This window comes from Spartobacteria bacterium UBA695 (genome assembly GCA_002298145.1).
Lineage (GTDB): Bacteria > Verrucomicrobiota > Verrucomicrobiia > Chthoniobacterales > Chthoniobacteraceae > UBA695.
The window spans coordinates 1-115,343 of record DBMP01000017.1 but is presented as its reverse complement, the minus strand read 5'-3'; the positions used below and the strand labels follow the sequence as shown (position 1 = coordinate 115,343).

Genomic DNA, 115,343 nt, shown 5'->3' with positions numbered 1-115,343 from the left:
ATAAAGCGTCATTATTCGGAAACCGGCTCCACCTGCGTTTCCAGCACCTCGCCGGTGTAGCGGTCGATAGCCACGTGCACCCAGTAGCGGGTTTCACCTTCGACCGTAAATTGATCCAACGGGTTCGTGGCATTTTTAGCGGTGGGCAAATAGCGTCCCGTTTGGGCCACCAGGTCAATCATGAGGTTCCACGTGCGCGTATTCCCGGAGTCCGCCAGCGCCCGCATCGCGCACTCGGCCCGGCGCTTGATGGACTTGTCGGAGACGCTGGAGAAGGTCGTCGAGCCCGTCCCTGTCAGCACGGAAGCAAAGCCGGAATAAGATTGCGCGCCGGAAATAGCAATGGCCCCGGCGTTCCCCGACAAGGTAAGCGAGGAACCAAAGGTGACGCTGGAAATATACTTTCCAACCAGTTCGCTTCGGTTGCGCAACGGCCCCTTGAGTAATACTCCTGCAGTGCCGGAGGTCACATTGCCCGTCCACTTGACTAGTTCGTTGGCAATCGCCCCCGCATCAGTCCCGCTGAGAATCCCCCCCTCTGCCTTTGAGACCCCCTGAAGGAGCGCCTGAATCACCTTGGGCTGGCGGGTATTCAGGTTAACCCGGCCCGCCACCAACATGCTGGAAGGCGCGGTGCCCAGATCGTTGACGCAGAAGGCATCGAGCAACGCCGCGTCTCCGCTCTCCGGGGAAAAGAAATCCAGTTCTTTCCAAGCCACGCCCCGGAATGCGTAGCCCATCTCCGCCACGGATCGGAACGGGCGGTTCAGAATCACCGGGCGGCTGCTGTAATCCGCGTTGGCCGTATACAGCGGCAGCCCGTTGGTTCCCGAGAAATTCCAGCCCGAGGCGCGCCGGAAAACCATATCCGGGTCCGTGTAAAAAAATTTCTCGCCGGGTGAGGTGGCGGTACTGGGGCCAGCGTTGGGGTTGGGATCGGGGTTCGCGGTTGATCTTTTGGGTAGGTTGACCATCAGATCACCAAGATTATAGGAGGAGGAGATGACCCATCCCGGAGCGGCGGGTCCACCCGAGGCGTTAGAGACCCCCCGATAGGAAGAGTCCACATTCGGCATCAGCGTGATGCTCTGGGGAAGATAAAAGCCAGGTAAAACCTTGCCTACTACGGTGAAAGCAAATGGCGAACTCAATTTAAACCCGAGTTTACTTAAATCCTTCGTGGGGTAAACATAGGCGCCAAAAAGCCCCCACCGGCTCGTGCGTGGATCGGCCCGGAAGCATGCCCGAAAGCCCCGCGAACTGGGGGTGGAATCAGGGTTGTTCTCATCCACAAAGCTGGTGCGGGAAGTACTATTGTATACTTGCTCAATCTCGTCATACGTCTGCCAATTTCCCGATGCATCCTTGTATTGCAGGGTGAGCATCAAATTCTGATAAATCGTTCCGAGGTAGGAACAGCCTTGGGCGACGCCATTGACGGTACCCGTGCCGCCGGTCCACGCCTTTCCGCAGTAAAACCCGATCACTTGGCTGCCCCCTTCGGCCGCTGCAAGGGTGGAGTCAAAAGAAATGTTCATCGGCTGGGCCATCTTGTCGGAGGAGTAACCCCGCGGACTGAGGTCCGTTGGAGAACCGTTGAGACACAACCGGATCGGCTCGCGATAGGAGGTTCCCGAGGTGAAGGTCAGAATACTCGTGTCCGGGTCCACGAAAGCCCCCGGAGTCATTATTTTATCCCCCGAGCTTGTGGTCACTTGGATCCAGCTGCTTGGGGCGGTGTCTTTATACGGGTAGGTCCCCGTAGCGGCGGTCGTCCCGCTCCACCAGGCCGGGGCTACCTGGGTGAAAACCGCTATGCCCCCCGCTCCCAATCCGGCAGACCCGCTGGCCGCCACCCGGAACTGGGTCGGCGCACCAAGGGGAGACGTGCTGGTATCAGGCGCGTGCGGGTTCCAGATAATCGGCTGAACCATGGCGGCCGTTTCATAGACTCCGTTGTCAGGCGAACTGACCGTGCCGGTGGTCTTCGTCGTGCCCGAGGTCGTGGTTATAGTAACCGTGTCAGGGTAATCCACCCCCTTTGTCAACGCCCTCTGGCGGTACCACATTTGCTGCCATCCAGCGAGATAGGGTAAGTTCTCCACGCCGTAAAGATCCCATCCGTTGAAGGAGAGATGCGTGGGATAGCTATCGAGGTCGAATTGGTCAATCAGGTTGGCCGCGATCTGCATGATCTGGTAATGGATCATGCCATCGATTAAGGCTCCGGTTAAGTAATGAGGCGAAAGCTGGGTATCGAGACCTCCGTTTTGCTTGCCCAGCGAGTCGCAATGAATCACGGCCTTGAGCGTTTCAAAGAAATCCGGTTCGCGGTCGGATGGAACCTCCGACAGCTGGAAGATGCGCGCCGGATCGCCATGGTCGTAAGTCCATTGTCCACTCGTCCATGTAAGACCAAAATATTTGTTTATATTATCAGCCGTTCCTTTTGCCAGGAACTGGTAGACCGGGTCGGTTGAGTCCCCGGGGGTTCCTCCAAGCTTTGCGATCATCTGCTGCACGATGGAATCACTGAGGTTGTCGGCGCTAGGCCCTTTGTAGGTCAGCCAAGCCAGACGGTTAAGCGGGAAGCGCCGTTTGAGCACCGGATCACCGTTCGCATCCCTGACCTTCAACAGCACCGGGTTGATGGCATCCTGTTTTGCCCCGGTCGGATCGTAAGTGTCGTTCCCGTTCCCGTCGTTGGTCGCGGGAACGTTATCGCGAACGTGCCGGGTATTCTTGGGGCGGTTCGGATCTGGCACGAAGGAGGGCTGTTCCAAGTCCCGGGAAAACGTGCCCAGATACTGAAGGGAATTCTGCACGGAAGCCAGGGCATTCGAACTCGATACGCTGGAGTCGCTAAAAAATTTGATCAGCGTCTGACGGCTTGGAAAAATCCGATCGCTCTGCCCCGAATTCAACGTCCGGTTCCCGGTGGTCATGAACCCAGTAGTATTGGAGAGCAGATAATTATAGTAGTTACTGCCCGACGTAGCGTCGAAGCTGAAGGAGCCATGGAGGGAACCGGACGGAGTGGCCGAAGCATAGTTGCGCCACCCGACCAGCGCGTCGATCTGCGCAGCCCCCAACCCCGTCACAGTGAGGTCGGCAAGGGCCAGCGAACCTTTGTTGGCATAGATGTCAGTCCCCGTGATGGACGGGTAGCCCGCAACATTCGCATCCAACAATCCGCCCTCGTCGTAGATCGCATAGGCGTACCGGCCAACCACCGAAGCCGAGTTGGTGGACGAGTAAACCATATTGGTGCTCCACGTTTTGGGATTTGACCCATCCCGTGCAATCAAAATCCAGTCGGGCGGAAGAAACACATTGCTCCCGCCCGTGGTGACCGGGGTAAAATCCGTACTGCTGTTTGGGTCCTTTTTGGGCAATAACAGCGCCTTGTTCCAGCGCGCCAGGGAAATCGAACGGCCGTTTTGCGACGTGCCGGTCGTGGAAGATCCCGCAGCCCGGTTGGCCGCCGTGTAGGCAACGGTAGAGGTAGGGGTTCCCGTGGTGCTCACCGCGAGCGTATTGCTGGACAAGTTATAATTCGATCCGGAAAAAAAACTCTGCGCATAGGCGCTCCGCTTCACCAAGTTAGGAGCAAACGAATTACCGGTGACAGCAGAAGTGCCCGAGAGCGCCAGGCAGGGAACGACCGTTATTGGAGAGGTGGGTATCGTGATCGTCGCCACGCGAGTCCCAGTGGTAAGGCTCACCGTCGTGGTAATGGAACCCGCGGCAATCTCCTGTTGAAAATCGCTGATAATGCTATCCAACGCGCCGAAGGCAAGGCTAGCAACCTTGGTCTGGTTGGCACTGCTATAGGCAACCTGACGCTCGTTCAATGCCCGGGAAAAAAACGCCATCACCAACGTCGTCAGCAAAATGATAAATGCCAGAACAATGATCAGAGCCGCGCCACCGGAGCGCCGGAAACCAGGGGAGGAGTAGGAGTGGGATCTCATGGCCGGGCCTATTTTTTGAGGTAGAAATAACGCTGATAAATACGCACCTGAGAAGCCGCCGCCACAGGAATTCCGCACTTTTGAGCAAAGTCTTTGGAGCTCACGGCGCTTTGCCATACCGAAGCCATGGTCTTTGGCGGGCTGGAAGTCAGATTGGCGTCCGAAACGTCTTCCAGCACACTTACCAGGGTGTTGGAGGTGGGGACCATTTTCTGGCTGGACGAGTCGAGAATCGCAATGCCCACCACAATCGCGGACACGTTGGAAAGCTTGCTGAATTGCGTCGTCAACGTGCCGCTTTTGAGCAGGAAGGCAAATTCCATGCGGTAGACCTGATCGCCAATCACATGGAAATCGGCATCGGTGGAATCGTCGTTCACGGTGTCCGGCCACCCCCCCTTTAGCGTACTCGCGGAGTTAACCGTAGTGCCGGATGAATAGGTAAGGAACACCACTGAACCCGGGGCCGAAGTGCCAACGGCTTCCCCATCCCAGGTAAGCGCTTTCCCGAGCCGCTCCAGCTTGAGCGAATTGACGCGGTAGCCTACCAGGGAGATCGGGCTCTGGTTACTGGTGCCGGTAAAATAGCCGGGGACTTCGCTGTAAAAGTAGCAGGAATCGTTACCCGCCTGGATGTTAAAGACGCAATCGACATCGTTCCGCTTCAACATCCGGGAAAAATCGTGCTCCATGCGGTCGAAAATCTGGCGCGCCTGACTATTGGCATCCAGATGCTTTCGGCTATTGGTCGTAGTGGAGGTGGTGCTGCTCGTCAGCTGCGCCGCCATCACCACCAGGAGAGCGGTCACGGCAATGGCCACCAAAATCTCGATGAGCGTAAATCCGCTGGCGGCATGCTTCCTGGGGGATTGGGCAGGCATCCTCAGTTCCGGTTAAATGCGCTAACCAACTCATATGATCCCGCATAGTGGCTCGGCAAAGCGCTGGCCGCTTTGTCCGCCGAGGCAGGCCAGGTAATGAGAATCCGCACCTTCGTCGCATCTTTTTGGGAAGAGTCATCCGCAGTGGAAAAAAATAGCGTCGCCCGGAAATAGGGAGAAAGACCTGGGGCCGCACTCAGCGTGGCATCGCTGTCAACCGCGCCTACAGGCGTGCCGTCATCGCTAAAGAAAACCGTGTGCCTGGGGCTCCCGGTGTACGGGACGGGGATGCTCATCAAGGGCGATTTCTGCTCACTGGCGGGCTTGGTCACCGGAGTCGATTGCAAATCGGCCAGGATCACCCGGCCCAAGCTGGCCGCGGATGTCTGCGAAATAGAGGACTGATTATTGGTAATCCCAATGGGCAACAATCCGAGCAGCGAAGTGAGCGAGACCACCGCGACCCCCATCGCGATGGTCACCTCAACCAAAGAGAATCCGTGTTCTTTTTTCATGGCCGATAGATGCGCGTGACTCCAGTTAAAGTGTCGATTTGAATGGCTCCGGCATTGGCATTGGCCGCAATGTGATTGCCCTGCGACTGCACCAGGCCAATCTCAATCCACCGGGAAATCGTGCTGCCATTGGTTGGGAGGGTGATTCGCACCACCCCTTGCGGATCGAACTGAATGACTTTATCGAAGCGGTATTGATACCCCCCGCTCAGTGACGAACCGAGGGGCCAGGCAAACGGTGTCTGCGAAACACAGGCACTATTGCCCAAAACGTACGTGGCATCAACAGACGGCCTGACCATCGCCCCCGAGGAAGCGACAGAACCGGAAAGATGCACATTTTCCAACCGCCGCAGTTTATAAATCCCCACAAGATGCAGGCCCGTATATTCAGGCTTGGAAGCGTCGGCGTAATTGGCCAGCCAGTCGGAGCCCTGACCCGCCGTCGCATCCAAATAGTGCTTGGCACCATCCTTTGAAGCAACAACGGCAAGGGCTACACGACCATAGGGCGAAGCCCCCGTGGTAACCTGAGGCACGGCAGCCGCGTTTACCGAAGCATCCGCCTCCGCTATCCCGACAAATACATAAGTGTTGTTCGCCATGGCATAGGCACGAGCCTGTTCCAGTGTCGCCGAGATCTCGTAACACGCCTGAGTCAGGTTACCCGCACCATTGACGGAATGGACCACAGGAACGATCAATGCCCCCATCGCCATCATGATCAAAATGACCACCAGTAGTTCCACCATGCTAAACGCCCCCCTACCCCGTGCCATGGCATCCGATGCAAGGTCTGCGTCGGGCCAAAGACAAACAGGAATAACGGCCATTCTTTGCTGTGAACGAATGTTCATTAGGGGAGATACGAACTAGGGCAATGTATCAAGCCGCCGGGAGGAATTCCATGGAACAAACACCCAACTAGTTGATATTTTCGACCATAGGAGCCGCCTGAATTCCGATAAAAATATCTCAGCAGCAAGACAGCCCCGAGGAAACGTACCAACAGAAGTTCGCACCCACCGCAAGGCGTACGGAATGCCCCGGCTCATCTCCGCAACTAAGACGGATAATGCTATAGTTTTTCACCTTCGCTGAAACGAAAGGGAACAGCAGGCAAACCTGCGGGAGAATAGAGCGTAACGGCTTCGGGCGAGTTAGCCCATAGATAACGGACCGCCTTGGGCTGGGAAACACTCGTATTCGAGAGCTTCACCGACCGGCCTTCAACCGCCGCTGTGGCAGGATAAAAATGTTTGTCGGTTCCGGCGATTTCAAAGCCTTGAACCGAGGCGCCCCGCACGACCAGGTTGCCCTTGAACCCGTCAAAATCGACCACTGCGGTTTGGCCTTGGAATTTGACGGCGCTTGGATTCGGGCTCGTACCCTCCACATCCTTTTTATAGATGGACTGCAAAGCCGCCACGCCAACACGCCGCCCCACCTCAGCCTTATTGGGAGGATGAATCGTCGTGGCGGAACCTTGGTCAATCGTCACCACGAGCGGCAAGCCGAGATCCTTGGCCGCCAACCGCTGGGCCTCCTGCACTCGCATCCAGCCATCGTCCTTGGGCAGGCCAAAGTTAGGCAGTTGAACAATGACAAAAGGAAGCTGCGGCTGCCCGAAGACTCCGCGCCACGACTGGACGAGCGTTTTGAGCACAGGCCGGTAATCTCTCGGCGAACGCGAATTGGCTTCCCCCTGGTACCAGACCACGCCTGCAAACTTGGCATAGCGCATCGGGTGAATAATCCCATTGTACAACACACTCGCCCCCGCCTTCATGATGTTCGCCTTGGCCGTCGGGTTCGCTTCGCTTTCAGCGCGAGCCTTTGCGGCCTCGGCAATCAGCGGGTTGTCGGGAATGGCGGCCTTCAAGTCCGCATCCCGAGTCCATTGCTCCGCCTGGGTCCCCCCAACGCTCCCTTGGACAATCCCCACGGTCACTCCAATGGCAGGCTGAAGCGTGCGGGCAAAGTGATAGCCCACGGCCGAAAAAAAGCCCGCGCGAGGACTATCCAAAAGCATCCACTGAAGCCCACGGGAATATTTTTCCGCAGGCGTAAACGAGAAATCCCCCGGGAGTTTGCAGATGCGAATCGCCGGAAACGCACCAGCGGTTTTTGCCGCGGGCCATTCCGTGGTCGATTGCAGGGCCAACACCATATTGGACTGGCCGGAAACCAGCCAAACATCCCCCACCATCAGATCCTTGAAGCCTGCTTTCTCCGAACCACTGTCAACTTTCAGCTCAAACGGACCCGATGCAGGCAACGGGCCAAGCATGACCTTCCACTTTCCATCGGGCTCGGCCTTTCCTGATGCTTTTTGGCTCGAAAGACTTACCTGAACCTCGGCACCGGGAGTCGCCGTTCCCCACACGCAAATGGGCTGGTCCCGTTGCAAGACCATGTGGTCGCCATAATAACTAGCCACGCTCAGCTCCGCAAAAAGGGAGGCGGGAAGGAATCCCAGGAACAAGGAGAGGATTTTCGAGATTCGATGGATCATGGTTTTTTGAGTTCTAGATAGCCCATTGCCAATGGAGAAAGATGGGCATGCCCCGGCAAAACAGAAGCCCAATACTGGTAGCGCGGTTCGCGGTTGGGCTCCTCCTTTGCCAAGCTCCAATCATTCCTTGCGAGATTCATCCTCACGATACCCGGTTCCAAATCGGCCCCGCCCCGGCGACGATTAACAAATGAGGAGGGGAGAAACATCTCCACAGTCCAAAGGCCTGCCTGCCGGTCCAGGTTACAGACTATTTTAGATCCTTCCGGCGGATCCACATCGTAGCGCCAAAGCTCGCTAACGCGGAATTCTTCTGTAATACGCTGCTCGGCGGTCAGCCGCGGCGGAGCGGTCAGGACGTGGTTACGGAAATAAGTCTGCCCGGCGGGATCAACCTGGATTTCCCAAAATTGACGGTGGTCGCCCATCACATCCAGGAAAAGCTCCACGCAATCCTCCTGGTAAAGGGCCTCCCCTTTTGGCGAATGCCCAAAGACCGGGGTCGACTCCTTGACCACAAACGCCACGTAGATTCCTTTTTCAGTCCACAGGAACCGGGCTTCCGTAGCCTCACCTTGCGCGCCAGGGGAAAGCGGAAAATAGAACGGCTGGGCATCCTTCCATTCGCCATTGCTTAAAACTCCATCAACAACTGGTTCCACCGTAGCGTGGAAAGCCACCCCATGCGGAGGCGGACTTCCGTCGTAGGTCACCTCGCCCTCACCGTAAAGAGGACCCTTTATCGCCAGCAGCAGGAGCGCTCCACCACAAATAAAAGATCTCATCATGATGTCGGTGTAAAAACGCGCTCTGCCGAAACGGCCCCCATTACCGAGCCAGGCAACGGCGGCGCAGGCGCTGGCCGCAAACCAGCAGGCCCAGCCCACCCGCGAACATCGCCCAGGCGCTCGGTTCAGGAACCACCGTCAGCGTCACGTCGTTAAATTGACTATCGCTCCCCACGTTGGAAGTGAAGCTCAAAAGGTATTCCGTGCTGCCTACCGTGAACTTATAGTCAGAGTTCGAAGTCAGCGTGTAGGTGGAGCCGTTCGTGATGATCGAGGCGAAATACCCCTTCGTCGTTCCCGTTCCGGTGTTGTTGATGAGAATAACCTCGCTGCCCATCGTCAAGCCGCCCAGCGTGGTCAGGTCCAGCGTACCGGCCAGGGAGACGTTTCCGCTGACTTTGACTTGGTCATAAGACGTTCCCGCCACCAGTCCGCTCACTTCCGCCACCAACTTGGAGGCGGAGTCCATCGAGAAATTACCGTCAACAGTTGTGATCCCCGCGCTATTGCCGGGGGCGAGAGTGCCGCTGGTCAGTGCAAGGTTGCCCGTCACCTCACCGGTGCCCTTCATCAAGCCGCCGTTGACATTGACGCTCCCGTCGACCTTGCCGTTATTGTTCAACGTAGCCCCCACGGAGACCGTAAGCGCGCTGGAAGACTGGGTGGTGCCGGTCAACGTGGTGGAGCCGCTGGCGATCGTAACGCCACTGGCGATATTGTAACCGCTCAGCGTGCTGGAACCATTGAGCGTGGTCGCGCCGAGATGCAGGCCGCTGCCGTTACCGCTAATGGTGGCACTGGTCGTGGTGACCGCGCCGGAAACTGTTCCGCTGCCCGAAAGGGTGGCCCCGCTATTGACGTAAACCGCACTGGACGCGCCAATCCACCCATTAACTGCCAGCGTACCGCCAGCAACCGTCGTCGCACCGGTGTAGCTATTGCTGCCAGTGAGGGTCAGCGTGTTGCTCCCGAGCTTGGTAATACCAAGCGCATTGGCACCACTATAGGCATTGGTGATATTGCTGGCATAAGTGAAGTTCCCGCCGCTCGCATTAGTAGTATCGATGCCCAAAATGGAACCGTTGCTAAAACCGCTCGCTGAAGTGCCAAGCGCTTTGAGGGTATCAAGATCAGCAGAAGTAAACTCCCCGCTCCCCCCCACATTCACGGCGAGGGTCGCCCCGGAATCGACTTCAATTTTGCTGCTAGTCCACAACGCAGAACTGCCACTGTAGAGCGAGGTCTGTTTGGCAAACTGGAGTGTCCCGGCGCTAATCGTCGTCTTGCCGGTATAGGCATTGGAACCTGAAAGCACCAACGTACCGTTGCCCGCCTTGCTCAGGGTTTTGCCGCTGGCGGTTTCGGAGATATTCCCCCCCACCGTAAGCGAAGAGGCGCTCACCGTAAGAGTAAGATTGTTCATCGCCACCGCACCGGTGCCCAGGTTGAGGTTACTTGAACCGGCAAACGCAACCGAACCGCTTATGGAAATCGCGTTATTGGTGGAAAGCGTCAGCGCACTTCCCGCAAGGTTATCAAACGTGCCTCCAGTAATGGCCAAAGCCCCCGTTCCTAATGCCGCCGCATTTTTAATTCCCAATGTAGCCCCTGCAACAAGAGTCAAGCCACCGGAATAGGTGTTCGCTCCCGAAAGGATCCAGGTTCCGGCGGAGATCTTCACCGCCGTGGTGCCGCCGCCAGCACCATCGCTGATTTTCCCCTGGAATTCACTATTGGTAGCTCCGCCCGTAAGGGTCAGGGTCTTTGCGCCGCTGGCGGGAGCGATCAAATCCCCCGTCAGAATCAGCGCTCCCGTGGCAGCTGAAGTATCAATCGTGCCTCCCGTCGAATTATTCAGGCTGATGACCTTGCTGGCCGATTCCCCCGCGCCGGTATATTTGAGCGTACCGCCGCCACTGGCACCACCAGTAATAATAATCGTTGAACCCGCGCCCAAGTTGCTGCTCGCACCGACATTGCCAATGCTCGATACGCTGACAACGGAGTTCGTGGCGATAATTTCAACGTTGCTCGTGAACGTGTTGTTCCCCGTCAGCTTGATAAGACCCGATGCGTTGCTGCTGTTTAGGCTCAGTACCGAGGTGGAGGCGCCACCCGAAATCACCCCGTTGATTACCAGAGTACCACCTGAAGTTTGTTGAAAGGTTTGAGTCGTCCCCGCCGCCGCGCCAAGAACCAGCGCGGCATCAATCGTATTGGCCCCGCTGGTGTTGGCTGAGCGAATCGCGGAAGTGGAACCAATTCCGGTACCCGTCAAAGTCAGCGCCACCGTATTGCCGGAACTGCTAGTCAAATCATATCCGGAAGCAGCGGCGGTGGAGAAATAAATCGACGCCAACGAAAGCGCCGAGCTCAGGTTGGGCTGGGTGGTCGCCGCGGCATTGAACACCAGCGTCCCCCCGGTGGCAACCCCGCCTGAAGTCGAACTGCTCCAGCTCGTTGACGTGTTGACATCCGTTCCCGTGTTATTCCAAGTAAAGATCGCGGCCTGGGCCTGCCCGCTCACCAATAGAGCTGCAGCCAACGCACAAAACGTCTCTGGCTGGAGTCCGCGCGGCATCCTTAAGCCTTTTCGATTTTTAACATCAGTCCGTTTTCCAAGAGAGAGTGAGGAAGGGGTGTTGCTTTGCATAAGAAGGGGTAGGTTGCAGGGTGTTTTGACAAATGACTTCAGGTCGCGAAGGCAAGAGCTACTTTTTGCCAATCCAGACCGGAATAGGCTTATATAATACTTAAGAAATCCTCAGCGAATCGCCATAGCTAATCCGCTCACAAAATTTCCATTTTCGCCCATTAGGGCGGTTTTATTGGATAAGGTAGGCGTTTAACTCCATCGGCCCCGATGGAATTTCAAACTCCAGGGTGTTCCCGGAGGCTTTCGCCGATACCGGTTGTCCGGTCACTAGATCGGTGATTTTGGCTCCGGCCGTCGAGGGAATTTTAAAGCTAAGCTTCTTCGAGGCATACCCCTTGTAGGCGACGCCGACATAGGTACCGCCCGGCGAGGCATAGGTGCGCACCTTCAAGTCCTTGTCGGCCTGATCCACCACCGTCCCCGGAATCGCAGGGAGCGCCAGGAAGGCCTGGGCAAAGCGGCGATGCGCATCAGCAAAACCACGCCCATAGGTATAGACCGTATAGTTAAGCGTCCGGGCGTCACTATGGAAATAGGGCAGAAGCTCCAGCGCCATGCTGAAAGCGGGCCCGGCAGGAGTGATCATGTTGCCTTCGTATTTTGAATTGATCGAACGGGACCCGATCTCATCGTATGCCACGACATTGCTTACAGCCAGGCCGTCATCGGTTTTGAAGTAATTCAAATAGTCCGGCAGGTTCGCATAGCACAGGAAGTTAGCTGGGGCAAAGATCTGGATACCCTTGACCCCCTTGTAAAGTTCGGGCCGGATGCCATAGTCGGCGCGGTCGAAGTGCCCACTCCCGCTCACAGGGCCGAAGTTGCCGGTCCGCATGACTTCGATATAATCCGCTGCCGTGTATTTGGCCCGGGACGCTTCTTCATTCATGTAGCGGGCTTTGCCACCTTGGGGCGGAGGTTTGACCACCGTGGCAATGAAGGCCCAGGCCGTCGTGCAGGGCTGGATCAAGGCAAACTTGTCTTCATCCCAGTTATAGTAATAGAGCTCCAAGTCCGGCCGGTAGCTTTGAAGTAATTTGACTAGCTTGATGTGGAATTCTGCCCGTTTCTGATGCCACCATGCGTCATATTTCATGCGCATCTCCCCGGCGGCCCAGGCCCGGGCCATGGCATCGCCTCCCGGGGGCAACGTCGTATTCGTTTCCTTTGCAAACAGCTCAATATTCGCCTTCGCGTAGCTAATCGGCACGCGGTTGCAGCGGATCCGCCACAGCGCGCCCATCAGCTGAGGGTTGTCCTTGGCATAGGGGATAAAGAGGTTGTCCATCAGCTTCTTCAAGTCATCCCAGGCGAGAGGGTTGAGGATATCGGTGCACCACTGAGCAAACCGGTTGGGCTTGGCGGGTTCGCCCGAAACGTCGATGGCCCTCGCCTCGACGGGCAGATCCATGGAGCCACCCCATTCAAAGCGGGGAATATAGTCGAGGCCCCATTTTTTGGTCGCTTCAAGGTAGCGTTCGTGCTGTGTCTTTTTGCCCGGAATCGGCGATGCGGCCTTTTCCCCCGTGGCAGGGTCGTAAACTTTCTTTGCCCAATAAAATTTGTCATCCACGATAATGGACGTGTATCCGTTCAAAGGGGCGGCGTAATTGTCGAAATGCCACTTGAGCATGATGGGGGAGATCGAGCTATAGCCCATCAGCTTGGCATATTGAACAAAGTCGGCGGGATCGTGATCAGGCTGGCGTTCCCAATCGAGCCCAAGCGTGCGGGTGGGCAATCCCTGGGGCCGCCGAATAACGGGAGCGTTCTTTTCCGCGTCGATCTCGTAGAGCTTCATCCGGGCTACCGCCGGACCTCCGGACCACATAGTGTAGTACCCCTTAGTGGTCTCGATTTTGTTCATGAAATAGACCCAGAAACCGTTCTCCGCCGGAGCGGTTCCCGTACCACCGGTGCCAACGGTTCTGTCGCCCACGGGGACAATGACGTCATACCACTGCCAGGTTTTGCTGAGCGGCCAGTTATCGTAGACTCCATCCGGGCCGGTGCCGTTTTTCCACCCAACGTCCATGAAATTCTGGCCCGTCTGGATCTCGATGGGGGCAAAGCGTGGCTTGTCCTCCGGGTATTCCATCCGAAGTAGATAGGTTTTATGCGGCGTGAGCTTGCCGCTGCCCACGCGGTAGGCAAACCAGCCGTTGCCGCTTTCGCGCGCTTTTTTCCCGAGGATGTCGGAGACTTTAACATCCACCGGATCGCCGGGAGGCTGACGGCTGGACGAATGACTAAAGCCGCCCTGAACATAGGGATGCGTCTCAGTCGAGAGCGGCGTGGAGCAGTCGATCTCGTCCACCAGCTTGAGCTTTCCGTAGGGAGTGTCCTCAAATTTCTCCGGCAGCGCAGGCAGCGCCGTCTCATCCCGCTTTTCAAACTTCAGGTGATCGAGCGCCTTGTTGCCCGAGAAAATCGGGTTCCCCGCGTCGTCTTCCACGATCAGAGTGGCCCGCATACGTCCGCGCAGATAGACCGTCTGCGACAGCGCGCGGTCGATGGAAATCACGGCTTCCGCATTACCGTTGGCTGTAGCGGCGAGCGGAATTTTCCCGGCTTTGATTTGCCTCCCGCCGTAATCGGTCAACCGGTAGTTCAGCTGAGTCCCCTTTTCCTTCATGACCGCGCCAGGGAACGGAATAATGATATCAAACGGCTTGCCTCTTTGGGCGTCGGAAAGATCAAACAACTCAGCGGGAACGGCCTCCTTCCCCGGCTCCCGGAAGCTGACATGATAGGGATCAAAGGTCGCCACAAGAGGCCCGGCGATGAGGCCGCTCTTATTGCCAATGAACGTCAAATGCCCACCCCACAGCCGCAGTGCAATGGTGTTCTCCGCTCCATAGCGGATGAGCGAGGGCGGAACCACGTAACTCCGAGTCAGCCAGACATTGTATTTATACTCCCCCTTAAACCCGCCGATACGTGTTCCGTTGAACCAGACATCATCATCCGAAGGCATCTTCGTAAGGTCCAGTACCAACGGCAGCCCCTGAGCCTCCTTGGGAACGGAGATTTTTTGCCGGTACCATCCATATCCGTACAGGCTCACCCCTTGCTCCTGCCAGCTCAAGCCCGACTTGAGGACACTCCAGCCCGAATCATCCATCGCATCCGCATACCACTGCGCCTTCAACCCCCGATCCTCAGCGTCAGGAGAAAACCGCCAGTCGCCCAGCAAGCTGATGGCAACACTCTGCTTTTTAAACATGTCTTCGGTAAAAGGCATGACCCCTAGCGAAACCGCACTAATCTCCACCTCCGCATTGGCAGACTTCTCCGCTTTCGTCTCCACATCCGCATCCCCCTCCTGCGCCGAGCCGTTCACCCGGAACCCGAGCCCATCAATGCCACCCGTGCTCCCCTTGAGGCCGAATTGCTGAATCGGAATAATCACCTTCTGCCAATCCCCAGTGGACACAGCGAATCCCACCTTCGTAAAAGGTTTCCCTTTCTTAAATAGATAAAGATACATCTCCGCAGGGTGGCTGCCTTTACAAAGAAAGGAGATATAAGTCACCCGGCTCTTGGCCCATAGATCGCCGTTTGCCGAGGCTCCTCCAGGCAGGAGAATCCGCACCATCGTCTTATCCGGTTCAAAACTCCCCACCGAAAGTTTTAACGCCTGCTTCCCGTCAAAGTCGCCCAACGAAAACACCTTTGACGCATCTCCCGCGGGAGCGGGATCAACAGCCCAGAGTTGGGATTTATCGCCAGAAAAACAGTCAACATTCACCGCGCTGACCTTTGTGCTCTTCACCTCGCTGGTTGAGGCTGGCACCAAGGGGACAAAAGGCGGCAAGGATTGCGCAGAAAGCTTCGTGAGGGCGCAACAAACCAGAATCGCTTGAATTAGCTTCATTGTGGGGAAATTGCTCGGGAGGGAATTTACGGTTTGAACAACGCCAGCACTATAAATACGCGCCTCGGATTTACCATGGGAGAAACGCCCTTCCTCTTGATATTTTCGCCCAGATTGCGGGCCTGGGAGACTTCACAATGGGCGGAAAGGTCAAATTTCTGAGCGTTTCACCTATGGAGCCTTAATCCTCACTAACGCTAGCCTGACTCCGCTGCTAGCCCCATAACCCCCAACCCATTTCTTGTCCTATCAAACCGAACGCCTCCCACATCAAGCAAATCAAGGTCGTATCCAACACCCACTGGGACCGGGAATTCCGCCGCACGTTTGAAAAAACGCGCCGCCGCCTCCTGACCATGCTGGATACCACGCTCGATATCCTGGAAAAAGACCCCGGCTACGCCTCCTTCACGATGGACGGCCATTCCATCATGATCGACGACTACCTGGAAATGCGCCCGGAGCGCCGCGCATTGGTCGCCGAGCTCGTCAAATCGCACCGATTGATCCTCGGGCCCTACTATACCCTGCCGGAGGAGTTCAGCATCGGACAGGAAAGCCTGGTTCGCAATTTCCTCTGGGGCCGCAAAACCGTGGAAAGCTATGGCGGCCAAGTCGGCACCGTCGCCTACACCCCCTCCTCGTGGGGGCAGACGGGCCAACTCCCGCAAATCCTCGCCGACTTTGGGCAAAAATACATGATGTTTTACCGCGGCATCTCGCACCACGAAGCCCCCGCCGAGTGGATCTGGGAAGCGCCGGACGGCACGCAAATCACCGCCAGCCGGTTCGCCATCTACTGCCGCTACAACTGGTATTACCAAGTACACCGCGTCGTCACCGCCAACGCCCTCTTTAGCAAAGACTACGACTGGGACCAGCACGACGAAGCACCCGTGCGCATCGCCGATGGCCTCGCGGGCGAGGATCTCTCCTTCGACCTCCAAGCCCCGGAAGCAGCCTACGATAAATCCAAGCTCAAGCAGGCCATAGAAGAAATGGTCCAGCGCGAGGGGCGGCACTTTACAACGCCCGTATTCCTGGCCATGAACGGGCACGATATCTCCGTCGCCTACCCCCTCGAATCCCAAATCATCAAAGACGCGCAGGAACTCCTCGCGGGCCAATACGAGATCGAACACACCGACCTCGAAGGGTTCTGGAAGGAAGCAGAAAAACACCTCGACCGCAGCCAGATGACCGTCCTCAAAGGCGAGCGCCGCTCCTACCTAAAGGAAGGCATGTGGACCTTCCTCTTCCCCGGCACCGTCAGCGCCCGTACCTACCTAAAGCAAAAAGACTTCGCCGCTACCGGCGCCCTGGTATACCTCGCCGAGCCCCTGGCCGCCATGGCCGCGTCCTACGGAATGCCCTACCCGAAGCGCTACCTCGACCGGGGCTGGGGGGTACTCCTTTCCAATCACACCCACGACGCCAACGGCGGCTGCGCACCCGATGCCGTTTGCGAAGAAATGGCCGGGCGCTACGCCAAAGCCATCGACATCGCCGACATCGTCACCGAAGACGCCCTGTGTCACATCGCCAGGAACCTCTCGCCCGAGGGCCAGGAAAAAGGGGCCATGCAGCTCATCGTCTTCAACAGCCTGCCCGTGGAGCGGGACGCCATCGCAATGGTCGATCTCGAAATCCCCGCCCGCTACAAAGCCAAGGCCGCCCGGCTCGAAGCCCCGTCCGACGCCAGCGTAGAGCGCCAGGCCATCAGCTCGGAAAAATCGAGCTCATTTGTGGACAGCATTTGGGAAGTGCCGCGCATCGTCGCTTCCAACCGGATCAAATTTTACGCCAAATTCAACAACCTGCCCGGCCTCGGCTACCGCGCCTACACGATCCTGCCCGAACCGGCGGAACTCCGCTCACGCGCATCCATCGCGGCCAACGACACAACGCTGGAAAACGAATTCCTGCGCGCCACCGTCAACGCAAACGGCACCGTCGATCTTTCCTGCAAAAAAACCGGCCGGACCTACCGACAGCTCAACTACCTGACCAGCCAGGGCGAGTGCGGCAACGCATGGAAACACGTCGCGCCCGCGTTCGACCGCAAATACAACAGCCTCGGAGCCCGCGCCGTACTTTCGATCAAGGAAAACGGCCCCCTGGTCGGCTGCATCGAGGCGGTGTACGGATTCGAGGTGCCCGTCGATTACGGCGACGGCAAGGGCCGCAGCAGCCAGTTGACCCGCATCCCGGTGCGCGTGGAGTACCGCCTCAAAAAAAGCTCACAGCGCCTCGAAGTCACACTCATCCTCGATAACACCGCCAAGGACCACCTCCTGCGCGCCAATCTCCCCTCCGGCATCCAGACCAACCAGAGCGTTTCCGACACCCACTTCGACGTTGTCGAGCGGCCCATCGCCCTTCCCGACTCCACCGGCTGGGTCGAGGAAGCCTTCGGCGCGCAACCGCTGCAAACCTTTGCCAGCCTGGACGACGGCCGCGACTGCCTGGCCATCCTTCCCAAAGGCCTCTTCGAATACGAGGTACTTGAGGACGACGCGCGCACCCTTTCGCTAACCCTCCTGCGCGCCTGCCGCATCAAGCTGGCCGTCAGCGAAGAGAAAGTCACCGAGCTTCCCGATGAAGGCATCCAGTGCCTCGGCAAGCAGACCTTCGCCTACTCGATCTTCGCCGGAGCGGGCGACTGGCAGCAGAACGCGCTCCTCACCGAAGCCACGCAAGCCAACGAACCGCTGCGCCTCATCATGACCGGGCGCGGCCACGGCACGCTACCGCATGAGGGCGGCCTATTCACATTGGATAACACCCTCCTGCACGTCAGCGCGGTCAAACAAGCCGAGGACGGCGATGGGCTCATCGTGCGCCTCTTCAACCCGGCAACAACCACCCAACCCACCACGCTCGCCTTCAACCGCTGCATTGCCAAAGCGACCCGCAGCCGAATGGACGAAAGCCCCATCGCCGACCTGCAACCTGCGGGCAACCAACTGGCGCTCTCCGTCGAAGCCAAAAAAATCGTCACCCTCCGCCTGCACCTCGCCTAATGAACCTCCCCGGAATCACCTCGGACCCCGAAACGCTGGCCCGCGACTTCATCCCTCTCGAAACCGCCGGGAACGGCCTTTTCCGCATCGGAGAGGAAGGCGTACAAGCCATCTACACCCCGCAAGATCGCGTGGCAGAGCTGATCGTTTTCGAGCAGAAAACCCTCGTCTACATCAACTCCAAAATGGGCTACCCGGCCCTCTACCCGCTGGAACCCGCCACCTTCGAAGGTCCGGCGGAAGCCGTCTTGATGGACCTGGACGGCACCAGCGTCCATAGCGAACATTTCTGGATCTGGGTCATCGAACAAACCACAGCCCGGCTGCTGGGCAACGCAAAATTTCAGCTCGAAGCAGCAGACGAACCGCACGTCTCCGGCCACTCAGTCAGCGAGCATTTGAGCTACTGCGTCCGGAAGTATTGCCCGAATAAAACCGTCGAAGAAGCCCGCTGCCACTACTTCGACATCGTCCACCACGAAATGGCCGAGATTATAGCCGGGCGCGGACGGCCCAACGCCTTCGAACCCGCTCCTGGCCTCGACGAATTCCTCTACAAGCTCAAAGAAAACGGGATCAAAATAGGCCTCGTCACCTCCGGATTGTACGAAAAAGCCTGGCCGGAAATCCTCTCCGCCTTCCGCACACTGAAAATGGGCGATCCGCTCGAATTTTACGACGCCATCATCAGCGCCGGGCACGCCATCCGCAAGGGCCAGGCCGGGACACTCGGCGAACTGGAGCCCAAGCCCCACCCATGGCTCTACGCCGAAACCGCCCGCGTCGGCCTCGGCATCAACCCCTCGCGACGCCACCGCGTCATCGGCATGGAGGACTCCGGCGCAGGCGTCGTCTCCATTCGGCTTGCCGGGTTCGCCGCCTTAGGCCTCACCGGCGGCAACATCGACCGCAGCGGCTCCAATCCATTCCTCTCCGGAAAAGTCGGCACCCTCATGGAAGCGCTGCCGCTAATCCTCGGAAAATCAGCCTGAGCGGAAAAGTCAAATATCCGGGCGTTCTGTCTATATCCGCACCGGAAACAGAAGACTACTTTTCAACCAAATCAAACCTCCCTTCCCTATGAACCAATCAAGTTCTCCCCAACCTGAAAGCCGCACCCAATCCAGCAAACGCCGCTATGCCATTGTAGGAACCGGCGGGCGCTCCTGGATGTTCATCAACGCGCTAACCACCGTCTATCGCGAGACAAGCGAAATCGCCGCATTCTGCGACGTCAATTCGTTGCGCATGGATTACTACAACTGCGAAATCGCCAAAGCGGGAGCCGCCCCGGTGCCGAAATATCTCGCCGCCGATTTCGACCGAATGATCGCCGAAACCAAGCCGGACTGCGTCATCGTCACCACCGTTGATCGCACCCATCATCGCTACATCATCCGCGCCATGGAACTCGGCTGCGATGTCATCACCGAAAAACCGCTCACCGTCGATGCCGAAAAGTGCAGGCAAATCCTGGACACCGTAAAACATACCGGGCGCCGCCTGCGAGTCACCTTCAACTACCGCTACGCGCCCATACGGAGCAAAGTAAAAGAATTGATTCAGTCCGGAACCATCGGCGAAGTAAAATCCGTTCACTTCGAATGGCTCCTGGATACCAACCACGGCGCGGACTACTTTCGGCGCTGGCATCGAGACAAGCGGAATTCCGGCGGCTTGATGGTTCACAAAGCAACCCACCATTTCGACCTCATCAACTGGTGGCTTGGGAGTTCCCCCGAAACCGTATTTGCCTTTGGGAACCTCGCCTTCTACGGAAAAGAAAATGCGGAAAACCGCGGCGTCACCACCTTCTACGACCGAGGCACCACCGACCGCCCCGACGTCAAGAGCGACCCCTTCGCCCTGGACCTCCGCTCCTCAGAAAACCTAAAAGGACTCTACCTCGATACGGAATCCGCAGACGGCTACCACCGCGATAAAAGTGTCTTTGACGACGGCATCAGCATCGAAGACACAATGAACGTACTAGTGCGGTATAAGTCAGGCGCTCAAATGAGCTATAGCCTGCATGCCTACGCCGCTTGGGAAGGTTATCGCGTCGCATTCAGTGGCACCAAAGGCCGCATCGAGATTAACCATCAAGAATCCTCCTACATCAACGCCCAGGACGGGAACCTTGGAGAAGGCACTTCCAGTTCAGAACAAATCCTTCTTCTCCCGCTATTTGCAAAACCGCAAATTGTGCCCATTCCCGAAAGCAACGGAGGCCACGGCGGCGGAGACCCGATAATGCTGGAAGCAATTTTTGGCGAGCGAGCTCCGGAAGACCCGCTCAACCGGGCCGCGAATCACATCGACGGCGCACGCTCAATCCTAACAGGCATCGCAGCCAACCGAGCCATTGCCACAGGCTTGCCGGTAAAAGTCGACGAAATGCTCAACCTGGACGAATGGGCCGGTTAGGCATTACCCGACCACACATTGCAGAAAATATCAAAGTGCCTTGTGGTCCCCCAGCGCGCGAATGTCGCCCAGGTTGGTATCTGCGTGCCAGCGCCCCGATTGGAGCTTGAAATCGCCGCTTTACAGCAGAGTACCCAGCTCCATCTTCAGGTGGAGCTGGGCTGAACCAAAAGACATGTCCCGCCGGGAGGAGGCGCAAGACGATGCCGGGAAGGCATGGCAACTCGAACGGGGTGCTAAAAGGCACAATGTGTTCCAAGCTTTCCCCTGGGAGCCGTTCCCGCATCAAGCGGGCTGTTCCAGCCGAGAGGATGATCTCCTTGTGCCGTCCTATGTGGTCGCTGTGCGCGTGCGATACAAATGCGAGGGAGCGGGGCTCCCGAGGGTCCAGCCACAGTCCATGGTCGGGTAGCTCTACGCCGCGACGGTAACGGACCTTGACCTGCGTCTTGTTCACGACCGGAATATCTCCGCGCCAGCGGACGTTGTCACGCGAGTTGTGCGGGCCCCTTTACACCCCATGGCTGACCTGGTTCGAAAAAACATCCCTGTTGGCGTTGGCACCTGCCGCGCAGTCCTCAAAGGGGAGTTCCTCAAAAAGGGGTATACGGGGCATTCGCAGGGAGTAAATTATCGAAGGCGGGTAGACGGACGAATCGGCGCGAGCCACATCGTTTCTGATCCCTCCTGAAAAATTTTCTTGGTGCAGTTTATGGTGCAGCTGAAAATCGACTACTGCAAGTGCCTTGGACTCAAGGACTTAAAATGGTGGCTGGGCCCGGAATCGAACCGGGGACACGAGGATTTTCAGTCCTCTGCTCTACCAACTGAGCTACCCAGCCCCGAAAAAACGAGGGACGCCTAAAGTGCCAAAAAATCCGTCAAACGCAAGCCGTTTTCGCATTTTCTTCCGCTTTTTGCCGCTTCTTCTCTGGCGAGCGCCCGTTTTTTCTCTCCACCCCCTACCCAATCGCGCTCAGGGAGTCTTCAAAAACCTGCTTGGGGTAGGTTCGTAGGTAGGCGGCGATTTCGTCCAGGAAGGCTTCGCTGTATTGCTCCAGTTTCTGACTGCCTACGCCCGAGATGGTCGCGAATTCTTCCGGGGTGGCCGGGTACCGGTTGGCCATTTCCCTCAGGGCGACGTCGGAGAAGATGATGTACGCCGGGACGTCTTTTTCGTCGGCCAAGCGGCGACGTAGGCCCCGCAGGCGATCGAAAAGCCCTTCGTCGCACGGGATTTCGCCGGTGCGCCTACGCTTCTCGGCTTTGACCTCGGCCGGTTTGGTGAGCATGATCTGCTGGCGCGCTTTGAGGGCGCTGAGGCCTTCGGCGGTGATTTCGATGACGGCGTATTTGCCGCCGGTCTGCTGGAGGAAGCCCAGGCGGATCAATTCGCGCCCGATGGCCTGCCACTGGGGGCGCTTCATTTCGGTGCCGATGCCGTAGGTGGTGACGCTCTGGTGGCCCCATTTGCGAATGAGGTCGGTATCGGCACCGCACAGGACGTCAACGATCTGGTTGAGGCCAAAGCTAAAGCCAGATTTCTGCCGCAGCCGGATGACGCAGGAGAGAAGTTTCTGGGCGGCGAGGGTGCCGTCGAAGGTTTCGCGGGGCTCCAGGCAGTTGTCGCAACCGCCGCAAGGCTGGGTGGCCGGGTGGGTGGGCCAATCCTCGCCGAAGTAGCGCAGCAGAGCGGTGCGGCGACATTCGGAGGTCTCGGCGTAGTGGACCATCTGGCGAAGCTGCTCGCGGGCGATCTCCTGTTCCTGCTCGGTCGGTTTTTCGTCGATGAAGCTCGTCTGTTTGACAACATCGGCGGCGCTAAAGAGCAGGAGACATTCGCTGGGCAAGCCGTCGCGCCCGGCGCGACCGGTTTCCTGGTAGTACCCCTCGATGTTCTTGGGCAGATCGTAGTGGATGACGTAGCGGACGTTGGGTTTGTTGATCCCCATGCCAAAGGCAACGGTGGCGGCGATGACGCGCACTTCGTCGCGAAGGAAGAGGGTTTGATTGCGATCCCGCTCCTCGGCGCTGAGGCCGGCGTGGTAGGGAAGGGCGCGGATGCCATCTTTGGTGAGGTGTTCGGCAACGCTTTCGGCGGCTTTCCGGCTGAAGCAGTAGACGATGCCGCTCTCGCCGCGCCGCTGGCGAACGAAGTCACGCACTTGGCGCTGAGGCTGACTGCGGGGAATGACGCGGTAGGTGAGGTTGGGGCGGTTGAAGCTGGCGACGTAGGTGTGGGCGTCCTCGAAGCAGAGCTGGCGGAGGATGTCATCGCGAACGCGCTCGGTAGCCGTGGCGGTCAAGGCCAGGATGGGGACGCCGGGGAAAAGCTCCCGCAGCCCGGAGAGCTGCCGGTACTCAGGCCGGAAATCGTGCCCCCATTCACTAATACAGTGGGCTTCGTCGATGGCAATCAGGCTCACATTCCATTTCTGGAGGTCCTCCAGCATGCCGGAAAGCATCAGGCGCTCGGGTGCGCAGTAGAGCAGGCGGTATTCGCCCTGGTGCAGGCCCCGCAGCCGTTTACGGGCCTCGCCCGGGGCGAGCGCGGAATTCAGGAAGGTCGCCGCGATGCCCGCGTCTTGCAGAGCATCGACCTGGTCTTTCATCAGCGAAATGAGGGGTGAGACGACCACGGTGAGGCCCGGCAGCATCAGCGCGGGGAGCTGGAAGCAGAGCGACTTGCCGCCGCCGGTAGGCAACAGGGCGAAAACATCCCGGCCCGCCAGCACGTCCCGGATGATTTCCTCCTGCAAAGGACGAAATGCGGCGAAGCCAAACGATTGCTTCAGGACGGACAGTAGCGGTGCGGACATCGGTGGGCCCCATCGTTACATAAAGCCCGGAAGGCCGAAAGATCGAAAGATATGCGTATTTTTACGCATCTTTGTAGTTCTTATCCAGCTTTGCCAATTGACGATTTCCCCTAATCGTGGTTTTTTCTAGCTTCTGTAAAGCCCCTGATGAAAAGCCTGATCTCTGCCTTATTTCTATTCTTGTGGGTTCATGTATGCGTAGCTCCCTTGTTTGGGCAAGGTGATGATTCTGCGCTGCTTCCGCCTACTGAACTCCCTAAACAGGGGGTAGAAATCCAGAGTGGCCTGACCATCGACGGCCTCAATGACCGGGTCCGTCTGGACCGGGGCGACCGCCTCAGCTACCGCATCGTCGAGGAGAAGCTCCCAGCGGTACAAATTACGGTAAATGACGCAGGTGAGATCGACGTCCCTTTAATCGGGCACATCCGGGCCATCGGAAAGACCTGCAAACAGCTGGCCCAGGAGATCAAGCCGCTCTTGGAAAAGGAATTTTACTACAAGGCGACCGTGATCATCGGCCTGGAGACCCATAGCGAACGCTCCGTGGGCAAGGTTTACGTGATGGGAAAGGTGAACCTCCCAGGCGGTATCGAAATCCCCTCCGGTGAAGCGCTTACCTTGAGCAAGGCCATCACCCGTGCCCAGGGCTTCGCGGATTTTGCCGACCGCACGAACGTCCGCCTCACCCGGCGCAATGACACGGGCAAAGCCGAGACCAATACGTACAACGTAGAGGACATCGTGGAGAAGGGGCTGCTCGACAAGGACCCCCTCGTGCTCCCCAACGACAATATTTACGTTCCCGAGATCAAGCGCTTCCATACGAAAATTTACGTCCTGGGCAAGGTGAACCAGCCTTGCAGCATTGATCTCCAGGAAAACGAGGAGATGAACGTCAGCAAGGCGATCGCCCGGGCCCAGGGCTTCGCGGAGTTCGCTGACAAGGAACGCGTTCGCCTGCTACGCAAAAACGCGATCGTCCCATGGTTCGTGGGCGAGGACTTCGCCAATCCGCTCACAATGGCCTCGCGCATCCTTTCCTCGCCCGACCCGATGTTCAAGCACATCAAGGCGCTTTTCGAGCCGGAGGCCCTGGACATCCTGGCGAGCCCGAAGTGCACGGACCGCCAGCGCGGCATCACGCTCGTGGGGCAGTTCAACCGGGTCCTCGATACGGATACTTTCTTTAACGAAACGCTCTTTGCCGAAGTAAAGCTGACCGCCGATACCCGCCGCCTGGTGGCGCAGAACCCGAAGGGGACCGACATGATCCGGATGAACCGGTATCTGTTGGAGGACTTCTTCCGGGGCCAAATCCGCCGCAACCGCCCGCCGGAATATGTGACAATCGTCGTCAACGTGGAGGAGGTCATCAGCAAGGGCGCCCTGGAGAAAGACCCCGTCGTACTGCCCAACGACACCATCGTCGTGCCTGACAGCAAGCGCACCCACAGCAAGGTCTCCGTGATGGGGCAGATCCGCTACCCACAGAGCATCGACATGCCCCCGGGAGGCAATTTCACCGTCAGCCAGGCCATCGCCAAGGCGGGCGGGTTTGTCGAGTTTGCCAACAAACGCAAGGTCAAGCTGCTCCGGCGCACGCCCGCGGAGGCCTATCTTTTTGTCCGGGACGATTTCTCCGACGCCCGCCGCCTGGCCAAGCGTCTGCGCTTTGACAAGGAGCCCATCTGCGCCTTCCTGTGGAACAACCTCACCGTCGTAACCCGCCGCGCCGTCGTCAATACCAGCACGCCAGAGATCGAGCTACAGGGCTACCTGGCCAAGGACTTTAACCGCCTCTTGCAGAACGGCTTGATCTACACCGATGAACGCTTTTCCGGAGTCAGGCTGCCACTGGAAGTCCAGGGGGCCGTCTCCGCCCAGACGGGAGCCTGCCTCTTTACCGTGGGCGATTTCCTGGACGTCAATACGTTCATCGACAAGCTCAGCCGCCACAACGATCCCTTCTACACCTACCTCTGGCTCCAGTTCACGCCCGAGGAGCGCCAGATCATCGCTAACGCCGTCATGAGCACCCGCTCCAACGACGCCTTCCTGATGGATACCCTGCTCTCCCGCATGAACGCCATTTTGCGCTGCGGCCCGCTCTATTCGCCCGAGCCCTTCCGGAAAGTCGATATTTCCCCCGAAGTCCTCTACATGCTTTCGCAGAACCCGCAGGGGGAGGACCTCGTGCTGCTCAACCGCGAACTGCTGGAGGACGCCTGCCCGCTCGACCTCAAGCGGGTCAACCACAACTCGCGCGACAAATCGATCATCCAGACCAACCGCCGCCTGTTGGAGACCGCCTTCCCGCGCGAGATCAAGCGCCACCGGGAATACCAGAGCATCATCGTCGACATGCAGCGGATCATTGATAAAGCCGAACTCGATAAGGACCCGCTCATCGAACCCGACGATTTGATCATGGTCCCCGAAAGCTGGATCAACTTCTAGGACCCTACCAAAGATGCAAGGAGCCGCCACTACCAAGCCGTCCATCGGGGACCTTCTGGCCAAAGCCAAGGTCATGGGGCAGCGTTATCTCAAGATCCTGAAGCGCTTCTGGTGGATCCCCGCCCTCACCGCCGGGCTGGGCCTGCTGGTGGGCGCCTGGAAGGGGGCGCACCTGACACCGAGCTACGTTTCCGAGGCCCAGATGGTCTTAAGCGGGCAGTTCAACATCGAAGGCACCGCGCGCGTCACCGAGGCGGGGGGCGATTTCCTCCCCTCCCAGTTCGCGCTCATTACCAGCAAACAGGTGGCCGACCGCGCCCGCGCCCGGGTACTCGGGCAGCATCCCGACTGGATCGCCGTACCCGTCTCCGTCAACGTCAGCCAGATCCCCCGCACCTCATTCCTGAGCCTCTCGGCCAGCGGCCTGGAACCGCTCTACACCCAGGCGTTTCTGGACGGCGTCATGCAGGAGTACATGACGGTGCGCAAGGAAATGCGCAAGGAGAAGTCCGACAACATGACCAGCGCGATCAGCAGCCAGCTCCTGGTGCTCGAAAAGAAGACCAACGACGACGAGCAGGACGTGGTCAACTACCAGGAGTCCAACAAGATCAGCTTCGTCCAGAGCTCGCACAACTCCGCCGCCGAATACCTGGGTATCCTGGAACGCGAGCTGGCCAGCCTGAAAACCGAGCTCAACATTCTCAACACCCTCAACGACGAGCAGAAGATCGACCTGAGCAGCCAACCGCTCCAGGCCCAGAAGCCGCAGCCCGTCCAGAGCGGCACCTCCGCCAACGCCAAGCGCGATGAAAGCAACATGAGCTCGTTTGACAGCTCCTTTGTCAACGCAGGCAACGCGATCATGCAGTACCAGGCGGCCAAGCAGACCGTCCACATGCTCAAGGTCCAGCGCGAGGAAATGCTCAAAATCGCCCGGCTCGAAAATCCGCGCATCAAGCTCATCGACGACAAAATCCTGGAAGCCCAGCAGCTCATGGACAGCTACAAAATCCAGAGCATGGACGTCATCAACATGCGCCGCGACGCCCTGGAGATCCGGATAAAGAGCAAGCAAGCCGACATCCGCGAATGGAGCACCCGGGCAATGGACTTGAGCCAGAAGCTGGCCGAGTACGAGCGCCTGCGCCTCAAAGTGGACCACGACCACAAACAATTCGACCAGCTCATGGCCACGCTCCAGAGCATCGACATTTACAAAAACGTCGAGCAGGAGACCCTCTCCATCCTGGCCTTCGCCTCGCCCGCCTCGCCGATGAAGACGAGCCTCGGGAAAATCGTCTTCAACGGCCTGCTGGCCGGGCTCTTCCTGGGCCTGACAGCCCTCTTCCTCATCGACAAGACCGACGACCGCATCGTCTCATTCGTCGAAGCCAAGGGGAACTTTAAGGAATACCCGATCCTGGGGCAGATCCCGCACGACACCAGCGAAGGCACGCTTTCCCTACTGGTCCCCTACGACCCGCGCCGCAATCTGCTGGACGCCTTCCGCTCCCTGCGCTCCTCCATGCTTTTTGCCCCCGTGGAGGGGACCCGCCCCAAGGCGCTCATGATCGCCAGCGCGATGGAAGGGGAAGGGAAAACCACCATCGCCTCGAACCTCGCGGCCACGCTGGCGTTCTCCGGAGCCAAGACGCTCCTCATCGACTGCAACCTCGTCGATGGCAAGCTCCACGAACTATTCAACACCACGCCGGACCGGGGCCTCATGAACGTCCTCCAGCAGCAGATCGCCTGGAACGAAGCCGTCATCCAGACCGACATCGACAACCTTTTCCTGCTCCCGCGCGGCGAGGCCCTGGCCTACCCGGCGGAACATTTCTTCGGCGCGTTCCTCAAGGACATCTATCAGGAATTCGACTACATCATTTTCGACAGCGCCGCCGTTCTGGACAACGGGGACGTCTTGAGCTTCGCCCCGATGGTCGACGGCGTGCTCTTCGTGGTCCGCTTCGGCAAGACCTCAGCCGCCAAGGCCACAGAGGCCATGAAGCACTTCACCGCGCGCCAAGTCAACGTGCTCGGGCTGATCTGCAACGACGTTTGATAAGGGAAGAATTCATTAGGAACGACGAACTTAAGGAAAAAAGGCAGAAGCTCGTTTTCTAGATTCCTGAGCTCCCGAGTTCCTGATTATATTATTTCCTCTTGGTATCCAGAGGGTTGCAGCGTTTGCGTTTCCTCCCGGTAGGCAGGATATTGGCCTATGAAGACACCAAGGAGATTGATTATTTCCGCGCTGGTTTTGGTGGCCGTTCTGGGCGGCGGGTTGGCAACCGCGTCCGCTCGCGATGGATATTACCGGCATTACCGGCATTATCCAGCGCGCGTCGTCGTCAGACCGCTCCCTCCCGTCTACGGTTACGGCTATTACCATCACCCGCGCTACTACCACCGGGCCTATGCGTATCCGGTGGCTCGGCCGTTCTATTATGGCCACCGCTACCACCATTACTACCATCATGGATGGAGGAGGTAGCGGTCCAGGGGACGTTGCTTAGAACGTATGGATGAAGAGCCCTGAACGGAGCTTCGGCTCGAACCAGGTGCTCTTCGGCGGCATGATCTGGCTGGCATCCGCGATATCGATCAACTGATCCACCGTCGTGGGATACATCGAGAAGGCGACCGCCCCCCGACCGTCGTTGACCCGGGCTTCCAGCTCAGAGGTCCCCCGAATGCCGCCGATGAAGTCGATGCGCTTGCTGGTGCGCGGATCGTCAACGCCCAAGATCGGCGAAAGGAGCCGGTCCTGGAGCACAGAGACGTCCAGGCGCTCCACGGGGTTGGCGTCGGCCTGAGGGGTCCAGCCGAGACCGTACCACTTGCCGCCCAGGTACATGCGCACCTGGCCAGGCTGCTCGGGCGTATCGCCCGCGTTTTCCGTAAGGGTAAACCCGGCGGCCTTGACGGCTTCGAGAAACGCCTCGGGCGTCTGGCCGTTCAAGTCATGCACGCAGCGGTTGTAGGGCAGGATGCGGAGCTGGCTCGCGGGGAAGAGCACGCAGAGGAACCAGTTATAAGGCTCCTCGCCGGTGTGGGCGGGGTTCGCCTCGCGGCGTTCGCGGCCCACGCGCACGGCGCTGGCGGTGCGGTGGTGACCGTCGGCCACATAGGAGAAGGGAACCTGCCCGAAGGCCTTCACAAACGCCTTACCGCCGGGGATGCGCCACACGGTGTGGCCAATGCCGTCGGGAGCGGTGAAATCGAAGAGGGGCTTGCCCTTGAGGGCCTCGGCCACGAGCGCGTCGAGCTCGGCCGTGTCGCGGTAGGTCAGAAAGACGGGGCCGGTGTTGGCGCTGATCGTGCCGATGAGGCGCGTCCGGTCGTCCTCCTTGTCACGGCGGGTTTTCTCGTGCTTCTTGATGATGTCGCGCTCGTAGTCCTCGATATGGCAGGTCAGCGCGATGCCGGTCTGCACATGCGCGCCCATGCGCTGCTGGTAGAGGTAGATGCACGGCTCGGGCTCTCGTACGAGCGTGCCGGTTTGCTGAAGCGCCAGGAAGTTTTCGCGCGCCTTTTGGTAAACCGCGTCGGAGTAGGGATCGGTGCCCGCGGGGAGGTCGATTTCCGCACGGTCCACATGCATGAGGCTTTTTGAGTTGCCCTCGGTGAGCGCGGCGGCTTCCTTGGCGTCCACGACATCGTAGGGGACGCAGGCGACCAGAGGAGCGAGATCATCGGCGGGCCGGAGCCCTTGGAAAGGTTTAACGCGAAGCATAGAAGAGCGCAAAGGAGAACCCGATTCCGGGGAAAATTCGAGACTTTATTTAGCCCGGGGTGATATTCTCGGACGTTATGAAGCTCGAAGTCATCAACACCGGCTCGGAGATCCTACTGGGCAATGTCCTCAACACCCACGTGGCCACGCTGGCCCAGGGGCTTTTCCCGCTCGGGCTGCGCATCGACCGCCAGATCACCGTACCCGACGGCGACGCCATCGGCGAGGCGCTCTCCGTCGCACTCGGGCGCGCCGATATCGTGCTGGTCACCGGCGGCCTCGGGCCAACCACCGACGACATCACCCGCGAGCTCACCGCCGAGCTGCTGGGCCGCCCGCTTCATCCCGACGCCGAAGTCATGGCGACCATCGCCGCCCGCTTTGCCAAGCGCAACCTCACCCTGACTGACCGCATCGGCCGCCAGGCCCAGGTACCCGAGGGGGCACTCGTCCTGCCCAACGACAACGGCACCGCGCCCGGCCTCTACCTTAAAGACGAGCGCGCCGGGAAGACGGTTCACGTATTTCTGCTGCCCGGGCCGCCCCGGGAATTGAAGCCGATGTTCCACAACTCGGTGCTGCCAATTTTAAAGCAGCTCCTCCCCGAGGGCGCGGTCAACGAATGCCGCACCTACCATGTGCTCGGGATCGGCGAATCGACCGTCGAGGCGCTCGTGGGCGAGCGGCTGCTGGCCATCCCCGGCCTGGAGCTGGGCTATTGCGCCCGGCCCGGCGAAGTCGACGTGCGCTGCATCGGCGCGCGGGAGGTCGTGGAAGCGGCGGAAAAGATCATCCTTGAAGCCCTGGGCGAATCCATCGCCACCCGGGACGGCGTCAACGTCGAGCAAGCCGTCGTCGCCGCCCTCACGCGCCGGGGCGAAACCCTAGCAACCGCAGAGTCGTGCACCGGCGGCGGGATCGCCAACCGCGTCACCAACGTCTCCGGAGCCTCGGCCGTCTTCCTTGCAGGGTACGTCACCTACGCCAACGAAGCCAAATCGCGCGACCTAGGCGTCCCCGCCGAGCTGATCGCCGCCCATGGAGCCGTCAGCGAACCCGTGGCCCGCGCCATGGCCGAAGGAGCGCTCCAACGGGCGGGCACCGACTGGGCCCTCTCCACCACCGGCGTGGCAGGCCCCACCGGCGGCACCCCGGCCAAGCCCGTCGGCACCGTCTTCGTGGCGCTGGCCCGCAAGAACGGCCCCACGGAAGTCCAGGAGCACCACCTCGTGCGCGAACGCGACGTCTTCAAAGACATCACCGCCCGCACCGCGCTCGCCCTGCTGCTCAAGCAGATTGAAGCCTGAGCAGATTTTAGCTTTTCAACTCAAGGTGCTCGCAGTTAGCTTCTTGCAAACCCTTGACCATGGCTAGCGATCGCTCTCCCAAAATAACGGACGTCATTGGCGATTTCCCCTACCGAATCACCCTAGCTGGCGGCTGGATGGACCAGCCCTTCTGCTCCCGACGCAACCCCGAGCCGCCCGGCTCCGTCTGCGTGGTCGGCATCCAGCCCAACTTTTTCTGGATGGAACGCTCAGGCGTGGCCACTGGCACCCGCAACGTCGCCCTCAAGCTCTGGGGGCGGCTCCCCGACGGCGATCCACTCCAACGGGTAGAGGAACTTTACTGGACCGAAAACGCAGGCCACAAATACCCCTCCGGCAGCCAGGACATGATCGGCCTACTGGTGCCCGGGATCAGCCGCCTGGACTACGACTACGCCCACCGGGAGGGGGTTTTCCCGCGCGAGATCGAGACCACGACCGATGCGGAAACCGTCACCTGGCTGGAAAGCATACTCAATATTCTGCCCATCGCCTCCCGCCCCGTCGGGTATTCGCCCCTTGATGAGGAGCACCTCGACCGGGTGGACTGGATCGCCCGCCTGGCCCGGACCGGTCGCCACGCCTTCGATGCCATCTGCCACCACGACGAGGAGGCCCTCGGCGAAGCCATGACGGAGACCATGCGCTGCTGGGAAGTGCTGCTGCCCGGGAACTTCACCCACCCCACCATCACGCTCGACCTCCTCGGGATTCTCAAATATTACCAAGCCCGCTATCCCGGCGCGTGCTACTCCAGTTGCGGCGGGGGCTACATCTACATTCCCTCCCGCGAGCCGGTCCCGGGAGCGTTCCGCATCCAGGTGCGCACCGCCTGATTTTGCCGTGAATCCCGTCGCCCTCCTTTCCAGCATTGATGGCCTCCGGGCTGCGGAAGTCCGCCTCCTCGAAGAAGCCGCCAAGCTCGGGCCCGTACACCTATTGCTCCCGTCCGACGCCGCCGTGTGCGCCCTCAGCGGCCAAGCGCCCCGGTTCCCTTTCGCCGAACGCCTTTACCTGGCCCGGGCGCTGCGTTACGTAGAGCGAGTCTGCCCCTTCGAGAACGCGACCGACCTGGCCCGCCTTTCCACGCTCCTGGGGACCCATCCCGCCTTTTGCCTCGCAGGAACCGGGCTGGAAAGCGTCGCGCTCGATCCCTCCGTGGAGCGCCGAGCCCTTCCCCAAGCGCACCTCGCCGGGTTCCCCGGGCCCGGGCCATTCGCCCCCAGCGGCCGCCCCAGAGTGGTCGTCACCGGCTGCTACGACTGGCTCCATAGCGGCCACCTGGCGTTTTTCGAGGAAGCCGCCTCCCTCGGCGACCTCTACGTCTGCCTCGGCAACGACATCAACATCGCCTCACTCAAAGGCCCCGGGCACCCGCTCTTCCCGGCCTCCGAGCGGCGGTACCTAGTCGGCTCCATCCGGTTCGTCACCCAGGCCCTCGTCTCCACAGGTATGGGGCAGCTCGACGCCGAAGAAGAAATCCTCAACGTCATTCGCCCCGCCCTCTACGCCGTCAACGAAGACGGCCACAAGCCGGAGAAAGCCGTCTTCTGCGAGCGCCACGGCATCCGCTACGTAGTCTTGAAGCGTATCCCCAAGGAGGGCCTGGCCGCCCGCTCCAGCACCAGCCTGCGAGGCTTCTAGAAAAGGTTTCGCTTCATTTCCAACCCCGTTCCGCTATTGCTATAGTCCCTATGAGATATGCGCTGATAATGGCGGGAGGATCGGGAACCCGGTTGTGGCCCATGAGCCGGGCCAGCCTGCCCAAGCAACTGATTCCCTTCATCCACGGAAAAAGCCTCCTTCAACTCGCCTTCGAGCGCCTGGAAGGCCTCGTCCCGGCTGAAAACCGCTACATCTGCGCAGGCCAGGCCCATGCCGACCTCATCTGCAACGCCCTGCGCCTGCCGCCCGGGCAGCTCCTGGCCGAGCCCGTAGGCCGCGACACCCTCAACGCCGTCGGCTACAGCGCCGCCGTCATCGCCCGGCGCGACCCCGAGGCCGTCATCGCCGTCTTCACCGCCGACCACATCATCGAGCCGGTCAGCGACTTCCTAAAAATCGTCGAACAAGGCTACCGCCTGGCCGAAGAACACCCCGAAACCCTCGTCACCTTCGGCATATCGCCCACCGCCGCCGCCACCGGCTACGGCTACCTCCAGCTCGGCGCACCGCTCGGCGCCGCCGCCCACGTAGTCGAGCAGTTCAAAGAAAAACCGGCCCTCCCTCTCGCCCAAGAGTACTTCGCCGCCGGGCCAGAGCACTACCTCTGGAACAGCGGCATGTTCGTCTGGCGCGCTTCAACGCTGCTCGACTGCATCGAGCGATACACACCGGAAAACGCCACGGGCATCGCCAAAATCGCCGCCGCATGGGACGGCCCCCAGCAAACCGCCGTACTCAACACAACCTTCCCCACGCTCAAGAAAATCAGCGTCGATTTCGCCGTCATGGAGCCCGCCTCGCGCGATCCCAAAGTCCAGGTCGCCGCCGTGCCCATGCCCCTCACCTGGCTGGACGTCGGCTCCTGGCCCAGCTTCGCCGAAACCTGTCCCCAGGACGAGAACGGCAACGCCACCGCCGCCAAAACCCTCCACCTCGGCAGCAAACGGACCGTCGCCGCCTCCAGCGACCCGGATCACCTCATCGCCACCATCGGCTGCGAAGACCTCATCATCATCCACACCCCGGACGCCACGCTCGTCTGCCGCAAAGACCACGCCGAAGAGATCAAAGAGATGCACCGGCAGGTGGGCGAGAAATTTGGCCAAGGGCTCATCTAAATGCCCGGAGAAAAACGAAAAACGGGTTTTCAGAGTAAACCCATGGCGTTGAGGAACGATCGGCGAAGTTTTTTCGTAATCTTCTTGCCCCCGGCGGCAAAGTAGGCGATACATCCACCCCCTGCTCAATTAGAGCATTGGAAAAAAGTCGGGCTGTGGCTCAGCTTGGTAGAGCGCTTCGTTCGGGACGAAGAGGCCGCGGGTTCGAATCCCGCCAGCCCGACCATTCCATCAACTTCCTCCCCGAAAGGGGACACGGAGGCAATCGGCGACCGGCACACTCGGCTGGTCCCCTTTTTTTCAGAAAGCCTCCAGCGAAAGCCCAAAAACCACCCCTCGGCGCTTTCTGCCCCCGTTTTACCCAAAACGGCTCCCCCACCCTTTCACCAGGATCGTTTCAGGCTCAGCATGCCCGGCAGAACGGCGTTTTTACGGGGTTTCTTTAGTAACGTCGCGATATGTCGTGAAACTTCGATCATTTTCAAAAAAAGGTTTGACGAAATAGGGGAAATCCCCCAATTTGACACCGCTACATAACTCCTAGCAAGTTACTAGGTAGACGCGCTCACTCTACCAGAAATAGGGGGTATGTTGGCAAGAGGGAATCGGTTCGGCCGCGATGGGAATCATCAACCGCCGGGCAGTGATTCGGGGCCTACGCTACGCAAGCGCGGTTCTTATCGGGGCAGCATCCATATCCATCGAAGTCACACTCAAAAGGTGTGCCGAGGGTACGACATGCGCCCGCTATGTAAGTCAACCTTAGCTAGTCAAAGTTCCAATCATGCAAAAACTGTGTATCAAGTCCTAGTCCAAGTCTGAAAACACCCTTCGCCCGGGGGTTCTCATTTGCCTTATCCAGGCTTCCTTACGCCTATCGCGTACGACTGAAGCAGACATAACCGCTGTGTCTGCACCAACGAATTGTCTCCGTTAACTCCTTCTTCAACAACCGCTTCATGAAATTTTATCCAACCGCCTCCATCATTTTTGCGCACCTGCTCTTATCGGCAGGAGGACTTTATGCGCAGCAGGCCGCCGCGACCGGGACGACCTCCCAGGCAGGCGAATCTTCGAACCCAGCAGGAAGCTCTAAAAAATCCAACTCCAAAGCCGCCGACGCACAGGCCACCACGGAAACGACCACAACGACCCAAAAGCTTGAGGACGTTACCGTCACCGCTTCCACCGCCTCGGGCGTACTGGAAAACGTGGCCACCATTCCCCAGGCCATCAACCTGGTGGACTCCACCCAAATCGCCGAGGACAAAGGCCGCAACCTCGCCGACGTCTTGAACAAAAACTCCCTGAGCTACACCGGCTACACCGGCGGCGTCGATCACGCCCCCGTCCAGCTCCGGGGCGCTTCGACCGGCGGAGCCATTCAGAACTGGGACAACTTGAGCGAAGTCGGCATCCTGGTCAACGGCCGCCCCGCCGGCACCGGCAACGTAGCCAAGCTGCTCAACTACGACCTCGAGCGCCTGGAAATCCTCCGCGGCCCCGCCTCCGTCATCTACGGCAGCCAGGCCATGGGCGGCGTCGTCAACCTCATCACCAAAGACGGCCTCACCTTCCAAGGCACACGCATCACCTCCTCGGTGGGCACCTGGGATGAATACACCGTAAGCCTCGAACACGGCGGCAAGGACGGCAAACTCGACTGGTATATCAACGCCGCTGGCCAGACCCGCTCCGACTATCACTCCGGCGAAGGCAGCCGCGGACGCATGTTCAACACCGGCTACAAAAACGGCCTGCTCGACCTCAACCTCGGCTACGACATCAACGACCTTAACCGGGTCAACGTCATCGCCCGCACCGGCGGCTTCTTCCACGCCGACCACAACGGCGTCACCTTCAGCCTCACCGACTACGACAACCGTTACGGCACCTCCATTGATATCATTTACAATGGACGCACCGCCGACGACACCCTGAGCTGGACAAACCACCCCTACTTCGTAGAGGACGTGGACGAACTGGTTTGGAGCCAGGACCCGCTCATCGGCTCCCAGCTCGCCGTGGTCAACAAATACCTCCCAAAGACCGGCGCCACCGCCAGCTATTGGAAGGACTACAAGCTCAACAACAACTACTGGGCTGGAAGCCTCAAATCGGTCCCCGGCATCACCAAGGACGACAACATCCGCACCGAAGACAAATTCGGCGATATCTTTGAGCTGACCTGGAAGCCCATCGACTCCAACAAGCTCCTCGTGGGCGCGAGCATCGACTACACCCAAGTGCGCAGCACCCGCGACCGCGATGCGGCCAATCCCGATCAATACAACGCGATCTGGAACTACATCTACAAGAATCCGTCCAACCCGCTGCTCAAATACAACGGCCTCGCCGCGAATTGGAAAAAGGTCAACATCCTGCCAATCGACCTCGCCCCGCAGGAGTACAACTACGACTCCTACACCGGCGCCATCTTCGCGGAGGATTCCCAGAAGCTCCTCGACGACAAACTCGACGTGCGCCTCGGCGGCCGCGTTGACTACATCGCCCAGCAGATCGTGGATACCCCCAACGAAGACGAGGGCACCAAAAAGGATCTCAAGACCGACTTCTCCTCGACCTGGCGCACCGGCGCGACCTACGCCGCCACCAATTGGCTGACCCTGCGCGCCAGCACCGGCACGGGCTTCCTCGCGGCGCCCGTCACCGCCCTCTACTCCACCACCGCGCAGGCCAACGGCTCGATCAAAATCGGCAATCCCGATCTGAAAAACGAAACGAACATCGGCGGCGAAGTCGGAGCCAACGCCGCCTTCGGAGCCCTGAACATCGACCTGGATTACTTCTACAACCAGATCTACAACCGCATCAGCTCACAGTCGATCGACCCCACGGTGGCCAACGCGCCCACCCGTTGGACCAACCTCAACGAAGTCGACGTGCAAGGCATCGAGTTCAAAGTCTCCTACGACATCGCCCAGGCGGCGAAGTGGAACGGCTACAAACTGGAGCCCTACGCCTCGGGCCTCTACAATACCGCGCTGGACGTTCGCGACACCTTCGCCAACTACCAGTATAACAACCACCAACTCACCGGCGTGCCCATCTACCAGGCGACCGTCGGTCTGCGGGGCGGCAAGCTCGGGAAGTGGTCCCTGGATGCCTACGGCATCGCCACCGGCAACCAATGGGGCACCACGCCCAACGCCTACTACAGCACCAGCAACCTTAACCTGAACTATCCCTCGGGATATTCCAAAAAAGGCCCCGCCTACTGGACCTTCAACGTCCGTGGCAACTACGAGCTAACCAAGAACCTGAGCCTCTTCGCGGGCATCAACAACATCCTTAACCTCAACTACGACGGAGGCATGAGCTACACCCTCAACGACTTCGTATCCACCTACAAGCCGAACATCGCCGGCCCCAACGGTGGAACGGGCATGAGTCTGCCAGGGCGGCAATTCTTCGCAGGCGCATCCTACACGTTCTAAAAAAAAGAAAACTGTTCTTGGGCCATGTGTCACTCCGCAGCCGCAGCGACTGCGGAGTGACCTTGCATTACCTAGTCACCTTCATGAATATCCGAAATTTCGCCCGCCTGCTTCTCGGCGTTTCCCTCCTTTGGGGCGGCTCTCTATTCGCGTCCGGCGACAAGCCCAAGGTCATCCGGATCGGCCTCGGCGGCTCCGGTTTCGGAAAAACCTACACCACCGGCGTCTTCGGTTATCTCAAAGACCAGAAACTCCTGGAGGAAGAGTTCAAAGCCGACGGCATCCGGATCGAGTGGAACTTCTTCGCGGGCATCGGCCCCGAGCTCAACACCGCCTTTGCAAGCAACACCGTTGACATTTCTTCCTACGGCGATTTTCCCGCCATCATCGGAAAAGCCGCCGGAGTCAAATTCAAAGCCATCGCCGTCACCGGCCGCGATAGCAACATCTACATCGCCGTTCCCGTCAAATCCTCCGTGCAGAAAATCGAGGACCTCAAGGGCAAAAACGTCGGCGTCTACATGGCCGGCTACATGCGCCTGATCTTTGCGCGAAAGCTCGAAAACCTCGGGCTCGCGGAAAAAGATTTCAGACTCGTCAATGTCCGTCCCGCCGACGGCCAGAACGCCATCGCCAGCGGCCGCATCGACGCCTACGTCGGCGCCGCGAACCTGCTCATCCTGCGCAACGAAGGGACGGCCCGCATCATCTACACCAGCAAAGACGAACCCGCCGACTGGCGAGGCATGAATATCCTGCTCGTCTCCGAGCCCTTCCTCAACGCCTACCCAGAGATCGCCCGGCGCTTCCTCAAGCGTTACCTGGAGGGCGTGCGCTGGCGTTCGAACGAAGCCAACCGCCAGACAGCGCAGCAAATGGACGCCCGCGCGGGAACCCCCGTGGAAGTCATTGCCGAAGTCCACTCAGGCATCCCGCTTAAGGAACTCTACAACCCGCGCTTCGACGAAGCTTTCGTCAAACACTATCAAAACGCGATCGACTACGCCCACGGCAACGGGTGGATCACCACCAACATCGACCTCGAAAAATGGATCGACCGCGCCTTCCTCGAAAACACCCTTAACGAAATCAGATGGGACCATCAGCTATGAAACATCGCTTTACCGCCCTCGCCCTAAGCTTGCTCACGAGCTGGCTCACAACCAGCGCCGCATTCGCCACGGACGCCCCTAAAACCCTTCGCATCGGCGCGCTCGGCGGCGGCTTCGGGAAATCCTTTGGCACCGGCAACTTCGCCGTCATGCAGGCGCAGAAATCCCTCGAGGAGGAATTCAAAGCCGAGGGCATCAAAATCGAGTGGACGCTTTTCCCCGCGGGCCCGGCCATCAACGAAGCGCTGGCCAATAACAGCATCGACTTCTCCGACTACGGCGACCTGCCCACGATCATCGGAAAATCCGTTGGCGTAAAAACCGTAATGCTCGCCGCGGGCTACCGAGGCAACCTAACCTACATCGCCGTTCCCGCCAACTCGCCCGCGCAGAAAATCGAAGACCTCAAAGGCAAACACGTCGGCATCGCCAAGGGAACGTATTTTCACCTCGCCTTCGTACGCAAGCTGGAGTCCCTCGGCCTCACCGAGCGGAACGTCAAACTCGTCAACGTACGCTCCGCCGAGGGCCAGAGCGCCGTCGCCACGGGCGATCTCGATGCCTTCGTTGGCCCCGCCACCTTGACCAAACTGGCCGAAGGCGGAAAGATCCGGATCCTCTACAACAACAAGCAGGAACCCGAAGACTGGAAAGGCACCAACGCGCTCCTGGTCCAGGAAGCGTTCCTGAAAAAATACCCCGACATCACCAAGCGTTTCTTGAAACGCTTTCTCCTCGCGGCCCAGTGGAGATCGGACGAAAGCCACCGCGACGAGGCCCAGCAGCTCGACGCCCGCGCGGGCACGGATATCGCTCTGGTCCAGGAAACGCAATCCGGCCTGACGCTCACACAGCTTTACAACCCGCGTTTCGACGAAGCGTTCATCAACCATTACAAAAACGCCATCAGCCTCGCCAAACAAACGGGCCTCATCCAAAAGGAATTCGACGTGGAAACATGGATCAACCGGGAACTGCTCGAACAAGCCCTAGCCGAAATCGGCTGGCACTAGCCCCAACATCATGAGTATTACCCAGACCGCCAATCCCCCCCTGGCCCAAACCGGCCCGGCCATCAAGATCAACGCCCCGGGCCGGAAGCTCCTGGCCCGATGGAAAACCTTTGCCGGGCCGCTGCTCCTGCTGCTCATTTGGAAGGTCGTTGGCGACGCCCATATCGCACCCGATTCCCTGCTCGTCCCGCCGGGGAAGGTCGTCGAATCGGCCATCGATCTCATCAAAACCGACATCCTCGTGGATAACCTCCTCGTAAGCCTGAGCCGCGTGGCCAAAGGCTTCCTGGTCGGCTCATCGCTCGGGTTTTTCATCGGAGTCTTGACCGGCGTTTCCAAAGGCGCCGACGAATTTCTCTCCCCGCTCCTGCGAACCGTGCGCCAGGTACCGCTGCTCGGGTGGATGCCGCTCATCATCCTCTGGTTCGGCATCGGCGAGCTCTCCAAGGTCGTTTTCATCGCCATCGGCGCGTTCTTCCCGACCATGCTCAACACCGCCAGCGGCATCCGCGGCGTATCGAAGGAATACCTGGAAGTTGGCAAAGTTTATCAGCTCAACAAAGCGCGCCTTCTGTTTTTGATCATCATCCCCTCCGCGCTCCCCTCCATCGTCACCGGCGTGCGCCTCAGCATGAGCCTTTCGTGGATGATGGTCGTCGGCGCCGAGATGATCAGCGCCAACTCCGGCATCGGCCAGATGATGACAGCGACCCGCGACATGTTCCGCACGGACATCGTCATGGTCGGCATCATCGTCATCGGCATCGTCGGATTTTTTATCGACGTACTGATCAAAAAAATCGAAGCCGCCATCATCCGCTGGCAAATGACCGTTAAGTAACCGGAGCTTATCGCAATGTTGGAAATTCGAAACGTAAACAAAAGTTTTTGGATCGACTCGAAAGAGGTGCAGATCCTCAAGGATATTTCGCTCAAGGTAGCGCCGGGCGAATTCGTCTCCCTGGTGGGGATGAGCGGCTGCGGCAAGACCACGCTGCTGCGCCTGATCGTCGGCCTGGACGAAGAATACGACGGCGGCATTTTCCTTGGCGGCGAAAAGATCAAGGGCCCGAGCCGGAAGCGTGGCATCGTCTTCCAGGAGCCGCGCCTTTTCCCGTGGCTGAGCGTGGAGCGCAACGTCTCCCTCGCGCTCGGCGATCAACAGCGCAAGCACGCCAGCGGCACCGTCCAGAAACATCTCGAACTCGTCGGGCTCAAAGGCTTTGAGCGCGTCTCGCCCAAGCAACTCTCCGGCGGCATGGCTCAACGCGCCGCGTTCGCCCGCGCCCTGGTGGCGGCCCCGGATGTCCTGCTGCTCGACGAACCGCTTGGAGCGCTCGACGCCCTCACGCGCATCCATATGCAGCGCGAGTTGGAGCGGATCTGGCAGGAGGAAAAAACGACCATGGTAATGGTCACGCACGACATCGACGAGGCCATCCAGCTCAGCGACCGCGTAGTCGTCATGTCGAGCCGTCCCGGCGAGATTAAAGAAATCATCCCGATTGCCCTCCCCCGCCCCCGCGACAACAAGAGCCACGATTTCCTAGTCATCAAGAACCAGATCCTGGCCCACTTCCAATCCCAGGCCAAGCAGTACTTCAGCTGGGAAATCTAGCGCCCTACCCCGCCGCCAACGCGAGATCGTCGGCCTCTCCGCCCGGCTCCGATGAATCCGGCAAACCGGCGACAGCGTTCCACTGGCTCAAATAGAGGCGGCTGTACAGCCCGTTTCGCAACAGCAACTCCTCGTGCGTTCCGCGCTCGACGATCTCCCCCCGGTCAATGACGAGGATTTGATCCGCACCGCGAACCGTGCTCAAGCGATGGGCAATAACGAAGCTCGTCCGGCCGTGCATCAGCCGCAGCATCGCTTCCTGAATGTGGCGCTCGGTGCGCGTATCCACGCTGCTGGTGGCCTCGTCCAAGATAAGGATGCGCGGATTGGCCAGAATGGCTCGGGCGATGGCCAGTAACTGGCGCTGCCCCTGGCTCAGGTTGCCGCCGCGCTCGGTGAGCAGCGTATCAAGCCCGAGAGGTAGGCGCTCAATGAAGTGGTCAGCATTAGCCAGCCGGACCGCCGCATCGATCTCCTCGGCAGTAGCGTCCAACTTTCCGTATCTGATATTATCTCGTATCGTTCCGGTAAATAGGAACGTATCCTGGAGCACGATCCCGAGCTGCCGCCGCAGGGTCGCTTTCGGGAAGTCCCGGATATCGCGACCGTCAATGGAGATCCGGCCATGCTCGATTTCGTAAAAACGGGTCAGCAGATTGATGATCGTCGTCTTGCCCGCGCCCGTCGGCCCGATGAGCGCGATGGTTTCGCCTGGCCGCGCGCAGAGGTCTACCCCGCGCAGCACGGGAGTGCCCGCCCGGTAAGAAAAGCTCACGTCCTCAAAGACCACCTCGCCCTCGATCGCCCCGGCCTCGCTCACCGCGGGCGCATCCTTCTCCGGCGCTTCGTCGATAATCTCAAACACCCGCTCCGCCCCGGCCAGCGCGGCCTGGAGCACGCCGTAGAGGTTGGCGATCTCATGCAGCGGCCGCCCAAACTGCCGCGTATAGTTAACGAACGTCGCAATCGTCCCCACCGTGGCCATTCCCCAAACCGCCATCACGCCCCCCACCCCGGCTACGATCGCCAGGCCGCAGTTGTTGATCACATTCATGAGGGGCCCACCGAAGCCGCTGAAAATCTGCGCCCGGATGCCGCCGTGCTGCCACTCGCGGTTGGCGGCGTCGAACTGCCCGATGACCGCGCGCTCCTGGTTGTAGGCCTTCACCACGTGCTGGCCGCCAATAGTCTCCTCAATAAACCCGTAGAGCCGCCCGAGCGCCGCCGATTGAATCCGAAACGCCTCGCGCGCCCGGCGGCTCAGCCATCGGTTGACCACAATCGTCAACGTCACCACCGTAATAAGACTCACCGGGGCCAGGTACGGGTTAAGGACGAACATCGTGATGCCAATGCACAGCGTACTGAGTGTGCCGGAGGCGATCTGCGTCACCCCGCCGCTGAAAACCTGGTTGATATTCTCCACATCATTCGTCAACCGGCTCATCAGCTCACCGTGGACGCGTTGGTCAAAGAATTGCAGCGGCAGGTGTTGCAACTTGGCGAAAAGATCGGTGCGAATATCGCGCACGGCCCGCTGCGAGGCCCCGTTCATCACGTAGTTTTGCAGCCAGTTAAAAAACGAGCTGGAAGCATAGACCAGCAGCATCAGGCCCGCGATGCGCCAGAGCCCATCCAACCGGCGAGGGATGATGTGGTGATCCACGGCCCGCCCGAGCAACAGCGGCCCCATCAGGTCGAGACCGGAAGTCAGCGCGACCAAGAACGATGTCAGAATGAGCGACCCTTTCTGCCGCTTGAGATAATACCCCAGCCGCGCCAGAGTCCGCCGGGTATCCCGGGCCCGTTCGGTCGCCCCGGACGGGCGGGCCGCAGGGCCTCCAGGTCCCGGCAGACGCAGGGTACGTTCGATCCTCGGCGCTCTAGTTTGCATGGCTTAGCACTCCGTTCTGCATCTGCGATTCATAAATTTCCGGGTACACCGGGCTGCTCTCCAGCAGTTCCTGGTGGGTTCCCTCGGCAACGATGGCCCCGTCGTCCAGGACCAAAATTTTGTGTGCCTTGAGCACCGCCGCAACCCGCTGGGCAACGATAAGGCGCGTCTGCGCGCGGGCGTTTTGCGAGAGCGCCTCCTGGATGCGGGCCTCAGTCTGCACATCGACCGCGCTCGTGCTATCGTCGAGAATCAGGATGCCCGGCTGCGGCAACAGTGCCCGCGCAATAGCCAGGCGCTGCTTCTGCCCGCCCGAAAGATTCACGCCGCGCTGGCCCACCACACTATCGTATCCCTCCGGCAGCGCCCGGATATAGTCATCCGCCTGGGCCGCGCGGGCAGCCGCAAGAACTTCATCCTCCCCGGCCCCAGGACGGCCATACTTGATATTATCTCGGATCGTCCCCCGGAACAGAATAGATTCCTGGAGCGCGATACCAACAGCCCGGCGCAGCTCCCCGGTCCCGAGATCGCGCAGATCCACGCCGTCGAGCGTAACGCGCCCCTCGGTGGGGTCGTAGAACCGGGCGGCCAAAGCGGCGATGGTCGATTTCCCCGATCCCGTCGCACCTAAAATCGCAACCGTCTGCCCCGGCTCCGCCACGAAGCTGATATGACGCAGCGCCGGTTGCTGCGCCTGGCCCTGGTAGCTGAAGCTCACGTCCTCAAACACCAGACGCCCCCGCGACGCCCCCCGCTCCACCGGCATCGGCGGCTCCTTCAAGGCCGGTTCGCTCTCCAGCACCTCGATCACCCGCGCCGCCGAAGCCTGCGCCCGCGACACCCGCACCACCACCATGCTCACCGTCTGGAGCGAAAAGAGCGTCTGCCCCAGGTAATTGATAAACGCGATCACCTGGCCGACCCGCAGCCCGCCCGCGCTCACGTGCACACCCCCGAGCCACACCGCCGCCACGATGGAGGTGTTCAAAATCAGCATCATCGCGGGCCCGGTCAGCGTACTGAGTCGTACCGCCGCGATGTTCTTTTGCATCAGCTCCTCGTTCGCCCGTCCGAACCGCGCCGACTCATGCACCGCCCGCGCAAACGCCTTGACTACCCTTACCCCGGCCAGGTTCTCCTGGAGCACCGTATTGACCGCATCCAGCCCCTGCTGCACCCGCGTAAACCGCGGATAGATCCGCGTCATGATCGAGGCGAGCACAACGACCACCATCGGAATGAGTAGGAGATAAAGCACCGACAGTCGGACGCTGGTGAGCACCCCCATGATCACGCTGCCCAGGAGCGTGAGCGGAGCGCGCACCATCATCCGCATCATCGTCATGACGATCTCCTGCACCTGGTTGACATCCCCCGTGAGCCGCGTAATGAGGCTGCCCGTTTCGATCCGGTCCAGGTTCGCAAACGAGAGCGTCTGCACTTTCCGAAAGAGCGCCCCGCGCAAATCCGCCCCAAAGCCCTGGGCCGTGAGCACCGCAAACACGCTGCACCCCGTCCCGCAACACATCGCCAGAAGCGCACACCCGATCATCGCGAGCCCGGTGTGCACCACCACGCTCATATTCATCGGCGTGATGCCCTTGTCGATCACATGCTGCACCATGCGCGGCTGCATCAGATCGAAGGTGACCTCCAGGGCCATCAGCACCGGAGCCGCCATCGCCCAGCGGCGGTACGGCTTCATAAACCGGCTCAGGCTTTGGATCTCGCGCTTCATATTCTTTTGGAGCGAAGTATTACTCGATAATTTACATCTTCAGCCCGTGATGATCCTCCGGATTTCGTTGCGACAATTCTCAATGGCGGCCCGGATGCGCCGGACGCCCTCCATATCGCCCTCATCCGAAAAATGGCGGACCCCATTCCAGACCGTTCGCCCGAGATGCTCCAGGTCTTCCTCCACGAAGCCCGTCTCGGCCTCGCTGGCCGCCGTCTGCACGGGCACCTTGAAGCGGTTCCAGAACGCCTCGATATCCTCCGCGCGCTCAATCAGCTCCGCCTCGCCGGACTCCGAAAGCCGGTAGTTGCGCCTCCCATTCTCAAACGTCGCCGTCACCCACCCTAGGTCCACCAAGTATTGCAGCGTGGGGTAAACCGCCCCTGGACTCGGAATATACTGGCCTGCGGAGCGTTCCTCCAGCGCCTTGATCACATCGTAGCCGTATTTCGGCTCCCCGCGCAGTGCATCCAAAAGAACAAAACGCACTTCGCCCCGCTTGGCTTTGAGGCCCGAATTCCGTCGTTTCAGTAGGTCGTCCATAAAAGAGAAGGTCTTTCAAAAAGGTTCGCGATATATCGTGACTGGGTCAAATAATTATTTTTCGAAAAAAGTTTTTGACGAATCGAGCCTGGGAGGGCATGATCCTGCCATATCCTACCTAGCATATAGGTGGACGCCGCCGAAAATACTCCATCGCTCATTAAATGCAACGCTGTAGTAACAATTCGGAAAGAGTAGCAGCGCGACAGCCCATGCTCGCATAGCACGGTTGCGCGCACCGATTTCCTCTACTCGCCAGGCCCTTACGAGTCCCATACACCCTAGCCTCGCCGACAACCGGCGGTATCGCGGGGAAAAATTTCTTCTTAATTTCAGAGCCCTATGAGCATTCAAAATGTTGTCATCGATACTTTTTTTAAAGGAGGCCCGATCATGTGGCCGATCCTTGCCACGTCGCTCGTGGCCGTGGCCGTCGTAGCGGAGCGCTCCGTCTGGTGGTTCTGGCTGCGCACCAAAGCCGAGCCGCATAAACTCGATAAGGTCTATTCCCTACTCGAAGAGGGGGAGATCGACCAGGCAATGAAGCTCTCCAGCCAGTCGGCGGACCCGATCTTACACGTTATCGCCCAGGGCCTTAGCCATCACCACACTTCCCTGGAGAACGCCCTCCAGGTTGCGGCGGGCATCGAGCTGGAGCGGGCGGGCCGTTTCCTGACTGTTCTCGATACTATCGTCACCCTGGGGCCGCTGCTCGGTCTACTCGGCACGGTCACGGGCATCATGAACGCCTTTCACTTCGTCGGAAACGAGGAAGTAGCCGCCATCAAAGTCAGCGGCGGCATCGCAGAGGCCCTTATCGCCACGGCGACCGGCCTGACAATCGCCATCACGACCTTGATCCCGCTGAACTTCTTCACCACGCGGGTCTCCAAATTCACCTTCGCGCTGCAAACCGCCGCCACCAACGTCGAGGTATTGCTGAAAGCCATCGAAAAGCCGGAGCACAAACATGAAGCTGCTTTCACCCCTTCCAAGTAAACGCGTCCGCATCGAGATCATCCCGCTCATCGACATCATGTTCTTCCTGCTCGCGTGCATGATGCTCGTGAGCCTGAACATGATCCAGATGAAGGGCGTGAAGCTCAATCTGCCCACCGCCACGACGGCCACCCCGGAGAACAAATCGGACTTCATCACGCTCTCCGTGCGCAAAGAAGGCGCGCTCTTTTTGGACAAAGTGGAGATCGAGCGCGCAAACCTGATCGACGAACTCAAGCGCCGCAAAGCCGAGAAACCCGACCTGCGCGTCTACATCCAGGGGGATATCGAAGCCCTCCACGGCGACGTCATCGCAGTGCTCGACCGCGTGCGCTCGGCGGGCATCCAGAAGGTAGCCTTCCAGACCAAGGCCGACACCAACACCGGAGGCATTATCGACAAAGCACCCGGCAAGACCGAGCCCGCAGCCGCAGAAAGCTCGCAACCCGCCCGCCAAGCGGCAGCCCAGGCCACCCCAGCCGCACCGGCCCCCTCGGCCGCAGAAACAGCCCCGCCCGCCGCCTCCCCGGGCGCGCCCGCCGATCACTAGTCTTCCTTACTTCTTCTTCACCATGAGCACCGCATCCTTAGTCATCCGTCCGCACGCCGGGAACAATGCTTGGATCTTTGCGATTGCAGCCACCCTATTGTTTCATGGCCTGATCCTCAGCGCCGGGTACTACCGACCCCACGACACCCTGCTCGACTTGATCGCGCACGGCGCGCAGGAGGAAAACAATCCCCCGCCGCTCGAAGACGCCGTCGAGGTCGTGCAAGAGCCGGTCGTGGAAAAGGAAGTCCCCGAACCGCCCGCCGAAGCGAACCCGGAATTCATCCAACCCGTGGAAATTCCCAAAGTCGCCGAAGTCCCCAAAGCCGAGCCGACGCCCACGCCCGAGGCCACCCCCGCCCCCACGCCCGTCGTGGCCAAGACGCAGCCCGCTCCGGCGGCAACCGTCAAGCCGCACGTAGCCGCCGTACCCAAGCCAAGACCCGCGAATCCCTCCGTCGGCACCGGCAATGGCGATCCGAATTTCGCGGCGCAAAGCGTCGAAGTCGGCAACAAAGACTTCCCCAAACCGCCCTACCCCACCGAAGCCAGAATGCGCCGCTACCAAGGCGCCGTCGTCCTGGCCATCCACGTCATCAACGGCGAAGTGGCCGACGTCTCCGTTCAAAGCTCCTCGGGCTTCGGCATCCTCGACACCTCCGCCACGCGATGGGTGCAAACCCGGTGGCGCTTCCCCAAGGGCCTCACCCGACTTTTCAGCCAAAAACTTAACTATGCGCTAACCCAGTAACTACCCGCCGCCCCGCGCCCCGCATCAATCGGGGTTAAGCCTGACGTAGTACGGCCGCTGACTGTAATAGCGGGCCGCCACGGGCGAGACCTGATGCAGGCTCCGGTTGGGGCGTTGGAAATAGTAGCCGCCTTCGGACAACGGCGTTTCGCAGACCGCCAGCGACGCCTTCCGGGTGGTAACAAGATAAGCGCCCAAGCCAGGCCATTCGTAATTGCGCACCGTAAAAGGACGCTCCGGATGGGCCTGCAGGCAGACCGTTTCCACAACAGTCCGGCCACCGGCATACAGCGCGGGCCCCCAGGCCAGCGCCACCAGCCCCAGCGACAGTTTAAGAATAGTTTTCATAAAAAATCTATGACCACGCCTCTTCCAGAAAGTGGCTCCCAAGAAGGAGTATCGCAGCCCGCTTCACGGCGGTCTTGCGCCCCCGCCGCTTTTCTTCCTGGCCCGGCGCGCAACGGCATAGATTTCCCCTTCGGCACGTTTTGCCGAGTCCCACTCCCTTTCCATAAGGATGGGCACCTTCCACCCCTACCAGGGGAAAAAGGTGTTCAGGAGCCGCGATGCATTGAGCCGCATCGGATTCCCGGCTCCACCCTTTACGCCCCGCTCACCCCGGGGCACAGGCCCAGACCCTAGCCAATCCACAAACCCAACCCTCGACGCACATTGTTATTACAAACTTACTCAACATGATTCAATACGCACCACCCGGTTCCGAAATCCCCTTCGCCTCCGCCTCCATCTCCAGCTAATGTCCACCCAACCCGCCGCTCCCAAAGTCGCCCGCCAGGGACTCATTGCGAGCTATCTCATCCTCAATATTGTCAGCGGCACCGTGGCCGGAGCCATGCAGATCGCCGTCCCGCTCTTCGCCCTGAGCCTCCACGCAGCCACGGGCCAGATCGGCCTCATCCGCGGCGTCTCCGGGATCGGCATTCTCCTGCTGGTGATCCCCGCCGGATGCCTCGTCGATCACTACGGGCCCAAGCGCCTGTTCCTCATCGGCGGCATCTGGGGAACCATCGGGACCTTCGTCCTGTCCTACGCCCACACCCCGGCCGCCATGGCCCTAACCATGGGCATCAGCGGCCTCCTGGGTTCGCTGAAAATGACCGCGATTAACGCGTCCTTCTACAACAACCTCCAGGCAATGGGCATCGAGAAATCCGGCTGGTTCAAAGGCTCCATGTCCGTCGGCCTCACCTTCATCGGACCGCTCGTCGGCGGCTACCTCGTGCATATCGTTCCCTACGGCCTCCTCTTCAAAGGCTTCGCCCTGGCCACCCTGCTCCCCATCGCGCTCGTGTACGTTTTCCACGACGACCCCGTACGCCACAGCTCGGCCACGGAATTCAAGAGCGCGCTCGGCCAGCAGCTAGCCGAATTCCGCAAACTAGTGGGACGGCGCGAACTCTACCTGCCACTGTTCACCGAGATGGTCTCCACCTCATTCTTCGCCACCTTCAGCGTCTTCATCGTCGTCATCGCCGTACAGTCCCTCGGCCTGCCGCCCACCACCGCCTCGCATTTGATGATCGTCGAAGGCGGCGTCTTCATCGCCACCGTCTTCATCGCAGGCCAGCTCATCAAGCTCGTCCGGGGCCTCACCCTTTACTTCCTAAGCATCGCGGTTGTCATCGCGGGGCTCGCCGGGCTGGCGCTCGCCGGGTCCTTTAATTCACTAATCGCCGTCGCTGCATTACTCGGCCTGGGCCTTGGATTCATCAACCTCACCGTCTCCTCGCGCATCGGCCTGATGAAGGGAGAGAAAGGCAAAATCGTCGGCCTATTCTCGGCGGCGGTCGGCATCGGCTCCTCGCTCGGGCCCATGCTCGGCGGTTTCATCGGAGACTGGTTTGGCACGCGCAGCATCTTCCTCGCGTTCATCCCCCTCTTCCTCGCCCTCGCGGTGGCAGCCTATCGGCAGGAGAAAAAAGCAGCCGCTCGCGACGGAATTCTCAGCGAAACCCCGGAGGAAGTCCCTTCATCCATCTAAACCAAGAAACGCTCTTCACCAACTCAGCAAACCGCAAGAAACAACATCACCATATGGCTACTACAGAAATACTTGAGGCCCCGCACGCCGCGGCCACCGACAAAGAGAATGCGAAACAAACCCTGCTCGACGAAGCCCGGCTGAGCCTCGACCTCAACGAACACGGCATCTTTTTCAACGCCGAGGAACTCGTCAAACTACAAGACCCCATCGAACTCGTCTCCGGCTTCGGATGGGGCCGTGGCCTCAGCGGATTCAAGCTGCCGCACGGCGTCAACGCCCACGGGCAATTCGCCAAATACACCCCCTATTCCCTCAAAGCCGAGGACGGCGAAGCGGTGCTCTACAAAGACAGCGAACGCATCGGCGCCGTCGAATTCAACCGCCACCACCCGGCCTCCGAACAGCGCCTGAGCACCGGCGAAAAAGTGCGCGACATCGTCAACGTCACCCAGTTCGGCGGCCTGCACGTCATGTACAGCAACGAGTGCTCGCTCAAAGACCTCGGCGAGGACTGCCTCTACTGCGCCTTCAACGAACGGGCGAAGGACGGCGAACGCTACAAAGTGCTCCTCAAAACGCCCAAACAAGTCGCCGAGGCCTACGACATCGCCCGCCAAGCTGGGACCGCCAACCACTTCCGCATCACCGGCGGCTTCGTCCCCGAGCGCCGCGAACTGGAGTACTACCTCGACGTAGCCGACGCCATTCACGACAAATACGACTCCTTCTACGGCTGCGCGGTCATCGGCGCCCCGGCGGATCTCAACGTCCTCCCGAAATACAAGGAAGCCGGCTACTCCACCGTCTCCACCAACATCGAAGTGTGGGACAAAAACATCTTCGCCGCCATGTGCCCCGGCAAGGAAAAGCGCAACGGCGGCTGGCAACACTGGGTAGACACCCTGCTCGCGTCAGTCGAAGTCTTCGGGCGCGGCAACGTCCACTCCACCATCGTCGGCGGCCTGGAGCCCGTGGAATCCACGCTGGCGGGCATCGAGTTCCTCGCCTCGCGGGGCGTCGTCTGCCATTTCAGCTCCTTCCGCCCCGAGAAAGGCACGCCGCTGGCCGGCTACCGCAGCCCCGAAGCCTCCTGGCACTGGGACCTGATGGACCGCGCCACCGACATCTACCAGCGCCACGGCTTCACCACGTTGCAAATGCACAACGGCAACGCGGCCGGCCCGCACAGCGCCCAAGTTCACCAAATCAAGTCCGGGGAATTCGTGGGAGACAAGCTGCTCCCCTGGAAATTCCCGGCGATCGACTAACACCGGCAACTTTTCATGAGCGCCAAAACAGCCAAACACATCGCCATCTACGGGAAGGGCGGCATCGGGAAATCGACGACCACCTCCAACATCGCCGCCGCCCTCGCCGAAGCGGGCCACCGCGTCATCCAGATCGGGTGCGACCCGAAGAGCGACTCCACCACCATCCTGCGTGGCGGCAACGACCTCCCCACCGTGCTTGACACCCTGCGCGAACACTCCAAGGTAAAACTTGAAGACATTTCGCTGGTAGGATTCAAAAACATCCTGTGCATCGAAGCCGGGGGCCCCGTCCCGGGCGTCGGCTGCGCCGGTCGCGGCATCACCGCTGCGGTCGAGCTCCTGCGCGAGCTCCATCTCTTCGAGCAATACGAGGCCGATTACGTCCTCTACGACGTGCTTGGCGACGTCGTGTGCGGCGGCTTCGCCGTGCCGATCCGCGATGGGCTGGCTCAGCGCGCTTATGTCGTCACGTCGTCGGATTTCATGGCGATCTTCGCTGCGAACAACCTCTTCAAAGCCGTCGCCAAATACGCCCCCTCCGGCGGAGCCCGGCTTGGCGGCGTGATTGCCAACGGCCTGATCGCCCCCTACGCCAAGCGGCTCGTGGACGACTTCGTGGACCGCACCGGCACCCACGTCGTCGGCTACGTGCCGCGTTCGCTCGTCGTCAACCAGAGCGAGCTTTACGGCAAAACGGTCATCGAAGCCGCGCCGGAAACCGACCAAGCCGAGATCTACCGCGGCCTGGCCCGGCACATTGTGGAGAACGAAGAAGTAACCATCCCGCGCCCGCTCAACGGGCCCGAACTCAAGGCCTGGGCCCGCGAATGGGGCGACCGGATCTTCAGCGTGGAAGCGGGGGAAATCCGGGAACAGGAAGCCATCTAGCACCGTGTCCACCCTAAACGATTACCCAGGCCGCGCCCCCGCCAGCCGCGAGAAGCGCCTCGACAGCGTCAGCGCCTACCTCGGCGAAGCCCGCGCGCTGCTCAAGGAATATGGCGGCGCGGAAGTCGACCAGCGCATCCGCACCTTCAGCCAAAGCGCTCCCGATGATCTCTTCGTCGCCCTGGAGGTCCTCTCGGGCCTTCGGGACACGGGCGTCATTATCCACGGCCCCCGGGGGTGCGCCGCCTCGCGCCTCCGGCAGTCGCTCGCCGAACATGCCGGGCCCTGGCTCGTCACCAACCTGACCCAGCGCGAGACCATCATGGGCGCGGATTCCAAACTCCGCGCCGCCGTCGCCGCTCTCTACCGGCGCTACCGGCCCAAGGCCATCTTCATCGTCGCCACACCGCCCGTCGCCATTAATAACGACGACATCCTCTCCGTGGTGGGCGAGCTGAGCGAAGAGCTGGGCGTCGTCATCCTGCCCATCTTCACCTCCGGATTCGCGTCGAAATCCTCCGCGCAGGGCTACGACGCCGTCTTTCACAGCTTCATCAAATACCTGCCCCAGCCCGCCGCCGAGGCCCGTGGCGAATGGATCAACCTCCTTGCCACTACGGAATCCGAGCCCGACCGCCGCGAAGCGCAGCGCCTCGTCGCGGCCTTGGGCGTCGATGCCCTCACGTTCCCGCACGGAGCCGCCGTGGAGGATTTTTCCCGCGCAGCGACGGCCCGCCTTTCGCTGCCGCTCGACTTCGACGCCGGGCACTACCTGGGCGAAGCGTTGCAGAATCTTCACTGCGTCCCATTTCTGCAAGTGCCCCGGCCCATCGGCCTCGCGGGCACGCGCAACTGGATCGCCGCGCTCGGCCAGGCGCTTGGCAAAGAAGCCCAAGCACGCGAACTCCATGCCAAAGAAGCCGCAGCCATCGCGCACGTCGTGGAGGCGGCGCCGCTGCGAGGCGTTCGCGTCTACGTCAGCGCCGCCCCCGCCACGGCCCTGGGTGTGCTCGATTTGATCCAGGAACTCGGTGGCGAAATCGCGGGGCTCACCGTAACGCACCTCGACCGGCTGCACCTCGAAGCCGTCGCGAAATACCAGGAGCGCTCGCCCGCCTTGCAGCTTCACATCGGCAACGGCCAGGGCTTCGAGGAGATCAACCTGCTCAAGCGCCTTCAGCCTCAGCTCTACATCGGCAGCGGCGTCCACCTGGTGCAGGCAGCCCAGCTCGGCATCCCGCCCGTCTTCCTTCCCCGCCTGCCCATCCTTGGCTACGCGGGCATCCAGGCCTTTGCGCACGAAACCGGCAAGGCCCTGCGCAACCAAGCGTTTCTCTCCTCGCTCGCCGCCCGGGCGCGCCTCCCCTACCAAGAGGCATGGACCCGCCGCAGCGCCGATTGGCACATCAAACAGGAAGTCAAATAATGAGCACAAGCTACATCGAACGCTCGCGGGGCAGCTGCGCCCTCCACGGCGCGCTGGCCACCTTCGGCGCCATCGAAGGCGTCGTCCCGGTGATCCATGCCACCTCGGGCTGCGGCGTCCAATACCAGCAGGGCGTCACCCAATTCGGCGGGGCCATCCCGGCCTGCGCCGCGTGGGGAAACCCGTTATCATCCAGTAATATCACCGAAAAGCACGTCGTCTTCGGCGGCGGATCGCGCCTGCGCGAACAGCTCAAAAACACCATCAAGCTGCTCCAGGGCGACCTCTACGTCGTCGTCACCGGATGCTCCACGGAAATGGTCGGCGACGACATCCCTGCCATGACCAAGGAGGGCCGCGAACAAGGCTGGCCCGTGATCTACGCCAATACGCCCGGCTTTCGCGGTTCGATCCACCGGGGTTACGAGCTGGCCGTGCACGCCCTCATCGAGCAGCTTCCCGGCATCCCTGGCCCAGAGCTCCCGCCGGAGCCCGGCCTCGTTAATCTCCTGGGCATCATTCCGCAGCAGGACCCGTTCTGGCAAGGCCACCTCCTCGGGCTGGAGCGCATTTTCGAAGCCGCTGGCCTCACCGCCAACCCGCTGCTCGGCCTCGGCCACGGCATCGACCGCTGGCGCCGCCTGCCCCAAGCCGCCCTCACCGTCGTCACCTCGCCCTGGGGCCGCGATGGCGCGCAGCTGTTGGAAGAAAAATACGGCACCCCCTGGGTCGAGCTCCACGGCATCCCCGTCGGAGCACGCGCCACCGGAGCCCTGCTCGACGCGCTCGCCGAACGCCTCCCCGTGGACGCCGCGCGCCTAGCCGCCTACCGCCAAACCCAAGAGAGCTGGTTCGAGCGCAACCTCGTCCGCATCGCGCCCCAGTATTACGCAGGAGGATTCCAGCAAGAGTTTGCCCTCGTGGGTGAGAGCGGGTTCGTGCCCGGAGCCGCCGAGTTCCTGGTCGAAACCCTCGGGCTCATCCCCAAGCTAATCGTCATCACCGATCCACTCGCAGAGGAAACCCGCGACGCCTGGGCCCAGCCGCTGCAAAGTCTAGTCGACACCTTCAAAGCCAAGCTCGCCTTTGCCGAAGACGCCGGAGAGATCGACGACCTGCTCCGGGCCAGCCACGCCGAGCTCATCATCGGCAGCTCACTCGACCGCCCCGTGGCCGACGAACTGCACGCCAGCTTCCTGCCCGTCTCCTTCCCGGTCGCCAACCGCCTGGTTCTCAACCGGGGCTACGCGGGCTACGAAGGGGGCCTCGCCTTTATCGAGGACCTAGGCAGCGCCCTGCTACGGGGCCGGAGCATCAAACTGATCTAGCTGTTATGATTTTATCATACTTCACCTTCCCCGCAATTACCACTCCGCTCCGCCGCAGGACCTCCCTCTGTTGGCTGCTGTTGTGGTTTTGCTTCCTGGCGGCAGGCGCGCTCCAAGCCCACGACCCTGCCGGGGAATTCGACGCCACCCCGCGCCTGGCCATCATCTCCGCCTTCCCTCCCGAGTTGCAGAAACTCCGCGACGAGGCGCAGATCACCGCCGAGCGGGTCATCAATGGCCGCCGCCACTATGTCGGGAAGCTCGCCGGGCATGACGTAGTGCTGCTCCTAAGCGGCATCAGCATGGTCAACGCCGCGATGACGACCCAGAGCCTGCTCGACCGCTTCGCCGTGCGCCAGGTCATCTTCTCGGGCATCGCGGGCGGCGTGAATCCGGGCCTGCACGTGGGCGACGTCACCGTCCCCGCCGACTGGGGTCAGTACCAGGAGCAGGTCTTCGCGCGGAAAACCGCCGACGGCTGGGACCAAGGGCCTTTCCCGGGCGAGTTTCCAAACTACGGCATGATCTTTCCGCACCACGTCCTGGTGACTCGCAAGAACAGTGAGCAATCGGAGAAAATCTTCTGGTTCCCTGCGGACCCCGAAGCCCTGAAAACCGTCGAGCGCATCGCGGGCGACATCCGGCTTTCCGGCCATACGTCCGATGAAAAGCAGCTTTCGCACACACCCCGGGTCGTCGTGGGCGGCCACGGCGTCAGCGGGTCCACGTTTGTCAATAATACCGAATACCGCCAGTGGGTCTGGGAGAGCTTCCAGGCCAACGCGCTGGACATGGAAACCGCAGCGGTGGCCACGGTCGCCTACGTCAACTGCGTCCCCTTCATCGCCTTCCGCTCCCTTTCCGACCTCGCGGGAGGCGGCGAGGGCAAGAACGATCTCCCCGTGTTTCTCAAACTAGCCGCCGAGAACTCCGCCACCGTCGTCCTCGCCTACCTCAATGCCCTCCCGCCCACCGCCGCGGCAAAATGATACCCGTTTCCCGGTCCCTTTCATTTTTTTTAAACGCGCAGGCTACCTCCGCCGCAGTAAAACTGGTATCCTCCCCTTCTCCATGCACCGTTACTTCCATTTCGAGCGCCACCAAACCGGCTATCGCCAGGAAATCGTCGCCGGGATCACCACCTTCCTGACGCTCGCCTACATCATCATCGTCAACCCGGCAATCCTTGAGGCCGCGGGCATCCCCAAGGGCCCGTCGATGACCGCCACCATCCTCTCGGCAGCTTTCGGAACGCTCTTCATCGGGCTCTACGCCAAGCGCCCCTTCGCCATCGCGCCCTACATGGGCGAGAACGCATTCATCGCGTTTACCGTCGTCAAAGTCCTCGGCTTTCCATGGCAGACCGCCCTCGGCGCAATCTTCATCGCGGGCGTTCTCTTCACCGTCCTGACGCTCCTCAACGTGCGGAGTTGGATGGCCAACGCCATTCCGCTTTCGCTTAAATACAGCTTTTCCGTCGGCATCGGGCTCTTCCTGACCTTCATCGGCCTAAACGAAACCGGCATCGTCGCCTGCGGCATTCCCGGCGCACCCGTTTGCCTCGGCTCCCTGTCAGCCCCGCCCGTGCTGCTCGCCATTGGCGGCTTCTTCCTCATCGCCTGGCTCGTCGTCAAACGCGTGCACGGTGCCATGATCATCGGCATCCTGACCGTCACGCTGCTTTCCATCGGCTTTGGCATCAGCAAAGCGCCCGGAGCCTGGATCGCGCTGCCCCCCAGCCCGCTGCCGTTGCTGGGCCAGCTCGACATCCTTGGAGCGCTCTCGCCAAAAGCCTTTCCCGTCGTCGTCATCGTATTCGTCATGGCGTTTGTCGATACCGTGGGGACCTTGATCGGCCTCTCCTCGCTCGCGGGCTTGCTGGACAAACACGGCAACCTGCCGGAGATCGAAAAACCGATGCTCGCCGACGCGCTCGCCAACCTCGTCGCCCCCATCCTGGGCACCACCACTTCAGGCGTTTACATCGAATCCGCCGCGGGCATCAAAGAAGGCGGCCGCACCGGGTTCACCGCAGTGGTTGTCGCCGCGCTCTTCCTGCTCTCGCTCTTCTTCGTACCGGTCTTCACCGCCGTACCGCCGCACGCCTACGGAACCGCGCTCATCATCATCGGCGTGTTCATGATCGCTCCCGTCGCGAAAATCAACTTCGCCGACTTCACCGAGCTCATCCCCGCCTTCCTCACCATCGTGCTCATCAGCTTTTCCTACAACATCGGCGTCGGCGTCACCGCCGGGCTCATCAGCTATCCCTTTTTCAAGCTGATCACAGGCCGCCGCCGCGAAGTTCCCCTCCCCTTGTGGGTGCTCGCCGCGCTCTCGCTGCTCTTCTACGCCGTCTACCCCTACCACCTGGCACATTAGTCACTAGTCGATTTTCAGAAGATCAAACATCATGCCTAGAAACTATATCTTTTCCTCGGAATCCGTTGGCGAGGGCCATCCGGACAAAGTCTGCGACAGCATCTCCGACGCCGTCCTGGACGCCTGCCTCATCGGCGATCCCCACAGCCGCGTCGCCTGCGAAGTCTACGCCAAGAGCAACCTCGTCGTGGTCGGCGGCGAGATCACCACCGCCTCCCAGGTGCCCTATAACGACATCGTGCGCGAGACAATCCGCGACATCGGCTACGTTCACGACGACGACGTTTTCCACGCCGACAAGGTCTTCATCATTAACGTCATCACAGCGCAGAGCCCGGACATCGCGCAAGGCGTCGACACCGTCGCAGCCGATGGCAAAGGCCACGCCGAACAGGGAGCCGGAGACCAGGGCCTGATGTTTGGCTACGCCTGCAATGAAACCGAAGAGCTGATGCCCGCGCCGATCATGTTCGCCCACCGCCTGGGCCGCGAACTGACGCGCATCCGCAAGGCCGGTGAGGTCAAGTGGCTGCGCCCGGACGCCAAAACGCAGGTCTCCGTGCGCTACGAAGGCCACCAGCCCGTCGAGATCACCAACGTCGTCATCTCCACCCAGCATAGCGCGGACGTAAAGCACAGCGAGATTCGGGATTTCCTCATCGGCGAGGTGATCCGCAAAAAGCTCCCGCCGCACCTGCTCACGAATAACACTGAGTATTTAGTCAACCCGACAGGGCGCTTTGTCGTTGGCGGCCCGCAGGGCGACACCGGCCTAACCGGGCGCAAAATCATCGTCGATACCTACGGCGGCATGGGGCGGCACGGCGGCGGCGCGTTCTCCGGCAAGGACCCCTCAAAAGTGGACCGTTCGGCCGCCTACATGGGCCGCTACGTTGCCAAGAACATCGTCGCGGCGGGGTTGGCGGAGCGCGCGGAAGTCCAGTTCGCCTACGCGATCGGCTACCCCAAGCCAGTGAGCATCCGAATCGACACCTTCGGCACTAACACCGTGGACGAGGAGAAAATCGAGAAAGCGGTGACCTCCGTATTCAGCTTCAAACCGGCCGACATCGTCCAGCAGCTCGACCTCCTGCGCCCCATCTATCGCCAAACGACCAACTACGGCCACTTCGGAAAAATCGACGACCTCGATGCGATCACCTGGGAGCGAACGGACAAAGCGGATGCGCTGAAGGCCGCCATCTAACCGCGCGTTCGCCGTATTAATAGATAGAAAAGCCCCCGCCTTTTCCTGCACTCCAGCCTCAGGGAAAGGCCCCTGGGGGGGCACCCGTTCCCCGCCTGGAAATGTACGTTTCGGTACATTTCCAGGCCCGGTTTGCACCATTCGGTGCATTTCAAGGTTGGAGCCACCTGCGCCATTTCCCGAAAATGGCCGTCAAAACGCCTTTGTACCCAAAAGGTCCAGATGATTTCGCCCAATTCGGCCCCATGGCATGTAGAGTGCTAAGGACAGCCATAGGGAATCCATCTCTATGTGCGAAAGCCAACACAGCCATACATTTGCAAAGGAGTGCTACACCGGGGTTGCCAAACACAACAACCCGAAACTCAAAGAATGCCACGCGGGCATCTGCCGGGGGCGGATCGTCCCGTTGCTTTTCGCCATGGGCCGGGCCATCTCGACCCAGAACGACCTCTCTCTGGCCCTCGACGCCCTCCTCAACTACATGCGCCTTGATATGGGCGTGGAGCAGGCCATGATCAACCTGCACCACCGCGAGACCGGGCGCATTTTCATCCACAAATCGGTCGGCCTCACCGGCGAAGAACAGGCCCGGGGCGTCTACCTGCCGGGCGAGGGCATCACCGGCCAAGTCGTGGAAAACGCCAAGCCGATCATCGTACCCCGGATCGGCGACGAGCCCGCGTTCTTGAACCGCACCGGCAGCCTCCTGAGGGTCAAGGACCGCGACAAATCCTTCATCTGCGTACCGATTCTGCGGGGCCAGAAAGTCCTCGGAACCATCAACGCCCTGCGGCTCTACGACAACGAAGAGCTGCTTTCCAAACACCTCGACGTACTCGTCGTCGCCTCCTACATGCTCGCCCAGGCCGTGGAACTCTTCCTGGTGGAGAACATCGACAAAGTGCTCTGGGAACAGCGCCACCGGCAGTTGGTGGATGAGCTCCAGGCCCGCTACAAACCCTCCAACATCATCGGCTCCTCCAAGGCCATGATGGAGGTCTTCGCCCTGCTCCAAAAAGTGGCCAAGACCAAGACCACCGTGCTGCTCCTCGGCGAGAGCGGCGTGGGCAAGGAAATGATCGCCAATGCCATCCACTACGACGGCCCCAACCCAACGGGCCCGATGGTGAAATTCAACTGCGCGGCGCTGCCGGAAAGCGTCGTGGAAAGCGAGCTCTTCGGCCACGAAAAAGGCTCCTTTACCGGGGCCACGCAGCTACGCAAGGGGCGCTTTGAGGAAGCCGACGGCGGCACCCTGTTTTTGGACGAAGTGGGCGAGCTCTCCCTCTCCGTCCAGGCCAAGCTCCTGCGCGTGCTCCAGGAGCGGGCGTTCGAGCGCGTGGGCGGCAACGCAACCGTAACGGTCAACATCCGCATCGTCGCCGCCACCAATAAAGACCTGGCGAAAATGGTCGAGGAAGGCCGCTTCCGCGAGGATCTTTACTTCCGCCTCAACGTCTTTCCGCTGGTCATCCCACCCTTGCGGGACCGGGGCAGCGACGTTATCACACTGGCCGAACATTTCGTAGCACGCTTCGCCAAGGAGAACGGCAAACAGATCACGCGCATCACCACGCCCGCGCTCAACATGCTCACCAACTACCACTGGCCGGGCAACGTACGCGAACTGGAAAACGTGATCGAGCGGGCGGTGATCCTCACCGAAGACAGCGCCATCCACAGCTACAACCTGCCGCTCTCGCTGCAACTGCCGGTGTTTTCGGAAACGAACATCCCCGGCGGCCTGGAAGCCAAGCTCGCGGCGGTCGAATACGAGATGCTCGTCGGAGCGTTGCGGCTGCACCACGGCAACGTCAGCGACGCGTCGAAGGAACTCGGCCTCACCCGCAGGACCATGAGCCTGCGCATGAAGCGCTACCAACTCACCTTCAAGGAATTTCGGCGCGGCGACGCCCCCGCGCCCCACCCGGCGGCGGCTCTGGCTTTAAAAGAAACGCTTTAGGCGCGGTCGAAAATAGCCGCGAAAAAGCGCAAGAGGCGCAAAAAAAGATTCAGGTCTTCTGTTGCGCTTTTTGCGCCTCTTTGCGGCTAATCCTATACACCTTGTTAACTAGACAAGAGGCCCCGCCCGGGAGTCTGCCGCAACCGGACGGGACGCTTACTTACCATGCCTTCAACAGCAAAGGTCGGGGTGTGGGTTTCAGAAACCGTGCTTTTTCCCCTTGATCGATTCGATCTCGATCCGGACCACCCCGGCAGCGTTCACATTGCCGTCGGGCAGGTCGAATTTTTTGTCCGTAAAGCGGGCAACGATCCGGTGAAGGATCTGGCGCTTCGCTTCCGTCCCCTCGACAAACGAGGCGCGGCCCAGGCCGATCACCGTGCGGTGTTTGGCCTCGAAGTCGCATGCCTTGTCGCTCGGAATGATGCCCGCATCGATCGAAATTTCAAAGCAAACCAAATTGTTCCGCTTCAGGATCTCCATTTTAGAACCCTTCTGCGCGGAGTGAAAATAGAGCGCCGTCCCGTCGTAATCATAATAAACAGGAACGATGAACGGCACGTTATTGTCGGCCAGCGCCAGGTGCATCACCTTGGAGGAAAGGATGATGGCGTCCATTTCCGCCCGGTCGGTGATTTCGCGATCCTTCCGGCGCATCGCGCCATGAGGATGGGTTTCCACTGATGTTTCCATAGATTTACTGCTTCTTAAAAAAAATATTACTCGTCATCCGAATCCGCCACCACGTTAAGCCCAGGGCCGCCTTTGGACGCGCGCAAATCGCCGCACTTCGTACAGCCCACGCCCATGAGATCGTCGTACTTAGATCTCCGGGGAACCTCGTAGCGCGCGGGATGCGACGGCGTAGCCTTGAGTTGCTCAATGTAAGCCGCGGGCAAGCCGTGTTCCTCCGCGCCCTCGAGAATGAACCCGAGGTATTCCCGGCTCGGTTCGCCGGGCTCCTCAGCCTGATCTTTCTTGTATAACACCACCTCTAGCTTCTCGCCGCTGGCGGTGACGACTTCGGTGGGATAATGAAAATACGCGCCCGCGCCATCCATGCGCACATCCTGGAAGCCGTCCAGCTTCTCCGCCGCGCCGAAATCCAGCGCGTAGACGACGCCCCAGACTTCCCCGGCCGGTTCGCGGTCGAGGGTTTCCTGCGCGCCGTCCCATTTTTTCGACTGCCCGTAAAAGGCCATCCGGTAACCGGGGAGCCGCGCGGGCCCCAGCGCCCTAGGCTGGCTGCCGCAGCGTGCCCGCACCTGCGCCGTATTCATATTGGAGCCGTAGGCAAAGAAAAGGCGGCTCGCATCTTTCACGCCCAAACCCGAACCCCGGGCCGGGACCACACCATCCGCTGAAGAAACTTTCATGACTAGTTTTCCTTCAGAGAACCGCTTCTGGAGCCGAAAGGCGAGCCAAAACCCGCCGGAGGGATGGAGAAAGAGCCCCTTTCTCCACCCCAACCCCGGGTTACACAATCCCTACCACACGTTGAGAATCCACTCTTTGTTCCGCTTGTATTCCATATCGGTAAAGATCGTGTTGGCCATTTGCTCGGCCAGCCAGATCGCCCCCGCGTAGCCGACCACCGGATGGCGGTAGCCGCCCGCGCGGTCGAAGGTCGGAAAGCCGACGCGCACCATCGGCACGCCATTGTCGATGGAAGTCCAGCGGCCCTTGGAGTGGCCCAGGATCAAGTCGAGTTCCACTTCCTTGTTCTTGATCCGGCTTTCCAGATCCATGATGTCGGCATTGGTGATGATCTCCATCTTGTAGTCGACGTTTTCCTGCAATGCCTTGATGCGCGGATCGTTCTTGTAGCTGGGGTTGTCGTCGCCCAGCAGCAGGAGCACCGGCTTCATTTCCATATCGAGGCAGAACTCCGCCAGGCCGATCACCAGGTCCGGGTTGCCATAGATGGCCACCTTTTTGTCGGCGAAGAACATGTGCGAGAGATCGACGATGGCGTCCACCGCCCGCCCCCGCTCCTCCACCAGCGAGCGCGGGATCGGCTTGCCCGTCATGGCCGAGACATTTTTCAGGAAAATGTCCGTATTGCGAATGCCGATGGGTGTCGGCCCGATAATCGCGGGCACGTCAAACTCGCTCTTCAAATACTGAGCCGCCTGGGCTCCCTCGTAACGGTTGAGCGCGAGGGTCCCGATGGCGTTGGCCGTGCCTTGCAGATCCTCGATCGTCGTATCGCCGTGCGAAACGGCGCTCTTGTCCGGCATCAGCGGCGAATCGAAGTTCTCGATTTCAAAGAGCACCGTGGCATCCACCTGCATCTCCGCGAGCAGGTGCTTGAGGGCCGTCACGTCACCGGGGTTCACCCAGCCCGTGAGGAGGTTGAGCTTGCCGTTGGGCTCCGTCTTCTTGGCAAAGTGCTCGACGAAGTCCTTCACGGCGAGATCATACCCGGTAATCATACTGCCGGTGAAGCTCGGCGTATGCATCGGGATGAGGTGGACCTCCCGCCCGGCGTACTTCTGTTTGAGCAGGCCCTTATTGAGCTTGGTCACAACGCCATCGATGTCGTCGCCAATGATCTCCGTGGAGCAGGTGGTAATGATGGGCACCACCTTCACCTCCGGGTAGCGCATCAAGAGCACATCCACGGCATCCTCCACCCGCTTGGTGGCTCCGAACACCGCGCCATCCTCGTGCAGCGAGGAGGAGGCGATGTCGAAGTTTTCCTTAAATTGCTGCCCGAAGAGCAGCCGCACGAACATCACGCAGCCCTGGCCGCCGTGAACGATGGCGGTGCAGTCCTTCACGCCGATGCTGGCGTACTGAGCACCCGCGGGCTGGCAGGTGAAGATTGGGTTGATGACCCCGGCGCGATCTTTTGGTTTCAGTTCACAAAACTTTGTATCTCCCATATAGTTCCTTTCTTGGTATTCGGGCCGAGATTAGTACGCGGCCACCGTCAGTTCCTTGTTCAGCGATCCGTGGATCGTCAGGTAATCCACCCGTTCCTTAAGCCCATCCATGAGCGTTGCGAGTTCCTCTTTGCTCATCTGGTTGACCCAGTCAAAGCGTTGTCGGAAGCCCTTGGCAAGGTGGAAGCCGTCGAGCCAGTAGCACTTCAGCTCCGGCGTCGAAAGATCCGGCTCCTCGCCCAGCAAGAGCTGCTTGGCGACGCCCAGGATTTGGGCGTTCTGCCGTTCGCGATCCCACGCGCGGGAGTGGAACTGCCACAGGCAGCGGTGCATGATGTAATCCGCTAGAATTTCGATTTTTTCTTTCATTGTTTCGTCCATGGTCGGCTCCTTTCTATTTGGCGGGCACGAGCACTTCTTCGGCGGCCTCCTGGTGCTTGGCGCGTTGTGCCTCCAGCTCCGGGTAAACCTTCGTCCGGAGGCGTGTGACGTTATCATACTCACCGGTATAGGGATGTTCTCCTTCGACATTCGCCTCCTCAGGAGAGAGCGTGACGTCGGAGATCATCCGGCGCGACCGGAAGCCCCTCTCCAGCGGAATCTCGTCCTTGCTGATATCGATGGCGGCGAGCTGGTACATCGGCGAGTAAATGGCGTTGTAGAGGTCGCGAGCCAGGCGCACCCAGCCTTCGTAACCCTTGTAGGGCCCGTTGTGGTAGGCGTGGATGTTGAGGTAGGGGATGCGGATTTTCTTGGCCACTTCACCCGGACGCATCCCGGTCAGAATGATGTCGGGCTTCAGTTCCTCCATCGCCTCCAGCGCTTCGAGTTCGTTGGGATCGTCAATGGCAAGCGCTCCTTCCGAGCACCGCGCGACGCCTTTTTCGAAGTCGCCCTGGTGGCCGAATTTCGAGTAAACGGAGACCACCTTCACGCCCATTTCCTCTTCGATAACGTGAGCCCAGTGCCAGAGCTTGGAGCCGCCTGGCCAGAGGCAGATGCGCTTGCCCTTGAGGCGGCGGGCATACCAGTCGAGCTCCGGCCTCCAGCGCGCATTCTCCTCGTCGATGATCTTCTGCGCCTTCTCTTCGAGGCCGAAGAACATGGCCACTTTCATGAGCGATTCGTTAAGCAAGTCAAACCCGAACCCGTCGATATCGAGGCGCGGGATGCCGTAGCGCACACGCAGCTCGTTGCAGATGTACTCGGCCGAGCGAGCGCATTCGAGCACGTTAAGGTGCGCCCGGTGCATGGTGGCAAGCTCGTCAAAGGTACTGTTGCCCGTGAAGGTCGAGAGCACCTGGATGCCCATGCGGTGGAAGTAATCGCACATGATCTCCGCGTCGCCCTGGATGTTGTAATCCCCCACATAGTTGATCACATAATCGCTCTCGATCTTCGGCTCCTTGGTGCCGACTTTCTGGTCGACCCACGCGATATTGATCTTGTGATGGCCACCGGATTGGCTCGGCCCGCCGAACCCGGGCGCGTTGCAAACAAAGATGTCCACGTCGCCAAGCTCCTCCATCACTTCCCGGGCCACCGCGTCCATGTCATCGCCGATGAGGGCCGTGGCGCAGGTTTGGTAGATCGTCATCCGCTTGAGGTGCGGCTGCGCCTTGAAGGTGTCGATGATGGTTTTCTTGAGCAGCTTCTCCGCGCCGAAGACGACGTTCTTTTCCTTCACGTCGGTGGCCCAGGCGTACTTGAGCTGGTTGTTGTCGTTGTCGCTAATGTAGCGCTTGGTATGCCAGGTGTCGTAGGTGCATCCCACGGGGCCGTGGCAGAGGTGGATGACGTCTTTCATCGGAGCGCCGATCACGTGCTTCGCGCCGCAGAAGGCGCAGCCGCGCTCGGAGATGGTCCCCGGAATGGTGTTCAGGTACCCCAGCGGAAGGCAGGAGGTGAGATCTTCCCCGGGCCCCTTGACCACGGCGTGCATCGCCCGCTCGGGAATGCACTCGCTGCATTTAAAGGTATGGTATGGCATATCGCTGTATGAGTTGAGTATGTAGGCCGCTAGTCCATCAGGCCGTAGCGCGCCACCATCTTTTCCAGCTCGGGCATGGTGAGGGGCTTCGGCTTGACGAACATTTCGTTCTCGATGATTTTGCGGGCCAGTTCCGCGTATTCGTGCGCCTGGTTGACGTTCGGATCGTAATCGATGACCGTCTTTTTGTTGAACTCAGCCTTTTGCACGATGTTATCGCGTGGGACGAAGTGGATCATCTGCGTGCCGAGGGCCGCGGTGAATTCCAGCATCATTTCGAGTTCGTTATCGACCTTGCGGCTATTGCAAATGATGCCGCCCAAGCGAACGCCCGACTGATCGGCGTATTTGAGGAGTCCTTTGCAAATGTTATTGGCGGCGTAGGTCGCCATCATCTCCCCCGAGGCAACGATGTAGACTTCCTGCGCCTTGCCCTCGCGGATCGGCATGGCAAAACCGCCGCACACCACGTCGCCCAGGACGTCAAAGTGGACGAAGTCGAGATCCTCGCTATAGGCGCCGAGTTCTTCCATCAAGTTGATGGACGTAATAACGCCGCGACCAGCGCAGCCGACGCCGGGCTCCGGGCCGCCGGATTCCACACAGCGGATGCCGCCGAAGCCCTGGTTGACCACGGCGTCGATCGTAATGGCTTCCTCGCCCTTTTCGCGAAGCGTATCCATGATGGTCTCCTGCGGCTTGCCGCCAAGGACCAGGCGCGTACAGTCGGCCTTGGGGTCGCACCCGTGGATGAACACTTTCTTCCCGTGAACAGCCGCAAGGGCCGCAGCGGTGTTTTGTTGAGTGGTGGACTTGCCGATGCCACCTTTGCCGTAAAATGCTACTTTGCGTGTCATTGAGTATGATTCTGGTTGATGGATCCGTTGGAATGACCCAGTGGATTTTGGTTCGCCGCATGCCTTTAGCAGCCACCATGCCAACCGCGAGTTCACGCAATTTTAGGAATGTTCGTTCTCTGTAAATTTTTCCAGGAGCAGATTTCCTCCGGAATAGCGGCTTTCGACGGCCCGGGGGGAAATGTTCCTAAAGCGCGCAAAATCCCGGGCGAATGCACCGTTCGGTATCAAAACGCCGCGCGGGATTTGCGCACGCAAAAGCGCGGGGCATCCCGCGATGCGCCCGCGCTCAAAAAGACCGAAGTGACTTGCTATCCCCGGGCTTACTTCCCGGCGATCTGCGCCTTGGCGGCGGCGAGGTCCTGGCGAAATTTCGGGTTCTCGTTCAGCTCCGCGAAAACCAGGTCGCCCAGGCTTAGCCCGGCCTCGATGTCGCTCTCGTAATGGACCCCGGCCACAACGCGGCTGTCGGCGATGACCTTCGCCTTTTGCAGCACATCCGCCGCGCGGTTCGGGAAAAGCTCGGCAAGCAGCCGCGCCCGCAGTTGCGACCCTGCCGAGTGCCCGCTCGGGTAGCTGAAATCGCTCACGGTAAAGAGCGGCACCACCAGCCCCGGGTGCTGCACGTACGGCCGGGGCCGCTGGTTGCGCTTCTTAAGCGCGAACAAAACCATCGCCCCATCCCCGGACGCGCGCTTCAGCAACGCCGAGACGGCGGAGTTTTCAGGGTAGGTCGTTTCAAAAGCGGGATCGACCAGGTGATCCAGCGCCTTTTGCGCCTCGGCGAAACTCCGGTCAGCCCAGGCTTCCTGCACCTGGTCGCTGTTGCGCGTACCCTGCGCAGCCAGCGTGATGAGGAGGTCCGTGTGGTCGCTCTCCGAATTGAGCCGTGGCGCGGGCGGGAACGTCGCGAAAGGTTTTTCCGCTCCCGTAAGGTAATACCCTCCGGCCTGCTTGGGCGACGCCGAAGCCTTCGCCGCTGAAGGCGCTGCCGGAGCCGCCGTCTGCCCCCATGCCGCCCCAGGCAACGGTAACAGAGCTGAAAACAGGATCGCGGAAACCGCAACGGCGCGCTGGATGGTCGATTTCATAATGTTTTTGGGAAAATCCGGTCCCACCCATATCACCGACGCCTTGCGGCAAACAAGTCACGGTTCGGTGAAAATCGGGTAAAATCCGCCGCCCCGCTCCAACGGGCGGGAAAACACGCGCGCACTTGTCAAATCCGCCGAATCGAAAGAACATCGCCCCCATGCCCAGACTCGTTATCCTCACCGGAGCCGGACTCAGCGCCGAAAGCGGCTTGCGCACCTTCCGCGACCAGAACGGCCTCTGGGAGAACCACTCGATCGACACCGTTTGCAACGGCCACACCTGGCGGGCCAATTTCCCCCTCGTCCAGGCCTTTTACAACGCCCGGCGCACCCAGCTCGCCACCGCCCTTCCCAACGCCGCCCACCGGCAGATCGCCGCCTGGCAGGCCCGCTACGACACCGTCCTGCTCACCCAGAACGTCGATGACTTGCTGGAGCGCGCCGGTTGCCGCGACGTCGTCCACCTCCACGGCTTCCTACCCGAGATGACCTGCGCCGCCTGCGGCCACCTCTGGAACATCGGCTACGCGGAGTGGCCCGAGGGCGCGGCCTGCCCCCGCTGCCGCTCCGTCAGGGACGCCCGGCCGCACATCGTCTTCTTCAACGAACCGGCTCCCCAGTACGATCGGCTCTGGGAGACCTTCGCAGAGCTGACCTCGCGCGACGTGGTCGTCGTCATCGGCACCAGCGGCGTCGTCCTGCCTGTCACCTCCATGGCCGCCCAGTTCCAGGGCTATAAAATCCTCAACAACCTCGAACCCGAACCGGCCGTCGACGGCAACGTCTTCGAACGCGTCTTTTACCTACCGGCCACGAAAGCCGCCCCGGAGATCGACGCCGTGGTGCGCGAGCAGCTCGGCTAAAACCGCGCTCCACATCTAGAGCCATCCCGTCATCTGCTCGATCAGCTTTTTAAGCAGCTTGTAGTCGATCGGCTTGATCAGGTGGCCGCTATAGCCCGCCTCCCGGCTGCGCTCGATATCCTCCGGTGTGCCAAAGCCGCTCATCGCAATGCCCTGGGCCTCCGGGCAGGTCTTGCGCAGCTCGCGAAAGAGATCCCAGCCGGTGGAATCAGGCAGCCCGATGTCGCTAATGAGCAGATCGACCCCGGCCTTGCGGGCCGCTTCGAGCGCCTCCGCAGCGGACTTGGCCTGCGTCACCGTGTGCCCCGCGCGTTCGAGCAGCCGGGCCAGCATCCGCAGTGCCTCCACGTTATCCTCCACCAGCAGAATCCGGCGCGGCGACTGCTGGGCGGCCCCGCTCTCGATCGGCCTGGGCGGCTCCACCCGGGGAGCCGTCACCGGCGGCAGCGGCAGCTCCACGGTAAAGACCGTCCCCTCGCCGATTTTACTCGCCACGGATATCTGGCCGCCGTGGCTCTCCACCAGCGCCTTGGAAATCGTCAGCCCGAGCCCCATCCCGCCATAGCGCCGCGAAATCGTATGCTCCCCCTGCCGGAACGCCTCGAACACCTGCGAGATAATTTCCGGCGCGATGCCAATGCCCGTGTCGCACACCTCAATATGCAGCCTCCCCTCCCGCACGCTGGAGCGAAAAAGAATGCGCCCCCCATCCCCCGTGAACTTCACCGCGTTGCCCAGCAGGTTCCAGAACACCTGCCGCAGCCGCCCGGGATCGGCCAGCAACTCATGCGGCTCGGCGAAAAACTCAAACTCCACGGCAAGCCCCTTTTCCCGGATTTCCGTGGAGAAAAACGAAGCCACCTCGCGCAACAGCCCGTGCACGTCCACCGTCTGGAGATGCAGCTCGAACTTGGCCTGCTGAATGCGCGTCAGATCAAGCAGATCGCTGATAAGGCGGCTCTCCATCTCGATATTACCCCGGATGATCCGGAGATTTTCCACCTGTTCTGGGCTCAGATTCGACGCGTTCTCCATCAGATCAACAGCGGCCAACGCCGGGGTCAGGGGCGAGCGCAGTTCATGGCTCACCACGGCCACAAACTGGTCTTTCGTACGAATGGCCGTCTCGGCCGCAGCGCGGGCGCTCCGCTCCTTGCGCAGAAGCTCCTCGCGGTCCGCCTCCATCTGCTTGCGATGGCTGATGTCCTCGACAACCTTGATGAAATAGGGCGGCTCCGCGCGTTCCAGGTTGCGGGCCCGGGCCAGCGTGACGTTCACCCAGACCATCGATTGATCCTTGCGGAAAAAGCGCTTTTCAAACGTCATCCCCCGGGGCTCGCCGCCGCTGGCCCGCTCAATGGCCTCCTCATCCCGCGGCTTGTCCGGCGAGGGCGTGATGTCCCAGAACTTCATTTGCAAGAGCTCCTCGCGCGAGTAGCCCAGGATGGTACACAGCCGGTCGTTAACGCGCAGCCAGCGGCCGTCGAGAGCCACATGCGCGATGCCCACCGCCGCCTGCTCAAAGGTAATGCGAAAGCGCTCCTGAGTTTTGCGCAGATTCGCATCCCGCTCCTCCATCTGCTGGGCCATATCGTTGAAGGCATCCCCCAGATCCTCAAACTCGTCGCCCGTCGTGAGCTTCACGCGGCGCGAAAGGTCCCCCTGCCCCAGCGCCCGCGCGTAGGCTTGCAGCCGACCGAGCGGCGACGTCAGGTGCTTGGCCAGGATGCCGACAATCCCCACGCTCAAGAGCAGCACCCCCGCAAAGCCCAGCAACTGCCGGGCGAGATTCGCCTTCACCGGAGCCAGCGCAATCGCCCTCGGGATCGACACCCCCACGGCCCACTGATAGCCCCTCGTGGGCACGAACGCCCCCATCCGAATGTCGTGGAAAAGCGGGCTCAGGTAGCGCGCCTCCATCTGCGAAATCCCCGAAAGCGCCCACCGCACCGCCTGAAAATTCCGGAACGAACCACTCTGCTCAAACGACAACTGGCGCACATCACTGTGGAAAGCCATGCGCCCCTCGCGGTCCACCAGGAACACGCTCTGGCCCGCCTGGAGCCGGTTTTCCATGTACCACTTGGCCAGTTGCCCCGGTTGCAGGATCACCACTACAACCCCCTCCACCTTGCCGCTGGCGTCGCGAATGGGCACCGCCGCGACCACCCCAAAATCGGAATCGCCACCCCATACCCGGGTCACCTCCGAGATCACCGGGCCGTTGGTACCGATCACGTTTTGAAAGAACTCCATCCCCGAAATATCCGGCCGTTGCACCACCGGCGAGCGGTTTCCCCAGCCCCGGTTCCGCCCCTGAATGTCAAACACGGCAACCGTTTCAAAGAGCGGCGTCTTCTTGACGAGCTGCGACAAATGGCGGTCAAGCTCTGCGGACTCCCGCGTTTCGCAAAACGGGTCGCCAGCCACGGCCCAGGCCAGGCCCACGGCAGCGTCAAACGTCTCGTCCACCTGCGCGGCCACGGCATCGGCGGTCAGGCTGAGATTTCGCAAAATACGTTCCTCGCTCACGCGCACATTCTCCCGGAACCCCCAGAGAATCAGCACCAGCAGCGGAAGCAGCGCCGCCGCAAACGCAAAGGCGATTTTAAAAACCACACGCTGGGAGACGGCTTTCATTCGCTGGGGGAAGCGCACGAGGAGAAGGTCGAGGGACTGGGTAATACTTTGGAAGATCGAGGCGGCAGCTGGGCTCCGGGGCGGCTAAGGAACTGGAGGTAGCTGCGGCGCTGGCGGGGGCGGCCCAGGCGCGTGGTGACATTCTCCCACACCTGCGCCATTTCATCTAGCACTGTTTTAACATCCGAACCCAGCCGGAGATCCGTCAGCGCCTTGAAAAAAGCCGCCTCGTAATCATTCGCCCCGAGCATCATCAAATCCAGCAGCGCCATCGAGGTCCCCGCCCGCTCCAGCGTATCGAGGTACACCTCCACACCCGGCCACAGCCTGCGGAACTCGGGAGAGTGCAGGTGCGAGAGCCGGAAAGGATCGCGCAAACTATCAAAGGACATCACGCGCGGCAGGCTCACCTCCGGGCTATTGAGCCATTGGCAAAACAAGTAGGCAGCCTCCTTGCGGCGGCTGCGGGCCATCACCGAGAGCATGAACCCGACGGAGAACTCCGTGTACCCATCGGGCAGCAGCGCATAGCACGTGCGGCCCGACACCTGGCTCCCCGGGGCGGAGCGGAAGGCTTCGTTGGTCGAGGAGAGATTTGCACACCAACGGGCCAGCGGCGGCCAGAAAATAGCCATCGCGCTCTTGCCCGACATAAAGCTGACAATCGCCGTCTCAATCGGGGGAATAATCGTATTACCGGATACCGACATGGCGAGCATCTGCTGAACCTGCGAAAGCGCCCTCACCCCCGCCGGAGACGCCACGCCCGGCTTCATCGTCGATTTGGAGAAGAACTCCCCGCCCTCCAGCCTCAGGCGGTATTGGAACAGGCTCCAACACAGCTCCAGCGAAAGCGGGGCCAGCGGGTGAACCTCCGGGCCCAGCTCGGCGTTAAAGAACTCCAGCGCCTCCACAAAGTCGCCCCACCGGAACGAACGTGGGTCCCGCATCGGGTGCCCGTAGTGCGCGGCGAATTTTTCCTGCAACGCCCGGTCGCCGAAAATATCGCTCCGGAAGTAAAGCAGAAGGCTGTCACCATCATCCATGAGACCGTACTGGTGCCCGTTCCACTCCCCCAGATCCCGGAACAGCGGCAGGATGTCCCCGCGGTCCCCCGGCGGCATGTAGTAGGCAATGTAATCGTCCAGCGGCTCCAGCACCCCGGCATTCACCAAGTCCGGAGCCGAGGGCAGGCTCACCGAGGCGCAATCCAGCGTCCCCGCCCCCTCGCGGTGTTCCTGGATGAGCCAGCGGAACCGGCTCAGATCGCTGCCGATCTCCACGACATTGATGTGGATCCCCGTGAGCTTTTCCCAGAGCGGGGCATCCCGCAGGATCAGCCCGCTGGCCTGTGGGCCCGACTCCGAGGCCACGTTCAGGCTCATTCCCCGGAACCGCTGAGCCGCGTCCACCGCCCGCTGCGCACCGCTCGGGCTCTCGATCTTGGCGGAAAAACGGGGCGTCCGGCGGCACCCTCCCAGGAGCAGCCCCGCCCCGGTTCCGGCAAGCCCCCTTAGAAAGTCCCTTCGGCTGATTCCCCCGCCATAGTGTTCCATCGTGTTCCCCCCGAATCCTTTCGGGCCAACGGGGGGCATTGCGTTCGGATCATTCGGTGCGGGAAAATCAAAAATCGTCATGCTCCCATTCCTCCATGCGGCGACGATCACGTTTAGTCGGGCGTCCCAGTCCTTTGGGGCGTAGTCCCTCGGTATGCAGAGCCATTTCCCTCTGCCGCGCATACTCTTCCGGCGGCGTCAGGTCATCGGCAAAATTTACCACCAGCCTAGCTCCCACGCGGGAGGGGGGCAGCCCGGTCACGCGCAGCGTCCGGGTCAGCGACTCCGTGCGCGCGGTAATCTCCTGGCCGGGCTTCACCTCGTGCGCAGGCTTCACCGGAGCGCCACCCACCTTCACGTGGCCACCCTTAATCGCCTCGGTCGCCCGAGTACGGGTTTTATAAACGCGTAGCGCCCACAGCCATTGGTCCAGTCTCATACCGGCAAGGTTGGTCGAATTACGGTGTATTCTGAAGCCCGCCCGGCAACATGTCCATCAGGGAAATCACGCGGGTGAGCACTTTATTTTGGAAATGCAGCGCCTCCCGACGCGCGCGGCCCGTCTCCATAAAGCCCCAGTTCTCGATCTCCTTCTGGAGCCCGGGCATATGCTTGGCCCCCCACGGGACGATGACGGTACGGTGGTCCTTGAGCATTTTTTGGATTTCGCCCAGGAGATGTTCGTTGCGGCGATCAAGGATGTCCCTGTAAACCGTGTCCGTATCGGCCGCGAGCACCTCCTTATTTTGGACAAATTGATCCACCGCCTCGCGCACCGTGGCGCTTTGCAAAATCTCCTGGAGCGCCTGAATCCAGCGGACCGTCGCCGGGCTGAACTCGGCCACGTCAATGTCCCCGCTGCGGTACTCCACGGCGGGCGGCTCCTCCCCCTGCGCCTCGGCAGTCCCCGTCTGCTTCATCCCATCGACCGCCTTGCGGGTAAACGAACTCTCCCGCTGCGAAGCAATGCCCACCAGGCCCGCGATCTGCGCATAATCAAGCCGCCCGGCGAGCAGGCTCTGGCGGTCAGTAACCCCCTCCAGCAGCACCACCGCGTCGGATTTCTCCGGAAGCGCCTTGGTGATCTCGTCGTAAAACCCGCTTTTGGCCACGTGGATCATCCCGACAAGGCGGATCTCGCGGTCCCCCTGGCGGAAGCACCGCTCCTCCACCGCGATCCCGTCGCGCTCAAGCGTCAGATAACGGCCCACCGACTCCTCCAGCTTACAACGGAGCTTCTGGGCCGCGCCCAGCGTACTGAGCGCGAGCGTTCCCCCCAGCACCAGGGCGTAAAGCGGCAGGCTTAAAATAAAATTGCGCCACGTGAAAGTCGGCCGCGTATCGGCGAAATCCTGGAGGCCGCTGCCCGAGGGATGCCGGTAGCCCACCAGAAAGCCGAGGGCAAGGAGCGTCTCCGCCACGTAAAGCGGCAGCGCTTCCCCGCCACCGTAGAGCACACCCCACACCGTGCAAAACGCCAAAAAAAGCACACACGGCACCACCATGCGCTTGGAAACGCGGGGCGTAAAAACACTCGCGGTAAACAAAAACAACGCCAGCCCAAGGACGCAGAGCGAGGCCCATGCGGAAATCCCGGTGGGAGCGCCGGTCATTGCGGAGACCACTTCATCGACGACGGCAGCCACGCCATCCACGAGGAGTGCATAGAGGAAAAGGAGGGTGAGTTGGTGCATGATTCCCCGGTCCCCGGAAAACTGCGTTCAAACAGCGTAAAAATCAAGCCTCCCTTGCCGAGCCGGTTTGATTTGACGTAACCTGAGAAATCAGCTGTCATGAGACTGAGTCTCAATTTGAGACTTCATTAAGGGCAAGCGCGTCTTTAAAGGCACCTTGCCCATCCCTTTTTTTATGCCTGATTTTACCACCACACTCCAAGCGGGCCCTGCCGCAGGCTGGTTCTTTTTCCCCACCGCGCTGATCTTGGGCGCCCTCCACGGGCTGGAGCCGGGCCATTCCAAGACCATGATGGCGGCCCTCATCATCGCCATCCGGGGCACCGTATGGCAAGCCGGGCTCCTGGGCTTATCAGCGGCCTTCTCGCACACCCTGGTCATCTGGGTCCTGGCCGCCCTGGGGATCTACTTTGGCGGGGCCTTCCGCGCAGAGGATGTTGAGCCGTATTTTCAGACAATCTCAGGGGCGTTCATTCTCTGTTTCGCCGGATGGATGTTCCTGCGCACCCGCGAGAACCTCGCCCGCGCCGCGGAACACGAGGCCGAGCACGCGCACCACGGCGACCACGATCACCCCGAATTCCAGGATGACCACGAGCGCGCACACGCCCGGGAGATCCAGGCCCGGCTCGGCAACCGCACCGTGACCACCCCGCAAATCGTCATGTTTGGCCTCACCGGGGGCCTCCTGCCGTGCCCGGCAGCGCTTTCCGTGCTCCTCATCTGCCTGCAACTGGAGCGTTTTTCACTCGGCTTCGCGCTAGTGGGGGCCTTCAGCCTCGGCCTCGCCGCGACGCTCGTGGCCGCCGGAGTCGCCGCCGCCTGGAGCGTGCGGATGGCGGGCCAGCACCTGGGGCACTTCAGCGGCGCCCTCCGTCGGGCCCCCTACCTCTCCTGCGCAGTGCTGGCAGCAGTGGGCATCACCATCGGCTGGCACGGAGCCACCTCTTTCTGGTAGGCTCGGGGTTTCTATGCAAATTGATGCCGTCCTGACACCCGCCGAGATCGACCATTTACCTGAAGCCGACCTCTCCCGGACCCATTGCGTCGTATTCGACGTCCTGCGGGCCACCTCATCCATCCTCACGGGCCTGGCGAACGGCGTGCGGGAGATCCTGCCCGTGGCAACCCTCGACGAGGCGCAAGCCGCCCGCGCCCAATGGCCCGACGCGCTGCTCGGCGGCGAACGGTACGGCGACCGCATCCCCGGCTTCGACCTCGGCAACTCGCCCCTCGAATACCGCCGCACCGACGTCTGCCGGATCATCACCACCACCACCAACGGCACCGTCGCCCTGCGAGCCTGCGCAGCGGCGGCAGAAGTCTGGGCCGGGGCGCTCCTCAATATGAAAGCCCTGGAGGAAGGCCTCCGCGCAAGCGCGCCAGAGAAAGTGCTCCTCGTCTGCTCGGGCACCTTCCGCGAACTAGCCCTCGAAGACGTCCTGGCCGCCGGAATGCTCGCCCACGCCTTTCCCGAAGCCGAACTGACCGACGCCGCCCAAACCGCCCGCTCCGTCTACCGCGAACACCAGAGCGACCTCGGCGCCGCCCTGCGCCTGGCGAAAAATGGCCGCTCGCTCCAGCGCCAAGGCCGGGAAGCCGACGTCGACTGGTGCGCCCAAGTCTCCCTTTTCTCCGTCGTGGGCCGGATGCAAAACGGCATTTTGCGAGCCGCCGCCGCCCCCGTTTCCTGATTCCTGGAAAAAATTAGCGAGTGTGATACTTGCCAAAAGGTGTAGATTGGAACTTTCGCTCTACGCCACCATGGCTCATTGGAAACAACGCGAGACTTTTTTTTCCGAATACGAACTGACAGTAACCCTGCCGGGGCGCTGGCAACTGCGCCCCTCCGGCGACCCTGAACAGTGGCTCTACCGCAGCGCCGAAAAGCACAAGGAACACATCGCCCTCATCCGCGAGGAGACCAACGCCTTGATCGGCCAGGAGGAAGCCGCCTTTCAGAAAATCATCCAGCGCCGCCGCCGCGCCATCGAGCTCGGCTTCGGGCGCAACATCAACCTACTCGTCAGCCCGCTGGCCAACGGCGACCGGGCCGGAGTCAGGAGCTTTGCCTTTCGCGGCGAAGCCCCGTCGGTGGATCACCGCTTCGAAGTGCTCTTTCTTTGTCAACCGCGCACCGTCTGGACCCTCGTCTACGACGCCTTCCGGCTCACCCCGGAACAGGTCGAAGACCGCACCCAGGTCATCTTCGCCTCCATCGTCATGGAAGCCTTGTGCTAAGGGCGGGGGGAGGCCCGCGCCCAGGCCTACTTCAGCTCCTTGTAGTGCAGGCTCACCAGCCGGTAGACCTCCGAAGGATTCTCCGCGCTAAAAAAGACAAGCTGCACCGCATTGCCAGGCTGCACCCACTCGTAGCCCGTCAGCGTCTGGATCACCCCGTCGGGAAGCGGGTTCTTCGAGCGGGCGATGAGCTTGCCGGGGCCGAACTTCCCATCCAGGCTCGTCCGGAGCTGGTTTAGGAAATCGTTGTAATCATTCTCCAGCCAGTTCTTATCCTGGTACTGCAACTCCGCCTCGTCGAGCCCCTCGCCCCGGAAGTAAAACACCGTGCAGCGCAGATGGGCCAGCACCAGGCCCTCCACATTCCAGGCCTCCCGCCCGGCGACCATCCGGCGCTCCACTACCTTGGCATTGGCCCCCTTGAGCAACGTCGAAAGCCGGTCCTTGGTCAGGCCCCAGTTCAGGCCAAACGGAGGGACAATGGGAGATGGGGGGGCTGCATCGACCGGGGCGGCAAAGGCCAAAACCGCGGCCAGCAGCATAAAAACAATCCGCTTCATGAATTGCATTCGGCTACACGCAGTGTGCCCGGATGTCAAGCAGGCCCCGTTCACAGGCCCCCGCCCGCTCCCTTTGCTCCGCCCTTGACGATCCGTGCCGCGAACGCCCCGTCCATCCCATCGCGCTGGGGAATGCGACGGCCCGTCTCCTCCAGGCGCGCCCCCGGAGTCTCGCGGGCGAACGCCTCCGCCACCGCCTCGTCCTCCTCGGGCTCCATCGAACACGTACTGTAGACCAGCGTCCCGCCCGGCTTGAGCAGCGGAAACACCGCGTCCAGGATCGCCCGCTGTCGCCGGGGCATCTCCTCAAAGTCCCCGGGCGTCAGCCGCCAGCGGACATCCACGCGCCGCCGGATCACCCCCGTATTCGAGCACGGGGCGTCCACCAGAATGCGGTCAAAGCTCTCCGGCTCGAACGGCAACGGCCGGGCCAGCCAGTCCACGCGCCGGGTCTCCACACAGCTCACATTCATCCGCAGCATATTCTCCCGCAGGCGCTCCAACCGGGGCCGGGAAGAGTCGCAGGCCACAATCCGCCCGCTATTGCCCATCAGCTCAGCCATGTAGCTCGCCTTGCCGCCCGGCGCGGCGCACGCGTCCAGGACCGTATCGCCCGGCTTGGGATCGAGCATCTCCACCGCCAGCAGCGTGCTCGGGTCCTGCACATAGCAGAGCCCCTCCATCAGCCACTGGAAAGGCACCTGCTTTACCCGGATCGAAAGCGGATGAAGCCCCGAGGCCTCCGCCACCGTCGAAGCCGCCAGCAGCTCGCCCGTCGTCACCTTCAGGCGGTTAGCCCGTACGTAAATCTCCGCCGGAGTGTTATTCCACTCACATAGCCGGGCCGTCTCCTCCGGCGTAAACTGGTGCTCCCAGCGCTCGATCAGGAACTTCGGGTGAGAAAACCGCACCGACGCCGGGGCCTCCGCCAGCTTTTCATCCAGCAGATCCTTCTCGCGGATGGCCCGCCGCAGCAGCGCATTGACCAGCCCCCGGGCGCGCCCGGCGAGGTTGACCGTCTCGTTCACCGCCGCGTGGTGCGGGATGCGCATCCAGAAGATCTGGTAAAACCCGAGCCGCAGCACCTGGCGCGTCTCAGAGTCCAGATCCGTATCGCGCAGCTGGCGGATCAGGAAATCAAGCGCGCTGCGGCGACGCAGAATCCCGTAGAAAGTCTCCGTGAGAAACGCGCGGTCAAAAACATTGAAGCGGGCCTCAGCCAGAGTGGAGTGGAGCACCTCGTCGGCAAAAGTCGCTCCCGACTCCCATCTCTGGAGGGCTTGCACGCAGGCGGTTCGTGAATTGGAAAAAGACATGTTCGTAGCGTTCGCCGGGCCGGGGGGGGTGATGGGCCCGTTTTTCCAAACTCGCACAGCCTTGCCGCGCTGTCACCCGCGTTGTTGGGAAGTAGCCGGAAAAAGTTTGTGTTCGCCCGCGCTTGTGCCATTCTAGAGCATTCTTCTTTCCTAGCATCCCGGAATCCCTCATGAGCCCCGAAGCGAACCAGTCCGTACCTTCCTTTGCCGAGTTTCCCACCGGTACCTGGCATTGGGATTTTTCAGACGATTCCATGCTGTGGGACGACCCCATGTGCCGCCTCTTCGGCATCGACGCGGGCACCTTCGGCGGAGCCTCCGACGACCTGCTCAACCTCGTCCACCCCGGCGACCGCGCCTTCGTGGCCAACTCCATGGCGGCCTCCGTGGAAAGCGGCGCGCATTTTGACGGCGAATTCCGCGTCCAATGGCCCGACGGCACCGTGCGCAGCGTCGTCATGAGCGGCCAGGCCATCCGCGACGAGCACGGCAAAGCCCACGGCATGGCCGGCAGGTGCGAAATGTCCAACCACGAGAACATCTCGGGCCTCACCGCCAGCATGGAGCGCACCATGTTCGCCGCCCTCATGGACAACCTCCCGGACTGCATCTACTTCAAGGACATGAACAGCCGGATGATCGTCGCCAGCCAGGCCAACGCCCGCTGGTTCGGCCTGGAGAGCCCCAACCAGCTCATCGGCAAGACCGACTTCGACCTTTTCACCGACGAGCACGCCATCCAGGCCATGGAAGACGAGCGCGAGATCCTGGAAACCGGCCGCCCCATCATCAACCTGGAGGAAAAAGAGACCTGGCCCGACGGCCACTGTACCTACGTCTCCACCAGCAAAATGCCCCTGCGCGACGAGCGGGGCCGCATCATCGGCACCTTCGGCCTTTCACGCGACATCACCGAGCGCAAGCACGCCGAGGAACAGCTCGCCCACTTCGCCGAAGAGCTGCGCCATCGCAACGAGATCCTGGAAGAAGAGCTCACCATGGCCCGCGAACTCCAGCTCGCCATGCTCCCGCAGAGCTTCCCCTCCTTCTTCCACGACGGGCGCGAAGCCGTCCGCTTCTACCACTTCTTCCAGCCCTCCACCACCGTCAGCGGCGACTTCTTCGACGTCTACCAGATCTCCCCCGAGCGCGTCGGCATCTTCATCTGCGACGTCATGGGCCACGGCGTGGGCGCCTCCCTCATCGCCGCCACCGCGCGAGCCTTGGTCGAGGAGCTCACCACCAAAGGCGAAACCCCCGGAACCGTCCTCACCGACCTGAACACCTCCCTGCGGCGGATCCTGCGCCACAACTCCTCCCCCATGTTCGTCACCGCATGCTACCTGGAGGCGAACCTGGCCACCGGCGAGCTGCACTACGCCAACGCAGGCCACCCGCGCCCCTTCCTGGTAAACCCGCAGAGCGTCACCTCGCTCACCGGCGTCACCGGCCCGGTACTTGGCCTCTTTGACGAAGCCGTTTACAAAAACGGCATCACCCCATTCCACCCGGGCGACAAAGTCCTCCTCTTCACCGACGGCCTCTACGAAGTCGAGAGCCCCGAGGGGGACGTCTACGACTATTCCCGGCTCCAGTGCGCCATCGAATATCGCCGCCAGCAGCCCCTAAAAGACCTCTGCCGCGCCGTCGTCGACGAAGTCAAAGCCTTCTCCACCCAGCGCGAATTCTCCGACGACGTCTGTTTGATCGGCATGGAGCTGGCCTAGCCGCCAAGAGGGCCGCCTTTTCGCCCCCTCAATTCTCCTCCGTGTTCTCCGTGCCCCCCGTGTAAATCCCCCCCCCGGGGTCACGAGCAAAGCGGAATCTCCATCCCCTCCGGGTAGCGCTCCCGCTCGATCCCGCCCGCCAACAGGGCCACCTGGAACGAAAACGCCACACCGGGGCCCACGTCCAGATCGCGCAGCGCCAGCTTCCACTCGATCCGGTCCAGCCCAGCAAACGCCGTGGAACGCCGCAGCGGCTTGTCGCCCGGCGGCAAAATCGTAAACGACACCGGACCGTCTTTTTTAATCGGATCAGTACGGGCCTGCACCGGGCCGAGCGTATCAGAGCGCGTCACTTGCAGCCAGAGCGCCAGCGGCACCCCCTCACCGGGCAAACCCACCACATCCAGCCGCAGATAAAGACTGGAGCGGTCACAGCCAAACCAGAGCTTCTGCCCCACACGGTCGCCGCGATGCATCGTCCCCTGCTCCGCGCCGGGGAGATACGTCCCCGCTTCGAGCCATTCGACCTGCGCCTCCTCCCCCGCCCCAATCCGGGGCGCGATGCGACGCGATGGCGGGCGAAAAACCGGCGACGAGTAGCCCCGGATCGGCTCATCGAGCACCGCCGGAGGCTCCACATTGCAGATCACGTAAACATTGCGGAGATGTTGCCGGAAAAGCCCGTCAAAGAGCGCGTCATTCTCCGTCGAAAAATCCGGCCCATACCACCAAAACCAATCGCTCCCCTCGGCAGCGTAAACCTCGCGCAAAGCCGCCTCCCGGGCCTTCGCATCCAGCTTCTTCCCCTCAATCTGGGTCTGCAAAAAGCGCCGCGTCTCGCCCAGGAGATCCCACGCGCGGTTCTCCTCCGGCTCGCCAATCCAGACATCGAAATTGCTCCCGATCCACGAGCCCGTGTGCAGCGTCGTCAGCCCGCGAACCGGGGGGTGCTCGCGAAAATACGATTCAATCGTACTGCTACTGAGCTGCTTTGACTCCGCCTCGATCCCACCGTAGAGCGCGCGCAGAAACGCCTCGCCACCGTCCGAAAAATGCTCCCAGGCATTCTCACCATCGAGCACCACGGGGATGAGCCCCTGGCCCGGCGGGATGTGCGCGGCGATGTTGAGAAAATGCCCGATCAAATGGCGCGCCGCCTGAGCCGGTTCATTGCGGGCCGCAGTAAAGCCGATGAAATCAGAGAGTGGCCGGTCGCGGAACACCCCGTTAACCGCCGCTCCATTGTACTTAATATTCCAGCCCTGAAAGAGCTCCAGATGCTCCAGTCGGGTCTGCGCATAGGCCGGATCGAGCCGGATCGACTGGAAAAGATTCTCCTCGTCGCTACAAAAATACTCAATCCCCACCTGCTGCATGAGCGGGATCATCTCCGGCGCAATCGAACCCTCCGAGGGCCACAACCCGCGCGGCGCACGGCCAAACAGGCGTTTGTGGTTATCGACCGCCAGGCGCAGCTGAGCCTCGGCGTCCTGGGGCCAGTGGAAGCGCCGGGGAAGCTCGCGCCCCGGCAGCGAACGCTCCGCCAGCGCACTGTCGTAGACCAGCGGGAGAATCGGGTGAAAATACGGCGTCGTCGTCAGCTCCACCTGCCCGCGCTCCTCCGCCTCGCGGTAAGCCCCGGGGATGGAGCGCATAATATCGAGGTGAATCTCCAGCAGACGGCACTTTTCGTTCTCGGTAAAATTACGCCCCTTCTTGCGCAGCTCAGCCAGCTCGGGGTAACGCCGCCGAGCCGTGTAGCCGCACCAGGCGAGGTTGAACCAGACTTGCAGATCAAGAAAATCGGCGTCCGTCCACTGCCGGGCAATGCGGGGCAGATCAGCCGGGTCCGGGTGTTCGCCGCGTTTGGCGAGCAGCTCCGCATAGCGCGGCTCGGGCTTGATCAAATTGCCCCAGTTGGCCTTGAAGAAATCCGCGAGCAGGGACACTTTTTCCGCCTCATCAAGCTCGGAGGCCGGTTTGCGCGACCGTTCGAGCCAGAGATCGCTCACCCGTCCATCCACAATCTCCTCGATCTGCTGGAGGAGCACCGGAGTCAAGTTGAAGTTCACCCGGATGGAGGGGAACTCGGCAACGACAGAGATCATGTCGAGGTAGCCCTTCACGCAATGGAGACGCACCCATGGCATCACCGCCGTCCGCGAAAGCGAGTCGACATAATAAGGCTGATGCATGTGCCACAGGAAAACCACGTTCGCCATGTCTTTGTGATAAAATTCCCCGGCCAGAACGGCAATGCCGGGAAACCCTGAATTACGGGCCGGGGGATATTTTGCCCATGGAGGGAAAGGACTCACCACAGAGGGCGCGGAGGACGGAAAAAAAGGGTATCAAGAACTCAAGAACTCAGGAAAAAGAGACGAATACAGTCCCCCCCTAAAAACCCTCTCAGCCCTCTGTGTCCTCCGTGTCAATCCTCTCATCCGATACCAGAGTAATGGACGCCCCCAGGGAAATCGTAGTCGCCGACGACGAAGCCATGATGCGGCATCTGCTTTCGCGTTCCCTGGAGCGCTGGGGCTTCCATGTAACGGCGTGCGCTGGGGGCCAGGAAGCGCTGCGGGCCGTCGCCGCCCACGAGGGGCGCGCACTCCTCGTTCTCGACTACGCCATGCCGGGCCTCAACGGCGCGGAGGTCTGCCGCGTCCTGCGAGCCCACGGCCACCCCCAGGTCGCCCAGACGCCCATCATCCTGCTCACCGCCCACTCCGGGGAAAAGCTCGAACTGGAATGCCTGCGGGCGGGCGCGGACGATTTCGTTTCCAAGCCAGTCCACCTGCCGGTATTGCGCGCGCGGATCGATACCCACTTGCGCCTCGCGGCATTGCGGGCCCGGCTGCACGAACAGAACGGCGAACTGGAGGCCTGGCGCACGCTGCACGAAGCCGACCTGGAAGCCGCGGGCCTAATCCAGCGGGCGCTCATCCCCCGGGCTCTGCCGGAGACCCCCGGCTGGCGCGGCGCGCTCTTTTCCCAGCCGGTCATCCAGGTGGGCGGCGATAACTTCGGGGCCATCCCCCTCCCCGGCGGCGGCCTCCTGGCGTGGATCGCCGACGCCACGGGCCACGGCGTCGCCGCCGCGCTGGTAACCGTCCTCCTGGGGCTGCTTTTTCACCGCGCCGTCGAGGAAGAAGGGGGCGAGCCCGGCGCCGTGCTGGAGCGGGTCAACCGGCAGTTTCTCGCCATTTTCCAGGGCCGCACGATCCTGACAGCCGCCTGCGCGCAAGTCCGGGCTGAGGAAATCCGTTTCGCCGGGGCGGGGCATCCTCCGGGCATGGTCATCCGCCGGAGCGGCGGCGTCGAATTGCTCGAATCCGCCTCCCCTCCCCTGGGCCTTCCTTCCCGAGGGTTCCCGGAATGCCGCGCCGAGGCGGCCCCGGGCGACGCCCTGCTGCTCGTCACCGACGGCATCAGCAACCGCCAGCGGCTGCCGTTTGCCAGCCTCGGTCGTGCCTTGAGCGCTGCCCATGCCAACGGCCCCGAAGCCCTCATCCGCGCCGCGCTCGCCGCCGCCCAAGCCGAGCGCGAAGAAGCCCCCTTCGACGACGACGTAGCCCTCGTGGCGCTGTGGAAAGATTAAAAACTCCGGTGCCCCATCAGCGCGCCTTCCACCCCGCTGCGGGAATTGGACATTTCCGATTTAACTTGGACTAATCTGTTTCCGGCTTGTGTTTGGGCGGGGGGTGGGGTTCATGTTTTCCCTCATGTCTGAAAAGCCCCTCCATATCCAGAGCCCCAATGGCTGGCTTGCCGCCGTTCTTCACGAAGAATCCAAATCCAAAGTCGTCATCTTCGCCCACGGCTACACCGGTACCAAGTGCGAGTCCGGCCGCCTCTTCGTACAGGCCGCCCGCGCGCTGGCCGAAAAGGGCATCTCCGTCCTGCGATTCGACTTCTGGGGCTCCGGCGAGAGCGACGGCAGCTTCGATGCCGTCTCGCCCAACACCGAGATCGCCGATCTCCACGCCGTCATCGCATGGGCCCACCGCAAAGGCTTCAAGGAAATCGGCGTCCTCGGGCTCAGCCTCGGCGGAGCGGTCTCCATCTGCACCGTGGCGGAGAACCGGCACGTCAAAACCCTCGTCACCTGGTCAGCCGTGCCCAAGCTCAACGGCTGGACCAAAGGCGTCGTCACGCCGTCGGGCAAAATCAAGAAAGACCCGATCATCGGCGGCCCGGGCCTGAGCCTCGACCACCCGAAAGTCGACGTACCCGAGGCCTACCTCTCCCTGCGCATCCCGAAGCTCCAGATCCAGGGCGACAACGACCTGCCCGGCTTCCGCGAAGGTTTTTCCACCTACTTTCCGCAAGCCGCCGCGCCGAAAAAGCACGTCGTCATCCCCGGCGCGGACCACGTATTCACCACCTGGGCCCATCGCCGCAAAGTCATCCGCCTCACCGTCGCCTGGTTCCTCAAATACCTGTAACCGCAGCTCCCCCTTCCCGCTCCCATGTACTTCCACAAGTATCCCTACCCCGCCAACTTTGAATTTCCCGCGCTCAGCGCGAATGCCCGCTTCAAAACCGCGCTCGGCTCCTACCGCTTCAACGTCACCGGCAACGGCTCGGACATCTTCCACCTCACCGTCACCGGCAAAGGCTGGAACAGCTCCGACGCGCTGATCCCTCTGGAATTCCCGGGGGAAAAAAAGACGCTTGAAGGCGACCGGACCCGCCTGGTTTTCTCCAAGGACGGGCGGCTGACCCTCCAAACCCGCGAGGGCAAGACGCTGCTCGCCTCCGCTCCGGCGGGGCTCTTTGGGCAGAGCGGGGCGGCCTCGCTCTTCCAGTTTGCGCGCGGGGAGACCGATCAATTCTACGGTCTGGGCGAGAAGTGGAGCGGCCTGGAGCATTCCGGCAAGACCACGAAATTCTGGAACACGGACATCTGGGGCGATTTCCACTCGGAGTCCTTCATCAACGGCAGACCGGCTCCCGACCCCGCCTACGTTTCCATCCCCTACCTCATCCTGAAGCGGGGCGACACCTACCTCGGCCTCCTGCTCGATAACCCGCACGCGGCCTTCGTTTCAATCCGCAAAGCGGTCACCATCGCCAACCAGCAAGCCGTCGACCAAGGCAGCCTCGACACCATCGTTATCGGCGCCGAGAACGGCCAGCCGAACCTCTTCCTCATCTACGGCCCCACCCTGCCGGAGCTTACCCGCAAGCTCCAGGCCATGGTCGGCACCACGCCGCTGCCCCCCGCCTGGGCGCTGGGCTATCACCAGTGCCGCTGGGGCTACCAGTCGGCCGCCGATTTGAACCAGCTCGACGAGAAATTCCGCGCCCACGGCATCCCCGCCGACGGCCTCTGGCTCGACATCGAATACATGGAGGGCTACCGGGTCTTCACCTTTGGCAAAAAGGAATTCCCCAACCCTGAGAAAGCCATCGGCGCGCTCGCCAAGGCGGGCCGCAAGGTCGTCCCGATCCTCGACCCGGGCGTGAAGTTCGAGCGCGGTTACGAAATCTACGAAGACGGCCACCGCGCCGGAGCCTTCTGCCAGAACCCGCAGGGAAGCGAATACATCGGCCTCGTCTGGCCCGGCGAGACCGTCTTCCCGGATTTCTCGCTCGAAAGCGCCCGCGTCTGGTGGGCCGGGCAGGTCGCCCGATTCGCCAAACGCGGCCCCGCCGGAGCCTGGCTCGACATGAACGACCCCTCCACCGGCATGTCAGATAACCAGCCGATGCTCTTCGACCACGGCCGCCGCAAGCACCACTACTTTCACAACCAGTACGCGCTCGGCATGGCCCTCGCCAGCCGCGAGGGCTTCCTCCAGGCCCGGCCCGACCAGCGGCCCTTCCTGCTCTGCCGCTCCGGTTACACCGGCTCCGGCCGCTTCACAGCCATCTGGACTGGCGACAACTACAGCAACTACCACCACCTCAAAAACAGCATCGCCACCACCCTCAACCTCGCCCTCTCCGGCATCCCATTCAACGGACCCGACGCGGGCGGCTTCGGCGGCGACACCACCCCGGAGCTGATCTCCGATTGGTACAAAGCCGGTTTCCTCTTCCCCGTCTTCCGCAACCACTCCATCATCAAATCCCGGCAGCAAGAGCCGTGGGCCTTTGACAAAAAAACCCTCCAGCTCCTGCGCCGCTACATCCAGCTGCGCTACCGCCTGCGCCCGTATCTCTACCAGCTCTTCGCCGAGCACGAACAAAGCGGCGAAGCCATCCTGCGCCCGCTCTTCTACGACTTCGCCGACACCCCCAAGCTACCGCTGGGCCTCATCGACGACCAGTTCATGGTCGGCCCGTGGATCATGCAAGCCCCGTTCGTCGAGGAGGGGCAGAAGCGCCGCAGCGTCGCCCTGCCCGGCCAGGGCCGCTGGTACGACGTGAGCGCGGGCCGATGGATCAAAGGCGGCAGCAAAATCACCGTCACCGCCGCCGCCGAGACCACCCCGATCTATGTCCGCGACGGAGCCATCCTGCCCCTGGCCCGCCTCGCGCCCGAGTCCTCCAGCTTCGAGCCCGCCCGGGTCGACTTCCACATCTACCTCTCCGGCAACGGCAAGGCCTCCACCCTCTACCGCATCGACGACGGCGAAACCTTCGCCTACCGGCGCGGCGAACGCCAGGAGGTGGAAATCAACGCCGAGCGGAAAGGAACCACCCTCACCATCCAATACGCCGAGCGCGGCGCGGGGGCTTCGACCACCACAGGCCCCGTGGATTTTACCTGGAGCAGCGCCGGGGAAATCAAGGCTGTTACCATCAACGGCATCCCGGCGAAGGCCATCCGTACCCAGGGGATCCCCTTCGGCCCGGGCCAGACGGTTACTTGGGCCGCGCCCGCAGCTTCCCCGAAAGGAAAACGCGGCAAGACCAAATAAGTTCACCCAGTGGGCGCATCTTTTGGGTGACATAGCGCCCACTTTGTCCTATGACGCTTGTGTGATCCAAGCCACGGAGATCTACTACATCATTTTGGGGGTTCTGACCCTTGCCGGAGCCGTCATCGGTTACGTCAAGACAAAGGAACTCACCTGCCTTGTAGGAGGCCTTCTCGCCGGTTTGGTCCTCATCGCCGCCGGGGTCCTGCTCGTCTGCGAGCAGACCAACCTGGTCAAAATCGGCCTGATCCTGGGCCTCCTGGCCACAGCGGTCCTCTCGGGCCGCTTCATCCCCAAGGTCATGCTCAACCGGGCGGCGCCTGAGGTGATCGTCATGGCGGTCCTAAGCGGCGTGGGCATGATCCTTACGCTGATCGCCTTCGGGCGGTAAAGCGGAAGGCAAGTTGGGGGTTGAAATCGCGCCCGGGCAGGTCAAACATAAGGGCAAATGTTTTCAAAAATCGCCCCTATCGCCGCGCTGATCCTCGCGGTGCTCCTGTACGTCTGGGGCAACAAAACCCCCGGCTGCAAACACCAGCCGCCCCCCACGCCCACCCCCGTCCCCTCGGCCACGCCACGGCCCACCCCCACGCCCAAGCCAACACCCATCTACATCCCGCAAAAGCGCATGGAAGTCGGCAAGCTATTTAACGGCATGGAGTTTAAGTCCCGGCTGGAGAGCGAGCCAGGCAACGGCACCGCCACCACGGAAATCGAGATCCCCGGCAGCTACGCCGTGGAGGTCACCGTCAAAGTCAAAGTCCCCAAAGCCAACGCCGACCTCGCCTCCCTTTCCAAGATCAACCCCGAACTGCCGAAGCTCCTCCCCGGCCTCCCCGCGATGCTGGAGAAAGCCCGCGTTTCAGAGAAATACGAGGCGCTTTACGGGTACAAATTGAACCTCCTCCAGGCCAACCTCAACCGGCTTGACGCGCTCCTCTCCCGGCACGATTTCTTTGACTGCGAGACGATCCTGGAACTGCGCCACCCGCACACCAAACGCACCGCCGTCCTGCTCCAGGCCGACATGGACGTCGATACCGACGGCTCCGATCCCGACCGCCTGCCCGTGCCGAGCACCGCCGACCCGACCTTCCAGCCGATGACCAGCTACAAATGGCCCAAGCAGACCGAGCTGGTGAACCCGTTCCTCGCGGGCCGCGTCGCCAAGCTCAAAGCGGCAGAGGCCAAGTACGCCGAATCCAAAGGCCTCAGCGCACCGCTGCGCCAGGTCCTCCGCGACCAGATGGGAGCAGCGCAGTACGAAGTCAGCCAGCTGAAAACCTACAGCTTCCTCATCGCCGCCACCGACCCCTACGTGGTCCTGCCCGGCCTGATGCAAGAGGGGATGGAGCCCGGCTTCCAGCCGAAAGTAGGCGACTACTGCGCCGTGATCCACGCCAACATGATCTACCCCGCCATCATCGGCGACATCGGCCCGAAAAAAGTAGTCGGCGAAGCGTCATTGCGCCTCGGCAAAGAAATCAACTCCGAGACCTCGGGCCTTAACCGCGCGGAGAACAAACTCAAAGTCACCTACCTCCTCTTCCCCGGCAGCGCCGACGAAACGCCCGGCCCGCCCGACCTCGACAAATGGCGCGCCAAAGTCGAGACCCTGTTGGGCGAAATCGGCGGCTACAGCGGCAACCTACACGCCTGGGTCAACCTCTCCAAACCCGCGCCAACGCCCACCCCGCCTCCGACACCCACCCCCACGCCATCGCCTGCGGAGAGCCCCTCAGGGAGCCCCGGGGCCTCACCCAGCCCATCCGGGAGCCCGGCGGCCAGCCCTGCCTGCCCGCCCGTCACACCGTGCCCGACGCCCATCGTCTGCCCCGTACCGGGAGCGGGAGCCTCGGCCACGCCCGCGCCGTCGGTTGCCCCCACAGCTACACCGTCTCCAAGCGTCCCCAGCCCCACGCCCAAAAAACCGGCGCACAAGAATTCGTAAAAAAGGTGGGCCAACGGGCCGCCATCCTCGTTACGGTGTCCTCCCTGGTGAAATCCGTACAAACGAACTCCGGAGAGGACAAACCAGCAACCCCCCCGGAGTTCACTTAAAACATCGCACCGTACAGCCCCCTGTCAACCAGCCGTCGGCGCGCGGTTGATCGCGTCGATCAGCAACCGCAGGCGGCCCAGGTTATGCCGGTGCGGCGTCAGGACCAGCCGGGGCAGATGCGCAATCTCCGGCTGATTCATCTCCTCCGGCAGCGGCCCTGCGGCCACGATGGCGCCGCTCACCAGCAGATCGGCGAATTCGTGGTTCAGCTCCGAGAGCGCCTTGGACGTCAGCGCCTGCTGGAGCCGCAGCACCAGCTGCTTGCGCACCCAGCGGTAGGAGACATAGTTTTTGTAAAATTGCAGAATCTCCGCAACGGCATCATCCACATTGGTAAAAAGCCGGAAGAGATGGAAATCATCCGGACTCACCAACCCATGACCGCAGAGATGCTTCTCCAGAAAGGCAAAAAACGCCTTCCAGTAAGTCCCCTCGGGCTGGTCCACAAAGACCATCGGCAAAATCCGCGCCTTGCCCGTCTGCATCAGCGTCAGCACCTCAAAGCCCTCGTCCATCGTGCCAAAGCCCCCCGGGAAGAGAGCAACCGCGTGGGTCTCCTTAACGAAGTTGAGCTTGCGGGTGAAGAAATAGTTGAAATTGATCAACTTCGGGTCGCCGTCGATGATCGCGTTGGCATGCTGCTCAAAAGGGAGCCGGATATTCAGCCCGAACGAATTCTCCCGCCCCGCCCCGCGCTGGGCCGCCCCCATGATCCCATCCCCGCCGCCGGTGATGATCATGTAGCCTTTTTCACGCATTTTGCGTCCAAACTCCTCCGCAGCCAGCGCCTCGGGGGCGTCCGCCGGAGTGCGGGCCGAGCCGAAGACCACCACCTTCTGGCGGTCCGTGTATTTGGAGAAAACACGCGCCGAGTAGCGCAGTTCGCGCAGCGAGCGGTTAAACAGCTTGAGATCCGCCTCGCCCAGGCCGTCGTGGCCGATTTTCAGGGCCGTGACAATCATCTCCTGGATCCAGTTGCTGGAAGAATTGCAGCCGTAGTCGCGAACTAGGTCGTGAATGCGTTGGTCAAAACAAGTATCGCCAATGGAGCGGGTTTCAGAAGGGAGGCCGTGGATGCCGCCGCCGGTAAAATCGGGCATAATAAAATAAAAAGGTTTCCGGAAAGCCCAAAATAGGCTCTCTTATGGAGTTTTTCCAACATCCATTGCCGTAATTCCATGATTATTGTCATCAAACCAAACACGCCTCCAGAGGGAATCGAAAAAGTGGTCGCCGAAGTCGCGCGTCTTGGCTATGAGCCGCGTCCCATTTACGGAACCGAGCAGACCGTCGTGGCCGCCATCGGCGACGAGACCACGCACGGCGACCTCGAACGCCTCACCGTCCTGCCCCAGGTGCAGGAGGTCCTCCGCGTCCAGAAGCGCTACAAGCTCGTCAGCCGCCAGTTTAAGCCGGATGACACCATCATCGACATCGACGGCGTGAAGATCGGCGGACCCCACTTTGCCGTCATGGCAGGCCCCTGTTCCGTCGAGAGCGAGGAGCAGCTCCTCACCACCGCCCGCGCCGTCAAGGCCGCCGGAGCCACCATTCTTCGCGGCGGCGCTTACAAGCCCCGCACCTCCCCCTACGAATTCCAGGGTCTCGGCAAGGAAGGCCTGCGCCTGCTCCAGCTGGCCCGGAAAGAGACGGGGCTCAAAATCGTCACCGAAGTCTTGAGCGAGCGCGACGTAGAGCACGTAGCCGAGTCCTCCGACATCCTGCAAATCGGCGCACGCAACGCCCAGAACTTCCAGCTCTTGATCGAAGCGGCCCGCAGCGGCAAGCCGATCCTGCTCAAACGCGGCCTGAGCCAGCGCCTGGAGGAGTGGTTCCTTTCCGCCGAGTACGTCCTCTCCAACGGCAACCCGAACGTCATGCTCTGCGAACGCGGCATCCGGACCTTTGAGACCTTCACCCGCAACACGCTGGACCTCTCCGCCGTAGCCGTGGCGAAGATGGAGACGCACCTGCCAGTAGTCGTTGACCCGAGCCAGGGCAGCGGCAAAGCGAGCCTTGTCTCGGCGCTCTGCCGTGGAGCCGTGGCGATGGATTCCGACGGCCTCATCATCGAAGTTCACCCGAACCCGGCGGAAGCGATGAGCGACGGCCAGCAGCAGGTTGACTTCACCTCCTTCGCCCAGCTCATGGGCACGCTGCCTCCCTTCCTGAACCTCACCGGCAAGAAGCTGGAAACCTTCAAGGCGTAGAAGCCGCTCCTAAATCTCACGCAAAGCCGCAAAGGCGCGACAATGTCGCCTTTGCGGCTTTCGTTTTGGCCTTTTCGCGTTCCCGAGTTTGACTCGAAAACGACGAGGGCAAGAGGCTCCGCGATAACGTCCCTACGCCCGCCAGCGCCGCAGTCGCAGCGCATTGGTGATGACCGAGACCGAGCTCAAGCTCATGGCGGCCCCGGCGATCATCGGGCTGAGCATCAACCCCAGCACGGGATAGAGCACCCCAGCGGCCAGCGGGATACCCAGCGCGTTGTAGATGAATGCGAAGAAAAGATTCTGCCGGATGTTGCGCATCACCGCGCGGCTCAAGTGAAGCGCCCGGACGATGCCGCGCAAGTCCCCGGAAAGCAGCGTAATGGCCGCGCTCTCAATCGCCACGCCCGCCCCGCCGCCCATCGCGATGCCCACCTGGGCCTGCGCCAGCGCGGGAGCGTCGTTGATGCCGTCGCCCGCCATGGCGACCCGGCGGCCCTCTTTTTGCAGCTCCACGACGCGGGCATACTTCTCCTCGGGCCGCAGACCGGCGGCGAAATCGTCAATCCCCACCGCCTCCGCCACGCGCCGCGCAGCAGCCTCGCGGTCGCCCGTCAACATGACCACCCGCAGGCCAAGCCGGTGCAGCTCCGCCACGGCATCGCGCGCCGAGGAGCGCACGGGGTCGGAAACGCTCACCAGCCCCAGCGGCTTGCCGCCACGGGACACGAAAATCGCCCCCTCCTCCAGCGCCGCCGCCTTTTCCTCGAACGGCTTGAGTGCACAGCAGAGCCCGTTTTCGCGCAGGAACGCCGAGGTCCCCACCAGCACCTCCACGCCATCGAGCGTCCCGCGCACCCCCGCACCCGCCACGGCCCGGAAATCCACCGGCTCGGAAAGCGCCAATCCGCGCATGCGCGCCTCGCGAAGCAGGGCACCTGCCAGCGGATGTTCGCTCCCTTTTTCCACCGACGCAGCAGCGCATATTAAATCCGATTCCGTAACACCTTCTGCGGGATGAATCGCCGTCACCGAGGGCACCCCTTCCGTCAGCGTGCCGGTTTTATCCACCACCACGGTATCCACGGTTTCAAGCGCCTCCAGCGCGGCGGCGTCGCGCACGAGCACCCCGGCCTGAGCGCCCCGGCCCACGCCGACCATCACGGACATCGGCGTGGCCAGCCCGAGCGCGCACGGGCAAGCAATGACCAGCACGGAAATCGCTGCGACCAGAGCGTAAGCGAGCCGCGGCTCCGGCCCCACGGCCATCCAGACGCCAAAGGCCACCACGGCGGCCGCGACCACCGCCGGAACGAACCACCCGGCCACGCGGTCGGCAATATGCTGGATCGGCGCGCGGCTGCGCTGGGCGCGGGCCACCATCTCGACAATGTGCGCCAGCACCGTTTCCGAGCCAACCCGCTCGGCTTTCATGACAAACGAGCCCGCGCCGTTGACAGTCCCTGCGGTGACGGCATCGCCCGGGCTCTTGCGCACAGGCTCGGGCTCGCCGGTCAGCATCGCTTCGTCCAGGTAGCTCTCCCCCTCCAGCAGCACGCCATCCACGGGAATTCGCTCGCCGGGGCGCACGCGAAGCCGGTCGCCAGGGGCCACCTCGGCCACGGGCACGTCGCGTTCGCCTGCTGCCTCGATGCGCCGGGCCGTCGACGGGGCCAGCCCGAGAAGCTGCCGGATCGCCTGGCTCGTGCGGGCTCGCGCACGCAGCTCCAACATTTGCCCCAGGAGCACCAGCACGGTGATCACTGCGGCGGATTCAAAATAAAACCGCCCCCGCACCTCCTCCGGGAACGCCCCAGGGATGAGCAACTGCGCCGTGCTGACCCAGAACGCCGCCATCACGCCCAGGCCGATCAGCGTGAACATATTGAGCTTCCACGAAACCAGCGAACGCGCCGCCCGCTTCAAGAGCGGCCAACCGGCCCAGAACACCACGGGCGCGCTTAAAAAAAACTGTGCCCAGCCGGAGGTATTCGATTCCAGCCCGCCCATGTGGCCCATCGAAAGCAGCAACACCGGCACGGCCATCGCCGTCCCGAGCCAGAAGCGGAGCGTCATGTCATCCAGCTCGGACGTATCCTCGGGCCCCGCAGCGGCGGCGAACTCCGGCTCCAGCGGCATGCCGCAATGGGGGCAATCGCCCGGGTGATCCTGCCGGACCTGGGGACACATCGGGCAGACGTACATCCCCGTAGCCGCCTTAGCCACCTTGGGCTCATGCACCTGCTCCGGCTGCTGCCCCTGGGCCAGGAACTTCGTCCGGCAATGTTCGCTACAAAAGTAGAACGTCTCCCCGTCCCGCTCCGCCCGGATCGGGCTCGAAGCGTCCACGGTCATTCCGCAAATGGGATCGATCGGCATAAGGGAAGCTTAACATCGGCCGATCTTTTTGGGAATGGTTCTCAAGAAGAAATCACCTTCGGCCCCCCGGCGCTATGGCATCCCGCTGGCGAGTTCCTCAGCCGGGTAGGTCCAGATTTCGCTTAAGGTCGGATGGTAATGCGGAATAGCAGCGAGCTGCCCGGCGGTCGCTCGGAAGCGCATCGCCACGACAATCTCGTGGATCAGCTCCGAGGCGCGCGGTCCCACCACGGCGGCTCCGAGGATCTCGTCCGAGTCCTCCCCCGCCAGCAGCTTTACAAACCCGAGCTTCTCCTCCATCAGGATCGACTTGCCGTGGTCGTCGAAGGGGTAGGAAGCCACGCGGTAGGGGATCCCCTCGGTTTGCAGCTCCGCCTCGCTCATCCCGACCCGGGCCAGCTCCGGCTCGGTAAAGATCACAAAAAGCCGCAGCCGGTAATCCATTTCATCAAGCCCGCGCCCATCCCCCTTCACCAAGCGGACGGCGTTGCGAGCCGCCACCTCGGCCTGAGCGATGGCGATATGGACCACCTCGTAAGGCCCACAGACATCCCCGGCGGCAAAAATATGGGGCACGCTCGTCTGCTGCGTGAGGCCCGCGGCGGGGCAGCCGTGGGTGCAGTCGATCCCGGCTTTATCCAGGCTCATCCCGGCAGTAAGAGGCTCCCGGCCCAGCGCGTAAACGATCTCCTCCGCCTCAGCGGTGCGCGTTTCGCCCCCTTGGGTAAAGACCACGCGCTTTGCCCCCGTCTCCGTCCGTTCCACCCGCGAGAGCGCCGTATTGCAGTGGACCGACACCCCGCGCTGGCGCAACGCCGTAGCGAGCACCTTGGCCAGGTCAGCGTCCATCTCTTTAACCAGTTGGGGGCTGCGCTGGATCACCGTCGTTTTCACCCCCATGGCGGAAAAATAGTGGGCGAACTCCACCGCCGTCGCGCCGCCGCCCAAGACGATCACCGATTTTGGCAACCGGGCCGTGGCCAACACCGTGTCGCTGGTCCAGTAACCGGCCTCCTCCAGCCCGGGAATGGCCACTTTCTTGATGCGCGAGCCGGTGGCGATCAAGATCGTGCGCGCGCTAACCTGGCGAGAGGTGCCATCGGCCTGGCGCACCTCCACCGTGTGCGGATCGACAAAGGCCCCCCAGCCCCGGATCAGCTCGAAGCGCCCGCTTTCAAGCTGCTTGGCGCGGTAATCAGCAAACTCGGCCACATGGCGCGCCTTGCGCTCGTAGATTTTGGAAATCGAAAACCCGGCGGGCCCGGCTTCGAGGCCAAACTCCCCGGCGCGGCGGAAATCGGCAAAATGATTGGCCGATTCGATGAGCGCCTTGCTCGGCATGCACCCGCGCAGGATGCACAGGCCGCCGAGCTCCCCGGCACCCTCCACCAAGCCGACGCGTAGCCCCAGAGAGGCGGCGGTGGAGGCAGCGGCGTAACCGGCACTGCCGCCACCCAGGACGAGGAAGTCAAAATCGCTCATATTCCTCGCCCAGCATCGCCTGTTCCGGCCCCGGGCTCAACCACGGAGTTTAGTGGATCCCGATCTAAAGCAACCCGAGCGAGGCAAGCAACTGGTTGTCAATAATCCCCGTCGCCGCAAAGCCACGGCTCGCGGCATAGGCGCGGATCGCCGAGCGCGTGGGCGCACCGCTGATCCCGTCAATCGGCCCCCGGTAGAACCCCCGGGCCCGCAGCGCCCGCTGGACATTGCCCACCAGATCGCCCGAAACCGTCGTGCTCACGGTCGCTTCTGCGACCACCCCCGGGTCCACCGCCTCGGTGGGAACCGCCGTCACGCCCGTCGTAATGTTCGGGCTGTAGTTAATGACATAGTTCGGCGTAGCGGCATTCCCACAAGCGCCGTAACCGCAGCCCAGATAAGGGGCGGCCCAGCCGGAATACCCCCCATAGTACCCCCCGCCACCGCTCCAACCGCCGCCACCCCAGCCACAACGGTTCCACCGGCCGCCCCAGCCGGGGCCAAACCGCCCGCCGCAGCTCGGCCCAGGCCCGCAGCGGAACCCTCCTCGGGGCCCGCAACCGCCATGAAATCCACCGGGGCCTCCGCCACGACCGCAGCCCCCACCGGGGCCGAAAGCCCAAGCTTGGGGTGAAACGATCGCCATCAGAACGGCCGCCGCCAAAACAGGTATTCTTTGCAGCTTCATACCCGGGTATCGGCCATGCTCCCCTAGGGTGCGCGGGCAAAGATGAAAAAGTTACCCTATTGGGATGATTATTTTTCCGCCAGCAGGGGCCGCAGGAACGCGTCAGGATCGCCCTTAAGATTGAGCGTACGCAGGTTCCCGCGCCGGTCGAACACCCACAGGGCCGGGATGGAATTGATCGCCAGGCCGCGCACCAGCGGGCTCTTCCAACCCTTGCCGTCAAAGAGCACCGTCCAGTCGAGATTATGCGCCTTGAGCGTCCGGTCCAGATCCTCGCGGGAGGCGTCGAGATTGACCCCCACTACCGCCAGGCCGTCCTTTTCATAGGCCTTGCGCAGGCTTTCCACCTGGTCGAGCTGCGCCAGGCTCGGGGCCGACCAGCCCGCGAAAAAGTAGACCAACACGACCATCCCGCGCAGGTTCGCCACGTCCATCGTGCCGCCCGTGGCGCTCGTCCCCCGGACCTCCACCGGCTTGCCCAGGAACCCCAGGCGCTTGATGTCATCCTGGATGCGGGCCTGGACCTCCGGGGTCTGCGCCTCGGCCTGCGCCAGCCCGAGCAGCTCGCTTTTGCGCTTCGGGTCGTTGTCGTAGAGCACCGCCGTCTCGGCCAGGAGCGGGCCGATGCGGCGGTCGCCCGGGTAACGGAGCCGGAAGGTAAGCACCTGGGAGGTAAAGGCCTCGCGCTGCGCCGCGCTCGGGTTGTTATTCATGGCCCCGATGGAGAGGGTCAGCGAGGCAAAGTCGAAATCGGCGCGGCGACCCGCCGGGGCGCTCGCCATGCCGTCGCGCAGAATCTGCACGGCGGTTTGCAGATCCTCGGCGTTGCCGGAAAAATCGCTCCGCACCGCGAAAAGGCGCGAAAGGCAAAGCTGGGCGTCCACGAAGTGCTTGGACTCCGGGTGTTCGCGCAGAAACTGCCGCAGCACCCCCTCCTGTTTGTAGAGGTGGGAGAGGGTAATGTCCCGGATCTGCTCGCGCGACTGCACCCCGGCGAGATTCTGCGGCCCGGCCTCAAGCGCCAGCACGGCCTGCCAATCGGCCTCGGCATTGGGGGAAGCCTGCGCGGCGGGAAGCGTGGCGAGCAGGGCGACACAAAGAGCAAGCGGGACGAAGCGGGGCGCGATCATGGGGTGGCGGGTGGGTGAAAGGTGGCAAAAACGGGGCGATGGTCGCTGGCCTGGTTCCAGTTCGGCGTGCGATAGACGCCACTATCCTTTGAAACCACGGCGGGGGCAAGTGCCCGGCTGACAAAGAGGTAGTCGATCCGCGAATAAAGGTCCTCGGCCTTCCAGTAATGCGTCCAGCGGTCCCCCACGCCGTCGGCCAGGCGCAGCTCCGCGAGCGCGCTGGCCGAGCCGCGCGTTCCGGTGATCTCCTGGAGCGCCGGTTGCCCCTTGGTGTCGTTGAGGTCGCCAAAAACCAGCAAGTTCGTCTCCGGGTTCGCGGATAAAATCGCCTCCACATACAGCCGCAAGAGATGGGCCTCCTGACGCCGTTCGACCTCGGCCGACCCCTCCGGCGTGGCCAGCTTGGACTTGAGGTGCACGCCGACAATACGCACCCGGAAGCCGGGCTCCGGCTCCACCGTCACGTCGAGAAACCCCCGGCGAACTTTTTGCCGGATGTCCCGCGACTCGGCGATGGGCAGATCGACGACCGACTGCCGGGCCACGATGGGGAACCGGCTGAAAAGGGCCAGGTGGCGGTCGGGATCGGGGCCGTCCACCCACTCCGCATCCACATAACCCATCCCTGCGGCCTCCATGCGGGCACGGAATTCATCGAACTGCACCCGGGCCCCCATCTCGCAAACTCCGAGAATATCCGGGCTAAGCTCCCGCACCACTTGGGCCACGGCCTCGGCGGCCTTGGCACTTTTGAGCGGGCGACCGCTTTTCGTCGCGCCCTCAACGGCCACCGGCGCGTAGTTCTCGATGTTGTAGCCCGCGAAGAGGAAATCGCGTCCCCAGACCACGGCTCCCGGCAGCAGCAGGAGCGCGCTCAGGCAAAGCGGGAGCAGGCGGGGCATCGCGGGCGAAAGCGTCAGGCTTTCTTTTCGGGTTCCGAAGGCCCGGCGGGCGGCTGAGGAGCAGCCGTCGGCGGCTGGACCGGAGGCGGAACCTGCGTGGCGGCGGGCGGAGGCTCTACCGCCTCGGAAATCTGCTTTTGCACATCGGTCTTGGCCTTATTGAACTCATTGATGGCCCCGCCCAAGCCGCGCGCCAGCTCCGGCAGCCGCTTGGCCCCGAAAAACAGGAGCGCCAGGAGCAGGATGATGATGAGATCCCCGCCCTCGAAGAGATTCGTAAAAAGTCCAAGGAGAAACATACGTTGTCTATACTACATCGCGCGTGGGCCGAAGCAAAGGGGAGATTTGGGGGCGGAAATATTGGCCCTCGGCCCCCTAAAACAGCTCCTCCACCGTCTCCGCCCGCTGGATGCGCGCCGCCAGCTCGTCGAGCGCCGCGTCGCCAAAGGCCGCGATGAGCGGGATGGCCCGGGGCCCGCGTGTCGTCTGGAATACGACTTCATCCCACTGGATGGACGTGATGGCCGAGTTGAACTTCGCCACCGCACGGCCTCGGAAAAAGGCGCGCGTGGTCGGCGGCGGCAGAAAGATCGCGTTGCGGATCTCCTCCTCGTCCACAAAGCGCTTCAGCGCGCACGAGCGCTGCATTTCATGGTAAAGCCCGGCCACGGGGTCGATGTTGTGGTACTCCATGTCGATGGATTGCAGCCACGGGTCGCCCCAGTCGAGGTGTTCGGCTTCCTGGAAGGTCGAAAGCAAGAAGCGCTTGGCCACCCAGTCCACGCGGTCGGCGCAGGCCAGCGGGTCGCGCTCCAGGTCGTTGAGGATCGCCTCCCACTGCGCCACCACCCAGCGTTTTTCCCCGTCCGAGAGATCGCAATAGCGCCGGGCCGCCTCCAGGTAGAGCCGCTGGATGTCAATCGCCCCGATGCGCCGCCCGTCGGAGAGCTCCACCAGCCATTTGTAGGAGGCGTCGCGGCTCACGGCTTTGTTGGCTTCGATCGGGTTGGCCAGTTCGATCCGGGGCGCGGCATCCTTTTCGATCAGCTCCAGGACCAGCGCCGTCGTGCCGATTTTCAGTGCGGTGGCCACCTCGTTCATATTGGCGTCGCCCACGATGACGTGGAAGCGCCGGTACTTGGAGGTGTCGGCGTGGGGCTCATCGCGCGTGTTGACAATGGGGCGGCGGTTCATCGTGTCGATGGAGACGAGCACGCTGAAGAAATCCGCCCGCTGGGAGATTTGAAAAGCGCCGGATTGGGTCCGGGCATCCTCCCCCTCAATGCCCAGTTTGCCCGCTCCGGCGAAAATCTGGCGCGTCACAAGGAACGGGATCGAGCCGGTGACAATCCGCTCCCACGGAGCGCTGCGGTCCATCAGGTAGTTGTCATGGCAGCCAAAGGAATGGCCGATGAAATCCGTGTTGTTCTTGTAAAGGCGCACCTTCCGGTCCGGCTGGCTGTCGGCGATGCGGGAATTCCGCCGCCGGGCGCACTCCCAGAGCACACGTTCCCCGGCCTTGTCCTGGGCGACGATCTGGTGAAGCGTCGTGCACTCGGGCGTGCTGTATTCCGGGTGGGCGTGGTCGTTGTAAAAGCGCGCCCCGTTGCTCAAGACCAGGTCGCTCTTTATTTCCTCAAAAGCCAGCGGGCGGTTTTTATCGATCTCGAAATAGGCCGCTTCGTCGGTATCCTGGAGCAGCTCGCGAACCCGGAAGCCGCGCGCGTCGCGGTGCGGGTCCTCCAGCTCATAGTCCCACTTCATCGAGGCCCCGTGCTCCGTGTAGCTGCGCACGACCTCGATGGACTCCTGCACGACGTCCACCACTTCCTGCCCGTCCACTGCAATACCGTACTCCGTCTCGATGCCAAAAATCCTGTTCATAGGAGCTGAATCCGCAGGTTTAATTTTCCCAAATCCTCGTTACGAATCAGAGATTCGCAGACAAGCCTCGTTCCCAACCTGGAGATTGGGAACGAGGCAAATCTTCTTCCCCCATCACACCACATGCGTATGCGGCTGAGCCTTCGGCAAACCGGGGCGTACCGGGGTGATCCGGACGACGTTATCGCTGTCGTAATCGATGAGCTTGAGCCAGTCCTCGGTGATGTCCGTCGGCGGGAAAATGTCGTTCTCCACATACTCCGCATCGAGCGAGCAGCGCAGATCGGATTCGCTAATCCCCTCCTCCGCGCCCGTGGCGATGGACCTCTTTATAGCCAGCGCCTTGGCCCGTTCCACGATGGAGGCAATAATGGCCCCGCTCACCAGGTCGCCCCGGTAGAGCGTCTCCTTCTTGCCACTGCGGAGCGTGACCTCCAGGAAGCGGTTCGCCTCGGCGTGGGCGAATTGCCACTCCACGAGGCTCTCGGCCAGGCGATCGACCACCGCCTCGCGCGCACCGCATTGCTTGACGAGCTTGGCGTCATAGGGCAGGTCGGCCGTCAGGTAAATCTTGTAAATCTCGCGCGCCCCGTCGCGATCCGGCCGGTTGACCTTGATCTTCCGGTCGATGCGGCCCGGGCGCAGAATGGCGGGGTCGATCAAGTCGGCCCGGTTGGAGGCCAGGATGATGACCACGTCGTCCAGCGACTCGATGCCGTCCATCTCCGCGCAGAACATCGGCACCAGCGTGGAAAGAATGCTCGAATAGCGCGATGCCCGGCGCGTCCCGAGCACGCTCTCGGCCTCGTCGATAAAGAGGAAGGGCAAAAACCCGCTGCGGCGTTTCTCGCGGGCCGTGGCAAAGATCTCGCGCACGATCCGCTCGCTCTCGCCCACCCACATGTTGAGGATTTCCGGCCCCTTGATGTGCATGAAGCACTCCCGCACCGGCTTGCCGGACTTCTCCGAAAGCCGTGCCGTAAGGTTGTAGGCCGTCGCCTTGCCAATGAGCGTCTTGCCGCAGCCCGGAGGCCCGTAGAGCAGGAAGCCCTTGGGCGTCTGGTGATGGAAGCGGTCAAAAAGTTCCGCATGCAAGAGCGGCAGCTCCACGGCTTCCTTGATCGCCGCCAAGGCCTCATCCTGCCCGCCCACCTTCTCCCACGGCAGCTCGGGCACGGCGTCGAGGTAGTAATCATCGGCCTTGGAGCGGGAGAGGACCTCGATGGCCACGCGGAAATTCGCGTCCACGCGCACCTCGTCCCCGGCTTTCACGGTCGAATCCGCGAGGTCCGCCCCGCGCTGGATCACCACGGACTGGATGCCGTGTTCCGTGCCGACCCGCAGGCGGTCGCCTTCGAGCACCTCCGTCACCTTCGCCACGGGGCCTCCCCGGTCGTAACCGAGGTCGCCCACAATGGCAAAGGCTTCATTGACGAGCACGCGCGTGCCCCTTTTGAGACTCCCCAGCGAGAGGCGCGGGTCTGCATTGCAGTAGTAGTCCGCGCCGCCCACGACGATTTGCGCCGTCTCAGGCTTGGGGGCTCCCAAAAACGTTCCGATGCGGTTGGCCGGGGAACTTAGTTTTTCGACGATTTTTTCAAGCTTCTCGATCGCCGCCCGGGCCTCGGCCACAGTCCCCTCGGTTTGCGCGACTGCGGAGCGCAACTCCAGCAAATCATGCTGCAAAGGGTGGCCCGATGGAAGGGACGAGAGGGCTTGGTCGATGCGTTCGAGCGGCGAAAGATCCGGCTCGTCGGCATATCTCTGGAAGGGCGAGTTGTGCATTTGCTAATGATTACGGCACCCCTCGCCCGGGCGGTCTCATCACCTCTGCCGGTTTTTGATTCGCAAAACGCCCCAGCCCCTCTATGCTCGCCCTCCATGCCTTACCTTTCCATTACCACGAACCTTCCTCTGTCCGCGAAAGCCGAGGCCACCTGGGCTGCGGAAGCCTCCAAAGCCCTTGCCTCCGAACTGGGAAAACCGGAGTCCTACGTCATGGTAGCCCTGCAAAAAGTGGCCACCATCCATTTCGGCGTCTCCCAGGCCCCGGCCGTGTTCATGGGCCTGCAAAGCATCGGCCTGCCGCATGACTGCAACAAAGTTGCCGTAGCCCTCACCGAGATCGCCGTGCGCCACGGAGCGGACGCCCAGCGCGTCTACCTCGCCTGCACCGACGTCCACCAACCCCGCTGGGCCCAGGGTGGAGTAACCTTCGCGTAAAGCCCCCTTTTTTCCAAAAAACCTCAACTCCATCCTCCCCGTCATGATCCGTCAGTTCAAAGCCTGGAGCCTCGCCCTCGTGGGGGTGCTCCTTTTCGCCGCCGCCCAAGCCGGAACCGTCGAAACCGTCCAGGTCCCGAGCGAAGCCATGCACAAGAGCTACCCGGCCGTCGTCGCGCTGCCCGAGAGCTACAAGCAGGGCCAGAGCACCTACCCGGTCGTCTACCTGCTCCACGGCTACTCCGGCAATTACGAAGGCTGGGCGAAGCTCGCCAACCTCGGCGACCTTGCCGACCGCTATCAGCTCATCGTCGTCTGCCCCGATGGCGCCTTTGATAGCTGGTACTTCGACGTCCCCACAGACCCGAACTGCCAGTTCGAGACCTACGTGGCAAAGGAAGTCGTCGGCTACACGGACCAAAACTTCCGCACCATCCCCTCGCCCAAGGGCCGCGCGATTGCGGGCCTGAGCATGGGCGGCCACGGCGCGATGTACCTGGCCCTGCGCCACAAGGACACCTTCGGCGCGGCGGGCAGCATGAGCGGCGGCCTCGACATCCGCCCCTTCCCGAAAAACTGGAACATCGCCAAGCACATCGGTACGATTGAGGAACACCCGCAGGAATGGGAGACCCGCACGGTCATCAACAACCTCGGCGACCTCAAAAACGGCGAGCTGGCCCTCACGGTCGACTGCGGCGTGGACGATTTTTTCATCAACGTAAACCGCGCCTTCCACGAAGCGCTGCTCAAACAAGGCGTCGCGCACGACTACACCGAGCGTCCCGGCGCGCATAACGGCATCTACTGGGCCAACTCCATCAAGTACCAGATGCTCTTCTTCCACGACTACTTTGAAAAAGCGGCCAAGCCAGCGTCCTCGCCCGCTCCCGCCAAGTAAATTTGCAAAATTGAGGCCCGCTCTCCAGATCGTCCTTTGCTCCGTCCTCCTCTTCGTGGCAGGGCTGGCACTTTTTACCCGCGCCAACCGCTTCCCCTTCCACCGGCATCCCGACGAACCGGTGAAGGTGGCGCAGTTGCAGACGGGGGACTGGAACTTTAACCACCCGATGCTCCTCCTGAGCACGGCCCGGCTGGCGCTCGCCGCCTCCGGGACCGATCTACAGGACCCGCAGCGGGTGGTCGAGGTGGGCCGGTGGGTTTCCGCCGCCTTCGCCGCCGCCACAGCCGCCCTGATGGCCGCCGCGCTCTGGCTCGCCGCCGGGCGCTTCGCGGGGATCGCCGTGGGCCTCTTGATTTTGAGCAACCACCAGCTTTTCGAGCTTTCGCACTACCTTAAAGAGGACACCGCGCTGGCTTTTGGCCTCTCCGCATGGATCCTCGGCCTGGCGCTTTACCGCCGCTGGCCGGGCCGCGCCACGGCAGCCTTCGTGGGAGCGGGCGCAGCGCTGGCGCTCTCGGGGAAATACGTCGGCGCGCTCGCCCCGCTCCTTTCGCTCTGGCTGCTGGCCTCGCCGCGCGGCACGGCTTCTGAAGCGCCCGCGGGAACCCCCTCCGCGCCTCGCACCCGGCGCTACGTACCCTTTCTCGCAGCCTTCCTCGCCACGGTGGCGCTCGTCAACGCCCCGATCCTCGGGCACCGGGAGCACTGGGAGTCGAGCTTCAACCGCGAAGTAACCCTCGCCGTCAACGGCCAGGGGGGCATGACCCGCTCCGTCCCTCACACCATCTATTTTCGGGCTTTTCGAGACAACCTCCACCTCGCCCTCTGGGGCTTCATTGTCCTGGCGTTTTGGCAGGCCTGGAAGCGCCGCAAGGAGCTTGGCCCCGAGGAAATCGCCCTCTTTCTAGTGCCGCTGCTCCTGATGGCGCTCCTGTCGTTTTCGCCCAAGGCGAACGACCGCTATTTCCTCCCCGCCACGGTCCTTTTCCTGGGCGCGGCGGCCCTGGGGCTCAACGCCATCCCCCGCAAGGCGGCCCTCCCGGCGCTGCTCGCGGCGGCAGTGGCCTTTCAGGTCATCGGGCAGCCAAAGCGGGATTTACGCAGCTACTGGCGCGCCTTTCAGAGCGACGACCGCTCGGCCCTCACCGCCTGGCTTAACACGCGCCCGCCGGGCGAGGTCATCGTGCAGGACCGCCGCACGCTGCTCCCCTCGGCTGCAAAACCCGCCTTCCTGCCCTGGCAGGAGCCGCTTACGCCCCGAGTCCTCCCGCTGGCGCTGGAGAAGTACCCTGACTTGCAAAGCCTCCGCGCCGAAGGCGCCACGCTGGCCGCGCTTTGCCAGGACGATTACGAGCGCTTTGACCTGAAAAACCAGCGCCCGCAAAAAGGAGCCGAGGAAACCGCCCGGCGCACCGGCGAGCTCTACCGCGCGATCCGCGAAAACCGCCAGCCCCTCTGGCAAAAGCCGCGCGGGCTGGTCATCTACCTCCATCCCGGCCTGGTCGTCTACTCGCTGCCGGAATGAAGCCGCACCCGTTTTTCATTTCGCTGAACCTGATTTTCGCCGTCTTTCTCTGGGGCGGCAATAACGCGGGGATCAAATACCTCGTACACTCATGGCCCCCGGTCTGGGTCGGCGGCACGCGCTTCGCCCTGGCGGGTCTGCTGATGCTCTCCGTCCTGCGCTGGACCCGCTGGCTTGGCGAGCCCCAGCCCTGCCCCCGGGAAATCCGGCGCGATCTCTGGCTTCGCGGCGGCCTGAGCCTGGCCGTCTACATCACGGTATTCAACTGGGCGCTCCACTTCACCTCCGCCGCGCACATCGCCCTTTACCTTGGCGCTTCGCCGGTCTGGGCGCTGGTCTGGGAAGGGCGCGCGGGGAAATCCGGGCCGGAGATCGCCAAGCGGGCGCTCGCGGCGGTGCTGGCGCTTTTCGGCGTGGTGGTTCTCTTCTGGCCCACCCTCCGGTCAGGCTCTGGAACATGGCCGGGCGAGTGCCTGGGGCTGGCAGCCAGCGTTCTATGGGTCGTCTATGGCCGCCAATGCCGGGCGCTGACCTCCTACCTGGGCGGCGTGGAGATCAGCGCGCATACGATGTGGCGCGCCGGGCTGCTCCTGTTACCCTTTGGCCTCCTGGAGACCCACGGCGGCCTGCCGCCCGACCCGTGGAACCCTCGGCTACTGGGCATCCAGCTTTACTGCATCGTCTTTGGCGGCGTTTTTGCCTTCGCGCTCTGGAATGGCGCGCTGCGGCACTGGAAAACCAGCGAGGTCTACCTTTTCAATAACCTGATCCCGCTAAGCACCATGCTCTGGGCTCACTTCACGCTGGGCGAGCCGATGACCCCGACGTTCTGGATCGCCATGGCCTTTATTGTCGGCGGCGTCATCCTGGGCCAGACGAACTGGAGCCGCCTCATGGGGAACTTTTGGACGCCCACGGAATAAAGGGGAGGGCAAACTATTCGTTACGGGGGTTAAAGGGGCCCCGGCGGGTGCAGCGTTCCCACCATTTGTTCATCGAGAGCCGGGGCGGGAAAAGCGGCTTCCAAGGGGTCCAGTCAACCGGCGTGGCCATGGGGCCGATCTCCTCGTAGAGCCGATTCATGGCCCCGGCCAGCTCCTCCTCGGTGACGTCGGGCTCCAGCGCCTCGCCGCAATGGATAAAAACGCTCGGTCGCGACTCGATCATCCATTCGTACCGAAAGGCCATCGGCAGCACCAGCGCCCCCGCCTGCCGCGCCAGCCAGAGCGCCCCGGGCTTGGCCCGGATCGGCGTCCCCTGCGGAAGCAGCACCCCCTGGGGGAAAATCCAGACCCCGTTGCGCGCATCGGCCAGCAGCCGCTCGGCATAGCGCACCCCCGGCAGCGGCGAGCCGTGGATATCGAGCCCGAACACCCCCAGCCAGCGCAGCGGCCGGTAGCGGGCCAGCAGCCGCTCCGACTGCGCCAGATACAGCCGCCGCCCGGGAAAAAGCGGGATGAGCAGCGCCGAGACAAACCCGTCCCACCAGTTGGAATGGTTCGCGCAGAGCACCAGCGGCCTTGGGCCCTCCGACGCCCGGCGCAAGGCCCCCTCCCCCTTGAGAAAAACGCCATAAAAGCGCCGCCGCATCGCCCCGCGCACGACCTGGACAAACACGCGCTCCACCCCCCGGATCTTATGAGCCTCAATCACTCCACCGCAGTTTCGCGCCGCCCTCCACCGGAGGCCGCACGGCTCCCCGCCAGCACGGCCCCGCGCTCCCGGGCCGAAAGCTCCCGCCATTTTCCAGGGGCCAGCCCTTCGAGCCGGAATTCGCCAATCTGCACCCGCATCAAGCGCAGCGTCGGGTGGCCCACGGCGGCCGTCATCCGGCGCACCTGCCGGTTCTTCCCCTCCACCAGCTCCAGCTCGATCCAGCAATCCGGCACATTCTTGCGGAAACGGATCGGCGGGTCGCGCGGCGCAATCTGCGGCTGGGGATCGAGTAATCGGGCGCGGCACGGCAGGCTCAGGCGCCCCCCCACCGTCACCCCTTTTTCCAGCGCGGCCAGCGCATCCGCCGTCGGGACGCGCTCCACCTGCGCCCAATAAAGCCGCCGGTGCCCATGCGCCGGTTGCAGCAGCCGCGCATTGAGCCCCGGCTCATCGCTTAAGAGCAAGAGCCCCTCGCTATCCGCGTCAAGCCGCCCGATAGGGTAAACCCCTTTGGGGAAACCAAACCCCGCCAGCGGCCGGTTGGGCGAACCGTCAGGCGTAAACTGCGAAAGCACCCCGTAGGGCTTATTAAAGGCCAAAAGCACACGCTAGAATGGCCGCTCCCCGCCCGCCCTGGCAAGCGCTTTAGTCCCCCTGAAAAAGATGGCATAAAATGACGCTTGGGAGTTTACGGCCGGGCTGCTAGTCTGCCCCGATCATGTCGCGCCTGTTCCCGATCCTGCTCTTCGCCGCGCTTGCTTGCGGCTGCGCGGGCCCCGTCGTTCCCCAGTCCCAGCCACGGCTCCTGACCCACGCCAACGTCGTTCCGCTCGCGATCGACCCGGCTTTCTCCTTCCGCAAAACCAGCATCTTCCTCCACGAACGCAAATACGAACAGCGTTCCGACAGCGAGATGATCAACTTCGAGCGGGAGCGGATGAACTACGGAGCCATCACCGGGGCCCAGATGGAAGCCCGCGAAGGGCATTACTTCAACTTCTGGTGGCGTGCCCAACGCCCCGCCCACCTCACCGTGCGCCTGGAGTACCGCCAGCAGAACCTCGGCGCCTACGTCCAGGCCCAGGAAGTAGAGGTCCCCAACGCCTGCGGAACCGTCGAAACCAAGTTCAAAGTCATCGGCGAAGAGTTCCACAACGACGGCCGGGTCACCGCCTGGCGTGCACTCCTTATTGAAAATGGCAAAGTCGTGGCCTTGACTCAGTCGTTTCTCTGGAATTAGCTAGCGGCGCAAAACCAAACTTGAACCCTCAAAACAACGGAGCGCGTTTGACAGGCTCCATGGAAACCTTAGATTAATCTCCAACGAGTGAGCACCCCAAGCAACATCCTGGTCGGTTGTTCCAAAAAAGTCGTCTGGGTCCGGGTGGAAGGCAAAGGCTCCTTCCTCAACAGCGCCGGCTTGAAAGAGTTCGCCCGTGCCATGATCAACCGGGGCTACCGCGAATTCGTCGTCGACCTGCACAACTGCCCCGTCATGGACTCCACCTTCATGGGCACGCTGGCAGGCATCGCCCTGCGGCTGCGCGAGATCGGCCAGGGAGCCCTGCACGTCACCAACCTGAACGAGCGCAACAGCGAACTGCTGCGCAACCTCGGGCTCGACCAGCTTTTCGCCATCGACCTTTGCGGCCTCACCGAACCCTCGGGCACCGCCCAATCCCTCGAAGCCGAAGCCCCCGGCAAACAAGACCAGGCCCGCACCATGCTCGAAGCGCATGAAGCCCTCGTCGAAGCCTCTCCCGGCAACCTGACCAAGTTCAAGGACGTCCTGGAATACCTCAAACAGGACCTCGCCCACCCGGAGTAGGGGAGGGAAGAAGGGGAGAGACGCTGCTGCCACGCACCGCCCGGGCATTGACAGGCGGACCGGCTTCGGTAGGATAACCTTTCTCAGGGTTTCCGGCCGCACCGGAGACCGGGGGGCAATGGCTGGCTTTTTCCGGATACTAAGCCCCCTCTGAAACGCGAACCACTTTTTATGGAAAACCAGACTTTGAACGAACAACCAACCGAAACGCCCGCGCCGGAAGCGCCCTCGGCTGGAAGCGCCGCGCCCGAAGAGAACTCGCTCGAAGCGATCCAGGCCGACGTCAACCGCTTCCGCGACCTGGCCATGCGCACCCAGGCCGACTTCGAGAACTACCGCAAACGCGCCATCCGCGAGAAGGAAGAGGCCATCAAATATGCCAACGGCGGCCTGCTAGAGCGCCTCGTTCCGCTCATCGACAACTTCGAGCTCGGCCTCCAGGCCGCCCGCACCGAAGGCAGCCAGGGCGTGCTCCTCGGCTTTGAATTAGTCGCCAAGCAGTTCCAGGAATTTCTTTCCGCCAGCGGCGTCGAAGCCATCGAAGCCGAAGGCCAGCCCTTCGACCCCAACCTCCACGAAGCCATGGGCGGCGAAGCCAGCGACACCGTCCCCGAAGGCGTGGTCATCCGCCAACTGCGCAAAGGCTACAAACTCCGTGACCGGCTGCTGCGCCCGGCCACCGTATTCGTCTCCAAGGGCAAGGCATGACGGCTGACAAACGCGACTACTACGAGGTCCTCGGCGTCTCTCGCAACGCCTCCACCGACGACCTGAAAAAGGCTTACCGCAAGCTCGCGGTCAAATTTCACCCCGACAAAAACCCGGGCGACAAATCGGCCGAAGAGAAATTCAAGGAACTGGGCGAAGCCTACGACATCCTGATGGACCCGGACAAACGGGCCGCGTACGACCGCATGGGGCACGCCGCCTTTGCCCAGGGCACCGCCGGTCCCGCCGGAGGCGGCATGGGCGGCGGCGGCTTCCACGACCCCTTCGACCTCTTCCGCGAAGTCTTCGGCCAGGGCGGCGGCGGCATTTTCGAACAAATGTTCGGCGGCATGGGCGGCGGCGGAGCCAGCGGCGGCAGCGATGGCCGTCAGCGCGGCTCAGACCTGCGCTACGACCTGCAAATTCGCCTCGAAGAAGCCGCTTTCGGCTGCGAAAAAGAGATCGAACTCGGCAAGCTCGACGCCTGCGGAAAGTGCGGCGGCAGCGGCGCCGAAGCAGGCTCCAAAACCACCACCTGCCCCACCTGCCGTGGGCGCGGCCAGGTTATCTCCTCGCGCGGCTTCTTCCAGGTCGCCCAGACCTGCCCCCGGTGCCGGGGCGCGGGCCAGATCATCTCCAACCCGTGCAAAGCGTGCGGCGGCGAGGGGCGCGTCCAGAACCGCTCCCGCATCAAAATCAAGATCCCCGCCGGTATCGAAGACGGCTCGCGCCTGCGCAGCTCGCGCAACGGCGAGGCCGGCCTGCGCGGCGGCCCTCCCGGCGACCTCTACGTCGTCATTCACATCAAGGAGCACGAAGTCTTTGAACGCGAGGAAGAGAACCTCTTCTGCGAAGTGCCCGTCCGCTTCACCACGGCGGCCCTCGGCGGCGAAGTCAACGTCCCCACCCTCGAAGGCAAGGCCGCGCTCAAGATTCCCGCGGGAACCCAGAGCGGCACCGTCTTCAAGCTCCGGGGCAAAGGCATGCCGCTCTTGAACTCCAGCGTGCATGGCGACCTGCTCGTGCGAGTGCTCGTCGAAGTCCCCTCCAAGCTCAACGCCGAAGCGCGCAAAAAGCTGGAGGAATTCGCCGGGCTCTGCGGAGACGAAAACACCCCGCTGCACAAGAGCTTCTTCGAAAAGGCCAAAGAGTGGTTTAGTTAACCCATCCGATTTTTAAGGATTTGTTAAGTCTGGGTTAAGGTTATCATTTCCGGTAGACAGGTTCCCCTTTTATGTGGGAGAACCTGTGCATACCGGTATGCACACGCACTCTCACCTACTCACCCTTTTTGCGGTTCTCGGTCTTGCCTCATCGGCCTTCGGTGTGGCGACCGTCAGCTCGGGCAGCACAACCTACCTGACCACTGGCGCCGCCACCGAAACAAGCGCGTGGGATTATGTAGGCACGATCAACGGCTCCAGCGGCGTCTATCTTGGGGATGGCTGGGTCGTCACCTGCGGCCATGTCCTGTCGCTCAGCGGCAGCACCTCCACCTTTGCCCTTGACGGCACCACCTACACCATCGCCGCGGATACCATCCAGTACGTGGTGGACGGGGTTGACTTGGTGATGTTCCGGCTCTCCAACTACAGCAACATCAGCCTAGCCGCCCTTACCCTGGCGACCAACACCACCACCGCCAATGCCGGCTCAAACGTACTCATGATCGGCTATGGACACTGGACCAAGGCCTACGGATACGCGACCGTCTACAACTATTCCTATACGAGCCGTACCGTAACAGAAACCATTCCAACGGATTACGGCACCTTTACCAGCGTGGACATGCTCGCATTGAGTACCACCTCACAAGTGGTCGGCGGGGACTCGGGTGGCGGTCTTTTTTACAAAGACAGCAACGGGAACTGGGTTTTGTCCGGGGTTATCGAATTGACAAGTATGGCCACTGTCAACGGCTCCAACTATTACGCAACCTACGCCGTCGACATCGCCACTTACGAGACAGCTATTGAAGAAGTCAAAGCAAGCTCCGTTCCCGAACCTTCCACCCTGGCCATGGCCGGAGCGAGTCTTGGGTTGGTCTGGTGGTCCCGACGCCGAAAGGACCGAAAAGCCTAGCCGGTTTGCTACCTACCGCTTGGCGTGTTGCTCCTGCCGTGCGGTGGCTTCGCCGGTTTGCAGGCTCAGGTAAAAAATCGGGTTCGACCGGGCCTCGGGAATCACGTAGTGCCACCACTCCTCGGGGTGGACCTTGAACCCGGCGGCCTCCATCGCCATGCAAAGCAAGTCGCGGTTGGCCGCCGCCGCACCGCTGACGTTCGGGCAATGCATCCAAGCCCTCTGGCTGAATTCATCGAACCGGCAGGGCAGCGTCACCGCGCCCCCATCGAGCCGTTCGATCGTCACGTCCACCGCTGCGCCACGGCTGTGATCGCTACCGCGCCCGGCGGGGTTAGAGAGGTAGCGGCAGTCGAGCTTCATCTCGCGGCCAATCGCCCAAAGCCGCGCCACCGCCCACGGGGGCCGGTACGCATCCAGGAGCACCAGGCGGTAGCCCTGCATCTCCAGCGTTGCCGCCGCATATTCCAGGCCCTCGGCCACGCGCTTGTCCGCCCAGGCATGGGCATCCGGCGAATAGACCGGCCGCCGCACGCAGTTCCCCGACGTCGCATAGGCCAGTTCAATCTTCAACCTCGGCACGCCCGCGAGATCCAGCAACGGATGCCGCGCATCCGGCTCCCCAGCAGCCACGGCCGACATCGGCGCGAGCCAGACTCCACACATTACCGCGAGCGCAAGCCGCTCCAAACCAAACAAAAATGACTTCACCTTAACAAGAACCTCTACTTTCGCCCCTAATTTGGACGCACCCAGCCCCCGGATCAATTCTTTTATCAGGGTTTCCCTGTTACCCTTTACCCACCGAACCCCTACCCTATCTTACCCACCCAATCCCGGGCCGAACGCACCAGCGCCGCCGCGTTGGGCAGATGCAGCTTGAGCTTTAGATTCTCGCGGTAGGTCTCAATCGTCTTGATGCTCAAGTGGAGCACCCCGGCCACCTGCTTGGTGGAGAGGCCCGCGCCGATGAGCCGGTAGACGTGCAGCTCGCGGTCAGAAAGCGGCGGGTCGGCCAGCGGCACGAGCGCGCTCACAGCATCGGGCACGAGCCCTTTTTCCTTCAGGAGCACGCGCATCCGGCCACTCAGGTAAATCTCCCCGCCGAGCACCATGTGCACGGCATTGAGCACCACCGAAGCCAGCTCCTTCTTCATGATGTAGCCCGAAGCCCCCGCCCGAAGCGCCCGCTCGGCGTAGATCCACTCCTCGTGCATGGAAATAACGAGGATCGGCAGCCCGGGTCGCAGCATGCCGATCTGCTTGATAAGCTCCAGGCCGTCTTGGTTGCCCAGCATCAGATCGAGGATCACCAGGTCCGGCGGCGGATCGCTGTCCACCGCCAGAATCGCCCCCCCGGCATCGCCCGCCTCTCCAAAGAGGGCGAGCCCCGGGTCCTGGCCAATCATCTGCGCAAGACCGCCACGCAAAAGCGGATGATCATCAACGATCAACACGCGCGCGGGCTCGGTCATAGTTTGATCGAAAAATCGTCGGACTCCCCGACGGATTCGACGAACGCCACCAGCAGCGCCACCACCTGGTTGACCACATCGAGGTCCACCATTTCAACCACCGAGTGCATATAGCGCAGCGGCAGCGAAACAAGCGCGCTCGGGATACCCTCGCGGGTGGTGAAAATCACGTCCGTATCCGTGCCGCTGTAGCGGGAGGAGGATTCGTGCTGGACCGAAATCTTCAGCCGTTGCGCCACCTCCATCAGCCGCTCGACCACCACCGGGTGGTTGCACGTCCCGTGGGTAAGGCTCGGGCCCGCGCTGAGCTTCACCTCGCCGTGCTGCGCCGCGTCGATGCCGGGGGTGTCCGTGGCGTGGGTCACGTCAAGCACGACGCACACATCCGGCATGATCCGGTAGGCCGCCATGTGCGCCCCGTTACCGCCGATCTCCTCCTGCACCGCGTTAACAGCGTAGACCGTCGAGCGGAGCTGCTCTTTGCGCTGGCTCAGCTCGGCGATGACCTGGGAAAGGATGTAGCCGCCCATGCGGTTGTCCAGCGCGCGGCTGACGACGAAATGCCCCCCGAGCTTCTCCGCCTGGTCGGCGTAAACGGCGGGATGGCCCACGCGCAGACCGAGCGCGGCCACTTCCTCCGGGCTGGAGGCACCGACATCCACGTAAAGCTCGTGGATCTTGGGCGCTTTCTCCTCGCCCAGGCTGTCTTTGCGAAGATGGATGGCCGTGTTGCCGATGATACCACGCACCGGGCCGTTATCGCCCAGGATCTCCAGGCGGCGACCGCGAGCCGTGGCCGTGTCCGAGCCGCCAATGCGGTCGATGCGCAGGAAGCCCTCCTTGGTGATCTGCTTAATGATGAAGCCGATCTCGTCAGCGTGGGCTTCGAACATGATCCGCTTCGGCTTGGCCCCCTCGGTGGCGGCCCGGGCATCGAGCGTGGCCCAGGCCGTGCCGTAGGCGTCGTTCTCCACGCGATCCGCAAAGGAACGAACGTAGCCGGCCCATTTTCGCTGACCGGGAACTTCGAATCCGGTTGGGCTAGGCGTGTTAAGCAAATCAAAGAGAAAGGCGTGGTCTTCCATAGTTCTTATCTGTTCTTAACCGAATTACACGGAAAGCGTAGAAAAATCGCATGGGGTACGGATTTCACGTCCCCCCCCCAAGGCGCGCTTCCGATGCCGCCCGTCTTTGCTGGAAATTCCCGCCGGGCAGTGCTCTAATGAGAAAACCATGTGGTCTGATGATCCCGCTCCCAAAAAACCGTTTTACTGCCGCGCCTGGTTTCTCATACCGGTGGTTTTGCTGCTGATTGGGACGCTCGCGGCGGCTGGAGGCGCTTTTTATCTCTGGCAGGAATTCAGCCCCAAGGCCTCCTCACTCGACTTTGCCAAGCTCCAGGACATGGAAACGGCAAGCATCGTCTACGACCGCTCGGGCCAGCAGCTTGGCAAGATCTACATCCAGAACCGCGACACCGTTTCCCTGGCCGAGATGCCCGGCTACATCGTCCCCGCCCTGGTCTCCGCCGAAGACAGCCGCTTCTGGCAGCACCACGGCGTGGACTTCGTGGGCATCGTGCGCGCCGTGGTGATCAACTGGAAATCAGGCCGCATCCGCCAGGGCGCTTCGACCATCACCCAGCAGCTCGCCCGCAACAGCTTCCCCGACGTCCTGCCCCCCAGCGACCGGAGCTTCAGCCGGAAAATCCTGGAAGCCTTCGTGGCCTGGCAGATCGAGAACCACTTGCCCAAGGAGAAAATCCTGGAGTGTTACTTAAACCGCGTCTACTTCGGCAGCGGGTTCTTCGGCATCGAAGCGGCGGCCCGCGGCTACTTTGGCAAACCGGCCCGCGAGCTGACCCTCTCCGAATGCGCCACGCTCGCCGGAATGCTCCGGAGCCCCAACAAACTCTCCCCATGGCGCGACCGCAAAGCGTGCATCGACATGCGCGACGTCATCCTGGGCCGCATGCTGGAGCTCGACTGGATCAAAAAACCGGCCTACGACGCCGCCGTCGCCGAGCAGCTCGCCGTCAAGAGCCGCCGCGACTCCATTTTCGGCGAATCCTACGCCGTGGAGTTCGTGCGCCAGCAGGTCGCGCAGCTCCTGGGCGACGACGAAAACGTCTACGGCGACGGCTTCCGCATCTACACCACGCTCGACGCCCGGCTGCAAAAAGTCGCCGAAGAGAGCCTGAAAAAGCGTCTGGAGGAAGTCGAGCAGCGTCGGGAATTCAAGCACCCCACCTACTCGCAATACGACGTCTCCTTCCGCAACCGCCGCAAGCGGGCCGAGAACGATCCCCTCCCCCCGCCCGACTACCTCCAGGGAGCCCTCTACGCCCTCGACAACGCCACCGGCGGCGTCCTTGCACTCGTGGGCGGCCGCGATTTCTCCCACAACCAGTACAACCGCGCGCTGCTGGCCAACCGCCCCGCGGGCACCGAATTTCTCCCGCTGGTCTACGCGGCAGCCTTTGAAAAAGGGATCTTCCCCGGCAGCGTCTGGCAGGACAGCGCGATGGACAACCGGCAAGTCATGATCGGCGGCATGACCGGCATCCTCGGCGAATGGGGCCCGGAAAGCGCCGACAACCAGTACGAAGGCCCGCTCACGGCCCACGCTGCCCTGGTCAAATCCAAGAATGCCGCCAGCGTCCGGCTCGGCCTGGCCACCGGCCTCGACGCCGTGAGCGACCTCGCCAAACGCGCCCGCATCGAGAGCGACCTGCGCCGCTTCCCCTCGACCTACCTTGGCAGCAGCGAAGTCACCCTGGAGGACATGACCGTGGCCTTCACCATGTTCCCCAACGGCGGCGAGCGCCCCCGGAAGCCCTTTATCGTCACCCGCGTGGAACGCAAAGACGGCGCGCTCGTCTACCAGCAAGCCGCCTCCGAGCGCGCCCGGGTCGTCTCAGCCGCCACGGCGTGGGAGATCCACAGCGCGCTCTCCGAATCGCTCGAACGCGGCAGCGCCGACAAAGCCTACACCCGCTACGGCCTGAAACGCTTCCCCCTCGGCGGCAAGACCGGCACCGCCTACAACTTCACCGACGACTGGTTCATCGGCTACTCCAGCGCCGTGACTTGCGGCGTCTGGACCGGCTTCGACACCCCCAGCCCGATCTTCCTGGGCGCATTTTCCAACGAAATCGCCATGCCTATCTGGATCGATTTCATGAACGCCAGCTTCGCCACCTTCCCCGCCCAGCCCATTGAGCGCCCGGCGACGCTTCAGCGCTACGAGATTTGCTCCCTCACGGGCCAGCTCATCTGCCCCAAGTGCGTGAAAACCACCCCGAACCCGATGGGCGGCGACCCGATCGAGCGCTCAACGGCCATTTACGAATGGGCCACGCCGGAACAAGCCCCCAAGGTCGTCTGCGAACTCCACAGCGGCAACAAGAGCTACGTAAAGGACCTGGCTCCCGGCGAAGAGCAGATCCCTCGGCCCCAACCAGCCGTTGACGTCAGCAGCATCCAGCCCGTTCACGCCAAGGGCCCGACCGTAGTGGGCGACGACCCCTTCCACTCCATCACCCACGGCACCGCGCCGCAGCCGACCCCGACGCCCACGCCCACCACCCCGCCGCGCGATCAAGTCGTCCGGCCCAAACCGGTGGGAGTCGAGAACCAGCAGGAAGAAACGCCGACCAATATCCAGCTCGACGCCCCAGAGCCGATTAAGTTCTAGTAAAAGCGTGGATTCACATCCCCAGAGATTCGCAGGTCCGGGTCGGTGAAGATGACGCTGTAGGGCTGAAAATCCGTCCCCCTTTCGCGAAGGACCCGCGTATTGAGGGAGATGATTCCCTCCACAAAAAAGGCATCGAGAGTTTCGATGCAGAAGGGGCCAAGCATTTGGTCGCTGGCATCCACATAATACCAGTGAGTGGAAACATACGGCGTCATAATTCGTCCTTGGGCTGTTTGGTTATTTTTAACTCGAGCCCCCTTCGGGTTAT

General features: G+C 61.8%; 92 protein-coding genes and 2 tRNA genes (1 of these 94 running past the window's edge). 49 read left to right on the top strand and 45 right to left on the bottom strand.

Translation table 11 applies throughout. The features are described 5' to 3' along the window. From B2828_RS11360 to B2828_RS11320, 9 genes are all read right to left on the bottom strand, one after another. On the bottom strand, window positions 1-2 hold a 2-nt sliver of the coding sequence (locus tag B2828_RS11360) for a hypothetical protein (protein ID WP_479633860.1). The gene continues 673 nt to the left of window position 1, outside the view; just 2 of its 675 coding nucleotides fall inside the window; the start codon is cut by the window's left edge — 2 of its three bases fall inside, at window positions 1-2; its stop codon lies beyond the left edge, outside the window. A gap of 9 nt (window positions 3-11) precedes the next feature. Beyond that, the gene (locus B2828_RS11355) at window positions 12-3,974 is read right to left on the bottom strand and encodes a hypothetical protein (protein ID WP_479633859.1); all 3,963 of its coding nucleotides are present in this window, start codon (window positions 3,972-3,974) and stop codon (window positions 12-14) included. Window positions 3,975-3,982: 8 nt separating this feature from the next. Next, window positions 3,983-4,855 (bottom strand): prepilin-type N-terminal cleavage/methylation domain-containing protein, encoded by an 873-nt coding sequence (locus B2828_RS11350; protein WP_479633858.1) that lies wholly within the window; start codon window positions 4,853-4,855, stop codon window positions 3,983-3,985. Between the two features lie 2 nt (window positions 4,856-4,857). Next, window positions 4,858-5,370, bottom strand: a complete 513-nt coding sequence (locus tag B2828_RS11345; RefSeq protein WP_479633857.1) for a type IV pilus modification PilV family protein — start codon at window positions 5,368-5,370, stop codon at window positions 4,858-4,860. Continuing rightward, window positions 5,367-6,122, bottom strand: coding sequence for a pilus assembly FimT family protein (locus tag B2828_RS11340; RefSeq protein WP_479633856.1), 756 nt, complete (start codon window positions 6,120-6,122; stop codon window positions 5,367-5,369). The genes B2828_RS11345 and B2828_RS11340 overlap by 4 nt, the downstream gene beginning before the upstream one ends. Before the next feature lie 326 nt (window positions 6,123-6,448). Then, on the bottom strand, window positions 6,449-7,885 hold the full coding sequence (locus B2828_RS11335; protein WP_479633855.1) for a sialate O-acetylesterase: 1,437 nt from the start codon (window positions 7,883-7,885) through the stop codon (window positions 6,449-6,451). Next, window positions 7,882-8,673, bottom strand: a complete 792-nt coding sequence (locus tag B2828_RS11330; protein WP_479633854.1) for a carbohydrate-binding family 9-like protein — start codon at window positions 8,671-8,673, stop codon at window positions 7,882-7,884. The genes B2828_RS11335 and B2828_RS11330 overlap by 4 nt, the downstream gene beginning before the upstream one ends. Window positions 8,674-8,713: 40 nt before the next feature. Beyond that, a complete protein-coding gene (locus tag B2828_RS11325; RefSeq protein WP_479633853.1) occupies window positions 8,714-11,254 on the bottom strand; it encodes a beta strand repeat-containing protein in 2,541 nt (846 codons plus the stop codon). A gap of 244 nt (window positions 11,255-11,498) precedes the next feature. Next, the gene (locus tag B2828_RS11320; protein WP_479633852.1) at window positions 11,499-14,741 is read right to left on the bottom strand and encodes a hypothetical protein; all 3,243 of its coding nucleotides are present in this window, start codon (window positions 14,739-14,741) and stop codon (window positions 11,499-11,501) included. Window positions 14,742-15,442: 701 nt separating this feature from the next. On the opposite strand from B2828_RS11320, the gene B2828_RS11315 reads away from it, so the two are divergent. The 3 genes from B2828_RS11315 (at window position 15,443) to B2828_RS11305 (ending at window position 20,656) form a co-directional block, all read left to right on the top strand. Beyond that, window positions 15,443-18,229, top strand: coding sequence for a glycoside hydrolase family 38 N-terminal domain-containing protein (locus B2828_RS11315; protein WP_479633892.1), 2,787 nt, complete (start codon window positions 15,443-15,445; stop codon window positions 18,227-18,229). Next, entirely contained in the window at window positions 18,229-19,221 is a 993-nt protein-coding gene (locus B2828_RS11310; RefSeq protein WP_479633851.1) for an HAD family hydrolase, read from the top strand. The genes B2828_RS11315 and B2828_RS11310 overlap by 1 nt, the downstream gene beginning before the upstream one ends. An 88-nt stretch (window positions 19,222-19,309) precedes the next feature. After that, on the top strand, window positions 19,310-20,656 hold the full coding sequence (locus B2828_RS11305) for a Gfo/Idh/MocA family protein (RefSeq protein ID WP_479633850.1): 1,347 nt from the start codon (window positions 19,310-19,312) through the stop codon (window positions 20,654-20,656). Window positions 20,657-21,422: 766 nt separating this feature from the next. Here B2828_RS11305 and B2828_RS11300 read toward each other — a convergent pair. Next, window positions 21,423-21,498, bottom strand: a tRNA-Phe gene (locus B2828_RS11300). 120 nt (window positions 21,499-21,618) lie between these two features. Beyond that, window positions 21,619-23,475 (bottom strand): DNA helicase RecQ, encoded by a 1,857-nt coding sequence (gene recQ / locus B2828_RS11295; protein WP_479633849.1) that lies wholly within the window; start codon window positions 23,473-23,475, stop codon window positions 21,619-21,621. Between the two features lie 207 nt (window positions 23,476-23,682). Between recQ and B2828_RS11290 the strand changes: the two genes are divergently transcribed. The 3 genes from B2828_RS11290 to B2828_RS11280 all read left to right on the top strand — a co-directional run bounded on the left by B2828_RS11290 (window position 23,683) and on the right by B2828_RS11280 (window position 28,435). Further along, complete coding sequence (locus B2828_RS11290) at window positions 23,683-25,935, top strand: SLBB domain-containing protein (RefSeq protein ID WP_479633848.1); 2,253 nt, start codon at window positions 23,683-23,685, stop codon at window positions 25,933-25,935. Between the two features lie 13 nt (window positions 25,936-25,948). Next, the gene (locus B2828_RS11285; RefSeq protein WP_479633847.1) at window positions 25,949-28,003 is read left to right on the top strand and encodes a polysaccharide biosynthesis tyrosine autokinase; all 2,055 of its coding nucleotides are present in this window, start codon (window positions 25,949-25,951) and stop codon (window positions 28,001-28,003) included. Window positions 28,004-28,162: 159 nt separating this feature from the next. After that, complete coding sequence (locus B2828_RS11280) at window positions 28,163-28,435, top strand: hypothetical protein (protein WP_479633846.1); 273 nt, start codon at window positions 28,163-28,165, stop codon at window positions 28,433-28,435. An 18-nt stretch (window positions 28,436-28,453) separates the two neighbouring features. On the opposite strand, the gene B2828_RS11275 is transcribed toward B2828_RS11280, so the two are convergent. Beyond that, window positions 28,454-29,677, bottom strand: coding sequence for a DUF1015 domain-containing protein (locus B2828_RS11275; RefSeq protein WP_479633845.1), 1,224 nt, complete (start codon window positions 29,675-29,677; stop codon window positions 28,454-28,456). 77 nt (window positions 29,678-29,754) lie between these two features. Between B2828_RS11275 and B2828_RS11270 the strand changes: the two genes are divergently transcribed. The 10 genes from B2828_RS11270 to B2828_RS11225 all read left to right on the top strand — a co-directional run bounded on the left by B2828_RS11270 (window position 29,755) and on the right by B2828_RS11225 (window position 40,989). Next, window positions 29,755-30,984 carry a competence/damage-inducible protein A gene (locus B2828_RS11270; protein ID WP_479633844.1) on the top strand — a complete coding sequence of 410 codons (1,230 nt, stop codon included), beginning with the start codon at window positions 29,755-29,757 and terminating at the stop codon, window positions 30,982-30,984. Window positions 30,985-31,043: 59 nt separating this feature from the next. Further along, window positions 31,044-31,841, top strand: coding sequence for a hypothetical protein (locus B2828_RS11265; RefSeq protein ID WP_479633843.1), 798 nt, complete (start codon window positions 31,044-31,046; stop codon window positions 31,839-31,841). Between the two features lie 7 nt (window positions 31,842-31,848). Continuing rightward, window positions 31,849-32,649, top strand: coding sequence for an adenylyltransferase/cytidyltransferase family protein (locus B2828_RS11260; protein ID WP_479633842.1), 801 nt, complete (start codon window positions 31,849-31,851; stop codon window positions 32,647-32,649). Window positions 32,650-32,699: 50 nt separating this feature from the next. Beyond that, window positions 32,700-33,788: a mannose-1-phosphate guanylyltransferase gene (locus B2828_RS11255; RefSeq protein WP_479633841.1), complete on the top strand. Its 1,089-nt coding sequence runs from the start codon at window positions 32,700-32,702 to the stop codon at window positions 33,786-33,788. Between the two features lie 149 nt (window positions 33,789-33,937). Then, a tRNA-Pro gene (locus B2828_RS11250) sits at window positions 33,938-34,014 on the top strand. A 733-nt stretch (window positions 34,015-34,747) separates the two neighbouring features. Then, complete coding sequence (locus tag B2828_RS11245; RefSeq protein ID WP_479633840.1) at window positions 34,748-37,246, top strand: TonB-dependent receptor; 2,499 nt, start codon at window positions 34,748-34,750, stop codon at window positions 37,244-37,246. A gap of 26 nt (window positions 37,247-37,272) precedes the next feature. Further along, the gene (locus B2828_RS11240; protein WP_479633839.1) at window positions 37,273-38,358 is read left to right on the top strand and encodes an ABC transporter substrate-binding protein; all 1,086 of its coding nucleotides are present in this window, start codon (window positions 37,273-37,275) and stop codon (window positions 38,356-38,358) included. Next, window positions 38,355-39,371 (top strand): ABC transporter substrate-binding protein, encoded by a 1,017-nt coding sequence (locus B2828_RS11235; RefSeq protein WP_479633838.1) that lies wholly within the window; start codon window positions 38,355-38,357, stop codon window positions 39,369-39,371. The genes B2828_RS11240 and B2828_RS11235 overlap by 4 nt, the downstream gene beginning before the upstream one ends. A 10-nt stretch (window positions 39,372-39,381) precedes the next feature. Continuing rightward, window positions 39,382-40,212, top strand: coding sequence for an ABC transporter permease (locus B2828_RS11230; protein WP_479633837.1), 831 nt, complete (start codon window positions 39,382-39,384; stop codon window positions 40,210-40,212). 15 nt (window positions 40,213-40,227) lie between these two features. After that, window positions 40,228-40,989 carry an ABC transporter ATP-binding protein gene (locus tag B2828_RS11225; RefSeq protein ID WP_479633836.1) on the top strand — a complete coding sequence of 254 codons (762 nt, stop codon included), beginning with the start codon at window positions 40,228-40,230 and terminating at the stop codon, window positions 40,987-40,989. A gap of 4 nt (window positions 40,990-40,993) precedes the next feature. On the opposite strand, the gene B2828_RS11220 is transcribed toward B2828_RS11225, so the two are convergent. The 3 genes from B2828_RS11220 to B2828_RS11210 are packed head-to-tail and all read right to left on the bottom strand — an operon-like array spanning window position 40,994 to window position 45,167. Next, entirely contained in the window at window positions 40,994-42,883 is a 1,890-nt protein-coding gene (locus B2828_RS11220; protein WP_479633835.1) for an ABC transporter ATP-binding protein, read from the bottom strand. Further along, on the bottom strand, window positions 42,873-44,624 hold the full coding sequence (locus B2828_RS11215; RefSeq protein ID WP_479633834.1) for an ABC transporter ATP-binding protein: 1,752 nt from the start codon (window positions 44,622-44,624) through the stop codon (window positions 42,873-42,875). The genes B2828_RS11220 and B2828_RS11215 overlap by 11 nt, the downstream gene beginning before the upstream one ends. A gap of 39 nt (window positions 44,625-44,663) precedes the next feature. Beyond that, window positions 44,664-45,167, bottom strand: a complete 504-nt coding sequence (locus B2828_RS11210; RefSeq protein ID WP_479633833.1) for a PadR family transcriptional regulator — start codon at window positions 45,165-45,167, stop codon at window positions 44,664-44,666. 342 nt (window positions 45,168-45,509) lie between these two features. Here B2828_RS11210 and B2828_RS11205 point away from each other — a divergent pair, with 342 nt between their 5' ends. Genes B2828_RS11205 through B2828_RS11195 form a run of 3 tightly spaced genes read left to right on the top strand, consistent with a single transcriptional unit; the run spans window position 45,510 to window position 47,467 of the window. Continuing rightward, window positions 45,510-46,166: a MotA/TolQ/ExbB proton channel family protein gene (locus B2828_RS11205; protein ID WP_479633832.1), complete on the top strand. Its 657-nt coding sequence runs from the start codon at window positions 45,510-45,512 to the stop codon at window positions 46,164-46,166. Then, the gene (locus B2828_RS11200) at window positions 46,138-46,716 is read left to right on the top strand and encodes an ExbD/TolR family protein (protein WP_479633831.1); all 579 of its coding nucleotides are present in this window, start codon (window positions 46,138-46,140) and stop codon (window positions 46,714-46,716) included. Before B2828_RS11205 ends, B2828_RS11200 begins: the two co-directional genes overlap by 29 nt. Before the next feature lie 22 nt (window positions 46,717-46,738). Then, window positions 46,739-47,467, top strand: coding sequence for an energy transducer TonB (locus B2828_RS11195; protein WP_479633830.1), 729 nt, complete (start codon window positions 46,739-46,741; stop codon window positions 47,465-47,467). Between the two features lie 24 nt (window positions 47,468-47,491). Here the strand turns inward: B2828_RS11195 and B2828_RS11190 are convergent, their stop codons facing one another. Then, window positions 47,492-47,815 carry a hypothetical protein gene (locus tag B2828_RS11190; protein WP_479633829.1) on the bottom strand — a complete coding sequence of 108 codons (324 nt, stop codon included), beginning with the start codon at window positions 47,813-47,815 and terminating at the stop codon, window positions 47,492-47,494. Window positions 47,816-48,224: 409 nt separating this feature from the next. On the opposite strand from B2828_RS11190, the gene B2828_RS11185 reads away from it, so the two are divergent. The 9 genes from B2828_RS11185 (at window position 48,225) to B2828_RS11145 (ending at window position 59,940) form a co-directional block, all read left to right on the top strand. Continuing rightward, window positions 48,225-49,469 carry an MFS transporter gene (locus B2828_RS11185; protein WP_479633828.1) on the top strand — a complete coding sequence of 415 codons (1,245 nt, stop codon included), beginning with the start codon at window positions 48,225-48,227 and terminating at the stop codon, window positions 49,467-49,469. 53 nt (window positions 49,470-49,522) lie between these two features. Beyond that, the gene (locus tag B2828_RS11180) at window positions 49,523-50,740 is read left to right on the top strand and encodes a radical SAM protein (protein ID WP_479633827.1); all 1,218 of its coding nucleotides are present in this window, start codon (window positions 49,523-49,525) and stop codon (window positions 50,738-50,740) included. Between the two features lie 15 nt (window positions 50,741-50,755). Further along, window positions 50,756-51,631, top strand: a complete 876-nt coding sequence (locus B2828_RS11175; RefSeq protein ID WP_479633826.1) for a nucleotide-binding protein — start codon at window positions 50,756-50,758, stop codon at window positions 51,629-51,631. A gap of 4 nt (window positions 51,632-51,635) precedes the next feature. Continuing rightward, window positions 51,636-53,057 carry a nitrogenase component 1 gene (locus B2828_RS11170; RefSeq protein ID WP_479633825.1) on the top strand — a complete coding sequence of 474 codons (1,422 nt, stop codon included), beginning with the start codon at window positions 51,636-51,638 and terminating at the stop codon, window positions 53,055-53,057. Next, window positions 53,057-54,385: a nitrogenase component 1 gene (locus B2828_RS11165; RefSeq protein ID WP_479633824.1), complete on the top strand. Its 1,329-nt coding sequence runs from the start codon at window positions 53,057-53,059 to the stop codon at window positions 54,383-54,385. Before B2828_RS11170 ends, B2828_RS11165 begins: the two co-directional genes overlap by 1 nt. Before the next feature lie 5 nt (window positions 54,386-54,390). Further along, a complete protein-coding gene (locus B2828_RS11160; RefSeq protein WP_479633823.1) occupies window positions 54,391-55,374 on the top strand; it encodes a 5'-methylthioadenosine/S-adenosylhomocysteine nucleosidase in 984 nt (327 codons plus the stop codon). Window positions 55,375-55,456: 82 nt separating this feature from the next. Then, window positions 55,457-56,767 (top strand): NCS2 family permease, encoded by a 1,311-nt coding sequence (locus B2828_RS11155; protein ID WP_479633822.1) that lies wholly within the window; start codon window positions 55,457-55,459, stop codon window positions 56,765-56,767. 31 nt (window positions 56,768-56,798) lie between these two features. Continuing rightward, window positions 56,799-57,974, top strand: a complete 1,176-nt coding sequence (gene metK / locus B2828_RS11150) for a methionine adenosyltransferase (protein ID WP_479633821.1) — start codon at window positions 56,799-56,801, stop codon at window positions 57,972-57,974. Window positions 57,975-58,263: 289 nt separating this feature from the next. Next, window positions 58,264-59,940: a sigma 54-interacting transcriptional regulator gene (locus B2828_RS11145; RefSeq protein WP_479633820.1), complete on the top strand. Its 1,677-nt coding sequence runs from the start codon at window positions 58,264-58,266 to the stop codon at window positions 59,938-59,940. Window positions 59,941-60,138: 198 nt separating this feature from the next. Here B2828_RS11145 and B2828_RS11140 read toward each other — a convergent pair whose 3' ends face one another. The 7 genes from B2828_RS11140 to B2828_RS11110 all read right to left on the bottom strand — a co-directional run bounded on the left by B2828_RS11140 (window position 60,139) and on the right by B2828_RS11110 (window position 66,766). Further along, window positions 60,139-60,633 carry a pyridoxamine 5'-phosphate oxidase family protein gene (locus tag B2828_RS11140; RefSeq protein ID WP_479633819.1) on the bottom strand — a complete coding sequence of 165 codons (495 nt, stop codon included), beginning with the start codon at window positions 60,631-60,633 and terminating at the stop codon, window positions 60,139-60,141. Between the two features lie 26 nt (window positions 60,634-60,659). Beyond that, entirely contained in the window at window positions 60,660-61,316 is a 657-nt protein-coding gene (locus B2828_RS11135; RefSeq protein WP_479633818.1) for a gamma-glutamylcyclotransferase family protein, read from the bottom strand. A 111-nt stretch (window positions 61,317-61,427) separates the two neighbouring features. Continuing rightward, entirely contained in the window at window positions 61,428-62,828 is a 1,401-nt protein-coding gene (anfK, locus tag B2828_RS11130) for a Fe-only nitrogenase subunit beta (protein WP_479633817.1), read from the bottom strand. 30 nt (window positions 62,829-62,858) lie between these two features. After that, window positions 62,859-63,209: a Fe-only nitrogenase subunit delta gene (anfG, locus tag B2828_RS11125; RefSeq protein ID WP_479633816.1), complete on the bottom strand. Its 351-nt coding sequence runs from the start codon at window positions 63,207-63,209 to the stop codon at window positions 62,859-62,861. Between the two features lie 13 nt (window positions 63,210-63,222). After that, window positions 63,223-64,818, bottom strand: a complete 1,596-nt coding sequence (anfD, locus tag B2828_RS11120; RefSeq protein ID WP_479633815.1) for a nitrogenase iron-iron protein, alpha chain — start codon at window positions 64,816-64,818, stop codon at window positions 63,223-63,225. Between the two features lie 29 nt (window positions 64,819-64,847). Continuing rightward, window positions 64,848-65,675: a nitrogenase iron protein gene (gene nifH, locus B2828_RS11115; RefSeq protein WP_479633814.1), complete on the bottom strand. Its 828-nt coding sequence runs from the start codon at window positions 65,673-65,675 to the stop codon at window positions 64,848-64,850. A 323-nt stretch (window positions 65,676-65,998) separates the two neighbouring features. Then, a complete protein-coding gene (locus B2828_RS11110; protein ID WP_479633813.1) occupies window positions 65,999-66,766 on the bottom strand; it encodes a phosphatase PAP2 family protein in 768 nt (255 codons plus the stop codon). Between the two features lie 161 nt (window positions 66,767-66,927). Between B2828_RS11110 and B2828_RS11105 the strand changes: the two genes are divergently transcribed. After that, complete coding sequence (locus B2828_RS11105; RefSeq protein WP_479633812.1) at window positions 66,928-67,632, top strand: SIR2 family NAD-dependent protein deacylase; 705 nt, start codon at window positions 66,928-66,930, stop codon at window positions 67,630-67,632. Window positions 67,633-67,647: 15 nt separating this feature from the next. Here B2828_RS11105 and B2828_RS11100 read toward each other — a convergent pair whose 3' ends face one another. The 4 genes from B2828_RS11100 to B2828_RS11085 form a co-directional block, all read right to left on the bottom strand. Continuing rightward, complete coding sequence (locus B2828_RS11100; protein ID WP_479633811.1) at window positions 67,648-70,272, bottom strand: ATP-binding protein; 2,625 nt, start codon at window positions 70,270-70,272, stop codon at window positions 67,648-67,650. Further along, window positions 70,269-71,828 carry an extracellular solute-binding protein gene (locus tag B2828_RS11095; protein WP_479633810.1) on the bottom strand — a complete coding sequence of 520 codons (1,560 nt, stop codon included), beginning with the start codon at window positions 71,826-71,828 and terminating at the stop codon, window positions 70,269-70,271. Before B2828_RS11095 ends, B2828_RS11100 begins: the two co-directional genes overlap by 4 nt. A 67-nt stretch (window positions 71,829-71,895) precedes the next feature. Continuing rightward, window positions 71,896-72,267, bottom strand: a complete 372-nt coding sequence (locus B2828_RS11090; protein WP_479633809.1) for an RNA-binding S4 domain-containing protein — start codon at window positions 72,265-72,267, stop codon at window positions 71,896-71,898. A 19-nt stretch (window positions 72,268-72,286) separates the two neighbouring features. Further along, window positions 72,287-73,522: a TraB/GumN family protein gene (locus tag B2828_RS11085; protein ID WP_479633808.1), complete on the bottom strand. Its 1,236-nt coding sequence runs from the start codon at window positions 73,520-73,522 to the stop codon at window positions 72,287-72,289. 175 nt (window positions 73,523-73,697) lie between these two features. On the opposite strand from B2828_RS11085, the gene B2828_RS11080 reads away from it, so the two are divergent. The 3 genes from B2828_RS11080 (at window position 73,698) to B2828_RS11070 (ending at window position 75,763) form a co-directional block, all read left to right on the top strand. Beyond that, entirely contained in the window at window positions 73,698-74,480 is a 783-nt protein-coding gene (locus B2828_RS11080) for a nickel/cobalt efflux transporter (protein ID WP_479633807.1), read from the top strand. Window positions 74,481-74,493: 13 nt separating this feature from the next. Continuing rightward, complete coding sequence (locus B2828_RS11075) at window positions 74,494-75,216, top strand: 2-phosphosulfolactate phosphatase (RefSeq protein WP_479633806.1); 723 nt, start codon at window positions 74,494-74,496, stop codon at window positions 75,214-75,216. Between the two features lie 70 nt (window positions 75,217-75,286). Next, window positions 75,287-75,763, top strand: coding sequence for a hypothetical protein (locus B2828_RS11070; protein ID WP_479633805.1), 477 nt, complete (start codon window positions 75,287-75,289; stop codon window positions 75,761-75,763). Between the two features lie 26 nt (window positions 75,764-75,789). Here B2828_RS11070 and B2828_RS11065 read toward each other — a convergent pair whose 3' ends face one another. Together B2828_RS11065 and rsmB are read right to left on the bottom strand one after the other, a co-directional pair. Next, the gene (locus tag B2828_RS11065) at window positions 75,790-76,323 is read right to left on the bottom strand and encodes a hypothetical protein (RefSeq protein WP_479633804.1); all 534 of its coding nucleotides are present in this window, start codon (window positions 76,321-76,323) and stop codon (window positions 75,790-75,792) included. A gap of 50 nt (window positions 76,324-76,373) precedes the next feature. Next, window positions 76,374-77,639 carry a 16S rRNA (cytosine(967)-C(5))-methyltransferase RsmB gene (gene rsmB / locus B2828_RS11060; protein ID WP_479633803.1) on the bottom strand — a complete coding sequence of 422 codons (1,266 nt, stop codon included), beginning with the start codon at window positions 77,637-77,639 and terminating at the stop codon, window positions 76,374-76,376. 170 nt (window positions 77,640-77,809) lie between these two features. Between rsmB and B2828_RS11055 the strand changes: the two genes are divergently transcribed. Then, complete coding sequence (locus B2828_RS11055) at window positions 77,810-79,366, top strand: SpoIIE family protein phosphatase (protein WP_479633802.1); 1,557 nt, start codon at window positions 77,810-77,812, stop codon at window positions 79,364-79,366. Window positions 79,367-79,446: 80 nt separating this feature from the next. Here the strand turns inward: B2828_RS11055 and B2828_RS11050 are convergent, their stop codons facing one another. Continuing rightward, complete coding sequence (locus B2828_RS11050; protein WP_479633801.1) at window positions 79,447-81,588, bottom strand: glycoside hydrolase family 57 protein; 2,142 nt, start codon at window positions 81,586-81,588, stop codon at window positions 79,447-79,449. Between the two features lie 206 nt (window positions 81,589-81,794). Here B2828_RS11050 and B2828_RS11045 point away from each other — a divergent pair, with 206 nt between their 5' ends. From B2828_RS11045 to B2828_RS11025, 5 genes are all read left to right on the top strand, one after another. Next, window positions 81,795-82,967, top strand: coding sequence for a PP2C family protein-serine/threonine phosphatase (locus tag B2828_RS11045; RefSeq protein ID WP_479633800.1), 1,173 nt, complete (start codon window positions 81,795-81,797; stop codon window positions 82,965-82,967). Window positions 82,968-83,091: 124 nt separating this feature from the next. Further along, window positions 83,092-83,814 (top strand): alpha/beta hydrolase, encoded by a 723-nt coding sequence (locus B2828_RS11040; RefSeq protein WP_479633799.1) that lies wholly within the window; start codon window positions 83,092-83,094, stop codon window positions 83,812-83,814. A 24-nt stretch (window positions 83,815-83,838) separates the two neighbouring features. Then, window positions 83,839-86,238: a glycoside hydrolase family 31 protein gene (locus B2828_RS11035; protein ID WP_479633798.1), complete on the top strand. Its 2,400-nt coding sequence runs from the start codon at window positions 83,839-83,841 to the stop codon at window positions 86,236-86,238. Between the two features lie 61 nt (window positions 86,239-86,299). Beyond that, the gene (locus tag B2828_RS11030; protein ID WP_479633797.1) at window positions 86,300-86,629 is read left to right on the top strand and encodes a TMEM14 family protein; all 330 of its coding nucleotides are present in this window, start codon (window positions 86,300-86,302) and stop codon (window positions 86,627-86,629) included. 57 nt (window positions 86,630-86,686) lie between these two features. Continuing rightward, window positions 86,687-88,189, top strand: coding sequence for a glycoside hydrolase family 75 protein (locus B2828_RS11025; protein ID WP_479633796.1), 1,503 nt, complete (start codon window positions 86,687-86,689; stop codon window positions 88,187-88,189). Window positions 88,190-88,323: 134 nt separating this feature from the next. On the opposite strand, the gene B2828_RS11020 is transcribed toward B2828_RS11025, so the two are convergent. Beyond that, window positions 88,324-89,400 (bottom strand): LOG family protein, encoded by a 1,077-nt coding sequence (locus B2828_RS11020; protein ID WP_479633795.1) that lies wholly within the window; start codon window positions 89,398-89,400, stop codon window positions 88,324-88,326. Window positions 89,401-89,478: 78 nt separating this feature from the next. On the opposite strand from B2828_RS11020, the gene aroF reads away from it, so the two are divergent. Next, window positions 89,479-90,510, top strand: a complete 1,032-nt coding sequence (aroF, locus tag B2828_RS11015) for a 3-deoxy-7-phosphoheptulonate synthase (RefSeq protein WP_479633794.1) — start codon at window positions 89,479-89,481, stop codon at window positions 90,508-90,510. Window positions 90,511-90,642: 132 nt separating this feature from the next. On the opposite strand, the gene B2828_RS11010 is transcribed toward aroF, so the two are convergent. From B2828_RS11010 to B2828_RS10975, 8 genes are all read right to left on the bottom strand, one after another. Further along, window positions 90,643-92,889, bottom strand: coding sequence for a heavy metal translocating P-type ATPase (locus B2828_RS11010; RefSeq protein ID WP_479633793.1), 2,247 nt, complete (start codon window positions 92,887-92,889; stop codon window positions 90,643-90,645). Window positions 92,890-92,961: 72 nt separating this feature from the next. Beyond that, window positions 92,962-94,371, bottom strand: coding sequence for a dihydrolipoyl dehydrogenase family protein (locus B2828_RS11005; protein ID WP_479633792.1), 1,410 nt, complete (start codon window positions 94,369-94,371; stop codon window positions 92,962-92,964). A gap of 64 nt (window positions 94,372-94,435) precedes the next feature. Continuing rightward, complete coding sequence (locus B2828_RS11000; RefSeq protein WP_479633791.1) at window positions 94,436-95,017, bottom strand: peptidoglycan-binding domain-containing protein; 582 nt, start codon at window positions 95,015-95,017, stop codon at window positions 94,436-94,438. Window positions 95,018-95,127: 110 nt separating this feature from the next. Beyond that, entirely contained in the window at window positions 95,128-96,189 is a 1,062-nt protein-coding gene (locus B2828_RS10995) for a TlpA family protein disulfide reductase (protein WP_479633790.1), read from the bottom strand. After that, window positions 96,186-97,091, bottom strand: coding sequence for an endonuclease/exonuclease/phosphatase family protein (locus tag B2828_RS10990; RefSeq protein WP_479633789.1), 906 nt, complete (start codon window positions 97,089-97,091; stop codon window positions 96,186-96,188). The genes B2828_RS10995 and B2828_RS10990 overlap by 4 nt, the downstream gene beginning before the upstream one ends. Window positions 97,092-97,105: 14 nt before the next feature. Next, the gene (locus B2828_RS10985) at window positions 97,106-97,390 is read right to left on the bottom strand and encodes a Sec-independent protein translocase subunit TatA/TatB (protein ID WP_479633788.1); all 285 of its coding nucleotides are present in this window, start codon (window positions 97,388-97,390) and stop codon (window positions 97,106-97,108) included. A gap of 76 nt (window positions 97,391-97,466) precedes the next feature. Further along, window positions 97,467-98,975, bottom strand: a complete 1,509-nt coding sequence (dop, locus tag B2828_RS10980; protein ID WP_479633787.1) for a depupylase/deamidase Dop — start codon at window positions 98,973-98,975, stop codon at window positions 97,467-97,469. 114 nt (window positions 98,976-99,089) lie between these two features. After that, on the bottom strand, window positions 99,090-100,760 hold the full coding sequence (locus B2828_RS10975) for an AAA family ATPase (protein WP_479633786.1): 1,671 nt from the start codon (window positions 100,758-100,760) through the stop codon (window positions 99,090-99,092). Window positions 100,761-100,856: 96 nt separating this feature from the next. On the opposite strand from B2828_RS10975, the gene B2828_RS10970 reads away from it, so the two are divergent. Genes B2828_RS10970 through B2828_RS10955 form a run of 4 tightly spaced genes read left to right on the top strand, consistent with a single transcriptional unit; the run spans window position 100,857 to window position 104,550 of the window. Further along, window positions 100,857-101,198 carry a phenylpyruvate tautomerase MIF-related protein gene (locus tag B2828_RS10970; protein ID WP_479633785.1) on the top strand — a complete coding sequence of 114 codons (342 nt, stop codon included), beginning with the start codon at window positions 100,857-100,859 and terminating at the stop codon, window positions 101,196-101,198. 43 nt (window positions 101,199-101,241) lie between these two features. After that, the gene (locus tag B2828_RS10965) at window positions 101,242-102,099 is read left to right on the top strand and encodes an alpha/beta hydrolase (RefSeq protein ID WP_479633784.1); all 858 of its coding nucleotides are present in this window, start codon (window positions 101,242-101,244) and stop codon (window positions 102,097-102,099) included. Between the two features lie 10 nt (window positions 102,100-102,109). Further along, complete coding sequence (locus tag B2828_RS10960; RefSeq protein ID WP_479633783.1) at window positions 102,110-103,627, top strand: hypothetical protein; 1,518 nt, start codon at window positions 102,110-102,112, stop codon at window positions 103,625-103,627. Further along, a complete protein-coding gene (locus tag B2828_RS10955) occupies window positions 103,624-104,550 on the top strand; it encodes a DMT family transporter (RefSeq protein WP_479633782.1) in 927 nt (308 codons plus the stop codon). The genes B2828_RS10960 and B2828_RS10955 overlap by 4 nt, the downstream gene beginning before the upstream one ends. 13 nt (window positions 104,551-104,563) lie before the next feature. On the opposite strand, the gene B2828_RS10950 is transcribed toward B2828_RS10955, so the two are convergent. Together B2828_RS10950 and B2828_RS10945 are read right to left on the bottom strand one after the other, a co-directional pair. Next, a complete protein-coding gene (locus B2828_RS10950) occupies window positions 104,564-105,280 on the bottom strand; it encodes a lysophospholipid acyltransferase family protein (protein ID WP_479633781.1) in 717 nt (238 codons plus the stop codon). Then, window positions 105,277-105,888, bottom strand: a complete 612-nt coding sequence (locus tag B2828_RS10945) for a pseudouridine synthase (protein ID WP_479633780.1) — start codon at window positions 105,886-105,888, stop codon at window positions 105,277-105,279. The genes B2828_RS10950 and B2828_RS10945 overlap by 4 nt, the downstream gene beginning before the upstream one ends. Window positions 105,889-106,001: 113 nt before the next feature. On the opposite strand from B2828_RS10945, the gene B2828_RS10940 reads away from it, so the two are divergent. From B2828_RS10940 to B2828_RS10920, 5 genes are all read left to right on the top strand, one after another. Then, window positions 106,002-106,523, top strand: a complete 522-nt coding sequence (locus B2828_RS10940; protein ID WP_479633779.1) for a hypothetical protein — start codon at window positions 106,002-106,004, stop codon at window positions 106,521-106,523. 87 nt (window positions 106,524-106,610) lie between these two features. Then, a complete protein-coding gene (locus B2828_RS10935) occupies window positions 106,611-107,111 on the top strand; it encodes an STAS domain-containing protein (RefSeq protein WP_479633778.1) in 501 nt (166 codons plus the stop codon). A 171-nt stretch (window positions 107,112-107,282) separates the two neighbouring features. Next, window positions 107,283-107,819 carry a nucleotide exchange factor GrpE gene (gene grpE, locus B2828_RS10930; RefSeq protein ID WP_479633777.1) on the top strand — a complete coding sequence of 179 codons (537 nt, stop codon included), beginning with the start codon at window positions 107,283-107,285 and terminating at the stop codon, window positions 107,817-107,819. Further along, window positions 107,816-108,982 carry a molecular chaperone DnaJ gene (gene dnaJ / locus B2828_RS10925; RefSeq protein WP_479633776.1) on the top strand — a complete coding sequence of 389 codons (1,167 nt, stop codon included), beginning with the start codon at window positions 107,816-107,818 and terminating at the stop codon, window positions 108,980-108,982. The genes grpE and dnaJ overlap by 4 nt, the downstream gene beginning before the upstream one ends. Before the next feature lie 97 nt (window positions 108,983-109,079). Next, entirely contained in the window at window positions 109,080-109,901 is an 822-nt protein-coding gene (locus tag B2828_RS10920; protein WP_479633775.1) for a trypsin-like peptidase domain-containing protein, read from the top strand. Window positions 109,902-109,913: 12 nt separating this feature from the next. On the opposite strand, the gene B2828_RS10915 is transcribed toward B2828_RS10920, so the two are convergent. From B2828_RS10915 to B2828_RS10905, 3 genes are all read right to left on the bottom strand, one after another. Beyond that, on the bottom strand, window positions 109,914-110,612 hold the full coding sequence (locus B2828_RS10915) for a M15 family metallopeptidase (RefSeq protein WP_479633774.1): 699 nt from the start codon (window positions 110,610-110,612) through the stop codon (window positions 109,914-109,916). Window positions 110,613-110,713: 101 nt separating this feature from the next. Beyond that, on the bottom strand, window positions 110,714-111,376 hold the full coding sequence (locus tag B2828_RS10910) for a response regulator (protein WP_479633773.1): 663 nt from the start codon (window positions 111,374-111,376) through the stop codon (window positions 110,714-110,716). After that, the gene (locus B2828_RS10905; protein WP_479633772.1) at window positions 111,373-112,461 is read right to left on the bottom strand and encodes a M20/M25/M40 family metallo-hydrolase; all 1,089 of its coding nucleotides are present in this window, start codon (window positions 112,459-112,461) and stop codon (window positions 111,373-111,375) included. Before B2828_RS10905 ends, B2828_RS10910 begins: the two co-directional genes overlap by 4 nt. A 148-nt stretch (window positions 112,462-112,609) precedes the next feature. Here B2828_RS10905 and B2828_RS10900 point away from each other — a divergent pair, with 148 nt between their 5' ends. Further along, window positions 112,610-115,072 (top strand): penicillin-binding protein 1A, encoded by a 2,463-nt coding sequence (locus B2828_RS10900; RefSeq protein WP_479633771.1) that lies wholly within the window; start codon window positions 112,610-112,612, stop codon window positions 115,070-115,072. Here B2828_RS10900 and B2828_RS10895 read toward each other — a convergent pair. Beyond that, window positions 115,069-115,290, bottom strand: a complete 222-nt coding sequence (locus B2828_RS10895; RefSeq protein WP_479633770.1) for a hypothetical protein — start codon at window positions 115,288-115,290, stop codon at window positions 115,069-115,071. The genes B2828_RS10900 and B2828_RS10895 overlap by 4 nt on opposite strands. Window positions 115,291-115,343 lie beyond the last annotated feature (53 nt).

Coding starts and splice junctions, on each gene's coding strand:
- nifH (WP_479633814.1), bottom strand. CDS start 65,675: ATGACACGCAAAGTAGCATTTTACGGCAAAGGTGGCATCGGCAAGTCC.
- B2828_RS11055 (WP_479633802.1), top strand. CDS start 77,810: ATGAGCCCCGAAGCGAACCAGTCCGTACCTTCCTTTGCCGAGTTTCCC.
- B2828_RS10900 (WP_479633771.1), top strand. CDS start 112,610: ATGTGGTCTGATGATCCCGCTCCCAAAAAACCGTTTTACTGCCGCGCC.
- B2828_RS11330 (WP_479633854.1), bottom strand. CDS start 8,673: ATGATGAGATCTTTTATTTGTGGTGGAGCGCTCCTGCTGCTGGCGATA.
- B2828_RS10985 (WP_479633788.1), bottom strand. CDS start 97,390: ATGTTTCTCCTTGGACTTTTTACGAATCTCTTCGAGGGCGGGGATCTC.
- B2828_RS11005 (WP_479633792.1), bottom strand. CDS start 94,371: ATGAGCGATTTTGACTTCCTCGTCCTGGGTGGCGGCAGTGCCGGTTAC.
- B2828_RS11200 (WP_479633831.1), top strand. CDS start 46,138: ATGAAGCTGCTTTCACCCCTTCCAAGTAAACGCGTCCGCATCGAGATC.
- B2828_RS11100 (WP_479633811.1), bottom strand. CDS start 70,272: ATGAAAGCCGTCTCCCAGCGTGTGGTTTTTAAAATCGCCTTTGCGTTT.
- B2828_RS10995 (WP_479633790.1), bottom strand. CDS start 96,189: ATGATCGCGCCCCGCTTCGTCCCGCTTGCTCTTTGTGTCGCCCTGCTC.
- anfK (WP_479633817.1), bottom strand. CDS start 62,828: ATGGGAGATACAAAGTTTTGTGAACTGAAACCAAAAGATCGCGCCGGG.
- B2828_RS11285 (WP_479633847.1), top strand. CDS start 25,949: ATGCAAGGAGCCGCCACTACCAAGCCGTCCATCGGGGACCTTCTGGCC.
- B2828_RS11165 (WP_479633824.1), top strand. CDS start 53,057: ATGAGCACAAGCTACATCGAACGCTCGCGGGGCAGCTGCGCCCTCCAC.
- B2828_RS11230 (WP_479633837.1), top strand. CDS start 39,382: ATGAGTATTACCCAGACCGCCAATCCCCCCCTGGCCCAAACCGGCCCG.
- B2828_RS11135 (WP_479633818.1), bottom strand. CDS start 61,316: ATGAAAGTTTCTTCAGCGGATGGTGTGGTCCCGGCCCGGGGTTCGGGT.
- B2828_RS11220 (WP_479633835.1), bottom strand. CDS start 42,883: ATGCAAACTAGAGCGCCGAGGATCGAACGTACCCTGCGTCTGCCGGGA.
- B2828_RS10965 (WP_479633784.1), top strand. CDS start 101,242: ATGATCCGTCAGTTCAAAGCCTGGAGCCTCGCCCTCGTGGGGGTGCTC.
- aroF (WP_479633794.1), top strand. CDS start 89,479: ATGATTATTGTCATCAAACCAAACACGCCTCCAGAGGGAATCGAAAAA.
- B2828_RS10990 (WP_479633789.1), bottom strand. CDS start 97,091: ATGCCCCGCCTGCTCCCGCTTTGCCTGAGCGCGCTCCTGCTGCTGCCG.
- B2828_RS11160 (WP_479633823.1), top strand. CDS start 54,391: ATGATTTTATCATACTTCACCTTCCCCGCAATTACCACTCCGCTCCGC.
- B2828_RS10895 (WP_479633770.1), bottom strand. CDS start 115,290: ATGACGCCGTATGTTTCCACTCACTGGTATTATGTGGATGCCAGCGAC.
- B2828_RS11020 (WP_479633795.1), bottom strand. CDS start 89,400: ATGCCCGATTTTACCGGCGGCGGCATCCACGGCCTCCCTTCTGAAACC.
- B2828_RS11090 (WP_479633809.1), bottom strand. CDS start 72,267: ATGAGACTGGACCAATGGCTGTGGGCGCTACGCGTTTATAAAACCCGT.
- recQ (WP_479633849.1), bottom strand. CDS start 23,475: ATGTCCGCACCGCTACTGTCCGTCCTGAAGCAATCGTTTGGCTTCGCC.
- anfG (WP_479633816.1), bottom strand. CDS start 63,209: ATGGACGAAACAATGAAAGAAAAAATCGAAATTCTAGCGGATTACATC.
- B2828_RS11325 (WP_479633853.1), bottom strand. CDS start 11,254: ATGCCGCGCGGACTCCAGCCAGAGACGTTTTGTGCGTTGGCTGCAGCT.
- B2828_RS11195 (WP_479633830.1), top strand. CDS start 46,739: ATGAGCACCGCATCCTTAGTCATCCGTCCGCACGCCGGGAACAATGCT.
- B2828_RS10940 (WP_479633779.1), top strand. CDS start 106,002: ATGTCGCGCCTGTTCCCGATCCTGCTCTTCGCCGCGCTTGCTTGCGGC.
- B2828_RS11080 (WP_479633807.1), top strand. CDS start 73,698: ATGCCTGATTTTACCACCACACTCCAAGCGGGCCCTGCCGCAGGCTGG.
- B2828_RS11025 (WP_479633796.1), top strand. CDS start 86,687: ATGTTTTCAAAAATCGCCCCTATCGCCGCGCTGATCCTCGCGGTGCTC.
- B2828_RS11355 (WP_479633859.1), bottom strand. CDS start 3,974: ATGAGATCCCACTCCTACTCCTCCCCTGGTTTCCGGCGCTCCGGTGGC.
- B2828_RS10905 (WP_479633772.1), bottom strand. CDS start 112,461: ATGGAAGACCACGCCTTTCTCTTTGATTTGCTTAACACGCCTAGCCCA.
- B2828_RS11155 (WP_479633822.1), top strand. CDS start 55,457: ATGCACCGTTACTTCCATTTCGAGCGCCACCAAACCGGCTATCGCCAG.
- B2828_RS11190 (WP_479633829.1), bottom strand. CDS start 47,815: ATGAAAACTATTCTTAAACTGTCGCTGGGGCTGGTGGCGCTGGCCTGG.
- B2828_RS10975 (WP_479633786.1), bottom strand. CDS start 100,760: ATGCACAACTCGCCCTTCCAGAGATATGCCGACGAGCCGGATCTTTCG.
- B2828_RS11110 (WP_479633813.1), bottom strand. CDS start 66,766: ATGAAATCGACCATCCAGCGCGCCGTTGCGGTTTCCGCGATCCTGTTT.
- B2828_RS11205 (WP_479633832.1), top strand. CDS start 45,510: ATGAGCATTCAAAATGTTGTCATCGATACTTTTTTTAAAGGAGGCCCG.
- B2828_RS11010 (WP_479633793.1), bottom strand. CDS start 92,889: ATGCCGATCGATCCCATTTGCGGAATGACCGTGGACGCTTCGAGCCCG.
- B2828_RS11085 (WP_479633808.1), bottom strand. CDS start 73,522: ATGCACCAACTCACCCTCCTTTTCCTCTATGCACTCCTCGTGGATGGC.
- B2828_RS11050 (WP_479633801.1), bottom strand. CDS start 81,588: ATGGCGAACGTGGTTTTCCTGTGGCACATGCATCAGCCTTATTATGTC.
- B2828_RS11245 (WP_479633840.1), top strand. CDS start 34,748: ATGAAATTTTATCCAACCGCCTCCATCATTTTTGCGCACCTGCTCTTA.
- B2828_RS11180 (WP_479633827.1), top strand. CDS start 49,523: ATGGCTACTACAGAAATACTTGAGGCCCCGCACGCCGCGGCCACCGAC.
- B2828_RS11185 (WP_479633828.1), top strand. CDS start 48,225: ATGTCCACCCAACCCGCCGCTCCCAAAGTCGCCCGCCAGGGACTCATT.
- B2828_RS11275 (WP_479633845.1), bottom strand. CDS start 29,677: ATGCTTCGCGTTAAACCTTTCCAAGGGCTCCGGCCCGCCGATGATCTC.
- B2828_RS10920 (WP_479633775.1), top strand. CDS start 109,080: ATGCACACGCACTCTCACCTACTCACCCTTTTTGCGGTTCTCGGTCTT.
- B2828_RS11265 (WP_479633843.1), top strand. CDS start 31,044: ATGGCTAGCGATCGCTCTCCCAAAATAACGGACGTCATTGGCGATTTC.
- B2828_RS10910 (WP_479633773.1), bottom strand. CDS start 111,376: ATGACCGAGCCCGCGCGCGTGTTGATCGTTGATGATCATCCGCTTTTG.
- anfD (WP_479633815.1), bottom strand. CDS start 64,818: ATGCCATACCATACCTTTAAATGCAGCGAGTGCATTCCCGAGCGGGCG.
- B2828_RS11040 (WP_479633799.1), top strand. CDS start 83,092: ATGTCTGAAAAGCCCCTCCATATCCAGAGCCCCAATGGCTGGCTTGCC.
- dnaJ (WP_479633776.1), top strand. CDS start 107,816: ATGACGGCTGACAAACGCGACTACTACGAGGTCCTCGGCGTCTCTCGC.
- B2828_RS10955 (WP_479633782.1), top strand. CDS start 103,624: ATGAAGCCGCACCCGTTTTTCATTTCGCTGAACCTGATTTTCGCCGTC.
- B2828_RS11340 (WP_479633856.1), bottom strand. CDS start 6,122: ATGGTGGAACTACTGGTGGTCATTTTGATCATGATGGCGATGGGGGCA.
- metK (WP_479633821.1), top strand. CDS start 56,799: ATGCCTAGAAACTATATCTTTTCCTCGGAATCCGTTGGCGAGGGCCAT.
- B2828_RS11235 (WP_479633838.1), top strand. CDS start 38,355: ATGAAACATCGCTTTACCGCCCTCGCCCTAAGCTTGCTCACGAGCTGG.
- B2828_RS11255 (WP_479633841.1), top strand. CDS start 32,700: ATGAGATATGCGCTGATAATGGCGGGAGGATCGGGAACCCGGTTGTGG.
- dop (WP_479633787.1), bottom strand. CDS start 98,975: ATGAACAGGATTTTTGGCATCGAGACGGAGTACGGTATTGCAGTGGAC.
- B2828_RS11280 (WP_479633846.1), top strand. CDS start 28,163: ATGAAGACACCAAGGAGATTGATTATTTCCGCGCTGGTTTTGGTGGCC.
- B2828_RS11215 (WP_479633834.1), bottom strand. CDS start 44,624: ATGAAGCGCGAGATCCAAAGCCTGAGCCGGTTTATGAAGCCGTACCGC.
- B2828_RS11035 (WP_479633798.1), top strand. CDS start 83,839: ATGTACTTCCACAAGTATCCCTACCCCGCCAACTTTGAATTTCCCGCG.
- B2828_RS11000 (WP_479633791.1), bottom strand. CDS start 95,017: ATGGCGATCGTTTCACCCCAAGCTTGGGCTTTCGGCCCCGGTGGGGGC.
- B2828_RS11335 (WP_479633855.1), bottom strand. CDS start 7,885: ATGATCCATCGAATCTCGAAAATCCTCTCCTTGTTCCTGGGATTCCTT.
- B2828_RS11175 (WP_479633826.1), top strand. CDS start 50,756: ATGAGCGCCAAAACAGCCAAACACATCGCCATCTACGGGAAGGGCGGC.
- B2828_RS11065 (WP_479633804.1), bottom strand. CDS start 76,323: ATGAAGCGGATTGTTTTTATGCTGCTGGCCGCGGTTTTGGCCTTTGCC.
- B2828_RS11095 (WP_479633810.1), bottom strand. CDS start 71,828: ATGGAACACTATGGCGGGGGAATCAGCCGAAGGGACTTTCTAAGGGGG.
- B2828_RS11075 (WP_479633806.1), top strand. CDS start 74,494: ATGCAAATTGATGCCGTCCTGACACCCGCCGAGATCGACCATTTACCT.
- B2828_RS11270 (WP_479633844.1), top strand. CDS start 29,755: ATGAAGCTCGAAGTCATCAACACCGGCTCGGAGATCCTACTGGGCAAT.
- B2828_RS11105 (WP_479633812.1), top strand. CDS start 66,928: ATGCCCAGACTCGTTATCCTCACCGGAGCCGGACTCAGCGCCGAAAGC.
- B2828_RS11140 (WP_479633819.1), bottom strand. CDS start 60,633: ATGGAAACATCAGTGGAAACCCATCCTCATGGCGCGATGCGCCGGAAG.
- B2828_RS11210 (WP_479633833.1), bottom strand. CDS start 45,167: ATGGACGACCTACTGAAACGACGGAATTCGGGCCTCAAAGCCAAGCGG.
- B2828_RS11345 (WP_479633857.1), bottom strand. CDS start 5,370: ATGAAAAAAGAACACGGATTCTCTTTGGTTGAGGTGACCATCGCGATG.
- rsmB (WP_479633803.1), bottom strand. CDS start 77,639: ATGTCTTTTTCCAATTCACGAACCGCCTGCGTGCAAGCCCTCCAGAGA.
- B2828_RS11310 (WP_479633851.1), top strand. CDS start 18,229: ATGAACCTCCCCGGAATCACCTCGGACCCCGAAACGCTGGCCCGCGAC.
- B2828_RS11350 (WP_479633858.1), bottom strand. CDS start 4,855: ATGCCTGCCCAATCCCCCAGGAAGCATGCCGCCAGCGGATTTACGCTC.
- B2828_RS10970 (WP_479633785.1), top strand. CDS start 100,857: ATGCCTTACCTTTCCATTACCACGAACCTTCCTCTGTCCGCGAAAGCC.
- grpE (WP_479633777.1), top strand. CDS start 107,283: ATGGAAAACCAGACTTTGAACGAACAACCAACCGAAACGCCCGCGCCG.
- B2828_RS11145 (WP_479633820.1), top strand. CDS start 58,264: ATGTGCGAAAGCCAACACAGCCATACATTTGCAAAGGAGTGCTACACC.
- B2828_RS11225 (WP_479633836.1), top strand. CDS start 40,228: ATGTTGGAAATTCGAAACGTAAACAAAAGTTTTTGGATCGACTCGAAA.
- B2828_RS11070 (WP_479633805.1), top strand. CDS start 75,287: ATGGCTCATTGGAAACAACGCGAGACTTTTTTTTCCGAATACGAACTG.
- B2828_RS11305 (WP_479633850.1), top strand. CDS start 19,310: ATGAACCAATCAAGTTCTCCCCAACCTGAAAGCCGCACCCAATCCAGC.